The organism is Candidatus Defluviilinea gracilis, from assembly GCA_016716235.1.
Lineage (GTDB): Bacteria > Chloroflexota > Anaerolineae > Anaerolineales > Villigracilaceae > Defluviilinea > Defluviilinea gracilis.
The window spans coordinates 1,440,716-1,556,058 of the sequence record JADJWS010000001.1 but is presented as its reverse complement, the minus strand read 5'-3'; the positions used below and the strand labels follow the sequence as shown (position 1 = coordinate 1,556,058).

At 53.1% G+C, this 115,343-nt stretch carries 102 protein-coding genes and 2 pseudogenes (2 of these 104 running past the window's edge); 59 read left to right on the top strand and 45 right to left on the bottom strand.

Annotated elements, in window-relative coordinates; all coding sequences use genetic code 11:
• The 11 genes from IPM31_07270 to IPM31_07220 form a co-directional block, all read right to left on the bottom strand.
• On the bottom strand, nt 1–1,902 hold the 5' portion of the coding sequence (locus IPM31_07270) for a hypothetical protein (protein MBK9006781.1). The gene continues 27 nt to the left of window position 1, outside the view; only the first 1,902 of its 1,929 coding nucleotides appear in the window; its start codon is at nt 1,900–1,902; the stop codon falls past the left edge of the window.
• Nucleotides 1,903–1,976: 74 nt separating this feature from the next.
• Entirely contained in the window at nt 1,977–2,969 is a 993-nt protein-coding gene (locus IPM31_07265) for a dipeptide ABC transporter ATP-binding protein (protein ID MBK9006780.1), read from the bottom strand.
• Nucleotides 2,970–2,979: 10 nt separating this feature from the next.
• Nucleotides 2,980–4,023 carry an ABC transporter ATP-binding protein gene (locus IPM31_07260; GenBank protein MBK9006779.1) on the bottom strand — a complete coding sequence of 348 codons (1,044 nt, stop codon included), beginning with the start codon at nt 4,021–4,023 and terminating at the stop codon, nt 2,980–2,982.
• A gap of 21 nt (nt 4,024–4,044) precedes the next feature.
• Nucleotides 4,045–5,040: an ABC transporter permease gene (locus IPM31_07255; protein MBK9006778.1), complete on the bottom strand. Its 996-nt coding sequence runs from the start codon at nt 5,038–5,040 to the stop codon at nt 4,045–4,047.
• A gap of 14 nt (nt 5,041–5,054) precedes the next feature.
• Nucleotides 5,055–6,257 carry an ABC transporter permease gene (locus tag IPM31_07250; protein ID MBK9006777.1) on the bottom strand — a complete coding sequence of 401 codons (1,203 nt, stop codon included), beginning with the start codon at nt 6,255–6,257 and terminating at the stop codon, nt 5,055–5,057.
• Nucleotides 6,258–6,396: 139 nt separating this feature from the next.
• Entirely contained in the window at nt 6,397–8,271 is a 1,875-nt protein-coding gene (locus IPM31_07245) for a peptide ABC transporter substrate-binding protein (GenBank protein ID MBK9006776.1), read from the bottom strand.
• A 492-nt stretch (nt 8,272–8,763) separates the two neighbouring features.
• Nucleotides 8,764–9,750: an ABC transporter permease gene (locus IPM31_07240; GenBank protein MBK9006775.1), complete on the bottom strand. Its 987-nt coding sequence runs from the start codon at nt 9,748–9,750 to the stop codon at nt 8,764–8,766.
• Nucleotides 9,751–9,761: 11 nt separating this feature from the next.
• Nucleotides 9,762–10,763 (bottom strand): ABC transporter permease, encoded by a 1,002-nt coding sequence (locus tag IPM31_07235; protein MBK9006774.1) that lies wholly within the window; start codon nt 10,761–10,763, stop codon nt 9,762–9,764.
• A 136-nt stretch (nt 10,764–10,899) separates the two neighbouring features.
• A complete protein-coding gene (locus IPM31_07230; GenBank protein MBK9006773.1) occupies nt 10,900–12,696 on the bottom strand; it encodes a peptide ABC transporter substrate-binding protein in 1,797 nt (598 codons plus the stop codon).
• 95 nt (nt 12,697–12,791) lie between these two features.
• Entirely contained in the window at nt 12,792–13,781 is a 990-nt protein-coding gene (locus tag IPM31_07225; protein MBK9006772.1) for a dipeptide ABC transporter ATP-binding protein, read from the bottom strand.
• Between the two features lies 1 nt (nt 13,782).
• The gene (locus tag IPM31_07220) at nt 13,783–14,772 is read right to left on the bottom strand and encodes an ABC transporter ATP-binding protein (protein MBK9006771.1); all 990 of its coding nucleotides are present in this window, start codon (nt 14,770–14,772) and stop codon (nt 13,783–13,785) included.
• Between the two features lie 252 nt (nt 14,773–15,024).
• Between IPM31_07220 and mscL the strand changes: the two genes are divergently transcribed.
• The 10 genes from mscL (at nt 15,025) to IPM31_07170 (ending at nt 26,215) form a co-directional block, all read left to right on the top strand.
• Nucleotides 15,025–15,411 carry a large conductance mechanosensitive channel protein MscL gene (gene mscL, locus IPM31_07215; protein ID MBK9006770.1) on the top strand — a complete coding sequence of 129 codons (387 nt, stop codon included), beginning with the start codon at nt 15,025–15,027 and terminating at the stop codon, nt 15,409–15,411.
• Nucleotides 15,412–15,570: 159 nt separating this feature from the next.
• Complete coding sequence (locus IPM31_07210; protein ID MBK9006769.1) at nt 15,571–17,739, top strand: UvrD-helicase domain-containing protein; 2,169 nt, start codon at nt 15,571–15,573, stop codon at nt 17,737–17,739.
• A 62-nt stretch (nt 17,740–17,801) separates the two neighbouring features.
• A complete protein-coding gene (locus tag IPM31_07205; GenBank protein ID MBK9006768.1) occupies nt 17,802–18,785 on the top strand; it encodes an aldo/keto reductase in 984 nt (327 codons plus the stop codon).
• Nucleotides 18,786–18,863: 78 nt separating this feature from the next.
• Nucleotides 18,864–19,892 carry a nucleotidyltransferase gene (locus IPM31_07200; GenBank protein MBK9006767.1) on the top strand — a complete coding sequence of 343 codons (1,029 nt, stop codon included), beginning with the start codon at nt 18,864–18,866 and terminating at the stop codon, nt 19,890–19,892.
• A 3-nt stretch (nt 19,893–19,895) separates the two neighbouring features.
• Entirely contained in the window at nt 19,896–20,105 is a 210-nt protein-coding gene (locus IPM31_07195; GenBank protein ID MBK9006766.1) for a hypothetical protein, read from the top strand.
• A gap of 104 nt (nt 20,106–20,209) precedes the next feature.
• Nucleotides 20,210–21,388 carry an aminotransferase class I/II-fold pyridoxal phosphate-dependent enzyme gene (locus tag IPM31_07190; protein ID MBK9006765.1) on the top strand — a complete coding sequence of 393 codons (1,179 nt, stop codon included), beginning with the start codon at nt 20,210–20,212 and terminating at the stop codon, nt 21,386–21,388.
• 88 nt (nt 21,389–21,476) lie between these two features.
• Complete coding sequence (locus IPM31_07185; protein MBK9006764.1) at nt 21,477–22,481, top strand: aminoglycoside phosphotransferase family protein; 1,005 nt, start codon at nt 21,477–21,479, stop codon at nt 22,479–22,481.
• Between the two features lie 31 nt (nt 22,482–22,512).
• The gene (locus IPM31_07180) at nt 22,513–23,730 is read left to right on the top strand and encodes an SAM-dependent methyltransferase (protein MBK9006763.1); all 1,218 of its coding nucleotides are present in this window, start codon (nt 22,513–22,515) and stop codon (nt 23,728–23,730) included.
• A 29-nt stretch (nt 23,731–23,759) separates the two neighbouring features.
• Complete coding sequence (locus tag IPM31_07175; protein MBK9006762.1) at nt 23,760–24,629, top strand: ABC transporter ATP-binding protein; 870 nt, start codon at nt 23,760–23,762, stop codon at nt 24,627–24,629.
• Nucleotides 24,626–26,215, top strand: coding sequence for a hypothetical protein (locus IPM31_07170; protein MBK9006761.1), 1,590 nt, complete (start codon nt 24,626–24,628; stop codon nt 26,213–26,215). The genes IPM31_07175 and IPM31_07170 overlap by 4 nt, the downstream gene beginning before the upstream one ends.
• 58 nt (nt 26,216–26,273) lie before the next feature.
• Here the strand turns inward: IPM31_07170 and IPM31_07165 are convergent, their stop codons facing one another.
• Together IPM31_07165 and IPM31_07160 are read right to left on the bottom strand one after the other, a co-directional pair.
• Nucleotides 26,274–26,486, bottom strand: coding sequence for a cold-shock protein (locus IPM31_07165; GenBank protein ID MBK9006760.1), 213 nt, complete (start codon nt 26,484–26,486; stop codon nt 26,274–26,276).
• A 180-nt stretch (nt 26,487–26,666) separates the two neighbouring features.
• The gene (locus tag IPM31_07160; GenBank protein MBK9006759.1) at nt 26,667–28,388 is read right to left on the bottom strand and encodes a DEAD/DEAH box helicase; all 1,722 of its coding nucleotides are present in this window, start codon (nt 28,386–28,388) and stop codon (nt 26,667–26,669) included.
• A gap of 744 nt (nt 28,389–29,132) precedes the next feature.
• On the opposite strand from IPM31_07160, the gene msrA reads away from it, so the two are divergent.
• Nucleotides 29,133–29,684: a peptide-methionine (S)-S-oxide reductase MsrA gene (msrA, locus tag IPM31_07155; protein ID MBK9006758.1), complete on the top strand. Its 552-nt coding sequence runs from the start codon at nt 29,133–29,135 to the stop codon at nt 29,682–29,684.
• Nucleotides 29,685–29,727: 43 nt separating this feature from the next.
• Here the strand turns inward: msrA and IPM31_07150 are convergent, their stop codons facing one another.
• Nucleotides 29,728–30,744, bottom strand: coding sequence for a glycoside hydrolase family 16 protein (locus IPM31_07150; protein ID MBK9006757.1), 1,017 nt, complete (start codon nt 30,742–30,744; stop codon nt 29,728–29,730).
• Between the two features lie 78 nt (nt 30,745–30,822).
• The gene (locus IPM31_07145; GenBank protein MBK9006756.1) at nt 30,823–31,464 is read right to left on the bottom strand and encodes a hypothetical protein; all 642 of its coding nucleotides are present in this window, start codon (nt 31,462–31,464) and stop codon (nt 30,823–30,825) included.
• A gap of 88 nt (nt 31,465–31,552) precedes the next feature.
• Here IPM31_07145 and IPM31_07140 point away from each other — a divergent pair, with 88 nt between their 5' ends.
• Nucleotides 31,553–32,518, top strand: a complete 966-nt coding sequence (locus IPM31_07140) for a tRNA-dihydrouridine synthase family protein (protein MBK9006755.1) — start codon at nt 31,553–31,555, stop codon at nt 32,516–32,518.
• 37 nt (nt 32,519–32,555) lie between these two features.
• Here the strand turns inward: IPM31_07140 and IPM31_07135 are convergent, their stop codons facing one another.
• Both IPM31_07135 and IPM31_07130 read right to left on the bottom strand, forming a co-directional pair.
• The gene (locus IPM31_07135) at nt 32,556–34,628 is read right to left on the bottom strand and encodes a hypothetical protein (GenBank protein MBK9006754.1); all 2,073 of its coding nucleotides are present in this window, start codon (nt 34,626–34,628) and stop codon (nt 32,556–32,558) included.
• A gap of 85 nt (nt 34,629–34,713) precedes the next feature.
• Nucleotides 34,714–35,529, bottom strand: a complete 816-nt coding sequence (locus IPM31_07130) for a ZIP family metal transporter (protein ID MBK9006753.1) — start codon at nt 35,527–35,529, stop codon at nt 34,714–34,716.
• Nucleotides 35,530–35,710: 181 nt separating this feature from the next.
• On the opposite strand from IPM31_07130, the gene radA reads away from it, so the two are divergent.
• Both radA and IPM31_07120 read left to right on the top strand, forming a co-directional pair.
• Complete coding sequence (gene radA / locus IPM31_07125) at nt 35,711–37,090, top strand: DNA repair protein RadA (protein ID MBK9006752.1); 1,380 nt, start codon at nt 35,711–35,713, stop codon at nt 37,088–37,090.
• 211 nt (nt 37,091–37,301) lie between these two features.
• Entirely contained in the window at nt 37,302–38,171 is an 870-nt protein-coding gene (locus IPM31_07120) for a hypothetical protein (protein ID MBK9006751.1), read from the top strand.
• An 81-nt stretch (nt 38,172–38,252) separates the two neighbouring features.
• Here IPM31_07120 and IPM31_07115 read toward each other — a convergent pair whose 3' ends face one another.
• Together IPM31_07115 and IPM31_07110 are read right to left on the bottom strand one after the other, a co-directional pair.
• On the bottom strand, nt 38,253–40,064 hold the full coding sequence (locus IPM31_07115) for an ABC transporter ATP-binding protein (protein ID MBK9006750.1): 1,812 nt from the start codon (nt 40,062–40,064) through the stop codon (nt 38,253–38,255).
• A gap of 128 nt (nt 40,065–40,192) precedes the next feature.
• Nucleotides 40,193–41,956 (bottom strand): ABC transporter ATP-binding protein, encoded by a 1,764-nt coding sequence (locus IPM31_07110; GenBank protein MBK9006749.1) that lies wholly within the window; start codon nt 41,954–41,956, stop codon nt 40,193–40,195.
• Nucleotides 41,957–42,112: 156 nt separating this feature from the next.
• Between IPM31_07110 and IPM31_07105 the strand changes: the two genes are divergently transcribed.
• Nucleotides 42,113–42,274: a hypothetical protein gene (locus IPM31_07105; GenBank protein ID MBK9006748.1), complete on the top strand. Its 162-nt coding sequence runs from the start codon at nt 42,113–42,115 to the stop codon at nt 42,272–42,274.
• 36 nt (nt 42,275–42,310) lie between these two features.
• On the opposite strand, the gene IPM31_07100 is transcribed toward IPM31_07105, so the two are convergent.
• From IPM31_07100 to IPM31_07035, 14 genes and pseudogenes are all read right to left on the bottom strand, one after another.
• The gene (locus IPM31_07100) at nt 42,311–43,255 is read right to left on the bottom strand and encodes a phosphotransferase (GenBank protein MBK9006747.1); all 945 of its coding nucleotides are present in this window, start codon (nt 43,253–43,255) and stop codon (nt 42,311–42,313) included.
• A gap of 54 nt (nt 43,256–43,309) precedes the next feature.
• The gene (locus tag IPM31_07095) at nt 43,310–43,510 is read right to left on the bottom strand and encodes a DUF2283 domain-containing protein (GenBank protein MBK9006746.1); all 201 of its coding nucleotides are present in this window, start codon (nt 43,508–43,510) and stop codon (nt 43,310–43,312) included.
• Nucleotides 43,507–43,752, bottom strand: a complete 246-nt coding sequence (locus IPM31_07090) for a DUF4258 domain-containing protein (GenBank protein ID MBK9006745.1) — start codon at nt 43,750–43,752, stop codon at nt 43,507–43,509. The genes IPM31_07095 and IPM31_07090 overlap by 4 nt, the downstream gene beginning before the upstream one ends.
• Nucleotides 43,753–43,793: 41 nt before the next feature.
• Complete coding sequence (locus IPM31_07085) at nt 43,794–45,131, bottom strand: glycoside hydrolase family 1 protein (GenBank protein MBK9006744.1); 1,338 nt, start codon at nt 45,129–45,131, stop codon at nt 43,794–43,796.
• A 28-nt stretch (nt 45,132–45,159) separates the two neighbouring features.
• On the bottom strand, nt 45,160–45,903 hold the full coding sequence (gene rlmB, locus IPM31_07080; GenBank protein MBK9006743.1) for a 23S rRNA (guanosine(2251)-2'-O)-methyltransferase RlmB: 744 nt from the start codon (nt 45,901–45,903) through the stop codon (nt 45,160–45,162).
• Nucleotides 45,904–45,943: 40 nt separating this feature from the next.
• A pseudogene (locus IPM31_07075) lies at nt 45,944–47,085 on the bottom strand (ISAs1 family transposase).
• 152 nt (nt 47,086–47,237) lie between these two features.
• Nucleotides 47,238–48,245 (bottom strand): IS110 family transposase, encoded by a 1,008-nt coding sequence (locus tag IPM31_07070; GenBank protein MBK9006742.1) that lies wholly within the window; start codon nt 48,243–48,245, stop codon nt 47,238–47,240.
• Nucleotides 48,246–48,573: 328 nt separating this feature from the next.
• Nucleotides 48,574–48,930: a DUF5615 family PIN-like protein gene (locus IPM31_07065; GenBank protein ID MBK9006741.1), complete on the bottom strand. Its 357-nt coding sequence runs from the start codon at nt 48,928–48,930 to the stop codon at nt 48,574–48,576.
• Nucleotides 48,923–49,321, bottom strand: a complete 399-nt coding sequence (locus tag IPM31_07060) for a hypothetical protein (GenBank protein MBK9006740.1) — start codon at nt 49,319–49,321, stop codon at nt 48,923–48,925. Before IPM31_07060 ends, IPM31_07065 begins: the two co-directional genes overlap by 8 nt.
• A gap of 176 nt (nt 49,322–49,497) precedes the next feature.
• Entirely contained in the window at nt 49,498–50,649 is a 1,152-nt protein-coding gene (locus tag IPM31_07055; GenBank protein MBK9006739.1) for a WD40 repeat domain-containing protein, read from the bottom strand.
• A 73-nt stretch (nt 50,650–50,722) separates the two neighbouring features.
• Nucleotides 50,723–51,331, bottom strand: a complete 609-nt coding sequence (locus IPM31_07050) for a CPBP family intramembrane metalloprotease (protein MBK9006738.1) — start codon at nt 51,329–51,331, stop codon at nt 50,723–50,725.
• The gene (gene mvk / locus IPM31_07045; protein ID MBK9006737.1) at nt 51,328–52,281 is read right to left on the bottom strand and encodes a mevalonate kinase; all 954 of its coding nucleotides are present in this window, start codon (nt 52,279–52,281) and stop codon (nt 51,328–51,330) included. The genes IPM31_07050 and mvk overlap by 4 nt, the downstream gene beginning before the upstream one ends.
• Nucleotides 52,278–53,147, bottom strand: coding sequence for a decaprenyl-phosphate phosphoribosyltransferase (locus IPM31_07040; GenBank protein ID MBK9006736.1), 870 nt, complete (start codon nt 53,145–53,147; stop codon nt 52,278–52,280). The genes mvk and IPM31_07040 overlap by 4 nt, the downstream gene beginning before the upstream one ends.
• 62 nt (nt 53,148–53,209) lie before the next feature.
• Nucleotides 53,210–55,543, bottom strand: a complete 2,334-nt coding sequence (locus IPM31_07035) for a DNA translocase FtsK 4TM domain-containing protein (GenBank protein MBK9006735.1) — start codon at nt 55,541–55,543, stop codon at nt 53,210–53,212.
• Between the two features lie 177 nt (nt 55,544–55,720).
• Here IPM31_07035 and IPM31_07030 point away from each other — a divergent pair, with 177 nt between their 5' ends.
• A complete protein-coding gene (locus IPM31_07030; GenBank protein MBK9006734.1) occupies nt 55,721–56,641 on the top strand; it encodes a ribonuclease Z in 921 nt (306 codons plus the stop codon).
• Nucleotides 56,642–56,883: 242 nt separating this feature from the next.
• Nucleotides 56,884–59,118: a hypothetical protein gene (locus IPM31_07025; GenBank protein ID MBK9006733.1), complete on the top strand. Its 2,235-nt coding sequence runs from the start codon at nt 56,884–56,886 to the stop codon at nt 59,116–59,118.
• Nucleotides 59,119–59,269: 151 nt separating this feature from the next.
• On the opposite strand, the gene IPM31_07020 is transcribed toward IPM31_07025, so the two are convergent.
• Entirely contained in the window at nt 59,270–60,472 is a 1,203-nt protein-coding gene (locus tag IPM31_07020; protein ID MBK9006732.1) for a 6-phosphofructokinase, read from the bottom strand.
• Between the two features lie 68 nt (nt 60,473–60,540).
• Nucleotides 60,541–62,220, bottom strand: a complete 1,680-nt coding sequence (locus IPM31_07015) for a methylmalonyl-CoA mutase family protein (GenBank protein ID MBK9006731.1) — start codon at nt 62,218–62,220, stop codon at nt 60,541–60,543.
• Between the two features lie 155 nt (nt 62,221–62,375).
• Between IPM31_07015 and IPM31_07010 the strand changes: the two genes are divergently transcribed.
• From IPM31_07010 to IPM31_06930, 17 genes are all read left to right on the top strand, one after another.
• On the top strand, nt 62,376–62,903 hold the full coding sequence (locus IPM31_07010) for a DUF3090 domain-containing protein (GenBank protein MBK9006730.1): 528 nt from the start codon (nt 62,376–62,378) through the stop codon (nt 62,901–62,903).
• A 74-nt stretch (nt 62,904–62,977) separates the two neighbouring features.
• Nucleotides 62,978–63,709: an SCO1664 family protein gene (locus tag IPM31_07005; GenBank protein ID MBK9006729.1), complete on the top strand. Its 732-nt coding sequence runs from the start codon at nt 62,978–62,980 to the stop codon at nt 63,707–63,709.
• Nucleotides 63,710–63,817: 108 nt separating this feature from the next.
• Complete coding sequence (locus IPM31_07000) at nt 63,818–64,861, top strand: homoserine dehydrogenase (GenBank protein ID MBK9006728.1); 1,044 nt, start codon at nt 63,818–63,820, stop codon at nt 64,859–64,861.
• Between the two features lie 89 nt (nt 64,862–64,950).
• Nucleotides 64,951–65,796 carry a ClbS/DfsB family four-helix bundle protein gene (locus tag IPM31_06995; GenBank protein MBK9006727.1) on the top strand — a complete coding sequence of 282 codons (846 nt, stop codon included), beginning with the start codon at nt 64,951–64,953 and terminating at the stop codon, nt 65,794–65,796.
• A gap of 181 nt (nt 65,797–65,977) precedes the next feature.
• The gene (gene folK / locus IPM31_06990; protein MBK9006726.1) at nt 65,978–66,463 is read left to right on the top strand and encodes a 2-amino-4-hydroxy-6-hydroxymethyldihydropteridine diphosphokinase; all 486 of its coding nucleotides are present in this window, start codon (nt 65,978–65,980) and stop codon (nt 66,461–66,463) included.
• A 24-nt stretch (nt 66,464–66,487) separates the two neighbouring features.
• The gene (locus IPM31_06985) at nt 66,488–67,096 is read left to right on the top strand and encodes a hypothetical protein (protein MBK9006725.1); all 609 of its coding nucleotides are present in this window, start codon (nt 66,488–66,490) and stop codon (nt 67,094–67,096) included.
• A 140-nt stretch (nt 67,097–67,236) separates the two neighbouring features.
• On the top strand, nt 67,237–68,289 hold the full coding sequence (locus IPM31_06980) for a sulfotransferase (GenBank protein ID MBK9006724.1): 1,053 nt from the start codon (nt 67,237–67,239) through the stop codon (nt 68,287–68,289).
• 94 nt (nt 68,290–68,383) lie between these two features.
• Nucleotides 68,384–69,421 (top strand): Gfo/Idh/MocA family oxidoreductase, encoded by a 1,038-nt coding sequence (locus tag IPM31_06975; protein ID MBK9006723.1) that lies wholly within the window; start codon nt 68,384–68,386, stop codon nt 69,419–69,421.
• Nucleotides 69,418–71,442, top strand: a complete 2,025-nt coding sequence (locus IPM31_06970; GenBank protein ID MBK9006722.1) for a hypothetical protein — start codon at nt 69,418–69,420, stop codon at nt 71,440–71,442. The genes IPM31_06975 and IPM31_06970 overlap by 4 nt, the downstream gene beginning before the upstream one ends.
• A gap of 102 nt (nt 71,443–71,544) precedes the next feature.
• Nucleotides 71,545–73,269 carry a bifunctional sulfate adenylyltransferase/adenylylsulfate kinase gene (locus tag IPM31_06965; GenBank protein MBK9006721.1) on the top strand — a complete coding sequence of 575 codons (1,725 nt, stop codon included), beginning with the start codon at nt 71,545–71,547 and terminating at the stop codon, nt 73,267–73,269.
• A gap of 63 nt (nt 73,270–73,332) precedes the next feature.
• A complete protein-coding gene (locus tag IPM31_06960) occupies nt 73,333–74,958 on the top strand; it encodes a phospholipid carrier-dependent glycosyltransferase (protein ID MBK9006720.1) in 1,626 nt (541 codons plus the stop codon).
• 66 nt (nt 74,959–75,024) lie between these two features.
• Nucleotides 75,025–75,852: an SDR family oxidoreductase gene (locus IPM31_06955; GenBank protein ID MBK9006719.1), complete on the top strand. Its 828-nt coding sequence runs from the start codon at nt 75,025–75,027 to the stop codon at nt 75,850–75,852.
• A gap of 97 nt (nt 75,853–75,949) precedes the next feature.
• Entirely contained in the window at nt 75,950–77,173 is a 1,224-nt protein-coding gene (locus IPM31_06950) for an acylneuraminate cytidylyltransferase (GenBank protein MBK9006718.1), read from the top strand.
• Nucleotides 77,170–78,756: a hypothetical protein gene (locus tag IPM31_06945; GenBank protein MBK9006717.1), complete on the top strand. Its 1,587-nt coding sequence runs from the start codon at nt 77,170–77,172 to the stop codon at nt 78,754–78,756. The genes IPM31_06950 and IPM31_06945 overlap by 4 nt, the downstream gene beginning before the upstream one ends.
• Nucleotides 78,757–78,770: 14 nt before the next feature.
• Nucleotides 78,771–79,652, top strand: coding sequence for an N-acetylneuraminate synthase family protein (locus tag IPM31_06940; GenBank protein ID MBK9006716.1), 882 nt, complete (start codon nt 78,771–78,773; stop codon nt 79,650–79,652).
• A gap of 87 nt (nt 79,653–79,739) precedes the next feature.
• Entirely contained in the window at nt 79,740–80,594 is an 855-nt protein-coding gene (locus IPM31_06935; protein MBK9006715.1) for a hypothetical protein, read from the top strand.
• A gap of 6 nt (nt 80,595–80,600) precedes the next feature.
• Complete coding sequence (locus IPM31_06930; protein ID MBK9006714.1) at nt 80,601–82,220, top strand: hypothetical protein; 1,620 nt, start codon at nt 80,601–80,603, stop codon at nt 82,218–82,220.
• 120 nt (nt 82,221–82,340) lie between these two features.
• Here IPM31_06930 and IPM31_06925 read toward each other — a convergent pair whose 3' ends face one another.
• On the bottom strand, nt 82,341–83,174 hold the full coding sequence (locus IPM31_06925; protein MBK9006713.1) for a DUF3800 domain-containing protein: 834 nt from the start codon (nt 83,172–83,174) through the stop codon (nt 82,341–82,343).
• 28 nt (nt 83,175–83,202) lie between these two features.
• Nucleotides 83,203–83,730: a lysophospholipid acyltransferase family protein gene (locus IPM31_06920; protein MBK9006712.1), complete on the bottom strand. Its 528-nt coding sequence runs from the start codon at nt 83,728–83,730 to the stop codon at nt 83,203–83,205.
• 101 nt (nt 83,731–83,831) lie between these two features.
• Between IPM31_06920 and IPM31_06915 the strand changes: the two genes are divergently transcribed.
• Nucleotides 83,832–85,322, top strand: a complete 1,491-nt coding sequence (locus IPM31_06915; GenBank protein MBK9006711.1) for a sulfatase-like hydrolase/transferase — start codon at nt 83,832–83,834, stop codon at nt 85,320–85,322.
• Between the two features lie 152 nt (nt 85,323–85,474).
• Nucleotides 85,475–86,029, top strand: a complete 555-nt coding sequence (locus IPM31_06910) for a hypothetical protein (protein ID MBK9006710.1) — start codon at nt 85,475–85,477, stop codon at nt 86,027–86,029.
• A 95-nt stretch (nt 86,030–86,124) separates the two neighbouring features.
• On the opposite strand, the gene IPM31_06905 is transcribed toward IPM31_06910, so the two are convergent.
• Together IPM31_06905 and IPM31_06900 are read right to left on the bottom strand one after the other, a co-directional pair.
• Nucleotides 86,125–88,605, bottom strand: coding sequence for a glycosyltransferase family 39 protein (locus tag IPM31_06905; protein ID MBK9006709.1), 2,481 nt, complete (start codon nt 88,603–88,605; stop codon nt 86,125–86,127).
• 103 nt (nt 88,606–88,708) lie between these two features.
• Nucleotides 88,709–90,346: a GAF domain-containing protein gene (locus IPM31_06900; protein ID MBK9006708.1), complete on the bottom strand. Its 1,638-nt coding sequence runs from the start codon at nt 90,344–90,346 to the stop codon at nt 88,709–88,711.
• A 462-nt stretch (nt 90,347–90,808) separates the two neighbouring features.
• Between IPM31_06900 and IPM31_06895 the strand changes: the two genes are divergently transcribed.
• Together IPM31_06895 and IPM31_06890 are read left to right on the top strand one after the other, a co-directional pair.
• Nucleotides 90,809–91,366, top strand: a complete 558-nt coding sequence (locus tag IPM31_06895) for an RNA polymerase sigma factor (GenBank protein MBK9006707.1) — start codon at nt 90,809–90,811, stop codon at nt 91,364–91,366.
• A 2-nt stretch (nt 91,367–91,368) separates the two neighbouring features.
• Nucleotides 91,369–92,157 (top strand): hypothetical protein, encoded by a 789-nt coding sequence (locus IPM31_06890; protein MBK9006706.1) that lies wholly within the window; start codon nt 91,369–91,371, stop codon nt 92,155–92,157.
• Nucleotides 92,158–92,276: 119 nt separating this feature from the next.
• Here IPM31_06890 and IPM31_06885 read toward each other — a convergent pair whose 3' ends face one another.
• Nucleotides 92,277–94,616: a PAS domain S-box protein gene (locus tag IPM31_06885; GenBank protein MBK9006705.1), complete on the bottom strand. Its 2,340-nt coding sequence runs from the start codon at nt 94,614–94,616 to the stop codon at nt 92,277–92,279.
• Nucleotides 94,617–94,908: 292 nt separating this feature from the next.
• Here IPM31_06885 and IPM31_06880 point away from each other — a divergent pair, with 292 nt between their 5' ends.
• Nucleotides 94,909–95,415 (top strand): hypothetical protein, encoded by a 507-nt coding sequence (locus IPM31_06880; GenBank protein MBK9006704.1) that lies wholly within the window; start codon nt 94,909–94,911, stop codon nt 95,413–95,415.
• A 196-nt stretch (nt 95,416–95,611) separates the two neighbouring features.
• Here the strand turns inward: IPM31_06880 and IPM31_06875 are convergent, their stop codons facing one another.
• Together IPM31_06875 and IPM31_06870 are read right to left on the bottom strand one after the other, a co-directional pair.
• A complete protein-coding gene (locus tag IPM31_06875) occupies nt 95,612–96,016 on the bottom strand; it encodes a protease inhibitor I42 family protein (protein ID MBK9006703.1) in 405 nt (134 codons plus the stop codon).
• A gap of 60 nt (nt 96,017–96,076) precedes the next feature.
• Nucleotides 96,077–97,297, bottom strand: coding sequence for an NAD(P)-binding domain-containing protein (locus tag IPM31_06870; GenBank protein MBK9006702.1), 1,221 nt, complete (start codon nt 97,295–97,297; stop codon nt 96,077–96,079).
• Between the two features lie 298 nt (nt 97,298–97,595).
• Between IPM31_06870 and IPM31_06865 the strand changes: the two genes are divergently transcribed.
• The 3 genes from IPM31_06865 (at nt 97,596) to IPM31_06855 (ending at nt 99,083) form a co-directional block, all read left to right on the top strand.
• A complete protein-coding gene (locus IPM31_06865) occupies nt 97,596–98,408 on the top strand; it encodes an SDR family oxidoreductase (protein ID MBK9006701.1) in 813 nt (270 codons plus the stop codon).
• 225 nt (nt 98,409–98,633) lie between these two features.
• Entirely contained in the window at nt 98,634–98,870 is a 237-nt protein-coding gene (locus IPM31_06860; protein MBK9006700.1) for a hypothetical protein, read from the top strand.
• A gap of 3 nt (nt 98,871–98,873) precedes the next feature.
• The gene (locus tag IPM31_06855) at nt 98,874–99,083 is read left to right on the top strand and encodes a DUF2283 domain-containing protein (GenBank protein ID MBK9006699.1); all 210 of its coding nucleotides are present in this window, start codon (nt 98,874–98,876) and stop codon (nt 99,081–99,083) included.
• 175 nt (nt 99,084–99,258) lie between these two features.
• Here IPM31_06855 and IPM31_06850 read toward each other — a convergent pair whose 3' ends face one another.
• Both IPM31_06850 and ettA read right to left on the bottom strand, forming a co-directional pair.
• A complete protein-coding gene (locus IPM31_06850) occupies nt 99,259–99,753 on the bottom strand; it encodes a hypothetical protein (protein MBK9006698.1) in 495 nt (164 codons plus the stop codon).
• A gap of 188 nt (nt 99,754–99,941) precedes the next feature.
• Complete coding sequence (gene ettA / locus IPM31_06845; protein ID MBK9006697.1) at nt 99,942–101,612, bottom strand: energy-dependent translational throttle protein EttA; 1,671 nt, start codon at nt 101,610–101,612, stop codon at nt 99,942–99,944.
• A 321-nt stretch (nt 101,613–101,933) separates the two neighbouring features.
• On the opposite strand from ettA, the gene IPM31_06840 reads away from it, so the two are divergent.
• From IPM31_06840 to IPM31_06760, 17 genes and pseudogenes are all read left to right on the top strand, one after another.
• Nucleotides 101,934–102,548 carry an NYN domain-containing protein gene (locus IPM31_06840; GenBank protein MBK9006696.1) on the top strand — a complete coding sequence of 205 codons (615 nt, stop codon included), beginning with the start codon at nt 101,934–101,936 and terminating at the stop codon, nt 102,546–102,548.
• Nucleotides 102,549–102,593: 45 nt separating this feature from the next.
• Nucleotides 102,594–103,037, top strand: a complete 444-nt coding sequence (locus IPM31_06835) for a very short patch repair endonuclease (GenBank protein ID MBK9006695.1) — start codon at nt 102,594–102,596, stop codon at nt 103,035–103,037.
• Nucleotides 103,038–103,044: 7 nt separating this feature from the next.
• Nucleotides 103,045–104,754 (top strand): DNA (cytosine-5-)-methyltransferase, encoded by a 1,710-nt coding sequence (gene dcm / locus IPM31_06830; protein MBK9006694.1) that lies wholly within the window; start codon nt 103,045–103,047, stop codon nt 104,752–104,754.
• A complete protein-coding gene (locus IPM31_06825) occupies nt 104,751–105,392 on the top strand; it encodes a hypothetical protein (GenBank protein MBK9006693.1) in 642 nt (213 codons plus the stop codon). The genes dcm and IPM31_06825 overlap by 4 nt, the downstream gene beginning before the upstream one ends.
• Nucleotides 105,365–106,183 carry a hypothetical protein gene (locus IPM31_06820; GenBank protein ID MBK9006692.1) on the top strand — a complete coding sequence of 273 codons (819 nt, stop codon included), beginning with the start codon at nt 105,365–105,367 and terminating at the stop codon, nt 106,181–106,183. Before IPM31_06825 ends, IPM31_06820 begins: the two co-directional genes overlap by 28 nt.
• Nucleotides 106,184–106,185: 2 nt before the next feature.
• Nucleotides 106,186–108,141: a DEAD/DEAH box helicase gene (locus IPM31_06815; protein ID MBK9006691.1), complete on the top strand. Its 1,956-nt coding sequence runs from the start codon at nt 106,186–106,188 to the stop codon at nt 108,139–108,141.
• The gene (locus IPM31_06810) at nt 108,125–109,096 is read left to right on the top strand and encodes a DUF3883 domain-containing protein (GenBank protein MBK9006690.1); all 972 of its coding nucleotides are present in this window, start codon (nt 108,125–108,127) and stop codon (nt 109,094–109,096) included. The genes IPM31_06815 and IPM31_06810 overlap by 17 nt, the downstream gene beginning before the upstream one ends.
• 290 nt (nt 109,097–109,386) lie before the next feature.
• A complete protein-coding gene (locus IPM31_06805; protein MBK9006689.1) occupies nt 109,387–109,662 on the top strand; it encodes a BrnT family toxin in 276 nt (91 codons plus the stop codon).
• Complete coding sequence (locus IPM31_06800) at nt 109,625–109,900, top strand: BrnA antitoxin family protein (protein ID MBK9006688.1); 276 nt, start codon at nt 109,625–109,627, stop codon at nt 109,898–109,900. Before IPM31_06805 ends, IPM31_06800 begins: the two co-directional genes overlap by 38 nt.
• Nucleotides 109,901–110,186: 286 nt before the next feature.
• On the top strand, nt 110,187–110,474 hold the full coding sequence (locus IPM31_06795) for a DUF559 domain-containing protein (protein MBK9006687.1): 288 nt from the start codon (nt 110,187–110,189) through the stop codon (nt 110,472–110,474).
• Between the two features lie 52 nt (nt 110,475–110,526).
• Nucleotides 110,527–111,667 (top strand): annotated as a pseudogene (locus IPM31_06790) (ISAs1 family transposase).
• Between the two features lie 62 nt (nt 111,668–111,729).
• Nucleotides 111,730–111,963: a hypothetical protein gene (locus tag IPM31_06785; GenBank protein MBK9006686.1), complete on the top strand. Its 234-nt coding sequence runs from the start codon at nt 111,730–111,732 to the stop codon at nt 111,961–111,963.
• A gap of 92 nt (nt 111,964–112,055) precedes the next feature.
• The gene (locus IPM31_06780; protein MBK9006685.1) at nt 112,056–112,358 is read left to right on the top strand and encodes a DUF559 domain-containing protein; all 303 of its coding nucleotides are present in this window, start codon (nt 112,056–112,058) and stop codon (nt 112,356–112,358) included.
• 3 nt (nt 112,359–112,361) lie between these two features.
• On the top strand, nt 112,362–112,751 hold the full coding sequence (locus tag IPM31_06775) for a hypothetical protein (protein ID MBK9006684.1): 390 nt from the start codon (nt 112,362–112,364) through the stop codon (nt 112,749–112,751).
• Between the two features lie 147 nt (nt 112,752–112,898).
• Entirely contained in the window at nt 112,899–113,150 is a 252-nt protein-coding gene (locus tag IPM31_06770) for a DUF433 domain-containing protein (protein ID MBK9006683.1), read from the top strand.
• On the top strand, nt 113,147–113,518 hold the full coding sequence (locus tag IPM31_06765) for a DUF5615 family PIN-like protein (protein MBK9006682.1): 372 nt from the start codon (nt 113,147–113,149) through the stop codon (nt 113,516–113,518). Before IPM31_06770 ends, IPM31_06765 begins: the two co-directional genes overlap by 4 nt.
• Before the next feature lie 20 nt (nt 113,519–113,538).
• Nucleotides 113,539–113,643, top strand: coding sequence for a DUF559 domain-containing protein (locus IPM31_06760; GenBank protein MBK9006681.1), 105 nt, complete (start codon nt 113,539–113,541; stop codon nt 113,641–113,643).
• A 153-nt stretch (nt 113,644–113,796) separates the two neighbouring features.
• Here IPM31_06760 and IPM31_06755 read toward each other — a convergent pair whose 3' ends face one another.
• Nucleotides 113,797–115,343, bottom strand: the 3' portion of a protein-coding gene (locus IPM31_06755) for a hypothetical protein (GenBank protein MBK9006680.1). It continues 442 nt past the right edge of the window; 1,547 of the gene's 1,989 nt are visible here — the last part of the coding sequence; its start codon lies off the right edge, out of view; the stop codon is at nt 113,797–113,799.

The following is a 115,343-nucleotide window of genomic DNA, read 5'->3' as shown; positions in this document are numbered from 1 at the left end:
GAAGAGTTCGATTTCGGCGAGCGGGAAGTTGGAAGAGGGGTCGAGGTGAAAGCCGCATAACTCCGCGCGAGCGGCGGCAACTCGAAGCCGCAGGTACAGCGGAATGGACGGGAGTTCGGAGGCGAAGATCGCCTGCGCTTGTTGGTGTGAAGCGTATTCCGGTTCGCCGGGCAACGATCGCAAGGCTTGCGCGCACGCCTTGTCGAACTCCGGGTTTTTATAGCCGCTGATGTTCGTGCCCAGCCAGTGGTTTTTTTCGGTGGGAATTTGCGCCGAGGTGAACCAACCGCATTGCGGTTCGAGGCTGTTGACGCCGATGGCGTATTCGGCAAGTTGGAACTGCCGGCTGAACAAAGGTCCGATCGGTCCTTGCGCGTAAAAATTCGGCGCGTCGTAGAACACGGTGTTTAACCCAATGCCGCATTCGGCAAGCGATTGCGCGAAGATCTCGGTTACCTGGTGGCGCTGGGTGGCGGTGGTGGTGTAGTACTCGAGAACCAGCGGTGTTCTAGCGGGCACGCTCGTTACTCCAAACGCCAGCCGCGGCGTGGTTGGGTCGTTGTCTGAATCCAACCAGCCGGCGGCATCGAGCAAGTCTTTCCCGGCTTGGGGGTTGAAGGTGTACGTTTGGAGGTTGCCATTGTGAAGCGGGTGATCGGATGGCAGGTAACTATCGGGCGCTTGTGAAAGCCCGAATAATACCGTATCCACCACTTTCTGGCGGTCGAGGCAGTATGCCAGCGCCTGCCTCATACGCGCATCGCCGAAAAGATCGGGGCGATCGGTTTGCGATTTCACGCCGTCGTCATAGGCAGACGGCGACACGCCGATGCCAAGCCATTCCATCGTCATTGTTTGGGCGGTGATGAGTTTTGCCTGCCCTTGCGATTCCAATTGCTGAAGCAAACCCACCTGTCCATCGAGGTGAACGGTTGGGTCGAGAACGTCGCACTTGCCCTCCAACAGGGCGCTGAGGGCGGCGTTTGAATCGAGCATGATGATAAAGTTCAATTCGTCGAAGTGGGGCAGGCCGCTCGAGGCGCGGAAGTAATTCAGGTTTTTCGTAAGCAGGATATTTTCGCCGGCGTTCCATTCCTTCACAATATAGGGACCCCAACCCAGCGGGAAGCGCGCCGAAAGGTCAAGCCGCGCCAACTCGGCGGGAGATTGCTCTCCCCATAGATGCTGAGGCAAGGGCATGAAGAAGTTGGTGTAATAATCGGGATCGATAAAGCCGGGCATTCCCCACCATTGAATGGTCACGCCATCGGAGGCGGCTTCGTACGCTTGCGTGCGGTCGATCAGAAATTTGGAGCCTGGGGTGGCGTCGTTGGCGGCAATCTCGAATGAGAAGACCGAATCACTCGCGGTGAGCGGCGCGCCGTCGGACCATTGCAAGCCTGCGAGCATGGTGAAGGTGACGACCATTTGGTCCATGATGATGTTACTGACGCCGTCGTAGGTCACCTTGCAGTCATCGTTTCGGCATCCGCTCGGGTAGAGTTGTGTGCCTTTGATCAGCCCGACCACGTTACCGCTTGCGTCCACGATCTGGTCGCCAGGTTGCGCGGTCACGGTTTCGATCTGGGCGTCGCCGTCTTCAAGGTTTGGAATCTTTTCGAGGATGACCGGTTCGTATCCATATTCGACCACATCCATGGGTCCGTCGTAAATGGCGGAAAGCACGCTGCGCGCGGCGGCGTTCAAACTGCCGTAGGGGTAGAGGCTGGTTGGCTCTTCCCCGAGGCAAATGTTGAGGGCGCGCGTGGCAGGCGTGGCGGTGGGAAGAGGCGCGGGTGTTTCAGTCGGCGCGTCGGGCAGGGTGGGGATTTCCGTCTCTTGTTGCGGGGCGCACGAAGCGAGGATGAGCAGAATCATAAAACTTGAAATGAGTTTTTTCATGGGCAATTCCATTCGGTGTATTCCTCCCATTATAACGAAACCCGCGGCGTTGTTGCGTCGCGGGTTTTATTCGCTTATCCGTTTTGTTCCGCGACCCAGCAGGCGACGAAATGCCCCGGCGCGAGTTCCTTGAACTCAGGCTCCTGTTGCGAACAGAGATCGATCGCCACCGGGCAACGCGGATGGAAGCGGCATCCCTTCGGCGGGTTCAACGGGCTGGGCACATCGCCTTTAAGGATGATGCGCTCGCGCTTCACGGTCGGATCGGGGATCGGGATCGCCGACATGAGGGCTTTGGTGTACGGGTGAAGCGGGTTGCGGAAGAGTTCTTCGCGTTCGGCAAGTTCCACCATTTTGCCGAGGTACATCACCGCCACGCGGTCTGAGATGTGTTCGACCACGCTCATGTTGTGGGCGATAAATAAATAGGTAAGCCCGAACTCTGCCTGCAAATCTTTGAGGATGTTCAGCACTTGCGATTGGATGGACACATCTAACGCGGAGACCGGTTCGTCGCAGACGATGAATTTGGGTTGCAGGGCAAGCGCGCGCGCAATGCCGATGCGTTGGCGCTGACCGCCGGAGAATTCGTGCGGGTAGCGGCGGGCGTGATAATCCTCGAGCCCCACTTTCTTCAACATGTTGATGGCAATATCCCAGCGTTCTTTGGGGTGACCAATGCCGTGTATGTGCAAGCCTTCCATGACCGATTCGCCGATGGGCAGGCGCGGGTTGAGCGAGGCATATGGGTCTTGGAAGATCATTTGCATGTTGCGGCGGGCTTGTTTGAGCGACCGCGAGCGCATTTGCACGATATCCTCGCCGTTGATGAAAACCGACCCGGAGGTCGGCTCGATCAAGCGCAGGATGGCGCGCCCGACGGTGGTCTTTCCGCAACCGGATTCGCCTACCATGCCCAGCGTTTCGCCTTCCTTCACCGAGAAGCTGATCTTGTCCACTGCTTGCACGTGCGCTTTTACGCGTTGAAGCACGCCGGCGCGTATGGGAAAATATTTCACCAGGTCTTTGACGACAACGAGGTCGTATTTTTCATTGGGTGGATTCATCGGCATATTGTCACTCTACTTGGATGGATTTTTTGAGGGGCGCGGTGTGTTGGCTGGAATCCTGATACAGCCAACAGCGAATGATGTGACCCTCATCGTATTGAATCAGGTCGGGGTCCTGCTCGGTGCAGATGGCAAGGTTGTGTTGAATGCGCGCGGCGCAACGCGGCGCAAAACGGCATCCCTTTGGCAGGTTAACCAGGTTGGGAACCGCGCCGGGGATCACGTCCAATTTTTCGCGCACCCGCCCCAGCACGGGCGTGGAGCCGATCAACCCCTTTGTGTAGGGATGCAAAGGTTCCTTGAACAGGCTGAGCACGCTCGTCTGTTCGACGATCTCACCGGCATACATCACCGCGACGCGATCTGCCATTTCGGCGATAACACCGAGGTCGTGCGTGATGAGGATGACCGCCGACCCGAATTGTTCGCGCATGTTTCGCATCAGGTCCAAAATTTGGGCTTGAATCGTCACGTCGAGCGCGGTCGTCGGTTCATCGGCAATCAACAAATCGGGGAGACAGGCAAGCGCCATGGCGATCATCACGCGCTGAGCCATGCCGCCCGAGAGTTCATGTGGGAAGGCTTCAGCGCGGCGTTCGGCATCGGGGATGCCGACTAGCTTGAGCAATTCGACGGTGCGTTTTTGGGCGGCTTCCTTGCCGAAATCCTGGTGAACATTCAGCACTTCGCCGATCTGCTCGCCCACGCGGAAGACCGGGTTAAGCGAGGTTTGGGGCTGTTGGAAGATCATCGAAATCCGGTTGCCTCGCACCGCCATCATTTCGGCTTCCGGGAGTTTCAACAAATCCTTGCCGTCGAACAAGATCTCGCCGCCCACCACTTTTCCGGGCTGGCTGATCAAGCGCATAATGGAAAGCGATGTAACGCTCTTGCCGCATCCCGATTCGCCCACGATGCCCAGCACTTCACCAGGGTACACCGTAATGTCGACTCCGTCCACCGCTCTCACCACCCCGTCTTCGGTGAAGAAATGGGTCTGAAGATTTCGGATCTCGAGCAGGGGTTTTTGTGCTTCGTTTGTGTCAGTCACGGAAGTCTCCGAAGGAAGAAATTACAGCTTGAGGCGCGGGTCGAGCGCGTCGCGCAAACCGTCGCCGATATAGTTGAAGGCGAGGGAGCAGATGAAGATGGGGAGCCCCGGCACGAGCGGCAACCACGGGCGATCCAGCATAAATTGTTGTGAAGCGGCAAGCATATTCCCCCACGTAGGAACTGGATCGGCAATCCCGAAACCTAAAAAGGCGAGCGCGGCTTCGCCCACAATGTAGCCCGCCAAGCCGAGGGAGGCATCCACGATGATGGGCGCCATGGCGTTGGGGATCATATCGCGCATGATGATGCGGAAGTTCGAGGCGCCCAGCGATCGCGAGGCTTCGACGAAAGTTTGTTCGCGCAGGGAGAGCACGGTGCCGCGCATGAGTTGCGCCGCGCTGAGCCAGCCGAAGCCCGCCAGCACCATCACGATCAGCACGGCATTGCGCGAATCGCGGGGGCTAAGCAGGAGGATATCGCCCATGAACTTCAAGACCGGGTCCGGGATGGCGATCAGTTCTTCGTTTCGCAAGAGCATGGAGGAGATGATCAGTAGTAATGGTAGTTGAGGGATCGTCAGCATGAATTCGACGAAGCGCATGAGGATGGTGTCGGTCCATCCGCCGAAGAAGCCGGAGATCGCTCCGATAACGATGCCGATCGTTTCGGAGATGAGAACCGAAAGGATGGCAACCGTCAGCGATATGCGCCCGGCGTAGATCAGGCGGGAGAAGTAATCGCGCCCGATGTTATCTGTGCCCATGTGGTGCACGCGGCCCGTTTCCGCGTCCACGGTTCCCCAGGGGACAAAATATTTATTGACCGAGAGTTCTTGAATTTTAAAAGGAGCGATATACGGCGCGAGGATGGTAATCGTGAACATCGCCAGCATGATGATAAGCGAAATCATCGCCAGGCGGTGACGCTGGAAGCGGCGCATGACGATTTGGAACGGCGAACGCTCTTCGATGGTAACGGCTTCAGGGGAAAGGGATGCGACCTGTGCGGCAGACATGGGCTAAGACCTCGTTACGACAATCGGATTCTTGGATCGACAAGCGTATACAGCACATCCCTGAGCAGGGTCGCGATCACGGTCAGCACGGCAAGGATGAAGAAGATGGACATGGCCACCGGGTAATCAAAGTCTCCCAGGGCTTTGATGTATAGCAACCCCATCCCGGGCCAGGCGAAGATGCTTTCCGTTATGATGGCGCCGCCGAACAGACCGGGCAGGGTGAAGACTACAATGGTGATGAAGGGGATGAGCGCGTTGCGAAACGCGTGGCGCATGATGACCACACGCTCAGACAATCCTTTGGCGCGCGCGGTGCGAACGTAATCCTGACGCATCACCTCGAGCATGCTGGCGCGGACGAAGCGGCTCCAGCCGGCGATGCTCACCATGGTCAACACGGTGAGCGGGAGGATCAAGTGCAGGAAGCGGTCTTTGAGCGACCCCGCCTCCACTGCCCCGATGATGGGGATGGAATAATCGCGGATGGATTCGGATAGCCCAGCCGGCAGGTACGCCCACCCGGCGTCTTTCGGGATGATGGAAAACGCGAGAATCAACAGAATGCCAAAGAAGAAGGTGGGCATGGCAGAGCCCATGAACGCGAGCGATGTGAAGATGTAATCAAAGCGGGAATATTGGCGTATGGCGGAATAGACCCCAAGCGGGATGCCGATGAGGATCGAAAGAAGGGATTGCAAGCCGATCAGTTGGATCGTCTTTGGAATGCGGCTCGCTAAAAGTTCTGTTACCGGGCGATCGCGGAGCACCTTCCATGATAACCCAAAGTCGCCGAGCAGAACCCCTCGACTGGTGCGGCGCCCCACCAGGTCTTTCATCAATACGTCTTCTTTACAGCCGGTAATGATCGATTCGTATTCTCCGGTATCTTCGTTCAATTTTTCCGATTCGATCGGCTTCCGGCAGCCCACCTTCAGGTCGGCGAAATATTCCTGTCCGCCGATCACGAGGGGTCCGCGCGGCTCGCCGATCAACCAACGGGTAAAACGATACGGTAAAAATAAATCCAATTCGAAATAGGCGCGGATGCGCGCAATATCATCTTCGGTGATCTGAAACCGCCCGCCTTGTTGAATCTGACGCAAGCCCTGGAGAGGTCCGCCGGGAGCAAGGTTCAACAAGGCATACGAAGCAATCGCTGAAATCAATACCACTAAGATCATTTGTAAAATACGCCGAATGAAATAGGCTGTCATAGTGAAACCTCTTGGTATTAGACCTTAACCCCCGGGCCCCCCCCCCTCCGGCGTTTTCCTTAGCGCCGATAAAGTCTATTATAGGAAGGTGTGCCTCTTGCGAGGCACACCTTCTTTCTAACACGCGCAATTGCTCAACTTAGCGGACAAACAGGGAGATGTCGATGTGCTCCCAGGTCGCGCTCGGTTCCACAATCGTTTTGATCTTGCCTTCGCCTTCAGCGGCGACAAGCGTTTCGGTCAGACCGACGAGCGAGGTTGAATCGAGGATGTCGATCTCACCGCCGAGCAGGAGGGTTTCCTGCGATTCGGGCGTGATGATCTGGATCACGATGTTCGGGGTGGTCACGCCGCCGGGCCAGAACTCGTTGGCGGTGAATTCCATCTTGACGCCTTTTTCCCAGCTGACGATCTTATAGGGACCGTAGGAAAGCGGGGTTTCAGCCACGAGGGGGTTGGTCGTCCATTCTTTGGCGGGAACATCGCCCAACTGATGAGCAGGGTAGATGGGCCACACAGGGAGGAAGTATAGCGGGTCTTGAACGCCGGGGATCCAGGTCTGGGTGTATCCAACGCCATCGAAGGTGGCGCTGGCGGTCTTGTCGCAGACGATGAAGGAGGTTGCGCCGGATTCAGGATCGCAGGCGATCTTCTTGCCCAATTCGAGGTCGGCGGCAGAAACGGGCGTGCCGTCTTCCCAGGTGAGTCCGTCGATGATATCGAAGCGGGAAACCAATTGCTTCATCATCACGGTGCCGCCGGTGAATTCAACTTCTTCGCCAGCCGCATTCTTGACTTTGACGCCAGCCGCGAGGTCGACCACATCGCCATTGACATCCACAACTTTATCGCCTTCTTTTACTTCCACATCGTTGTTGGTCGTGCCGCCATTTTCGATGGTGGGCAGTTGTTTCACCAACTGAGCCTGGAAGTCATAGTTCAAACCAGTGGATTGGTTCGGGCGGATGAGGGTATAGGCAAGTTGGGCGACAAACGCGTCTTCCACGAGCGTGAAGAGCGAGGCAGGTTCCTGCGTGAAGCCCATGATGATGGTGTCGCTACCGTCTAGCGCCCAATCGGAAACGTTGTAGGTGTAATACGGTTCGCCCGGTTTCGGTTCGATGCCGGTCAACTTTGCGTTGTATGCATAGGTGTCGGTGCGGTTGAAAAGCGGAATGCTCGGAACATCCTTGGTGAATTCTTGTTGGACAATCGTGTACGCGGCAATGCGTTCGTCTTTCACAAGGGTATTGTTCGCCAATTTGATGTTCGTGCTGGCGGCTTCATTACACCAACCCATGGCGTTCTGGCCTTCCCAGCCGTTGTTCGGGGTGGGAATCTGATCGCAAGCATACAGGGTTTGGCCACCGGGGTCAGCTTGACCAACCCAGGCGAACGCGCCGAGTTCGTAATCGCGGCGGGCAATACCTGTGGTATCGCCGAACCACCACGAGGCAGGGGCATGCAGACGAACGATGCGAACACCGCAGTCAGCCATCTGCTGTTCCCAGATCGCGGCCCAGGTCTGGCGGAAGGCGGCGCTGGTGGTGGTGAATTGCAAAGCCAGTTCGTCGCCATCGGCATTGGTGCGGAAAGACGCGCCTTCGGCGAGGGTCCAGCCGGCTTCATCGAGCAATGCGCGGCCCTGATCGGGATCGTAGGGATAGATGGTGATGTTGTCATCGCCGGCATACGCCCAGTGATCGCGCGGGATGAAGGTGTGCATGACCAAGTTGGCGCGGGTCTCTTCGCTGGTGAGCGGGTAGACCGAGGCAAGCAGGTCAGACTTGTTGGTGCAGTATGAAAGCGCCTGGCGGACCTTGAGGTCGCCGAGGATCGGGTGCGGCGTGGTGAACGCTTCGCGCTCAACTTCCACAACCTCGGTCACGACGACTTCCTGAGTCACCACAACGGGTTCAGCGGGCTCGGCGGGAGCGGGCGTGCCGCAAGCCGAAAGAACCATGCTTGCGACCACGAGCAACCCGAGAACGATCATAGTTCGATTCTTGGACATTGGATTTCTCTCCTACAAATTTTGATTTAATTTTTTGATGTGAACGTTCGAATGAGATGGGCAGTTGGTTCCCCGCAACACTCCTTTCTGAATCAGTGGATTCATCATCGGACAGCGCCAGATATTGGACTAGACACTGTGTCCGGCTCATAGGTAGCGGAATTATATCCAATTCTATTCGAGCGTCAACGGTAATACCAGAGAATTGAGAGAAAACGACATATATTTAAGGAAACGGAACTTTGGTATTGTCGAAAAACAGTCCTCTAGAGGGGTTTACTTTTTAGGCTCTCCTGTTTCTGACGGGATACCCCCGCGGGGGATTTTTTTCCCCCTTATTTACGGGGGGGTGCGCGGGTGTTTTAAACCATCCGGGGGTTTTGTGAAGTCCGGGGGGGGGGTGGGGGGTTTCCCGTTAATAACGGTAGAGCCACTTATAAAAATACCCCAACACATATGCGCCGGGGTATCCGATAAACCCAATCGATGTATCTATTGCGTGCCGCGCATACGCGGATCGAGCGCGTCGCGCAAGCCATCGCCGAGAAAGGTGAAGGCAAGGACGACCAGGGCAACACAAGCGGCGGGGGCAAGCAATAGATATGGTTGTGAGTTGATCGCAGACTGCCCATCCAGCATGAGCGCGCCCCAACTGGTGATGAAGAAACTGGCGCTATCAGTGGCGGGTCTTAAACCGACGCCCAAATAACCCAGAATGGCTTCTGTGATGATCAAACCCGGGATGAGAAACGCCGCGCTCACGATCAACGGGCTGAGGCAGTTGGGAAGAATATGGCGGAACATAATGCGCTGATCTTTGGCGCCAATACAACGCGCCGCCTCGACAAATTCCTTTTGTTTGATAGATAAGACCTGCCCGCGCACGAGGCGCGCCACGCCCACCCAATTGACAATGGCAAGCGCGGCGAACAACAAAACCAAACCGTTCATAAACTGCCCGATAAACGTATCGCGCAGGGCAACCATGATGATGATGAAGAACAACAGGTCTGGGAATGCGTAGATCACATCGGTCAGGCGCATGAGGAAGTTGTCGGTGCGGCCGCCAATATATCCTGCCAACATACCGACCGTGGTTCCCAGCAAGAGGATGATGATCGTGGGAAGAAAACCGACCACCATGGAAACGCGCGCGCCATAGATGGTGCGGCTAAGGGTATCGCGCCCCAGCGAATCGGTGCCCAGCAGGAATTCGGGCTCGGCTTTGATATTTGTCGCGCCGGGGTCAAACGGCGGAGGCAGGAATCGTTTTCCGCCATGCAATTCAAGCGGGTTCATGGGGGAAATGACAGACGCAAACGCAGCCAGAAAGATGAAGAAGACGATGACGACCAAACCGAACATGGATGCCTTGTTACGAATCAGCCTCGACCAGGCTTCCTGCCCCAGGCTTTTGCTTGGGCGAAAAACATCGTTGAATTCGGCGATCTTACCGGACGCTGTAGTTTGAGCAGTCATATCAAGTCCTCTTATTCTTCCAGGCGGATGCGCGGATCGATAAATACATAAACAATATCCACGCTCAAGTTAGCGACCGCGACCAGCAAGGCATAGATGAGGGTGGTTCCCATGATCATGGAGTAATCGCGCTGTCCGATCGCCTGCACATAGGCGCGCCCCATGCCCGGGAAACTGAACATGGTTTCGATGATGAACGAACCAGTCACCAACCCTGCCAGCGCGGGACCGAGGATGGTGATCACAGGGATGAGCGCGTTCTTGAGCATATGAATGAAGATCACGATCCGTTCGGCAAGCCCTTTGGCGCGCGCGGTGCGAACGTAATCCTGCCGCATAACTTCCAACATCGAAGAACGCGTCAGGCGGGCAGTGTATGCCAGGGTTCCGAAACCCAATACTGCCATAGGCATGAGCCAGTATTTGATCTGTGTCCAATCGTCCACAACGATATCGATCCAATGCAGGCGCGAAGCAAAAATAATGATCAGAAAAATTGCGAGCACAAAACTGGGCACCGATATGCCGCTTGTCGCGATGAACAAGGCGGTGTAATCGACAATCGTGTTTTGTTTCAACGCGGCAATGATGCCCAATGGAATGCCGACAAAAATCGCCATGGATAACGCCAAAACCCCGAGGCGAACCGAATACCCAAAACGGCTTTGCCAGAAAGACTTTCCTTCGGGAGGCGAAAAGAGAATGTTTTGCACGGTGCGTCCGCGCTGGCGGTAAGACGGACCCAGGTTGCCGCAGATCACGCCACAGACCCATTCTTTCGTCTGACTATTCGTATCGCCAATCACGTAAGCATAAAACTGCCGCCACATGGGCTTATCCAACCCATAATAAGCCGCCAACGATTTAGCTGTGGCGGCATCCACCTGACGACGTTCCGCGTCTGTATCCCAGGGACCGCCCGGGGCGCTGCGCATGACAACGAACGTCACCGCGGAAACGGTGAGCAGAACGGGGATTAACCAGAGTAATCTTCGGATGATATAGGTGGTCATGGCAACTCGCTTGTGCGTGGAATTTGAGTAACCGCGCGGCAGAATTCAAAGGGAATAATTTACAAAGCAATGGTTGGGCTGGGGAACCGTGTGGCTCCCCAGCCCAAGGTTAGTTCAGATCAATGAAGCGCCGAACTTACGGGATCATTGAGGTGTCGATGGTGATCGTCCACGGGGTGATATCACCAGGGAACATGTGATCCTGCGGGGTGCTTAGGAAGCCCTTAACCCACGGCTTCACCAAATAGTGATTGAGTGAGTTGTAACCGAAAGCGGCAGGGATATCGTTGAGCAGGATTTGTTGCGCCTGAGCGTACAATTCAGCGCGTTTGGCAGTATCGATCGTGGTATCGGCTTCATCCACCAACGCATCGAACTCGGGGTTGGAATAACCCCAGCGGGTGGAGAAGGTGCCGGTGCGCCAGTAGACGCTCAGCCAGTTCTGTTGATCCGCATAGTCCGCGCACCAGCCGCCGCGGGAGAGAAGCGGGTAGGTATCCGGGTCTTTCTGGATGGCGGTGTAGGTGGTGGGCTCAACCGGGTCGAGCGCCAGATCCACACCCAGAATTTCCTTGTATTGGGCGGCGATCCATTCATGGCGCTGGCGGTTGCGGGCTGAATCGGCGAATGCCATCTTGAGGCCCATCGCGTTTAACTTTTCAGCAGAGTTGAAGGGTTCAGAGGCGGCGGCAAGAGCGGCTTTGGCGGCTTCCGGATCGAAGTGCAACGGGGTGTTGGCGTCGTATCCAGGATAGCCGGGAGGAATCCATGTCCAGGTGGGCAGGGAGAGGGAGCCATCCACATCACGCGCCCAAGATTCGGCGTCGAACGCCAACGCGAAGGCTTCGCGGACTTTCTTGTCGGTGAAGGGGTTCGGCTGGCCGTTCCAGGTGGGGTGCAGGCTGTATTGAATCTTGATGGTGCAGGAACCGGCATACTTGACGTGCTGGGCGGTCAGATCCGCATCGGCATCGATCACAGGGAGGTCTTCCGCCGCGGAGCCAACGATGTCGAATTCATTGTTGAGGTAGGCTTCGAAGGCAACAGCGGAATCTGTGATGTAGCTATATTCCATCGAGTAGGTTGGGACAGCGCCACCCACGAAGTTGGGGTTCGGGACAAAGACGGACTTGACGAACGGATCCACGCTCTTCCAGATGAAGGGTCCGTTACCAATTTGGTACTTGGAGCTGGTCCACCAGATGTCTCCGCCTTCAGCAATGTTCTCTTCCTTGGCAGGATAACCAACCCAGATACCCGCGATGGTCGCGAAGTAAGGGGCGGGCTTCGAGAAGTTCAAGGTGAGGGTATCGCAGGCGGTGTCTTCGTAGTCAGCGCAGGCAGAGCCATCGGCATGCGAGGCTTTGACGCCCAACGCGGCTTTGAAGGTTTCGGGATCATATCCTTCAGCGGCGGTATCGGCGGCGCGCCATTCAGGAGCGCCAACGATCTCGTCGGTGATGGAGGCGTATTCGCCGGCGGTGGCAGGGTCGATATTGCGTTGGAAGGCATACTCGAAGCGCTTGGCGTTGAGCACGGAACCATCGCTGTAGAGCAGGCCGGGCTTCAAGGTGAAGACCAACTGGGTGGCGTCATCGTTGAACGTCCACGAGTCGGCAGCGCCGGGGACGGTTTCGAGTTTTTCGTTCAATGTGGTCAAGCCCATGTAGATCTTGTCGAGGTGACCAATTTCATTGACGAAGGAGGATTTCTGCGGGTCGATCACATCGGGATAGGTACCGGTGTTGATCCGCAAGACAGCCTCTTTGGCTTCGGTCGGGGCTTCCGTTGCTTCGGGTTGAGCCGGAGCATCGGTCGCCGCGGGTTGCTCGGGTTGAGCGGGAGCATCAGTGGCCGCCGGTGTGGGACCACACGCTGAAAGGATCATGCTGGCGAGCACAAAGATGCTCAGTAAGGTAAACAGTTTACGCATTTTTCTTTTCCTCACAAAATTAAAATTTGGATACGACGTTTGGTAAATGAGCAGGGGTATCGGGGGGTAGCAACCACCTCCTTTCAAGATTTGTCTTACAAATATCGATCGGCAAAGAAACAGGCGACAAAGTGGCCTGGCTTTATTTCACGGAAGTCCGGTCGAGATTCCGCGCATTTTGCTTCAGCGATCGGGCAACGGGTGCGGAAGCGACAACCGGAGGGCGGGTTGGCTGGCGAAGGAACATCGCCGGTCAGGATGATTCGTTGACGCGCGGTTTCAGCCACCGGGTCGGGGATTGGCACGGCCGATAAAAGGGCTTGCGAGTAGGGATGGAGGGGATGGCTGTAAAGCTCGTCTCGCGTGGTCAGTTCTACAATAACGCCCAGATACATCACCGCCACGCGGTCGCTGATATGGCGCACCATCGAAAGATCGTGGGCAATGAACAGGTAGGTGAGGTTAAATTCTTTCTGGAGTTCCTCGAGCAGGTTCACCACCTGCGCCTGGATCGAAACATCCAGAGCCGAGATGGGTTCATCGCACACGATGAATGAGGGCTGTAACGCCAGCGCGCGGGCGATGCCGATACGTTGGCGTTGTCCGCCGGAGAATTCATGCGGATAGCGCGTGGAGAAGGATGGGTTCAGTTTTACAAGCTCGAGCAGTTGCTTGACGCGTTCGTTGGCTTCGGATTCGGTCGCCACATTGTGGACGATCAGCGGTTCGCGGACGATCTCTCCCACGGTCATGCGCGGGTTCAGGCTGGCGTATGGATCCTGAAAGATCATTTGCATCTTGCGGCGCATGGCGCGCAGTTCCTCACCCTTGATCTTCGTTAGGTCGGTCCCGTCGAAGTGGACATTGCCAGAGGTGGGGCGATACAACTGTAATACGGCGCGACCGGTGGTCGATTTCCCACAGCCGGATTCGCCCACGAGTCCCAGCGTTTCGCCGCGTTTTACTTCAAAGGAAAGGCCATCTACCGCGCGCACCGCGCCGACTTGCTTCTGAAACAAGCCGCGCATGATCGGGAAATGCTTTACAAGATTATCTACGCGTACCAACACATTATTATCAGCCATATCAACGCGCTCTCCCTGTTTTCACATCAACCCAGCATGCCACGCGATGATCCGGCGCAATTGTCTCAAGGGTCGGGTTTTCCTTCCAGCATCGTTCCATTGCCCATTTGCATCGCGGCGCAAAGGGACAGCGAGTGGGCTTTTCATATAAGAGCGGAGGCGAGCCTTCGATCGAAGTAAGGGTTTCATGCCCGCTGGCATCGACGCGCGGAAGACTGCCAAGCAAGCCTATGGTATAGGGGTGCGTGGGGTTGACGTACAAATCATTGACCGTTGATTCTTCGATGATGAAGCCGCCGTACATGACGATGACGCGCTGCGCCAGGCCGGCAACCACGCCCAGGTCGTGAGTGATCCAAACGATCGCCATGCCCAATTCACTGCGCAGTCGTTTTACGAGGTCGGTGATCTGCGCCTGAATGGTCACATCCAACGCGGTGGTGGGTTCGTCGGCAATGAGCACTTGGGGTGAGCAGGCCAGCGCCATGGCGATCATGACGCGTTGGCGCATCCCGCCGGAAAATTGATGAGGGTAGTCGGATAAGCGATCTTTAGCGTTTGGAATTCCCACCATGGCGAGCAGTTCCGCCGCGCGGATGGCGGCTTGCGCGCGAGTCATGCCGAGATGCACAACCAGCGGTTCCTCCAGTTGCCGCCCGATCGTCAAGACCGGGTTCAGGGAGGTCATGGGGTCTTGAAAGACCATGCCGATCTGCGCGCCGCGGATCTGACGAATTTCGGAGGCGCTCATTTTGAGGAGGTCGCGGCCGAAAAAGTGAGCCGTGCCTGATTTGATTTTTCCCGGAGGGGATGGGATCAAACCTAGTACCGAGAGCATGGTAACGCTTTTACCACACCCACTCTCCCCCACAACGCCTAGGGTTTCCCCTTCTTTAAGACCAAACGAAACGCCATTAACCGCATGGACAATCCCATCTGGAGTTTTGAATGTCGTTTCCAGCCCTTTCACATCCAGTAAAAGTTCAGGCATTTCGATGTTTTCCTTTTGAGCCTGGGAATCTTGTTGCCAAACACGCGCAGATTATACTCCATTCTAAAAGTCCGTCAATCACGATACGGCAAAATCAAAAACACCGTCTTGGATTCGGCAAGAATCAGTTCTCTAGAACTATATGCAACGCTTCCAGAGGAGTATTGACGTTCCACCGGTGGCTTTGTTGACACCGCCTCCCCGCAACGGTACAATTCGCATCATCATTAATATTCCCTGAGGAGATATTCCATGTTGAAAGAATTTAAAGACTTTGTGATACGCGGTAATGTGATCGACCTTGCCATTGCCGTGATCATCGGCGGCGCATTCGGCAAAATCGTCGCTTCGCTTGTGGGCGACGTTTTAATGCCGGTGATTGGGCTGTTACTCGGAGGCGTCAATTTCAGCGAATTGGCTCTCACTGTTGGTGACGCAGTCGTCAAGTATGGAGCGTTCATCCAATCCATCATTGATTTTCTTGTCATTGCCTTCGTCATTTTCCTTTTCATACGGACAATGAACCGAATAAAAAAGCCCGCCCCAACCGCGGAAGCTACCACCAAAGAATGCCCTTACTGTATCACCACGATTTCGATCAAAGCAAAGCGCTGTCCGAACTGTACGTCTCAATTGTAAATACGAAAACAACTACACACGTAGACAGGTAAACACGGAAACACGTCCCGCAGTTTTGAGACACAACACTGCGGGACGTTATCTTTCCTCTTTCTACTTTCTATTTTTCACCATCGATCACTGCTCACTGATAACTGCTTATCCACCTTCATCTTTCCCATGTCCTTCCTCGATACACTCAACCCTCAACAACGCGCCGCCGTCACAGCCGGGAACGGACCCGTTTTGGTCGTGGCAGGTCCGGGGTCCGGGAAGACGCGGGTGTTGACTCAACGCATCGCGTACCTCATCGCGGAGGAGGGCGTCCGCCCGTGGCAGATTCTCGCGGTCACATTCACCAACAAAGCCGCGAAGGAGATGCAGGAGCGCGTCAAGAAATTATTGCCCGACCAAGCCACCGAGGGAATCATGCTCGGCACGTTCCACTCGATCTGCGCGCGGATTCTGCGACGCGAGGCGGAACACCTCCCCATCGAATCGAACTTCGTGATCTTTGATGCGGACGATCAGGAACGCATCGTCAAGAATGTGATTCGTGAATTGAAGATCAATGAAAAAGTTTATCGCCCCGCAAGCGTGCATGCCTCGATCTCGCGCGCCAAGAACGAACTCATCGGCGCGGACGATTACCCCACGCTGACGTATCGCGACGAAGTGGTGAAGCGCGTGTACGCCGAATATCAAAAGCGACTCATCGCCAGCAACGCCGTGGATTTCGACGATATTTTGGTGTACACCGCGCGCTTACTTGCAGACAACCCGTCTGTGCGAGATAAATATGCCCAGCGGTTTCGCCACGTGCTGGTGGATGAATTTCAGGACACGAACCTTGCTCAATACGCCCTAATAAAAGAACTCGCTTCTTTTAATAGGAATGTGTTTTGCGTCGGGGACCAGGACCAGAGCGTGTATTCTTGGCGCGGGGCTGACTGGCGCAATATCGAACGCTTTAATCAGGATTTCCCTGATTCGCAGACCATCTTGCTTGAACAAAATTATCGTTCCAAGCAAAACATACTCGATGTGGCAATGGGTGTTATTGACCGCGCTCGCAACCGCCGCAAGAAAAAATTATTTAGCGATCGCGGCGAAGGCGAGAAAATATTTTTCTACGAAGCGCCCGACGATTACGCCGAAGCCTCGTTCGTTGTGGACAGCATCGCGCAACTCGTCGCCTCGCGGCAATTCGAGCCAGGCGACTGCGCGGTGATGTATCGCACCAACGCCATGTCGCGTTTAATTGAAGAAGCGTTTTTGCAAGCGCGGCTCCCCTATCGCCTCGTCGGCGCGCAGAGATTTTATGGACGGCGCGAAGTCAAAGACATCATCGCATTCCTGCGCCTCATCCACAACCCCGCCGACGAAGCCAGCCTCGACCGCATCATCAACGTCCCGCCGCGCGGCATCGGCGAGAAGACTCTCACTACGTTGCACATGGTCGCGCGGCAAAATGAAATGCAACCTGGCAACGTCCTCATTGACCTCGCGCGCGGCGATCAATCCGCGCATTGGAAATCGTTCACAGGTCGCGCCGCGCTTCCGCTTGCAGATTTCGGCGGAATGCTCGCCACGTGGCGCATCGCCGCGCAAACGCTCAACGTGCCAGAACTTTTTGACCGCGTCGTGAAAGACCTCAACTTCAAAGACTACATTGACGATCAATCGGAAGAGGGCGAAGACCGTTGGGAAAATGTCGTCGAACTCAAACGCCTCGCCGATGAATATTCCACGCGCACGCTCGACGAGTTCCTCGAAAACATCGCGCTCATCTCCGATCAAGACACCATCGCCGACGGCAACGTCCCCACGCTCCTCACCCTCCACGCCGCGAAAGGTCTCGAGTTCGGCGCGGTCTTCATCGTCGGTCTCGACGACGGCATCCTCCCGCACAGCCGTTCGTTCGACGATCCCGAATCAATGGAGGAAGAGCGCCGCCTCTTTTACGTCGGCATCACGCGCGCCAAAGATAAACTATATTTGATTCGATCCATTCAACGCGGCGGACGCGGCTTGCATGAGGAAACTTTCCCCTCGCGTTACCTGGATGATGTGCCTGCGGATTTACTCGTCGGCAAAACGCGCACGGGACGTTCCATCCGCGGACAAGTCCCCGAAACAAAATGGCAAACGCATCAGACGCAGGGGAGGCCTGCTTCAGTCACCCCAGCCAAATACCGCGCTGGGACGCGCATCAAACATCCCTCGTGGGGCGAAGGCATCGTGTTAGACAGCAAACTCCAAGACGACGACGAAATCGTGGATGTCGTGTTTGAGTCTGTTGGAATAAAAAGATTGTCGGCGAGTCTGGCGAATCTCAAGATCATTTGACGATAGACCATGGACCAATGACGATGGTCTATCGTCCATGGTCCATGGTCAAAAGGAGACCCATGCACTACAACAACCTCGGCAAGACTGGAATGAAAGTTTCGCGCTTGTGCCTCGGCATGATGAGTTACGGCTCAAACCAATGGCGCGATTGGGTGCTCGATGAGGAGCAAGCCAAACCCTTCATCAAACGCGCGCTCGATGCGGGCATCAACTTCTTCGATACCGCGGATGTGTATTCGCTCGGCGAAAGCGAACGGGTGACTGGCAACCTGCTCAAGCATTTTGGCGTGAAGCGAGAGCATGTGATCGTGGCGACAAAAGTCAATAACCAGATGAGCAAGGAAGTGAACGACAGAGGACTCTCGCGCAAGCACATCATGGACTCGATTGACAAATCGCTTCAACGATTGCAAATGGATTACGTTGACTTGTACCAGATCCACCGCTGGGATGATGAGACTCCCATCGAAGAGACGATGGAAGCGTTGAACGATGTCGTCCGCGCGGGCAAGGCGCGATACATCGGCGCGTCTTCGATGTACGCGTGGCAATTTGCAAAGGCACAGCACACAGCCGAACGTCGCGGCTGGAGTCGTTTCATCTCGATGCAGAATCACTACAACCTTGTCTATCGCGAAGAGGAACGCGAGATGATTCCTCAATGCGTGGATCAGGGCGTGGGACTCATCCCGTGGAGTCCGCTGGCAAGAGGGTTTCTCGCGGGCAACCGCCGCAAAGAAGATTGGGGCGACACGATGCGCTCAAAGAGCGATACGTTCGGGCATTCCATGTACTTCCGCGAGGAAGATTTCGCCATCGTTGAACGGGCGGGCGAGGTAGCAAAAGAACGCGGCGTGACCGTGCCGCAGATCGCGCTCGCGTGGCTGATGAACAAACCGCATATCTCCGCTCCCATCATCGGCGCGACGAAGATGGATCACCTCGAGCAAGCCATCACCGCAGTTGACATCCAACTCACAGAGGATGAAGTGAAACGACTCGAAGAGCCGTACAAGCCGCATCCTGTGTTGGGGCATTCCTGACGTTGGACGATAGACGATAGACGATGGTCAATTGTCCAACGTCTATCGTCAACCATACACGCGAGGTACAATTAACCCATGACCGAATCATTGAAAATCTTCATTCCTATGGCAGGCTGGGGAACGCGGATGCGTCCGCACACGTGGAGCAAGCCGAAACCGCTCGTGAGCGTGGCAGGCAAAACCACGCTTGAACATCTCATGGATATGTTCAAGACATTGCCCGACCCCAACAATGTGGAATACATCTTCATTGTTGGTCCGTATCTCGGCGAGTTGCAGATCCCCGCGTTCGTCAAAGAGAATTATCCCGACATCAAGGCGCATTACATTGTGCAGAGTGAAATGAAGGGACAATCGCACGCGCTCTGGCTGGGACGCGAGTTCATGCGCGGACCGATGATGGTGGTGTTCTCCGATTCGATCATCGAAACAGATTTCGCTTTTCTCAACGAGGAAAAATCGGACGGTGTGGCATGGGTACTGCCCTTCCCCGACCCGCGTCGCTTCGGTGTGGCGGAGGTGGGCGCGGATGGTTGGGTGAAGCGGTTTATTGAAAAACCATCCACGTTTGATAATAATCTCGTCGTGATCGGATGCTACTGGTTCAAAAGCGCGGAGGCGTTACTTGCCGCGATCGAAGAACAAATGGAACGGAACATCACCTTGAAGGGCGAGTTCTTTTTGACCGATACCATTTCTGTGATGATCGAAAAAGGCGCCAAAGTCCGCGCGCACAACGGACTCAGTTGGCTAGACGCGGGAACGATAGAAGCGACGCTGGATACGAATAAAATTTTGCTGGACAAGATGGGGAAACAAGTAAACACATACACAGGGAAACAGGTAAAGATCATCGAGCCTTGCGCGATTGATCCCTCGGCGGAGATTTCAAATTCCACGATTGGACCTCATGCTTCGATTGGCGCGAACTGCAAGATCGAGAACAGCACGATCGCTGAGAGCATCGTCGAGGCGGGATGCGAGATCAAAGACGCGGCGTTGAGTCGCTCGATGGTGGGCAGACAGGCTCAAGTCCGCGGAAGAGGCGATGGGCAAGTCGTCCAATTGAATGTCGGCGATAATAGTTACGTCGTTCTGTCGTAAAATATGAACATGGTCGAATGTCGGTCTGATTCGGAATATGCGGAGCGTCCGCTGTCTCTCACGTGGGAGGGATACAAGTATGAGATCGCGGAAATTGTCGCGCGTTGGCGCGGACCGAGCGAAAAAGGTTTCCGCGTGAAGACCGCCGATGGGCAGGCGTTCGATCTGACGTATCGGGAAATTCCCGATGAGTGGTTAGTGCAGCCAATTTAATATGTCATTGCGAGCGAAGCGAAGCAACCCCCAATACGTTGAGGAGATTGCTTCGTCGGGCTGAAGCCCTCCTCGCAACGACATAAAAAACTAATGGAGGTTCCATGCAGGAAGTAACGAATGTTCAACGTCTGTCGAAACGGGTGGCGGGACTGAAGCCTTCGGGCATTCGCAAATTTTTCGACATCGCCGCGACGATGAAAGATGTGATCTCGCTCGGCATCGGCGAACCCGACTTCACCACACCCAAACCGATCCTCGACGCGGGCATTCACTCCCTGCAAAGCGGCGAGACGCATTACACCTCGAACTGGGGCAAGATGGAATTGCGCCAGGCGATCTCCGATAATCTTAAACGTTTGTACAATATTAAATACGATCCGACGAACGAGATCATCGCGACGGTCGGCGGCTCGGAGGCGTTGTACCTCACGTTCACCGCGATCCTCAATTCTGGCGATGAGGTGATCATCCCCACGCCGTGTTTCGTTTCGTATCAAGCCGAAGTGATCATGGCGGGCGGCGTGGCTGTGGAAGTGCCTGCGCGCGAAGCGAATAATTTCTGCATTGACCCCGACGATATTCGCAAAGCGATCACGCCGCGCACAAAAGCGATCTTCATCGGTTATCCATCGAATCCCACAGGCGCGGTTGCTACACGCGAAGTGATGCTCGAGATCGCAAAGATGGCGGAAGAGTTTGATTTACTGGTCGTCACCGACGAACTCTATGACCGCCTCGTCTACGATTTTCAACACGTCTGCTTTCCCGCGCTGGATGAAAGCCTCAAGAATCGCACGATCCTCATCAACGGTTTTTCAAAAGCCTACGCGATGACGGGCTGGCGCATCGGCTATGCTTGCGGACCCGCGGACTTGATACAGGGTCTCGTGCGGATTCACCAGTACAGCATCATGTCTGCGCCGACGACCGCGCAAGACGCCGCGCTCGCCGCCCTTCAAATTGGCGACCCGCACGTGGAGGAGATGCGCCTCGAATATGACCGCCGCCGCAGACTCCTCGTGGCGGGACTCAACCGCCTCGGTCTCTCGACCTTCGAGCCGCGCGGCGCTTTCTACGCCTTTCCCAACATCCAAGCCTCTGGTATGGACGATGAAACGTTTGCCGAAAAATTATTGCGCGAAGAGTCAGTTGCAGTTGTGCCGGGCAATGCGTTCGGTCCGGGCGGCGAGGGGTATGCGCGCATGTGCTACGCCACCGAATACAGCAAGATCGAAGAGGCGCTGCATCGGATGGAAAAGTTTATGAATAGGTATGGGTAAACAAAAGAGAATTAGAGATTAGAGAATTGTAGGGGCAGACCAGTGTCTGCCCCTTTTGATTCTTGTGAAGGAGTAGGATCAAAGCAGTATGTCAACACTTATTTGGCACGACCCCGAATGGCAACAACAGGCACACGCTTGGATTCGATCGGAAGCCGCGCGCAATCAACTTCAACTCGTCGGCGAGATCGAACAACCTCATGCAGTGCACTGGTCAACGGTGATGCGTGTTCCAACAAATAGAGGCATGATCTTCTTTAAAGCAACCGCCTCTGAGACGGTCTATGAAATCGCGTTGACTCAATTGCTGGCGAGCCTTCAACCCAATGTCGTGCCTAAACTGATCGCAGTGGATACGACGCGCGGCTGGATGTTAATGCGCGATGGCGGCGAGCAATTGCGCGCATCCACTCGACCCACACAGGATGTGAAAGCGTGGGAGCCAGTCATCATCGAATATGCCAAATTGCAAATGGGGCTTGCTGAACATGCGGATGCAATTCTCGCGTTGGGAGTTCCCGATCATCGTCTCGCCGCGTTGCCCGCGTTATATTCGCAATTACTCGCGGATACTCCCAGTCTGATGATCGATCAGGAAAAGGGTCTCACCTCCGCTGAGTTCGAACAACTTCAAAACCTGAAACCGCGCTTCGAACAGATTTGTGCCGACCTCGCCGCGTATGGGATTCCAGAATCGATCAATCACGGCGACTTCCACGATGGCAACATCCTACTCAAGAACGGATGCATCACTTTCTTCGATTGGGGCGACGCCGACGTGACGCATCCTTTCGTCTCCCTCCGTACTTGGTTTGTCAGCATGGAGATCGCGCTCAACCTGGACGATTGGGCGCCGCCTACGGCGGAGATGTCGAGGCTGTTGGAAAAGTATCTCGAAGCGTGGCAGGCGTACGGGGAGAAAGAGGCGTTGGCATCCGCTTATCGGCTTTCACGCCCAGTCGCGTCCATCGTCAAGACTCTGGCATGGCATCAAGGCATCTCACGCATGGACGACTCCCTGCGCGGCGAATACGCATGGATCGTGCCGAATTTGTTGCAGGAGTTCATGGTGTATGAGAAGATGTTGGACTAACGATTGAAAGTGCGGGTGATATACTTTCCCCATGGAAGTTGACTACAAAAAATTAGTCCGCGAACGCATCCTCGCCAGGGATGGATTGATCCGCGCCACTTTCAGCGGGGGGCAAAAGGGATCATCGCTCGCATGGAATAAAGTGATCGTGCGACCTGTGGAGATCAAGGGCGAAATTCATTTGCAATTCTCCTATTTCGACGACAAAAAGGACATCACGAAAAATCATCTCGCCGACGCCGCATCCAAAGTGGATGAGTTGCTCGCTCTCCCCTTCCGAAATATTTTTGTCGAAAGCGCGGATGGCAATGTGCAGGTCAACATCTCGAAGAGGGGAAAAGCGGTGGTGAGCGAACCCAAGTCATCAAAGACGCATGTTGAAACAAATCTCGCGCACGACCGCCAGAAAAGCAGACTCCTATCCGCTGACAATGCCGAACCATTTCTCAAAGCGGTTGGCATAATGACAAGTGACGGCAGAATCAGGGCGGATATGCAGCGCAAGTTCAAACAGATCAATGAATTTTTGCGCCTTGTGGATGAAACCGATTCGTTTCGACCAGGCTCAACGCAAGCCTTCCAGACTTTGAGCAGTGAGCCGATCCATGTTGTGGATTTTGGCTGTGGCAATGCCTATCTCACTTTTGCGATCTACTATTATTTAAATGAGATTCTCAAATTCGACGCGCGCGTCACGGGCGTGGATGTGAAAGCCGACTTGATCGCGAGTCACCAGCAGAAGGCGGAATCGCTTGGGTGGAGCCGAATCAACTTCCACGTCGGAGAGATCGAGGGCTACATCCCCGAACATAAGCCGAATGTTGTCCTCGCCCTCCACGCCTGCGACACCGCCACCGACGACGCGCTCGCGCAGGGAATCCGCTGGGGGAGCAAGTTGATCGTCTGCGCGCCGTGTTGCCAGCATGAATTACAGGCGCAAATGTCGCGCGTCGCTATGCCCGAGCAATTATTGCCCATCTTCAAAGATGGAATATTCTTCGAGCGTATGGGAGACATCCTCACCGACACCTTCCGCGCGGCGATCCTGCGTATCATGGGCTATCGCACCGACGTGACTCAATTCGTCCCCATCGAACACACCGCCAAGAATCTCATGATCCGCTCGGTGAAAACATCACCCGCAGGAAATGCGCATTGGATTGAAGAGTATCGGAATTTAAAATCGTTCTGGCAGGTCACGCCGTATCTTGAAAAACTGCTTGGGGATGAGTACAAACAATTCCTTTAAAGCAAAAACTTCACCATGGAGAATACTCAATGAAATTATCCGTTACCAATCTCGGTAAACAATATCGCCGCGACTTTTGGGGACTCAAAGACTTTTCCCTTGAGATCAAACCCGGGATTCTAGGCTTGCTCGGACCGAACGGCGCGGGCAAGTCCACGTTTATGCGCATGCTGGCGACCATTACAAAACCCACGGATGGGAAAATTTTGTGGAACGATGCGGATATCGTCAAATCGCCCGACACTCTGCGGGCTGTGCTTGGATATTTGCCGCAGGATTTTGGTGTTTATCCCAACCTGAACGCAGTTGAATTTCTCGAATACATGGCGGCTATTAAAGGGCTGGATGCGCAAGCAACAAAACAACGGATTGATGAGTTGCTTCAAATTGTGAATCTCGTCGGAGCCGCCAAACGTCCGCTGGGCGGATATTCAGGCGGGATGAAACAACGCGTGGGCATCGCGCAAGCCCTGCTCAACGATCCGCAATTGCTTATTGTGGACGAACCCACTGTGGGACTCGACCCCGAAGAGAGAGTCCGGTTCAGGAATCTGTTATCAGACCTTTCGGGCGAACGAATCGTGATCTTATCCACGCACATTGTTTCGGATGTGGAAGCGACCGCCACATACATCGCGCTTGTGAACAAAGGGCATCTCGTGCGCGAGTCCGCGCCTGAGGATTTGCTCAAGGAACTCGAAGGCAAAGTCTGGGAGTGGACGGTTACCAGCGATGAACTCGTGACTCTCAAACAAAAGCACATCGTTAGCGGGACGATCAGAAGAAGCGACGGGGTGGAGGTGAGGGTCGTGAGCGCGAACCAGCCTGAGGCGGGGGCAAGAAGCGTGAATCCGAATCTCGAAGATGCGTATCTGCATTTCATCGGAGGTCGCGCATGAATCAAGCGCGTATCATCTATCACTTGGCGCGCGCCGATTTTTTAGAGCGCGTGCGCCGCTATAGTTTCCTCATCATGCTGGGGCTGGCGGTTTTTCTTGGCTATCAGGTGGCGGCGGGGAATGTGACCATGCGGCTCGATGTGTATCGCGGCGAGTTCAACTCGGCGTGGGTCGGGAGCATGATGGCGCTGTTATCGTCTTTCTTTCTCGGCTGGTTCGGGTTTTATCTTGTCAAAGGTTCGGTGGCGCGCGACCGCGAAACAGGCGTCGGGCAGATCATGGCGACCACGCCGCTGACTCGCCTGTTGTACATGTTCGGAAAATGGGCAAGCAATTTTTCAGTGTTGCTTGCGATGAACGTTGTGCTCGCGATTGCGGGCATCGGCATTCAATACCTCGCGGGCGAAAGTATGCAGTTCGATCTCGCCGCCCTGTTCGCGCCTTTTCTTTTTATCACGCTGCCCATGATGGCGCTCGTCGCGGCGGTCGCTGTTCTTTTTGAAAGTGTCGGCTTTCTCAGCGGCGGCTTCGGCAATGTGATCTATTTTTTCATGTTCGCTTTTATCTTTCCGCTTGCCGATCCATTAAGCGCAACAAATCCCGCTCTCGAGCCGCTCGGCATGGGGTTGATCCAGCACAGCGCGGGCGCGGCGGCAAGCGCGGCGTTCCCAGACTACAATGGCGGATTCGTCCTCGGCGACCCCGCTATTGCTGATAGCCTGGGCGGAAACCTCGACCCCGCAAGTTATATCTTCCAATGGAACGGCATAGAGTGGACTGCTGAGATCATTCTCAAACGGTTTATATTTTTCGGCATCGCCATCGCGTTGACGTTTCTCGCGTCCATTTTCTTTGACCGCTTCGACCCGTCTCGCAGAAAACCGCGCAGGGTGCGGAGTAAAAGCGCCGCTTCCATTTCGACGCCTCAATCTGATTCGACCTCTCAAGCCTTATCTCAGCCCGCGCATTTAACGCCTCTCGCCCCCTCCCAAAACAGATTTGCCTTCCTGCGAGTTTTGGTCTCCGAACTCAAACTCCTCCTCAAAGGTCGGCGTTGGTGGTGGTATGCAGGCGCGCTCGGTTTGTTCATCGCCTCGCTGACCAACTCACCTGAGAACGTCCGCGCTATCGTCCTGCCGTTCGTATGGTTGTGGCCCATCCTCGTTTGGTCTGGCATGGGCAACCGTGAGATAACCAGCAACACGGGTCCAATGGTCTTCTCCTCCGCCGCGCCGCTGATGAGGCAACTCCCCGCTCAATGGCTGGCAGGCTTTCTCGTCACACTCCTGACGGGTAGCGGAGCCGCATTAAAGTTATTGGGCGCGGGTGATGAGATTGGTCTGTTGGCTTGGTTCTCCGGCGCGCTGTTCATTCCATCCTTTGCGCTGGCATTGGGCGTGTGGAGCAACAGCCACAAACTCTTTGAAGTTTTATACGTTACAATGTGGTACCTCATGTTGAATAAAATTGACGCGCTGGATTACCTCGGCGCAAACAGCGACGGCAATATCGGGTTTTTCATTCCCTTGTCCATCGCGTTGGTCATCGCCGCGTTCGTTGGCAGAGCAAGGCAATTGAGAAATTAAATCAAAAATCCCCGCGATCTTCATCGCGGGGATTTTTTTGTCAGACTGATTCAGTCAATTAGCCTAAAACGACAACGTTCGCGGCTTGGGGTCCCTTCGGTCCCTGTTCGACAGTGAACTCGACCTTCTGACCCTCTTGCAGGTTCTTGAACCCCTCGCCTTGAATGGCGGAGAAGTGCACGAAAACATCGGGCCCGCTTTCGCGTTCGATGAAGCCGTACCCTTTGGTCCCGTTGAACCACTTGACTGTACCGTTGATACGATCCGACATGTTTGCCTCCTATGGCAATAAAAAATTTGGAGGTAACCACGTATTGCATCGGAATCGCCGCAACGGCGAAAAAACAAAGCGGCTCACGGACGATCCGTGAGCCACCTGGTACTTCCAAAGCAAACTACTGGTATCCTACGCCGCTTAAGATAACATGAGCAGAGCGATGTGTCAATAGAATCACTTCGCCGTCGTCAACGTCAACTTCTCTTTTCCAAGCCGATAATTGCCGTTGTGTTTTAGCACCTGCTCCACCAAATCCTCAGGGACATCCACGAACGTGAACTTATCCTCGATACGAATTTTTCCGATGGTGTAGCCCGGGATGTTCGCATGGAAAGCGATCGTGCCGACAATGTCATTCGGGCGGATTCCGCTCGACTTGCCTTTGTTCAACTTCAAGCGCACCATCCCCTCCTCGTGGGACCCATCACCGCGATGCCTTTGCGAAGCGCTCCCGTGGGACTGCCTGCCTCCCCTCCCCGACTCCCCTCGCTCCTCAAATTTCTTTCCTCTTTCCACTTTCCACGCTTGCCCTGAGCGGAGCCGAAGGGTTCCACCATCATCCTTCCGTTTGAATTCAGCCTTTACTTCATGAATCTCCGCAATCGGTCTCTGCTTCTCATCAGCCCGCGCGATCTTGATCGCCGCCGCCGCAATGTTCAATGGATCGTGCCCCGCCGCAATCAACTCATTGACCATTTCAAGTTCGCGCTTGTAGCGTCCGCGCCCGAGCCAGACCTTCATCGTCTCGATGACTTGGTTTTCACGGTGACGATGAATATCGCCAACGGTGGGAAGTTCCATCTTGGTGACGGGTTGCTTGGTCAACGCTTCCACTTCGCGCATGCGGCGTCTTTCGCGCGGCGCGAGCAACGTGATGGCAACGCCTGTTTTGCCCGCGCGTCCCGTCCGCCCGATGCGGTGGATGTACACTTCGGCATCATCAGGCAGGTGAAAATTGAACACGTGAGAAATATCGTCAATGTCGAGACCGCGCGCGGCGACATCGGTGGCAACCAACACTTTTAATTGATTGTCGCGGAAACGTCCCAGCACGCGTTCGCGGGCGCGTTGGTCCAAGTCGCCGTGGATCGCTTCGGCAGGGATTCCGCGCACGACGAGTTCGTTGGCAAGCGACGCGGTCTCTGCGCGGGTGCGGGCGAAGATCAGCGCGCTCTTGATCGGCTCGATCTCGAAGAGGCGGGTAAGCGCGCTGGTCTTATCCGACTCATGCACAAGATAATAACGCTGTTCGATGGCTGAGGCGGTGAGCGTGCTTCTTTTCACTGCGACAGTTTGAGGGTCGCGCATGAAGCGGTCTGCCAATTTGCGAATCCGCGCAGGCATGGTGGCGCTGAATAAGGCGGTCTGCCTCTCCGCTGGAGTCGTCGCAAGGATTTTTTCCACCTCTTCCACGAATCCCATGTTGAGCATTTCGTCGGCTTCATCAAGCACGACGGTTTTGATGTCGTCCAACACTAAAACTTTCCGTTCAAGCAAGTCATTCAAACGACCCGGCGTGCCGACCACAACATCCACGCCGCGCTTGAGGCTTCCGATCTGCGGACCATACGGCTGGCCGCCATACACCGCCAACACGCGGACGTGCAGATGCTTGCCATATTCATTTAACGAATTGGCAACTTGCAACGCGAGTTCGCGCGTGGGGGCAAGCACCAATGCCTGCGGATTTTTTTGTCGTTGAAAATTTTGCAGAATGGGGAGCGCGAACGCGGCGGTCTTGCCTGTGCCCGTCTGCGCCTGCCCGATCACATCAGCCCCCGTGAGCATGACCGGAATCAACGCGGCTTGGATCGGCGTCGGCGTGGAGTAGCCGAGTTCGGAGATCGCCTGCATGATCTCGTCACGCAGGTTTAGAGAAGTAAATTCGGTTGTCATCGTTTTCCTTTGCATGTCGTTGCGAGGCGGGCGAAGCCAGACAAAGCAACGACATATGATATGGAATGTTCCGACGACTCCGTTTCACTTCCTTCTTGCAAATCAAGCCTTCCTTTTCAGGTCGGCTTGCCCAACAAAAAAGCCCGACACACGTTCATCGGGCGTTCGTTCGGAGGATCAAAACAATTCCCAGATTAATTACAGCGGCGGGAGTATAACACGGTTTTCTGGAAATCTATTTTTTCAGAATCGAGGCGGACAAGGTATGTGTGGAGAGCAACCTCTTTGCCACAGAAACACTGAGGCCAGAGAGTGAAAGCCTCAAAATCTCTGCATGGCTCCGTGTCTCGCCTATACCGACGCTTTTTCGGGGGCGGTCCAAAAAACCGCCAATCATTCTTGTCTAATCATTATCACTGATTACCTTAGACAACGCCCTTTGGACGCAGACCCTTGCGCCGCCCGCAAGGGCAGGTGAAAACGCTGATTTCGCTGATTCAAAACAAAGAATCTGCGTTGTCTGCATGAATCAGCGTCCCGAGTTTGAAAGCGCAAGGTAATCAATCATCAGTAGATCACGGTTCTTGACTCAGTTGCACTGCGTCAAGGCAGGCGACACGATTTGCTTGGCAAATCGAACTGCGCCTGAACTTTCGTGAAGTACTGGTAATATTTCCTTAATAAGATTTTACGATGTCGCGTTGTCCATCTGGTGTAAGAAAATCTGGAAAAGGAGAATTTATTATGAACGCCAATCTTCAAACTGCCACGCTGGCTGGGGGATGTTTCTGGTGTCTCGAAGCCGTTTTCGATGAGGTGAAGGGAGTCGAGGGTGTGGAGTCAGGCTACACCGGCGGACGAAGCGCGAATCCGTCGTACCGCGAAGTCTGCAATGGCGATACGGGTCATGCCGAGGTGGTGCAAGTCCATTTTGATCCTAATGTCGTTTCATATCGCGACTTGTTGAATGTATTCTTCGCGATTCACGATCCCACCACGATGAATCGTCAAGGCAACGACATCGGCACGCAATATCGCTCCGCGATTTTTTATCACGACGACGAACAGAAGAAAGTTGCCGAGGAACTCATCAAGGAATTGAACGCGCAAAAGATATGGGATAAGCCCATCGTGACCGAGGTCTCAAAACTGGACAAGTTTTACATGGCGGAGGATTACCATCAGGAGTACTTCGCTCGCAATCCGTACCAGCCTTATTGCCAGGCGGTCGTTGCGCCGAAGGTGTCAAAGTTCCGCAAATATCATTTGGAGATGCTGAAGAAGCAGACCGCGTAAATAAAACAGTCCCTTGAAGTGTTCGTCTCAAGGGACTGTTCGTTTAAAGATCGCAAGGCGACGGGAGAGTCCCGGGAGGGACCGTATCCTGAAATTTCACATCCGCGTTTCGCAACGCGTCCACTTTTGCGTTGATCTCCTCAGGGGTTAAAGAAACGCCCACATCATGGAAGACCCAGTCTATATCTTCTTGATATTCGCGCGCGTCTCCCGCCCCGTTCAAACCGCCTTCGATAAACCACAGATTGAAATTCATAGACATGGGCGCATCGGGAAAATAGTATTGATCGTGTTCGGCGATCTGTTCGCCGTCCACAAAATAGCGGACTGTACCGTCGGTCACTTGCGCAACCAACGTATGCCAGCCTGCCAGGCTTCCCTCGCGCGCATTGCTGGTGTTATCGGCATTCCAGGGTTCGATCTGAACTTTTTCCCACGTGGTGAAGTGCATGATGTTGGGAGGTCCGCCCCAGCCGCCGTTCGGCAGATACTCAAAATCCATCTCGCTGTAATTTGGATCGAGCGGCTTCTCGTACGGGGTGATCATGTAGAACGTCTCAACAATCTGATCGCCGTCGCTGCCGGAAACCGGCTCGTCGCTAAAGCGGACCCGCGCGGCATATGTCCCTTCGAGATATTTGCGCTGGTGGCAAATTTGCGTTTGGAATGTATTCTCCTTCGTGCCGTCGGTGGAGGAGGTCATGCGCAAGAGGCGATTGCCCGCCTCGTCGGGGTGATCCACAAAAGATACGTTCTCCGCGCGGAAGGTCGCGCCGGTGACGCCGGGCCAGCCCTGCCCACTGCGGATGATCCAGCCGTTGGCGGTCATTTCGCTTGACGCGGAATAAGAAAAATCGTCGAACAAAATTTGCGAAGGATCTGTGGTGGGTACGGGAATGGATTCCGTCGTAGGCGTGAAAGGAATGGCTTCCGGCGTAGGTGTGAAGGGAACAGTTGTCGGCATTGGCGCGGGGTTGGTCGCGGGCGGGAGCGGGTTGGATACGCAACCTACCAGCAGCAAAAGGCACAACGCGTACAAAATAGTTTTATCGTGTTTCATTTCCCAGTCTCCTTATGGATATGCTTTGCGCGCAGTATAACATCAAGTTCGATCTTTAAATAGCCTGTGACTGTCAGGTTAAGAAGCTCCAAATCTCTTTTTGCGCAGATGGACAAAAACCACACCAAAGCCGATAAGGGCTGTGCCGCACGACGGGAGATTGAATCCGCGAGGAACTTCACTTTCAGCCTGCAAATTGACGACTCCGCTTTTCGATGTCGGTTTCCAAACGAGGGTGTTTCCATTCACTTGATCGGCGTTGTGAGAAATGGGCGTACCGGGTAAAACGACCGACCAGGTGATCTCGGTGAGCGTGGAAAAACTCGAGCCTTCCGAAAGGGTGTCTATATCTACATCGTAGTAAAACTTTCCATCGCTGATCTCGAGGCGGTTGACCGTTAGTCCCTTTTGTTTTTCATACAGGGCGCGAAGTTCGTCCAGATTCGTGAATTGAGTCGTTGTCACGCACCAAGTCTCGTCGTTGCGCTGTTCTTCGGTCACTGAGACGTTCTCAGGCGTCTGCGAGGTATTGCAGAAATCTTGCGAGTTGGCGTATTGTTTTTCTATATTGGCGCGTTCCTCCGCTGAGAACCCTACCCCAGTCTGCAATTCGCCTGAGCCGTTTGGTTTGATCGAAGTTGTTGTCTCCAGCTTGTGGCATCCCGCCAGCAAGATCAATATCAGAACCCATGCAATTTTTTTGAGAGGATGATATTTCATCGTAACCTTCCTTTCATGATCATAGTTTGCAACACCGCGACTCGGCGGCGAGTTCTCCCCCAAAAGTTTGTTATACTTGCCGTCGCTCATGAACGAAACACAGACTCCCAACTTCTACGTACGCGACATCCCCATCTACGGGGACACGCTTCTCGCGCCCATGGACGGCTACTCGGACTGGCCCTTCCGTTCGATTTGCCGCGCTCTCGGTTCGGCGATGAGTTACACCGAGTTCGTGAAAGTGGAGAAGATCCTCAGCCGCTCGAAGGAGCCCGCCAAGCGGTTGTATTACGAGGAAGCCGAGCGACCTGTCACCTTTCAAATCTACGGCGACGATCCCGACTTGATCCTCAAAGCCGCGTTGATCGTGGAACAGTGGAAGCCCGACATCATTGACATCAATATGGGATGCCCCGCCAAGTCTATTGCGGATCGCGGCGCGGGCGTGGGGATGATGCCGAGTCCGTTGCGGATCGCGCGGACGTTTCGGATGTTGGTGAAGTCGTTGAAAGTTCCCGTCACAGGGAAGATCCGTTTGGGGTGGGACAAGAACAAGAATTACAAACTCATCGCGCGGATCGTGGAAGAAGAGGGCGGCTCGCTCATTGCAGTGCATGGTCGCACAAAAGAACAACGCTACGCCGGCAATGCCGACTGGGACGCGATCGCCGAAGTGAAAGCGGCAGTCAGCATCCCCGTGGTGGGAAGCGGCGATGTCCGCGCGATGGCGGACATCCAAAAGATGAAACAGCACACGCATTGCGACGCGGTTATGATTGGGCGCGGCGCAATCGCCAATCCGTGGATCTTTATGGGGCTGGATCGCGAGGACGTGCCGCATCAATTATTGAAAGAAACGGTGCAAGAACATTTGCAAAAGAGCGCGCAGTTTTATGGCGAAGAGGACGGGCAAAGACTCTTCCGCAAATATGCCGTGCAATACTTGTTGTTGAAAACGCTCGACCGCGACGCGCGCAAAGAAATTTTGAAAGAACGACCTGCGGGGGAATTTTTAGAAATGCTGAATCAAGTCTATGCGACAATTGCGAATTAAATAAAACGAGCGCAGAATTTCTTCTGCGCTCGTTTTATTATTGAACGATTTGATATACGTAGACAATACCGCTCCCGACCGTCACGATCAGTTGTTTTCCATCCGGTGAAAGGTATAACCAATTCACCCACTCGATATAGGTATCGCTTTCCGACGTCACGCGAATTTCGCCAAGGAGGACCAACGAATTAGGATCGAGAATACAAATTTTGCCTTCGCGTGATTCATAACCGCGGGTAAACAACAATTCTCCATCCGCAGAAATTGGGCCCAATGGCGAACACCCCTTTGGCAGATTCTCGGGAGGCTCATAGACTCCTAGACTTTCACCCGTTGCAAGATCGAACCCATTGTCGTTGATATAGAAACTATGACCCGACATATCTACGTCGAAAAATTCAGGAAAGTGCGGTTTGAGTGTGACCATGCCGTTGTAGTATTCTAGCGCGGGAGATTGAATAACATAATTTGTCGCGCCCGAATTGACGTTCCAATTCACGACCGTTCCCCAACTACCAAACCCTACCAACATATTCTGGTTTGGAATAAATTCAAGGTATGTTGAGAAGATACGCGACGACATGCCGATTTCGTAGGCGTCCACAGCCGTTTCTTCAAAGTAATGCAAAAGTTTTCCGTTTCCCAAATCCCATAATTTGATATCGCAATCCTGCCCGGCAGATGCGAGATAAAGCCCATCGGGTGAAAATGCCATCGAATAGACTCTGGCGCTATGCGCCTGAATATTCATAACGCCTTCGCCTGAATCTAGATCGCGAATCTGGATATTTCCTTCGTTGTCTCCAAGAGCAATTAAATTATCAACCGGGGATACGGCAAACTCAGCCATACCAAATCGGTAGAGCAATCCTCCAGTTGCTGTTGATCGAACCTCCAGTTCATCCGCGCGTTGGATCAGCAGGTATTTGCTATCGTAGGAATACTCTACCCTCCATACCGGCGCATTCATATGCCTTGAACCATATATGGATTTTGCGCTGGCAATATCCCATAAAATAATTGAACCATCCACAAAACCAACTACCAACAACTTGCCATCTGGGGAATAGCCAAAATCTTGCACAGGTTTTGTGAAACCGCCTATCGAACCAAGGAGATCGCCGCTCTCGCTTTCATAAATGCGAATAAAACTATAGGCTCGCATGATCCCTGTATATAAGCTGGGAGTATCGTATAAGGCGGCAAAGGTTTTGCTATCTGACGAGAAGCGCGCTTTCATTGGAGTCGTTGCCACCGCCATGAGGGCATTACCGCACATGCTAAAGACGCTTAGATCGCATCCTTCGGGACCGTTGCGATCCGAGTATGTGACATACGGAGCGTCGTCTCTAAACTTATAAAGCAGGTTACGATTTGAATCGAACATTTCCCGAACAGAGATCTCTTCGCTGAATGTCGCCTCGTTGTAGCCATACTCAAGACTGCTCTTCAGAGTCTTGGTCCCATCAGGGGACTTCAATATTATTTTGTTATAGTCGACCACCGCATCAGGTTCGAGCCAGACCGCACCGTTTTCGGCTGTTAATTTTTCCGCATAGGGAAAACTCAATAGATGAGTGGTGTTGGCGTTGTAGCTGGAACGATAAAACTTGACCATGCTTCCGTCGCTACTGAAATAAAATTTGTCGAACAATATTGGTTTGGGGAATGCAACCCACGAAGGAGGTTGATCTAGCGCTTTCATATCGTAAATCGTCCAGCCCATTTCACTGACGGCAATGAACGAATTCCCATCTGGCGTGAAAGCGACTCCCAAAATTGAACCTCGCCCCCATTGTCCAATACGTTTGAGTTGTGCAAAATTATTAAGCCCAATCGCTTCAGGGTTTTTTGGAATGGGTGTGCCAATCAATGCGAGTACATCGGTAGGTGTTGAAGAGGGTTGTAGTGTAGCGTTAGAGGGCAAGCTGGTTGCGGTTGCTGGTTGCGCTTCAGGTAAGAATTCATCTGGAACCTTGGTTTCAACGGGCAAAATACGGACTAAACTTTCAACGTCTTCAACTGTCGGTGGTGGGGTTGTTTGAGGGGAACACGAAACAACAAAAGCAAGTGTGATTGCAAGGTGAACGACCAAAGCTGATCTACGCATGTGACATCTCCCTTTTGAAAGATATTATGCTACCTATAACGGATAATGAGCTTATAAAGTTTCACACTGTGTTCGATCTTCACCCTCATCCCAACCCCATATCCAGAATCATCATGATCACAAACCCAAGCATCGCGCCTGAGGTGGCGAAGTCGGTGTTCTTTGCGAGTTGCGATTCGGGGATCAACTCTTCGACCACCACGAAGATCATCGCGCCTGCGGCGAATGCCAGCGCGTATGGCAGGATGGGTCGCATCAACAACACAGCCGCCGCGCCGATCATCCCTGCGATGGGTTCGATCAATGCGGACGATTGCCCGAACCAGAAACTTTTCAGGCGCGACATTCCCTCTGAACGAAGCGGCACAGATACCGCAACACCTTCAGGGAAATTTTGGATCGCGATGCCGATGGCGAGCGCGACCGCACCTGCCAGAGTCGCCGACGATAAATTCGCCGCGACCGCGCCAAAGGCAACTCCGATGGCAAGCCCTTCGGGAATGTTATGCAATGTGATCGCCAGCACCAACAAAATACTCCGCCTCCATTTTGTTGGAACCCCCTCCGCTTCGTTGACAGGGAATCCCAAATGCAGATGAGGCAGGAACAGATCGATCAAGCGAATGAACGCGCCTCCAAGTAAAAATCCAATTGCGGCGGGAAGCCAGACTGGCACATCGTCCGTTTCGCGCGTCATCTGAATGGCGGGCGCGAGCAGTGACCAGAAACTCGCCGCGATCATCACGCCCGCCGCGAAGCCGAGCATCCCGTCTAACAATTTGCGATTCACTTGTTTGAAAAAGAACACTGTCGCCGCGCCGAGCGCGGTAACAAGCCATGTACATGTGGTGGCGATCAATGCCTGCCACACGGGGTTGAGTTGAACGAACCATTCGCCCATGTAAATTTCTCCGATCCGAAATTTGGATACAACATATCTGATTTGCTTGTATTGTTCTTGAAAATTGAGTATAGCAAATTTCAAAACGCGCGCAAATGAAAACAGAACATAAATTCTGATATACTTTCGGCATCAACCCTCACCCTAGCCCTCTCCCTCAGGGAGAGGGGATGGATTCGAAATGGCAAAAACACAAACACGTTATGTCTGTCAGGAATGTGGGCGCGTCGCCGCGTCGTACATGGGAAAATGCCCGCAATGCGGATCGTTCAACAGCATGGTGGAGGAAGTCATCCACGATGAGCCTGTGACGAAGTCCACTGCGGTTCGCGGACTCACGGGTCGGTCTGCCCCGCGTTCCATCGGCGATGTCTCCGCTGGAGATGAAGACCGCATCCGCGTTCCCATTGAAGAATTCGCGCGCGTGCTAGGCGGCGGGATCGTGCCGGGCTCCATCGTGTTAGTCGGCGGCGACCCGGGCATCGGCAAATCCACGTTGATGTTGCAGATGGCGATGGAGATGGCTGGGCAAAAGCGCGTGTTATATGTTTCGGGCGAAGAGTCGGAACGACAGATCAAGATGCGCGCAACGCGTTTGAACGGCAAAAAAGAGTTGCCCAAAGATTTATTGCTCGTCACCGAGACGAATCTCGAAATCATCTTGAATCACATCAACGAGGTGAAACCCGAACTGCTGATCGTGGATTCGATTCAAACCGTGTATCTCTCCAGCATGGACTCATCCGCCGGATCGGTGAGTCAAGTTCGCGAGTGTTCATCGCAATTGCGCGAATTGGCGAAGACCAGCGGCATCTCGGTCTTCGTCATCGGGCATGTGACCAAAGAAGGGACCATCGCGGGTCCGCGCGTGTTGGAACATATCGTGGATACAGTTTTATACCTCGAAGGTGATCGCTTCCAAGCCTATCGCTTGCTGCGTTCGGTGAAGAATCGTTTCGGCGCCACATCCGAAGTGGGCGTGTTTGAAATGCGCGAGGGCGGGCTCGTTGAAGTGACGAATCCATCGGAGGCGTTTCTTGCGGAACGCATGATCAACGCGGCAGGGTCTGCAATTGCCGTCACGATGGAAGGCACGCGCCCGATCCTCGTCGAGGTGCAGGGACTCACCTCCCCGACTCAATTCGGCAACGCGCGCCGCACAGCCAACGGCGTGGACTTCAATCGTCTGCTGTTGATCTCGGCTGTATTGACTCGCCGCGTGGGATTGAAACTTTCAGAGCAAGATGTTTTCGTCAACGTGGTGGGCGGTTTGCAAATTGACGAACCCGCCGCCGACCTTGCCATCGCCGCGGCAATCGCATCCTCATGGAAAGATGTCTCCGTCAAAGCGGACGCGGTGCTGATCGGCGAGATCGGTCTCGCGGGCGAATTGCGGATGCCCAGCCAGATGCAAGTGCGTCTGCGTGAGGCGCAAAAGTTGGGATTCAAAACCGCCATCGTGCCGAAAGCGTTGCGAAAGGGCGAAGGATATCCGAAGGGCATCGAGATCGTTGAGGTCAGGTCTGTAGATCAGGCGTTGAACGCGGCGTGGAAAAAATGATGATGTAGGGGCACGGTGGGTTATTAAGCGACAAGGAAAAACAATCGTTTCGCCGTGCCCCTACGCTTGTAATAATTTCATACCCCTCTTCGGAGGGGTATTGTTTTGCAACCTGTTCCCATTCCGCCCGTATAAAAACCAGACAATCAAAACGAAGGTGACAGTCACGTTCGAACGTGACTGTCACCTTAACCCCCGAAGGAGAACCAACATGAACGTGAAAATCATTTCAGCAATTCTTGTCCTTGCTCTCGCAAGCATGGCATGTGGATTCAGCTTCGACCTGCCCGAGCAGGTCAAAGCGGGACCTGAGGTCAAAGAAGAAATATCGGTAGCAGACCCAAAGGAAGATGAGACGCGTTTGCTTCTGTCGTTTGGCGCGGGGAATCTGAATTTATCCACCGGCGCGAAAAATCTTGTGGATGGCACAGTCGTCTACAACGTGGAAGACCTCAAGCCCGAGATCATCGAAGACGGCGCGCAGATCGAGATCAAGCAGGGAAATTTTCAAGGGCTTCCGCCGTTCGACGGAATGAAGAACGAATGGGATCTGCAATTGGGTTCGTCGCCGATGGAGTTGGAAATTTCGGCAGGCGCGTACGAAGGCGATTTTGAATTTGGCGGTCTTGCGCTCACAAACCTGACCATCAACGACGGCGCGGCGGATGTGAGCCTTTCGTTCTCCGAGTTGAATCTTGCGGAGATGTCTGAGTTCAATTACTCCACCTGGCGCGTCGGATGTGCGCATGGAGGGGCTGGCGAACGCCAATTTCGAACGCTTCATTTTCAACGGCGGCGCGGGCAATTACACCCTCGATTTTTCAGGCGACCTGCAACGCGACGCGACGGTCAGCGTCGACTGCGGCTTGAGCGATCTCACGCTCATCATTCCGCAGGGCGTGAACGTTGTGATCACCATCGACAGCGCGCTGGCAGACATCAACCTCGGCGATGGCTGGTCACAAAAGGGCAGTGTTTATTCACAGCAAGGCGATGGTCCGACACTCACCATCATCGTCAACATGGGCGGGGGCGAGATCACGATCGGGAAGTAAGACCGGGTTGGATTATAAGAATGTGACAGTCACGTTCAAACGTGACTGTCACACTAACATCGAAAAATTTTTTCGATCGAGTCTATTTCTTGGTATAAACGCGCCGTTTACTTCGCGAATGTTCTCGATTGCTCCACATACGCCAGGCTTTGATGCCTGAAATACGTGTTGTACAGCGTGGCGTAATGCCCGCCTTTCGCAAGCAAGCCCTCGTGATTCCCCTCTTCGATGATCGCGCCTTTTTCCATCACCACGATTCGGTCCGCCGCTTTCACAGTGGATAAGCGATGCGCGATGAGAATGCTGGTTGAATTTTTCAAGATGAGATTCAGCGCCTGCTGAATTTGATATTCGGTGAACGGGTCGATGCTGGCGGTCGCCTCATCCAGGATGAAGATGGCGGGCTTCTGCATCAGGACGCGCATCAACGCCACGAGTTGACGTTGACCCATTGAGAGATGCGCGCCTCTCTCCCCGACTTCGGTCTGGATACCATTCGGGAGCGTTTCCAGCCATTCGCCGTCGCCGATCTGGCGCGCCATCTTCAACATCTCCTCATCCGACGCGCCCGGCGCGGCATAACGGACGTTGTCGGCGACCGTCCCTGAAAATAAAAACGGGACTTGAGACACGATGCCAAGTTGTTTGCGGTATTGCGCAAAGTCGAATGTGCGGATGTCGCGCCCATCCACGAGCAGGCGTCCCTGCTGGAATTCGTAGAAGCGCGCGATCAACTTCGCAATGGAGGACTTGCCCGCGCCGGTGTGGCCCACAAGGGCGAGCGTCTCTCCGGGTTGGATGACCAGGTTGAAGCGGGAAAGAATCGGTTCTTTATCCGTATAGCGAAAATGCAGATCGTCGAAGTGGATGTGTCCCTTGAGCGGATGCACATCCTGTTTGTCGGTTTGAATCACGTTCGGGTCGGCGTCGATGAGGGCAAAGGCGCGTTCGGCGGCGGACAGCCCCGCTTGAATTTGCGCCCAGAACGCGGAGAGATTCAGCACGGGGAAGAAGAATTGGTCGAGGCTCATGATGAAGAGATACCACGCGCCCACAGTGACGATGCCCTGCGCCGCGCTCAACCCGCCCACGTAGATGAGAACGCCGACAAAAATACCGCTGAGCGCGTTGAGCGTGGGAAACACCAGCGACAACACAAAACCGCGTTGCACGTTGACTTGATACGATTGCTGGTTCGATTCGTCGAACGAGTTGAAGATGCTTTCTTCCTGCCGAAAATTTTTCGCGATGGAAATGCCGCTGATGGTCTCTTTGATGGCGGCGTTCACGTCTGCCATGGCTTTCATGCCGCGCTTGGTAACGCGCCGCGCCAGCACGCGGAAGCCGCCCGCGATGGCGAAGATGATCGGCAGGAACGCAAACAATAACAACGTTAGTTTCATATCGGTGCGGAACAACACCACGCCGAGGATCACCGCCTGGACCATCTGCGAGCTGATGTCGGTGACGATGACGATGAGTTGACCAAAGTCGTTGGTATCGGAGGTGATGCGCGAGACGATGCGTCCCGATGAAAATTGATCGTAGAACGAGAGGTCGTGTTCCGCCGCGGCGCGGAAGGCGCGCGCGCGCAGGTCGAGAACCACGTCGCCCACCGCGCGCACCACGAGACTGCGCCGCGCCCAGTTCAACGCCCACAAGCCGAAGCCAACTCCCAACACTGCCAATGCGACAAGGCTGATGGCGGTTAGGGAGGGCTCGCCTTTCAACAGGTCGATCATGCGAGAGACAACCACCGGCAGAGACGCGCCGATCATCGCAATGATGACGACCAGCGCGGTCACTGCCGCGAGTCGTTTGGTTTGCGGTTTAAAGTAGCCCAGAATGCGCCGCGTCAATTCGCGGTCGGTGTATTGGCGGTCGTATTTTTCGTCGTTCAGTCCGGCAAAGAAGCCCATGGTAGTCCGTTAGTTGGTTAGTCGATTAGTTTGTTAGTCTGCAATTGAAGGATGATGGCAGTGGAAAAGGAGACACGTACACACGTAGACAGGTAGACAAGCCATATCCGTGTTTACCTGTGCGCATCTCACTCCCTAAAAATCTTCGCGTACGCGTCGGAGGTTTTCATTAACTCGTCGTGCGCGCCGATGGCGGCGATTTTTCCTTTTCGCAAGACGATGATCAGGTCTGCCCAGCGGATCTGCGAAAGGCGGTGCGTGATGATGAAGGTGGTGCGTCCGCGCGCGGCGTTGGAGATGGCGCGTTGGATCTTGTCTTCGGTGGCAGAGTCGATGGCGGAGGTGGAGTCGTCCAGGATCAAAATGTGCGGGTCGGTGAGAAACGCGCGCCCGAGCGCAATACGTTGACGCTGCCCGCCGGAGAGCGTCACCCCGCGTTCGCCGACAACAGTGTCATATCCCTTTTCGAATGACAGGATGAAATCATCGGCTTGGGCAGACTTCGCCGCCGCTTCGATCTCGCTACGGGTTGCCCCGGGCTTGCCAAAGGCGAGATTGTCGCTAACGGAACGGGAGAACAGGAAGATATCCTGCTCGATCATGGAAATCTGCGAACGGAGCGAGGCGAGATTCCAGTCGCGCACATCCACGCCGTCGATGAGCACTCGTCCCTGCGTTGTATCGTACGTGCGGTTGATGAGTTTGACGAGCGAGGTTTTCCCCGCCCCGGTCTGTCCGACGATGGCGACAGTTTGTCCCTGTTTGACTTTGAACGAAATATTTTCCAATTCGGGGTCGGCGCCATACGCGAAAGAGACGTTTTGAAATTCCACTTCGCCTTTCATGGCTTCGGAGTATCCCTGCGCGTTCTGGTCGAGGTTGGTCTCGCGGGTGATCAATTCCAAAATGCGGCGCGCGCCCGACATGCCCGATGAAATTTGCGAATAGGCAAAGGTGGAAACAAAGGTTGGGAATTGGAGCAACAAGAGCAAGCCGAAGTATGCCACCACATCGCCGACGTTGATCTGCCCGCTGCGGAAAAGCAGAAGAGCGTGAAACAGCCCGAAAGCGTAGGCAGAACCGAGCAATAGCATGGCGATGTAACGTCCCTCCAGGTCGCCTTGTCGCACGAAGGCGTCGCGCACGCGGCTGGCGTTCATCACGAACTTGTCCACTTCCGCGTTCTCTTGCGCCGCGCCTTTCACCACTTCCACGCCATCCAACGATTCGGAGAGATGCGTGTTCATCTGCCCGAACGTGGCGCGCACTTCGTCGGTGATCGGCGAAAGCGTTTTGAGGTAACGCGCGAGGAAGACGAAATACAGGACCGTAAAAACGACCGGCGTGATCACCAGCGCGGGATGATATCGCCCCGCCACGAAAATGGGCATGAGGATAAAAACGAACGAGCCCACCACAAGGTTCAACCCCGGGCTGAACATATAATTGAGTTCGCGCACATCGTTGGTGGAGCGCGCCATCGTGTCGCCGACGGGTTGCAGGTTGTGGAAGGTCATGCTCTTGCCGAGCAATGAAAGATACAACTCGTCGCGCACTTGTCGTTCCATGTGTTGCGCCAACAATTCCGCGCCGAAGTTCCTCCCCAGTTGCAACACGCCGCGGATGATCTGCGAGAGACCGATGGTGAACGCCAGCGGCAAAAGAACGCTGGTGTCGGGAGTGGGCTTGAGCATCGCGTTGAACGCGTCGCCGGTCAGCACCGGCACCACCGCCGCAAGACCGGCATTCCCCACCGCGCCAAGCGCCATCATGAAAATGATCCAGCCATGCCGCGAGGCATGCGACCACACCCAGCGAGCCGGGCTGGAGCGATCGGCAGTGTGGGCGCGTTGTAATGAAAATTCAGCAGGAGTAGAGGTTGTAATAGTCATGACAGAAAAAGTTCCTCGCGGCGTTTTCCTCTTGCCGCGAGCGAACCATGCGCCTAAATTCTACCACGCTGGATGCGCAACTTCCGATTTGGAGTAGGGTTGTCGTATTTAGCATTGTCCACGCGGACGATCAAAACCACTTTAGGAGTGTATGAAATGGCTATACTTGCTGCTTGGTGTACGGCTTTGTTCTTTCTTTGGTACGGGCTTTCTGCCTTCGTACCAGCGCTTGCGACGGATATGTTCAAGAAGATCGGCGCAGTGTTGGCATTAATTGTTGGCGCTGTGGGTTTGCTTGCCTTACTGGGCATGGGCTAAACCAAGAAAAACAGCCTCCGAAACGGGAGGCTGTTTTCATTCAATATCAGCAATCATCTCGGCAAACCGCATCGAATATTCCCAGCCTGTCCGATCCTCGATCCCCCACCATGCGGAGAGGATCGCGTGCGCCAGACTCCACTCGATGATTCGCTCGCGCTCGAACCCCAACTGCTCGCGCAGGATGTCAACCCGCTTCTTGATCCGCGACTTCAACCTGCTTCCCCGTGGCAACATTTCCCACGGGTTCATCATCAGCGGACCCACCTCATAGCACGCGGGACCAATGACTCCCTTCGGGTCAATGACCAACCACCCGCGTTCCGACGACAAAATATTGAAGTGATGAAAATCTCCGTGCATCAACACGGGACTGTGATTCTCCGCGAAAAAATCTTTCGTTGATCGTTCCACCCGCTCCACAAGTTTCTCATCCAGCGGACCGGTCCTGCCATTGAACATTTTCCGTAACTGCTTCAATCCCTCGAACCAATCGGGGAGTTCGATAAATTTATTCCGCGCTGAGCGGAGCGCAGCGAAGTCGAAGCGCCAGACCCTCTTCATCCCCTCCGCCGCGATGCGCGTCGCTTCTTCATCATCTTCGAGAGTGGACAGCATCACGCCGGGGCGCAATCGTTCCAGCAATAGAAATCCCTTTTCCTCATCTGCATCAATTAACTGACATGCTCCGTCGCCGTCGAACAATCGCAACGCGGCGATCTCACTCGTCAACTCATCGCGCGGGATGCCGAGTTTGAGCACAACGTCCCCCTCTCCCTGAGGGAGAGGGGCTAGGGGTGAGGGTGATGTCGCGTATGCCACAAAATTATAGGAAAGATTCGGGACAGGCTGAATGTTCGTCAAACCCCATCGTTGCGACGCTTCGTCAATCAACGCGGGGAGGTCCGCGAGGAATTGCTCCCCGTCCACGCCGAAGGTGTTGGTGATGGTGGAGATGAAATCGGATGGTAGAGAGAGCATATAAAATGTTGAGGAATCAAAAGGACGGCTTTCGCCGTCCTCGATGAATCATGCCTATGCAGTTTCGAGTTGCAGTAAGTTTAATTTTTCCTGACCAATCCGTGCGCTCAGATTCAGGATTTCAATCCCAACAACCAGGTTATTTTTGTCAAAATCCAGAATGACGCCAGGTTGCACCTCTTCCGATTCAACAATCGCACTTTCGTCCAATCGAAAATACAGAGCGTCGTTTTCCTTGTCAATTTTCAGTTTCATTTCGTTCTCCTTCGCCGATCGAAAAACAAAGTTACGATACGGTTTGGCTCGACACCTTCATTTACAACCACATGCAAAATCCGATTCTCACGTTCGAGCAATGATTTGAAATAGTGCGTATTGCCATCACTTTCAATGCTCTTTTCGTCTGGCATACTGATTGCATCTAAAACCCATTGTTCGAGAATCTCTCGTTCTTTGAGCATATCTCTAGCGTGGATAGTAAAAATGGGTTCGGGCATCTCTGTTTGTCGATTTCAGTTTACCACAATTAATTTTTCAATCAAACAGGAAACAACTTCTCGAACACCTCAGGACAATACTTCTGCACCATCTCGGATGATAGACCGTTCTCTTTGCAAATCTCCGCGTACAGATCTGCCGACGGGCGTTTGATTCGCTTCTGCGTTTCCAAATCAAGTCCCCACAGACCGAAGCGCAGAGTCCAGCCTTGATCCCATTCGAAGTTATCCACGAGCGTCCAATGAAAATAACCCTTGATGGGCCAATTGAAGTTGACGGCGCGCCACATCTGATGAATGTGCTGCGCCATATAACGCGGACGAACTTTATCGTCGGCATCGGGAAATCCGTTTTCACTGATGATAATGGGCAGGTTCGGGAAAGTCCGCACGATCCATTTCAAGCCTTCAAACATGCCATCGGGTTCGTTCACGAGAAATTTCTTATCGCTGAAATCTGAATTGTCCGCAAAAAAACCGTTGCTGAAAAAAGTTTCAGGTCTTCGCAGGTCAAATGTGACGCGGTTGCGCGAATAGTAGTTGAAACCGTAATAATCCTGTGCGCCCCTGGCTTCCGGGATGCGGATCGTGCCAAGCGGCGTTCGCATCGTTCCATTTGCCAGCGGCATCGGAAATGTTTTGTTTACCAGATTGTCGGCGTTTTTGGTCAACAGCCTATCCACTGGCGACCATGAGTGGTGCGGCACAAAGGAACGATAATTCTGTGCAAACCCCACCCTTGCCTCAGGTTGGATTTGATGGATGGCGTGATACCCGACGACATGCGCGCGTACCAGGTTTGACAGCACATGCACAGCAAGTCTTAAACTGTTTTTTCCGGGGGGCCAGTTTCCGCTTAAACCCCCGCCCACATATCCATTCAAGGCATAACCGTTCGGCTCATTGATGGTGCACCATACCGTGCAATATTCCTTCAACGCTTCCACTGTCTTGCGGACAAATTTCTCAAATAACGGGAGGACCGCATCCGTTTCCCAGCCACCATGTTCAGCCAACCACAACGGATCGGAAAAATGATGCAACGTCACCATCGGCGTCATGCCGCGCTCGCGCAGTCCGCGCAACATGGCGCGATAACGTTCGAGCGCGTCTTCGTCCCATGTGTCGGGCGTCGGCTGGATGCGGCTCCACTCCACCGAAAAGCGATGCGCGTTCTGTCCGCCCTCTGCGGCGCGATCGAAGTCTTCCCTCCAGCGTCCTCCCCACCAATCGCAGGCGAGCCCAGACGTCCCGTCCGTGTGACCGTCTTGTTCCCACTTCCACCACTGATTGTTCGTGTTGTTGCCTTCCACTTGATGAGCGGCGGTCGCCGTCCCCCATAAAAATCCGCGCGGGAAATGATAGGTTGCTTGAGGCAAATTAGTCTCCTAGTCTTCTAGTCTCTAGTCATCTAGTCTCTTGCCTTGCAAGATATGCAAGATACAACGCCACCGACCCCGCCACCGCCGCGTTGAGCGATTCGACTTCTCCGCGCATCGGAAGTTTTAACACGATGTCGCATTTCGCGCGCGTGAGTTGACGGATGCCCTCGCCCTCGCTTCCGACCACGAGCGCGGTTGATCCAGTTAAGTGACGCTGAGTCTTCGCCCCGACCGTTTCCCCGTCCTGATCGAGTCCCACCACCCAAACATTTTCTTCTTTCAATGTGTCAATCGCTTGCGAGAGGTTTGACCGCGCAATGAGCATGTGCTCGCTCGCGCCCGATGAGGCGTTGACCACCGCCGGAGTCACCTCCACCGTGTGCGCCAGCGGAATGACGATGCCATGCACACCCGTCGCCTCTGCCGTGCGAATCAATGTGCCAAAGTTTTGCGGGTCATTCAATGAATCGAGTAACAACACGAACGGAGGCTCGTTCTTCTTGCGCGCGTTCTCCAAAATATCGAGCAGGTCGGCATACGGATACTTGCTCACCTCCGCAACGATGCCTTGATTATGTTCGTGGATCTTATCCAGTTGCGGGCGTTTGGCTTTGACGACTTGAATCTTTCTTTGCGAAGCCAACGACAGCACATCGGCAAGTTTGCCTTTGATCTGCACATTGTCTGCGAGTTCGATCTTGAGCACCTCCCTGCGTTTGGCGCGGAGGGTTTCGTAGACGGCGTTGCGGGAGTAGATAAATTCTTTCATATCCCCGATTGTACCGTAGGGGCAGATAGGGCAATCGCATCTAAATCGGTGAGGCGAGGACTTTGAGGAGGTAATCCTGGTTCCAAGCGGCTTGGAGTTGCTTGGCATGCATACCGCCTTTGGCGGTTTTCTCCTGTTTGAGCAGATTGAGCGCAATGTGGCGAAGGACGGCGAAGTTTTCAGGAGCTTGATCTTTACGCACACGACTATGGTCTTCCCGCAAAGCCACATCCAAGACCCAGTGCAGTTCATTTTCAATCGCCCAGTGTCTGCGCACCAGATGTAACAATCGTTTCGGGTGACTGGGCAGGCTGGAGATATAGTAGCGTACTGTTTTGGTTTCCTTGCCAGCCACGTTCCGCGTGCACACGAGCATGACAATGCTTTGCAGACCAGCCAGTTTTCTTTGTTACGAATCAAGTTTAGATAGGCAGGATCAGAGGTACTCCAGCATTCTCGAATTTCTATGCGCCCATGTCCCTTATTCGCTGTCTTGTCATAGTCCAGGGAAGCATATTTGAAGTTGTGGGCTTGATCGACCGCAAACACGACCGAAATATCTTCAAACAGACGCCCCTGGTTCTCTTTCACACTCAAAACATAATCTGCCTGAGCTGCGACGATGGTTTGGGCAATATTGGTTTGGGTTCCTATGGCATCTATGGTCACAATACAGCCTGCAAGCGCCAGAATCTTGAGTAATTCGGGGATGGCGGTGATCTCGTTCGACTTTTCGTCCACTTTACGCTGTCCCAGAACAATCTCGTTTTCTTCCGCCCAAGCGCTGACCATATAAATGGCTCGTTTGCCCAGTAGCCGATCCTGCGAGCCACCCAAACGCTTCCCATCCATATTGATGATTTGCCCTGGGATGATCTCATTGACTGCCCAGACCCATTCGTAAAACGCCAACTGGAACTGTTGGGCATCCAACTTCGAGAAGACCCGACCAAAAGTGTCATGCGACGGGATACCATTCGGCAATTCAAGAAACGTGCTCAGCCAGACTATCTTGCTATGCCCAAAATGCTCAATGTCCGTCCAGCCTTCCGCTCCACAGATCACCGCACATATGGCGATGCTGATCAAATCTATGAGTTTATGTTCCTTCGTTCGATCCACCCGCGGATCGCTCACTTTGCTAAAATGCTCGGCGATCGCCTCCAATGGCTTCTTTGTCATGGCTACCTCCTTCAAGATAGCCCTTTTTTACCTCAATTTAGATGCAATCGCCCTAAGGGGCAGACCTGTGTGTCTGCCCTTACTTTTTGGGAGTACCTAATATCGAGGTAATCCCAACACAACAGGATGTCATTCTGAATACTATGAAGCCGTCAAGGTTTTTTGAAAAACCAGGGGATTGACAGCAACATAGTTGGGAAGGTAGGGTTGTTGCGAGCGGACGACAGCACAAGCAATCTTGAGGATCTTGTTTTGGATGTTGTTGAGGACCAGTTTTTTGTGCTTGCCATCCGCGACTTTGCGGTAAAAGTATTGCTGAAACTGCTTTTGTGCGTACGCACGGAGCAGGCCGCCAGATAAAGGAGTTTGCGTAACTTTGGAGGTCCAAAGTGTCGTGAAGTTGGAGCCGAGTAGACGGAAGAGCCACTTTCATGCTTGATCGGGCAGATGCCGATGAAAGCCGCCAAACTTCTTGGATCGAGTGTTTCCTGCATGAGGATCAGTAAGTGAGCGGCGAGTTGCAGCCCGATGCCAGGCACCGTCATGAGCAAGAGCAGGGTCTGTTTGAAGGTTGGATCGCTTTCAATCAAACGACGGATTTCCTTATCGATCTCTTTGATGGACTTGGTAATCTGCTCGATCATGTTCTGGTGAGAGTGCTTGGCAAGTTCAGACGAGACCTTCTTGCGGTGGATCGCGTGCAAGGCGTTCTTATGTCCCGTCAACTGTACCGAAAAGTGCTGGCGCGTGGTCAACAGTAGCTTGACTTGCTCCAAAATCTCGGCTCTCGGTTTCCACAAGGAGAGTTTGTCCGCATAGCGGCAGGCATACTCGGCGATATACTGGCAGTCCAGTTCATCGGTTTTGGAAGCGTTCACAGGAAACTTGCGCTGGATGTTCAACGGCGGTTCGACCGCCACCGAATAACCACTGGCATATAGGAAGTATGCCAAGCCTTCACTATAGACGCCTGTCGCTTCCATACACACCACGGTGCTTTCGGTCTTCAGGTTGTGTTCCTGCAACCAGCCGAGAAAGGAGACGAAACCATTTTCGTCATTCTCGAATTTCGTTGGTTTGACCGTGACTTTCCGGGCTGTGTTCCAACACTGGCCATGAAAGAAGCGGATGCAATATCGACACCTACAAAGGATACAAATGTTGTCATTCTGAACCTCTTTTGGACTTGGGTATTGGGTTTGCCAACTTGTGAACGTGCATTCTCCATTACTAGCCTTTCAGGCTTGAATACCGATCAAGCATAGTTCACAACAAGGGCTGGGTCTGCTTCAGAATTTGAGTTTGACTCGGCGTTTGCCTCGTGAGCGGCTCTAGACTTGTTCAGCCCTTGTTTGGCAACTCCAATACTACTTCAAGTCTAATGGAGCCGCGCTCTTGTTCTTTGCGGCGAAGAATCTCCACGATGATCTCGGAGACCCTTCGCTAGCGCTCAGGGTGACATATCATCACTTCAAGTTTAGACACTCCCTATTTCTTGAAATCATTCAACCATCGGACCACGCCAAGCCAATCATCATCTCCAGTTTGAGTCAAAGCAAGGTCGAGCGATTCGATCAGTTCACGGATCGTCCAACGATTTTGCACAGCAAGGAGTATTCCATGATGTGTGGAATATCGTTTTGCCAAGACAAGAAAGTCGCGGATGTTGAACGTGAAGAGCACGCGTCCCTGCGCAGACGCATTGAGCAATTGCGCTTTGTCGTCGGCGTCGAATGGTATCCAATCGTTTGGGGTGCGCGTGACGTCGTGACCGCGCTCGCGTAACGCGTTGTACACCGCCTTGATGGACGCGTCTGCATCAAGATGCAAACGCGCTTTAGCCACCCCTCGGCTCCAACGCGGATTCGGACTCAATGTCCGCGTCTATTTCCTCTTTGTGCGCATCGTAGAATGCCTGCGCTTCTTTCACTTGCGCTTCGGGGATGTTGAATTGGTCGGCAATTTCGGAGGGAGATAACTTCCACTTCTCGGCGGCGGTCACGATGGTCTGGACGCGAATGCCGGTTCCGCTGAGAACAGCCGTCGGACGGCGAGAGGCGCCTCGTCGGTAGGTGACGCGCGGAAAGTTCGGGTCATCCACGTTCGAGCGGAGCGATCCCAATTTTTCGGCGACCGCCCACAGGATGAACTGGTTGAGAGACACGCCCTGACGCGCCGCCCATTCTTCGGCTTCCTTCTTGAGTTGTTGGGGGAGACTGAGCGCATATCGTGACATACGACCTCCATCGGCATCATATATCACATCATATTTGATGTCAAGAACCGATGAACTCACCTTACGCAGACGTTCTGCAGGTTTGATTGATTCAACAGAGTTCTGCGAGGCAACCTGCGGGACGGTGCGTAACATCAGTGGTTAACTCTTCCGCCCTCTCGCACGACAAAATCAACTCACGGGCGAACCACCACCCGCCACAAACGAACTTCCCCATTCGAGCCGCCGGTGGCAAGAAAACGCCCATCCGGCGAGAGCGCCAGCGCGCCGTTGCCGCCCGGCGGATCGGCTTCGAAGACGACAGCAAAGGTAGCCGTATCGTAGATGCGCACCATCCCATCCCGCGAGGCGGCAATCAGCAGGGAACCATCCGCCGAGAATATCACGTTCTCCACAGTGTCTGGGAAGCCGCGCAAGTGCTGGATCAGTTTGCCGGTGTTTAAATCCCATAACCAGACCGCGCCCTCGGCGCAATCATCGTCCACGGCAAACGAACAGGTGGCAGTCGCCGCCACAGCGTTATCAACTGAAATGGCAACATCGAGCGAGGGGTGAGGATGGTTGAGCGTGAAGAGGGATGTCCCATCGCTTGTCCGCCAGACCTGCACATTGCGCGAAGCGCCGCCGCCCACCAGCCAGCGCCCATTCGGCGAATACGCCATCGCGGTGATGTTCACGTAGTCGGGAATCTTCAACAGCGGCCTCCACGCGCTGGTGGAATAGATCCAGATCGCGGCTGTGAGATATTGCGGATCGTCAAGCCCGCCCACGGCAATGGTCTCGCCATTCGGCGAAAAGTTGACTGTCCCTACCTGGTTGGGGAATTGTAGCGTTTGCAATAAGATGCCTGCGCGCCAATCCCAAATATTGGCTGTGCCGTCGCCCGAAACAGATGCCAGCATCGAACCGTCCGGCGAAAAGGCAAGGTTCCACACAATATCGCGATGTCCCTCCAACACGCCGATCTCCTCTCCGCTTTCCGCATACCATAGATGGATCGTAAAATCGTTCGCGTCGCCCCCCGTCCCCGCCAACACCTCGCCATCGGGCGAGAACGCCAGCGCGCGCGCCGTTTCAGGCACATCGATGTTATTGAAAATTTCAAGCAGGCTCAACGTATCGAGTCGAATCGCCACAGGAGTGAGAGTGGCAAACGGCGCGACCACTCCCGGCTCGAGTGTTTCTGTGGCAGGCAGGCGCAAAGGCGTGGAAGACGCGGTTGGCGTGGCGGGCAGGGTGGCGCCCGGCGTCGGCACCACCTGCACCGAGAATGTGCAGGCATCCAACAACCAGGCGCACAAGGACAGGCTTGCAATCAAAATTCGCACTCGCGGCTTCATTGTGACGCGATTATAAACTGGACTTTCGGAATGCCAGAGGAGTAGAGATTGGTTTGAAAATTCAGGTTGCCATGGTGTAGATCGCCAACAGGATGGTGAAATCTGCCGCCATATGACCCAGCACGGGCGCGAGCAACCCGCCATCCTCTTCGCGCGCGACCTGTCTCCAAAACCAGCCCGCCCATGTCAGCGCGGCAACCGCAACGCATATCGAAACGATGGGAACTTTATGAATCAAAATCAACGCATGAAAGCCCGCATACAACACATCAGAACGATGGAGGCGCTTCGTTGCGCTTGCCAAATATCCGCGCCAGAAATACTCCTCAACGAACGGGTTGACCAGCGCAAAGTACGCGATAAACGGCGCCCATGTTCGAGCGTTCAACCCCAGGGCTTCCACTTGCGCCGGGAGATCGTTCGCAATGCCGAACACATCCCACAGAAGCAATAACGCAAAGCCGCTGCTTCCGCAAACCAAAAGACTCAACGCGATCCATTTTTTATTTGAATAGTTGAGCAACGTTGAAAGCGGAATACCCGGTCGGGCAATCCACAGCGAGCCGAGGATCGCCGCATGAAAGCCAAGCAACGCCGCCCACGCGCTATGAAAGACAAACAACCCCAGAAACACCGCAAGATACGCCAGCGCCGGCGCGATCCATTTCATGCAACCTGCGTGATGATCGTGTTCTTCGCGCCGGCAGAAATTAATGCGGATGAAATATCGTCAGCCTTTTCCGCCTCCGCGAGCGCGATCATGTTCCCGCCGCGTCCTCCCCCGCTTAGTTTTGCCCCAGCCGCCCCAGCCTTTCGCGCCGCCTCAACCAACGAGTCCAATTCAGGCGAGGAGACGGTCATCTCTTGCAGGAGCGCGTGGTTGCGATTCATGAGTTCGCCTAATACTTTCCAATTTCCACTTTCTATGTTTTCTCGCGCGTTTTCTGCAAGCGCTCCCACCTGATCAAATACGCGCTCCCATTTCGCTTGATCCGCCTCCCAAAGTTTCCTCACATCCGCCACCGATTCCTTCGTGGGCGCGGCGATGCCCGTGTCGCCAATGACGACGGTGAACGGCGCGCCGACTTTGAATGTTTCGATCATGTTGCCCTCGCCCTTAGCTTTCACAAAGTACACGGGCCGGGCATACGTGACGACTGTATTATCGATTCCCGAAGGCGTGCCGTGATGGATCTTCTCGATCTCGTAGGCAAAGGCGTTGATTTCTTCCTCGGTCATTGGGTACTTTAAATGGGAGGAGAACGCGCGGAGCAGAGCCACCGTCACCGCCGCGCCGGAGCCGAGACCAGAGGCGACGGGGATGGTAGACGTGATGTTGATTTGAAGGTTGGGGAATTTACTCTCGCCCCCCCCTCTCCCGGCGCGCGAGAGGAAGAGAAAATTATGGATGACTGAAGCAATGGGATGGTCGGAGGGAAGCGCGTTCAGTTCGGCGCGGAGGTTAATGCCGGGGGCGTGGATCCAAATCCCCGTCGCATCTGAATCGAGAATTTCCACATCCGCATGGGCTTGGGTAACCGGCACAGCCAACGCCGGGCGTCCATAGACCACGGCATGTTCGCCAAACAGGATGATCTTACCCGGCGCGGAGGCTTTCACGATCGGTAAAAAATGGCGATCACAGAGATCACCCACAATACGACTGTGACCTGCAGAGGGCGGTCTTTGAGCGCCACTTCGTCCGGCGCGCCCGCCGCGTGACCGGTTTGGATCAATTGCAAATAGCGGAAGATACCGTAGACCACAAAAGGAATCGTCAACATCATGCTGTGGTTCTCGGGCAGGTTCGGCGCGGTGAATGTGTACAGCGAATAGGTGACAATGGTCGTGCCTGAAACAATGGTGATCAACTGGTCGAGGAGCGGCAGGGTGTAGCCATCCAACACTTTGCGGTGCGAGCCCGCGCCGGTTTCAAGCAGGCTCATTTCGGCGCGTCGTTTGCCGAAACCAATGTACAGAGAGAATAACGTGGTAATCATGTATAACCACGGCGAGAAGCGCTCGACCGTGATCAACGCCACGCCCGCCGCCACGCGCAAGACAAACCCGGAGGAAACAATGAACACATCCAGGATCGGAATATGCTTGAGCCAGCGCGAGTACAAAATATTAATGGCGAGATAAACCGCCAGAATGACCGCAAGCGCCGGCGAAAGGAGATAGCCCAACGGAAGAGCAATGGCGACCAACACAATTGCCGCGAGCCGCGCCGCGTGCAAGGGTAGTTTGCCCGAGGCAATGGGGCGATGTTTCTTTTCGGGGTGTTTACGGTCCGCTTCCACGTCGGCAATATCGTTGATGAGATACACCGCGCTGGACGCCAGGCAAAACAAGAGGAAGCCTTCCAGCGTCCGCAGGAACGGTTCGCGCAGGAACAATTGTTTGTCGAACATGAGGGCAAAAAATACGAAGCCGTTCTTCGTCCATTGGCGCGGACGCATGGTTTTGATGAGCGCTGAAATCATGCGTTAATCATATCAGAGAGCGGAAGCGAATCGTCAGGTCGTAACCAAATAGTTATGCGCCATCATGCCCCATCGTCCTTCGGCGGCGCGGTCTGACCGTAATCCAACACCTGCCTCATTTGAGTTGCCCCCTCCGGCGAACCCACGATCTTCCTGTCCTCCATCATATCCACGAGGCGGGCGGCGCGGGTATAGCCGATGCGCATCCGCCGCTGAAGCATCGAGACCGAGGCGCGTCCCTCTTTGCGGACAAGCTCAATTGCCTCCACCAGCAATGGGTCAGTCGTTGTGTCGGCAGGGCTCATCTCCTCGAACATCGCGCCCTGCTTGAGCGGCGCGTCCGATTTTGGAATGCCCCCCAGGGCAGGTTGTGACGCGGCGGCGTAGGGGTTGGCGGCGCCAGCTTGATTACGCCAGAACTCCACCAGGTTTTGAATCTCATGGTCTGAGACAAACACACCCTGCAAGCGAGCCGCCGCCGGCGCATCCGGCGCCTGGAAGAGCATATCGCCGCGCCCGAGCAGTCGTTCGGCGCCGGGCTGGTCGAGGATCACGCGGCTATCGGTGTTCGACGCGACGGCAAAGGCAACCCGCGCCGGGAAGTTGGCTTTGATGAGACCGGTCACCACATCCACCGAGGGACGCTGCGTGGCGAGAATCATGTGAATACCGGTGGCGCGCGCCAATTGCGCGAGGCGCGTGATGGTCTGCTCGGTCTCGCCGGGGGCGATCATCATCAAGTCTGCCAGTTCGTCGATCACGATCACAAGGAATGGAAGCGTCTTGCCGCCCTGCAATTTCATTTTGGCGTTGTAATCGGCGATGTTGCGCGAGCCGACCTGCGCGAACATGTGATAGCGCTTGTCCATCTCGCGCGTCATCCATTGCAATGCGCCGATCACGCGGTCGATCTCCACCACCACAGGCGCGAGCAAGTGCGGCACGCCGTTATAGCCGGTCAACTCCACGCGTTTAGGGTCTACCAGAATCAGGCGCAAATCGTCCGGGGTGTTATGCAATAAAAAGCATGTCAGGATCGCGTTCACACAGACCGACTTGCCCGCACCGGTTGTGCCGGCGATGAGCATATGCGGCATGTTCTCGAGCGTGGTATTGATAGCGTTGCCGGTCACATCGCGCCCCAGCGCAAAACGCAAAGGGTTTTTGTTCTTCTGAAAACTTTCGCTTTCGATCAAATCGCGCAACGCCACAAGAGTCATTTCCTCGTTCGGAACCTCGATGCCCACATAACTATGCCCCGGCACCGGCGCCTGAATGCGGATGCGCGGCGCGGCAAGCGCGAGCGCGAGATCGTCGGCAAGCGAGGCGATCTTGCTCACGCGCACTTTAATGCGCCCACTGCGCGTCTCCACGAACAGCGGCTCCACGCCAAACTGCGTGATGGTCGGTCCGCGGTTGATCTCCACCACTTGCACCGGCGCGCCGAACGATGCGAGCGTTTCCTGAATCAAGCGCGAACGCCCTTGAATGAATTCTTCATTGACTTCCGGCGTCGAACCCGAGTCCAAAATCGTTTTCACATCCGGCAATCTCCACTGGATGACCGCTTCCGCAGGCTTAACCGTCGTCACCGGCTTGCCAGCCTCCGCCGCCAAAGCAGGTGACGCGGGGCGATGCAGAGGCGTGAATCCGTTCGACGCGGTATCGACGCCTTCGGGCAAAAACGCTTCACCCGCCGGGGAAGCCTGCTTCGCCCATAGCAAGCGGAGCTTGCCAACAAGCGGCGCGATCCAGCGGAACAGATCCTCCACTGAAATGTCGAAGATCATCGTGATCGTGATCAGCAACCAAGCCAGCAACGCCACAATCGCGCCCGCCGTGCCGAGGCTGTTGAATAACAACCGTTCAAACAGACTGCCGATGTAGCCGCCGCCCCAGCCATCCAACGCGGCTTCCTCCGCCAACTCCACCGGCGCAACGATGGAATGCATTGCCGCCAATAACCAAAAGAAAAAGAGCGCAAGCCCAAACGCGCGTTCCAAAGAAAGCGGCGGCAGTTTCTCGATACGCCGCGCAACCAGCCACACCCCCATCAGGAACAAACCCGCCGGCAAAACGTATACGCCCCATCCCAGCATTTGGCTGAGAAAGATTGTGGCGCTTCCGGTGACCACACTGCGTTGCGAGTAAAAGAGGACCAAACCAATGAGAAGCCCCACTGCCGCCATGATCGCGCCGACCACATCGAGTTTGCGTTCGGCAGAAAGTGAATCCCACCACGAGACCGGCATCGGCTGTGTCGGAGGCGAGATGAGCGGCGTCCGCCCTTTTTGCGGCGCATTGTTCGGCTTGCCCTTCCCGCGCGAGGGATGCGCCGCCTTGCCTTTTGGCTTCGCGTTTGATTTCGGCGAAATGAACGGAATCTTGAGAGGCATTTTCGAAGTATAGCACAAATGGTCTGTTTTTCTTTTGGGGTAGAATTGTCAAAACCGTTCGTGCCGCAAGGACGGCACAAATCAACAACCACTTTGCCACAGAGCGCGCAGAGACTCTGAGAAAAGAAACCTCAATGCTCCCTGTGTTCTCTGTGGCTGGTTTATGAGGACAAACCCTTGTTTGAAATTCTTTTTCTCGGCACCTCCGCCTCCGCCCCCTCTGCCAGGCGCGGACTTTCGGCGCAGGTGGTGAAGCACGATGAATACCGCTTCCTCGTCGATTGCGGCGAGGGCACACAACGTCAGATCTTGCAATCGGGGCTGGGGTTCAAAAACCTCTCGCGCATTTTGCTCACGCACGGTCACCTCGATCACATTCTCGGTTTGGGCGGTTTGCTCAGCACATTTCTGCGCTGGGAGGCGATCGACCGACTCGAAGTGTATGGCGGGCGTTCCACGCTAGACCGCGTGCATGACCTGTTGTACGGCGTGGTCTTGCGCGGCAACCAGCCGCCGATGCCGCTTCATTTGAATGAGATCAAACCCGGCCTGTTCTTCGAAACGGATGATTTCACCATCACCGCCTTCCCCGTCACCCATCGCGGACCGGATTGTCTCGGATATGTTTTCGAGGGCAAGGCGCGTCGTCCATTTTTAAACGAGAAAGCGACGGAACTCGGCGTGCCGTTTGGTCCCGAACGGCGGGAACTTGTCGCAGGGAAGGAGATCAGCCTCCCCGACGGCAGACGCGTCAGTCCAGACGATGTGCTGGGTCCGCTCCAGAGAGGAGTCAAACTGGTTATCGTTGGCGACGCGGGGCGCACGGATAACCTGCTCGACGCGTGTAAAGATGCGGACGCGCTGGTGATCGAATCCACGTACCTGGACGAGGAAGCCGAGATGGCAAAGCAGTTCCATCACCTCACCGCGAAACAAAGCGCGGCGCTGGCAAAGCGGGCGGGGGTTAAAAAATTGATCCTGACTCACATCTCGCGGCGCTATCGTGAAAAAGATGTGTTAAAGGAAGCGCAGGAGATCTTCCCTAACACCTCGGTGGCGCGAGACTTCGACACCTTCCAGATCAAACGGGACGAGTGAAAAAGTAATTTCACGATTCTGTGGGGGGCGTTCTCTATCGCATCAGCCCGTGTAAAAGAATGCCGAATCGCAAGGTAAACCTTGCGGCACGGGGTCATCGTTGGGGTGTAACCTTCCTCTAGACTCAGGCTGTCTTTGTACCTTTATAATTCTTTTATCGTCATGTAGTGACTTTGAGGAGCAAAGCACATTTCGGCGATTGCAAGATCAGCCCACTCGTCCCATTTCATAGAGGAAGCGCCATGTTTAAGAAAGCAGTTATTTTCCTATTGGTTTTAACCCTGATAGCGGTTTCTAAACCATCCACCGCGTCTGCCATTCCCACAGGCGTGGGGGTGATTGGCGATAGCGCCACCCAGCCCTATCAGTGCATCAATCGTGGAGGACCAACCGCCTATACGTGGACGGAGATTCTCGAGGTTGTCCGCGGCGTCAACTTCGGCGGGATGCCCTGCCAGCCGTACAACAACGCCTGGAGCGGTGAAACGGTGCGTCTCAACATGACCTCCCAAACAGACGACATCCTCGACGATTTCAACAATGGAAACATCGGCAGGGTAATCAGCATGATCGGCTCGAACGATGTCTACGTGGTCGGAAGCACCCCGGATATCCCAGCCTTGCTTGCCACGTACGAATCGAATATCCAACGCATGATCGATGCCGGCATCCTGCCGGGCAATATTTTGATCGTCGATATCTCGCAGGATAATTGGAACGAGCCGACCCGGACGTATGTCAACCAATATAACGCCGGTTTACAGGATATTGCCACCGAAAAAGGCACAGCCTTCGCTTCATGGACAGGGTATCACAGCGGGCTGGCATGCCGTTCGCTGGACAACGGACAATCGTATAACTTCGGCGGGCAGATGATCGCCTATACGTGGGGGAACGAATATCACAACATCCGCGTGGCAGACGGACACCTGGGGACAATGGCAAACGGTGTGCTGGCGAACGCGATCGCCGTAGACTTCTTGGGCATTCCGCGCCTCACCGATGCCGAACTGTTGTCCATTGTGAATGGAACTGTGGTTCCGAGCAACCCGCCTCCCGCCTGCGCGAATCAACCGACCGCCACAGCGGGCCCAAGCCCCACCGCTACCCTCACGCGCACGCCAACCGCGACCGGGTTATTCTCTCCCACCCCCTCCCGCACACCGACAGCGACCTTCACGTTCACGCCCACCTCGTCTTCGGGAACATTTAATATCGGCGAAACAACTGTTCTGAGTAACGCCTATGCCGGGCTTGGAAACCAGTTGGTCGCGCAACAAGTCACGCTGTCTCAAACCGCCACAATTCAAAGTTTGAGTTATTACGTTTCCACCGCCGGCGGGCAGATGCGCCTCGGCATTTATAACAACGTCGCCAGCGGACCGGGGAGCCTCATGGCGCAGACGGCGGCTTTCACCCCGGTTACAGGGTGGAATACCCAAGCGGTGGTCACTCCCACTCAGTTAACGGCCGGAACCTACTGGCTTGCCTTCCTGCCTCAAAATAATACGCTGGCAGGGCGCGTCAATCCATCCGGCGCGGGGCGGTATTATTCGTACACCTTCGGCGCGTTGCCTGCCACCTATTCAACCTCGCCAACCAATAGCGCTTTTACTTTTTCGTTCTATGCCACCTTCTCTACGGGCTCGGCAGCCTCTACCACACCCTCCATGACGCCACTACCCACCAATTCGCCCACTCACACAACGACTCCGACAAACACCCCCATCGTGCCGACCAACACAAGCACGTTGACCGCAACCGTCACCAACACGCCTCTACCAACGAACTCACCCACATACACAGCGACTCCAACGGACACCCCCATCGTACCGACTAATACAAGCACGTTGACCGCGACCGTCACCAACACGCCTCTACCAACGAATTCACCCACTCACACAGCGACTTCGACGAACACCCTCATCGCGCCAACCGCAACCAACACACGGACGCCGACAACCGTCCCGACGAATACTTTTACCCCCACCGCATCGCGCACGCCAACTCGAACTGTCACGCCATCTTCAAGCGCCATCACCATCGGCGAGACGAGTGTGCTGAGCATGGGGTATTCCGGCATGGGCAACCGGCTGGTCGCGCAACAGGTGACGCTCTCGCAAAGCGCCACCATTCAGAGTCTGAGTTATTACGTCTCCACCACTGGCGGGCAACTGCGCTTGGGAATTTACAACAACTCCGGTAGCGCGCCGGGCGCGCTGATGGCACAGACCGCCGCCTTTACCCCGGTGGCAGGTTGGAATACGCAAGTTGTGACGACCCCGGTGACGCTATCGCCGGGCACGTACTGGCTTGTTTTCCTTCCGCAAAACAATACGCTGGCAGGCAGGTTGGGATTGTCTGGATCCGGGCGGCATTACAGTTATACGTTCGGCGCCCTGCCATCAACGTATTCGACATCGTACACAAGCGACACGTTCCACTTCTCATTCTACGCAACGCTCTCATTACCATAACCGAATACTATCAGGGCTTTCGCTCACAGGCGGTTTGTGACCGCCGTATTTGCTGGCGAAGCGACGGTCACAGACCGTCTTAGAGCAGTAAAAGCGAAAGTCCTGAATACACAAAAGAGACCCCCGAAATTTTCGGGGGTCTCTTTTGTGATCAGATCGCATCGCTGGTCATGATGAACAGCGGTGTCATTTCGAAGCTTTCAAACTTCGGGCGCAGGCGCTCCGTATTGTAGAACCGCTCCACGTTGACAGTCTTTTTCGTGCTGGTGACGATGTCTACCGGAATATTATCGTAGCGCCCGTTCTTGAGCACCACCAATCTTCCATGCACGTTCTTCAAAACGAGATCAAGCGCCAGGTTGCCGTACGCCATCGGCACGATGGAGTCGATCGCGTCCGGGTCGCCACAGCGCGTGAGATAGCCGAGTTTTTGATTCACGGTATCCACCATGCGCCCCTTGTTATGACTGGCGGTCAATTCCCTTAATTGCGCGGAGACCATATCGCCGATGCCGCCCAACTTCATGTGACCGTATTCGTCAGTCGAGCGGTCCGAGAAGACCATCTCCCCGCCGTCGAAGGTGGCGCCTTCTGAAACCAGCACCACCGAATAATGACTCGGATTGTAACTGCGGTCGTACATCATCATCTCGGCAAGGCGCTCGATGTTGAACTTGTGCTCGGGGATCACACAACGATGAGACGCCCCCGCCATGGTCGGAAGCATCGCCGTAAAGCCGGCGTAACGCCCAAAAACCTCGAGCACCAATAGTCGTTCGTGCGAACCAGCCACAGTCCGCAGACGATTCGCGAGCTCGATCGTGCGAGTCACGCACGTGCTGAAGCCGATACAATAATCCGTGCCGGGCACATCGTTATCCATCGTCTTTGGGATGGCAACGATCTTCATCCCTTCTTTATACATGCGCACGGCATAACTCAACGTATCGTCCCCGCCGATGGGGATCAAATAATCCAGCCCAAGAAAATCGATATTCTTCACCACCTCCGGCGTCACATCGTTGACATCGTCCGCGTACCGATCGCGCAAGTGGAGCGGAAGCCGGTCTTTACGGACCCTGGATGGATTCGTCCGCGATGTGTGCAGGAACGTGCCGCCGGTGCGCCCCGCTTTGTTGACGATATCCTCGGTCAACACTTGGAAGTTATTGCTGTTATCCGCTTGCGAATCGCGGACGATATCCACCATCCCCGCCCAGCCGCGGCGGATCCCGATAACCTTATATCCCTCACGCAACGCGCGGATGGTCACTGCGCGGATCGCCGGGTTTAGCCCCGGCACATCGCCCCCGCCTGTCAAAATTCCGATTACCCCTTTCTTACCTGTGCTCATCTTTCCTGTTCTCCTCTTTCATAGACTCAAACCGTCATTCGCGGCGGTCTGGATAGCGCGTGCAAACTTTAAATCATCGTCGGCTCTTCATACACGCCGAAGGCTTCCTTCATCACTTGAATGATCTCGCCCAACGTCGCGTACGCGTGGACGGCTTCCATGATGTGCGGCATGGTGTTCTCTGTCCCTTCGAGCGCGATGCGCAAATGATCCAGTGTTTGACCGACGCGACCGTTATCGCGCGTCTTGCGTAACTCTTCGAGCCGCTTCACCTGTCTTTCATAACCTTTTGGATCCATCTCAAGGATCGGAATCGTCAACGGTTTCTTTTCGGCATACGCATTCACGCCGACAATTTTGCGGATGCCCTGATCGATCTCGCGTTGATAACGATATGCCGCGTCGGAAATTTCGCTTTGGAAGAATCCCTTTTCGATGGCGGGGATAACTCCTCCCAACTCTTCGACTCGGCGGAAGTAGTCGTACGCTTCTTTCTCCATTCGGTCTGTCATGGCTTCGACGAAGAAACTACCCCCCAGCGGATCCACGGTATTCGTTACGCCCGATTCTTCGGCGATGATCTGCTGTGTGCGCAGGGCGATGGTCACCGCATGTTCAGAGGGAAGCGCGAGCGCTTCATCTAATGAATTTGTGTGAAGCGATTGTGTCCCGCCCAACACAGCGGCTAATGCCTGAATCGCAACGCGCACAACATTATTTTCAGGTTGTTGCGCAGTCAATGAGACTCCCGCCGTCTGCGTGTGGAAGCGGCACAACCACGAACGCGGATTCTTCGCCTTGAATGTTTCGCGCATCTCACGCGCCCAAATGCGACGCGCGGCGCGGTATTTTGCAATTTCTTCAAAGAAGTCGTTGTGCGCGTTGAAGAAGAACGAGAGACGCGGCGCGAACTCGTCCACGTCCATGCCGCGGGCGATTCCCCATCTCACGTATTCGAGTCCATCGCCGAGGGTGAAGGCTAACTCCTGCGCGGCGGTCGAACCCGCTTCACGGATGTGATATCCGCTGATCGAGATCGTGTTCCACTGCGGGACTTTCTGCGAGCCGAATTCCATCGTGTCGACAACGAGTCGCATCGAAGGTTCGGGCGGGAAGATGAATTCTTTTTGCGCGATGAACTCTTTGAGGATGTCGTTCTGGATCGTGCCGCGTAGTTGATCGAGCCTCACGCCGCGATTCTCCGCCGCCGCAAGATACATCGCCCACGTGATCGCGGCAGGCGAGTTGATCGTCATGCTCGTGGACACTTTGTCGAACGGGATGCCCTCGAACAGGATTTCCATGTCTTGTAATGAAGAGACCGCCACGCCGCACTTGCCGAACTCGCCCAACGCTTCGGGTTGATCGGTGTCGTAGCCCATCAGAGTCGCCAGATCGAACGCGACGGATAAACCTGTTTGTCCCTGCTCAAGCAAATATTTGAAGCGCGCGTTCGTTTCCTCGGCGGTGCCGAAGCCTGCGAACATGCGCATCGTCCACAGTTTGGAGCGGTGAAGCGTCGGGTGGACTCCGCGCGTGTAGGGGTACTCACCTGGAAGTCCGAGAGAAGAAGCGTAGTCTTTATCCGCCACATCGAGCGGGGTGTAGAGTCGGTTGATGGGTTCGGAGGAGGTCGTGATGAATTCATCCATGCGTTCGGGCAGGGACGCGAGCGCCTTGCTCAACGAAGTTTCCTCCCACGTTTCGAGTTGATCCTTCAATTCATCGAGTTTCTTTTTATCGTACATGGCGGCTCCTTTTGCTGGCGTGATTATAACCCCCTCCCTGCCCTCCCCCAAATACGACGATAAAAATTTTGTATGCGGATTCAAAGATTGAATCGTCGGATTTGGGGGAGGTGTCCCGATAGGGACGGAGGGGGTCGGGATGGTATACTCGCCTCATGCCCCGATTTGAAATTGACGTTGACCCCTGCGATCACATCACCGCGGACGCGATCGGCAAGCCAGGTCAGCGGGTGTTTTATATTCAAGCCTATCAAGACCAGCGCACGATCACGATCATCATCGAGAAGGCGCAACTGCATTCGCTTGCCATCGGCATCGAACAATTTCTCGCGCAGATCAACGAACAGAACCCGAACATCACCGAAGCCTCGGGCGATTACGTGGAAGAAGTGATGCGCATCAATCCGCCCGTCGACCCGCTCTTCCGCGTCGGCGAGATCGGACTCGGCTACGACAAAGATCGCGATCTCATCGTGTTGTTCGCAAAAGAAATTCTCACCGAGGAAGATGATCCAGAGACGGCGGCGGTCATCCGCTTTTGGGCGACGCGCACGCAGGTGAAGATGCTCTCGCGCTGGGGCATGGAAGTCGTCTCGCGCGGACGCCCGATCTGTCCGCAGTGTGGTCAACCCGAAGAACCCGAGGGGCATTTTTGTCCCAAGAAGAACGGGCATTTTCATTAAAGTCAAAAATAAAGTCACAAGTCGAAAGTCAAAGGTCAACATATGACATTCGACTTTTGACCTTCGATCCACCGATGACCAATCCCGACCAAACACAATTGACATCCGCCCTCCAACACGGCGACCTTGAACTCAAAGGTCAATTCATGCTTGGCTCGAATTACACGTTTCTGGTCGAGGTCACGCACGAAGACATAACGTATCCCGCCGTCTACAAACCGAGTCGCGGCGAGCAACCGTTGTGGGACTTTCCCGAACAATCGCTGGCGCAGCGCGAAGTGGCGGCGTATCTCGTGAGCGAGTCGCTGGGCTTGCACATCGTCCCGTTCACCGCGTTGCGCGAAGACGGTCCCTACGGCGCGGGTTCGATCCAGCAATTCATCGAGTACGATCCCGAATATCACTACTTCACTTTTTCAGACGACGACAAACAACTCCTCAAGCCCGTCGTGTTGTTCGACCTGCTCATCAACAACGCGGATCGCAAAGGCGGGCACGTCTTTTTTGAAAATGACACGCGCAAACTCTACGCGATAGATCACGGCATCTGTTTTCACGAAGATGATAAACTTCGCACCGTATTGTGGGATTTTGGCGGACAGAAGATTCCCGACGAACTCCTCTCTCGACTTTCCACTTTCCACTCGCCTCCCTCCTCGGACTTCGACCTGCCTCGCCAACTTGAGCCTTATCTCACCCCCAACGAAATCTCTGCCCTCTGCACCCGCGCAGACGTGATCCGTCAACGCGGGATTTTCCCCCGCCAACCGCGTGACCGCCGCGCGATGCCGTGGCCGCCGCTATAAGCGTTTCACGTTTCAGGTATCAAGTTCCAAGTGGCAGAGACATGAAACATGAAACATGAAACATGAAACATGGAACTTGAAACTTGAAACTTAAACACAGGAGTCTTTATGCACTACAAACTATGCTTCATCGGATTTGGAAACGTCGCCCGCTCGTTGGCTCGACTGCTCGAACGCAAACGCGACTTGTTGAAATCAAACTATGACATCACCTATTCGGTCACAGGCATTGCCACGGGACGACATGGATTCGCGGTGAACCCTGATGGGATTGATGTTGGGCAAGCGTTGGAAAAAGTGGAAAGCGGAAATTCCATCGCTCCACTTTCCACTTTCCAAGTTGCCGACTCTCTCGCCGTCATTCAACATTCCCAAGCGGATGTGATGTTCGAAAATTCCCCCGTCAACTACGAATCGGGTCAACCTGCCATTGACCACGTCCGCGCGGCGTTGAACGCGAATATGCACGCGATCACGGCGAACAAAGGCACAGTCGTCCACGCATATCAAGAGTTGACCGCGTTGGCGAAGTCGAAAAATAAAAAGTTTCGGTTTGAGTCAACGGTATTGGGAGGCTCGCCAGTCTTTTCGACATTCCGCGAGGCGATGCCGCTGGCTGAGTTAACTTCGTTTAAAGGAATCATCAACGCGACGACGAATTTAATTTTGTCACGGATGGAAGACGGCGAGTCGTTTGACGACGCAGTGAAATATTGTCAGAGCATCGGCATCGCGGAGACGGACCCTTCGGGCGACGTGGACGGCTGGGACGCGGCGATCAAAGTCTCGGCGCTGGCGACGGTGCTGATGGATGCTTCGCGACCGCTCAAGCCGCAGGAGGTGGAGCGAAAAGGCATACGGGAGATCACGGCTGGGATGGTGAAGCAGGCAAAAGCGGAGAAGAAGCGTTGGAAGTTGGTCGCATCCGCTGAACGCGTGGGGAATCGAGTCAAAGGGAGGGTGTCGCCTGAGTTGGTGGATGCGACGTCGCCGCTGTATGGCATGATGGGCTCGGCGTCGGGGCTGACGTTCAGCACGGACGTGTTGCCCAATTATTCGGTGATCGTTTCGGAGCGCGAAGGCATGAAGGGCGGACCCGAAGAGACCGCGTATGGTCTGTTCGCAGATTTTGTGAGCGCGGTTCGAGGGTAAAATAAGCGACGAACTGTAGCGCAAGATTTATCTTGCGATTCATAATCGCAAAGTGAACTTTGCGGTACGCGCACCATCGGAGAATCTTCATGCCCATCACCAAACAACGCACGTTGGATTACATCAATCTCGAATGGGGAACGTACGTCGAGCGATTCAACCGCCTGCCCAAAGCGGAGCAGGAGGCGCGGCTCAAAACTGTCGGGTTTGAATCGTTCCGCGATATGCTGGCGCACATCCTTGCGTGGTGGGAGGAGGGGATGCCGATCATCCGCGCGATCGCGGAGGAGCGCGAGTTCGAACGGAAGAAATATGATTTCGACGCGTTCAACGCGGAGGCGGTGGCGAAATACAAAAGTTGGGACGAAGCCGAGTTTCTGGCGCACTTCGAGAAGACGCGTCAGAAAACTGAAGCAGACATCCAGCCGATGAATGAAGCGGTGTTCGAGAATCGACGGGTCAAAGTGTGGGCGGACGGCATCTTCATCCATCACGCGCGCGAGCATCTCGTCGTGTTGAGCCGCTTCCTCACGCTGGACTTGTTGCAAAACGAATGGGCGGAGTACATCGAAAGTTTCAACGCGCTCGACGAGGAAAAGAAAAAAGAATTTTTAGCGAAGCAGGGATTTGAAAATTTTCACGACCTGGTCGCGCACATCATCGGTTGGTGGGAGGAAGGCGTGCGCATCATCACGGGGATTCTCAACTCACCAGGCTTCACGTGGACAAGCCGCGACACCGACTCGTTCAATGTGGAGTTGACGAAGAAATACGCTTCATGGTCCGACGGCGACCTGTTCAAGCACTTCGAGTCGGTGCGCCGCGCCATGCTCGACCTGACCGCGTCCCTGCCCGACGACGCGTTTAAGAACGCAGACATCGAAGGCTGGCTCAACGACGATGTGGTCGGGCATTACGATGAACATTCGATATAACACTGTCTGACGAGTCTTCGAACCGCGAAGCCCGCAAAGTCGGTATCATGTCATTCTGAGGAGCGGAGCGACGAAGAATCTCTGACACGCCAAGAACGTATCCTGTGGGAGGAGAGATGCTTCGCTCCGCTCAGCATGACATGAACATTGGCTTTGATATTTTTTAGAAAGAAGAAAAATTATGGATGAACATGTCGTATATCTCGCGCTGGGCTCGAACATGGGCAACCGCGCCGCGAATTTAAAAGAAGCGATCGCGTCGCTTGCCCCGCAAATGGAAGTGAAAGCAAGGTCGGCGGTGTATGAGACCGATCCGTGGGGATTCAAGGAACAGGAAAAATTTCTCAATCAGGTCGTGCGCGTCGAGACGTATCTCAAGCCCGAACAGTTGATCAAACATCTCAAGCGGCTGGAAGTCGCGTTGGGACGGAAAGAGTCGTTCCCGAACGGTCCGCGCCTGATTGACATTGACATTTTGTTCTACGACGATCTCGTGCTGTACTCGCCCGCGCTCACGATTCCGCATCCGCACCTGCACGAACGCGCGTTCGTCCTCGTGCCATTGATGGACATCGCCTCCGACCTTGTGCATCCCGTCAAGAAAAAGTCCATCCGCGAGCTGGCGTTGTTCGCCGACGTGAGTGGGGTGAGGAAGTTGGAAGGATGAGGATGTTGAACTGGAGGAGGTAATATGCAGAAGACACAACTTGAGCCAAAACGAAAAAGTATCATTTGGAAAACTTCGCTTGCCTTCAATATTCTTGTTATTTGCGTCTTTTGGTTAGGTGTGCTGACTGATTACTCTTGGTATAACGATTGGTTTTCAATTGGCTTCTCTTCCTTTGTGATAGTTATTAGTTGTGTAACTTCTGTCATGTTGTTTTTTGGGAGTATATTTCAACGGCTGGTAGTTTTATTGATCGGCGGTGTATCCATCCTTTTTGCATTGGCGACAATACCTTTCCATCGTTATCATTCGCATCAAACTCCAACCCATGAAGAGATTTCGCCAGATGGTACAAAGATGATAAGTATGTATTGTGAAACAAATAATGGTCATGGTGGGATGGATCATATCGAGATCATCGTTCGATATAGACAGTTTCCGTTTTTGCAACGCGACTTAGGGTTATACAACAATTATCCTACTCGTAGTTGCAAATTCGATATGCGTTCTCCTGTTTCTTGGATAGACAATAATACAATTTATATTGCAGAACGAGAAGCTTATTTACATATAGAACTAATAAAATGGGAGAAGATTCTGGCTGATCCTGGAGAAATTCGTGGAGACAATTAAGCGCATCAAATCCGCCGCGCGCGTTTTGCTCAAAGGCGAACCGAAAAAGAAAAGCAGCAACGCCATCCCTGCCATTGCTGCTTTGAAAATTCGGAGTTGAACTCCGAATTTTCAAAGTGAAGAGTTAGAACTTATATCGCATGCTCGAACGAGGTCTCATGGAATTGCTTGCCCGAATCAAATCCGCCGCCCGAATTCTCCTCAAAGGCGAACCGAAAAAGAAAAGCCGCAACGCCATCCCTGCCATCACGCGCGAGGAAGTGGACGAGGTAAAACAATTCTTCCCGCGCGAAAAATTTTTCATCCTCGGTCATGCGCGTTCTGGCACCACGCTCCTCATGCGCCTCGCGCGTCTGCATCCCGACGTGCATTGCAACTATCAGGCGCACTTCTTCACGCGCAAGCCGCTGTTGAAGGCGCTGGTCGATTCGCCTGAAATGGAGGAGTGGCTCACGCGCAAGTCGAATCGCTGGAATCATGCGCGCGATCTTTCGCCGCTTGTCCTCCGCGCCGCCGCCGATTTCATCATGGAACGCGACGCGGCGCGCGAAGGCAAACGCATCGTCGGCGACAAGAGCCCCTCGTCCACGATTCACGGCGCGGCGGTGCGCGACATGCGCGCGATCTACCCCGACGCGAAACTCGTCTACATCGTCCGCGATGGACGCGATGTGCTGATCTCGGAACGCTTTCGGAATTTTGTGGAGGACTCCAAATTTTTGTCCGCGGAAGACAAACGCATCATTGCGGATCTTCGGACTGATTCCGCTTCGTTCAGCGACGGACGCCGTTCGATCTTCACCGAGTCGTTCATCCGCCGCGTGGCGAAGGGATGGGTGACCAACCTGCAAGAGACCGACGACGAAGCGCGAAAACTGTACGGCAAAAACTATTTTAGTCTGCGCTACGAGGATTTGCTGAACAATCCGTTCAAGGAAATGTCTCGTTTGTGGAAATTTCTCGGCGTGAAGACGATTCACAAATCGCTGGAGAAGAAGATTCAAGCCGAGATGACATCCAATCCCGATGAGGAGTGGCAGGCAAAACGGGATGAGGGAATCGCGTCCTTCCTCCCGAAGGGACAGGCTGGCAATTGGCAGAGATTATTTTCCGCGAAGGATAGATACGTGTTCAAAGAGGTCGCGGGTGAGATGCTGGTGAAATGGAAGTTTGAAAAGGATTTGGATTGGTGATTTTTTTAAACACGAAGGACACAAAGAGCACAAAGGAAAACCTTTGGGTTTATAAACTTTGTGTCCTTCGTGTCCTTTGTGGTAAAAGGGTTTTATGAAATTCTTAATCGCAGGTCTCGGTTCCATCGGTCGCCGCCACATGCGGAATCTCATCGCATTGGGCGAGAAGGATATTGTTTTATATCGTACGCGCAAGGCGACCATGCCCGAGGAAGAGTTGGCAGGATTCCCTCAAGAAACTGACTTGCAAGCCGCGCTCGAAAAACACAAGCCCGACGCAGTCATCGTTTCGAATCCCACGTCGCTTCATCTTGATGTCGCCATCCCCGCCGCGGAAGCGGGATGCTCGCTGTTGCTGGAGAAGCCACTCTCGCATTCGATGGATCGGATTGACGAACTCGAGTCCGCGCTCAAGAAGGGCGGCGGACGCGTCGTCGTCGGATTCCAATTTCGTTTTCATCCAGGGATGATGAAAGCCAAGCAGTTGATCTCGGATGGCGAGATCGGACGTGTGATCTCGGCGCATGTACATTTCGGCGAATACCTGCCCGCATGGCATCCGTGGGAGGACTATCGTCAAGGCTACGCGGCGCGCGCCGACATGGGCGGGGGCGTTGTGTTGACTCAATGTCACTCGCTCGATTATCTTCCGTGGCTGGTCGGGAAAGTCGAATCCGTTTGGGGATTCACCGCTAAACTCAGCGACTTGGAAGTGGACGTGGAAGACACGGCGAAGATCGGTCTGCGGTTTGAGAATAGTGCGCTGGGAAGCATCCATCTCGATTACAACCAACAACCGCCCGCGCATTATTTTGAAGTAGTCGGTACGAAAGGCTCGTTGCAGTGGAATCTCGCAGATGGCGCGACGCAGATCTATCGCGCTGAGCGGAGTCACATTGATAACGTAGGCGAAGTCGAAGGGGGGGAAAAGGCTTGGGAGGTGTACCAGCCCGCCCCTGAGTTTGAACGCAACGTCATGTTCATGGACGAGATGAAACATTTCATCGCCGTCGCGCGCGGCGAGGTTGAGTCGTCTTGTCCGCTGGAGGATGGGATCAATGTCCAACGGTTGATCGGCGCTGTTTTGGCTTCCAGCAATTCGGGGACTCGAATTAAAATATCAACACAATGAACATGCATCTTCGCGTCAACAAATTGTCCGATGGTTTGATGGCTGGCATCTTGCTGACCGTGATCGCGGCATTGGTCTATCTGCCGTTTGTTTTTCGATTCGGATATTATTTTGACGATTGGTACATCATGTTCGCGGCGGGCGCGCGCGGGGCGGAGGCGATCCGTGAAATTTACAGCATCGACCGCCCGGCAGGCGCGCTCTTGATGAGTCCGCTGTTTGCCTTGTTTGGCGCGAATCCGCTTTATTACAATCTCTCGGCGTTTGCGTTTCGCGTTCTCGGAGCGCTGGGCGTATGGACGTTTTGCATAACCCTGTGGCCGCGTGAGCGCACGTTTTCTTTTATAACCTCGTTGCTTTTCCTGATCTATCCCGGGTTTCTCTCGCAACCCAACGGCATCACCTATCAATATTATCTTGCCGGTCTCGCCTCTGCAACTTGGTCTGTTGCATTCACGATGCAGGCAGTCACAACTCCACATCGAAGTCGCGCATGGTTCTTGCATGGATTCTCGATCCTGTTGGGATTGTTTTATCTTTCGCAGATCGAATGGTACATCGGCTTTGAAGCGATCCGTTGGACGTGCATCTTTCTTTTGACATGGAGAGAGGGAGCGTCAGCCCGGCAAAAGGTCATCCGCGCGTTCCAGCAAGGATTCCCCGCGCTGCTTGTTCCTGCGCTATTCTTTGCGTGGCGAATCTTCTTCTTTGAAAATGAACGCGGCGCGACCGATGTAGGGATGCAATTAGGCGATGTATTTCTCTACCCGTTACAGACGATATTTCGGTGGGGATATTCGCAAGCGCAGAACATGTTCGAAACGTTGGTTGCCGCCTGGGTAACGCCGCTTCAACAAGTTGGCTTGGTTCAAGAGAACACCCATCGTTTGATCGGGCTAACGATCGGAGTTGCTTCGGTCGCGCTGTCGTTTGTTATGCTACGGCGAATGGAGTCGCAAGATAACGCGGCGCAAACCGACTCCTCAACCTGGAAGAGCGAGATGATCTGGCTGGGGTTGGCGGCGCTCGTGTTCGGGCTGGCGCCGGTGACGCTCGCCAACCGGGAAGTGTGGTTCCCCTCGTTTTCACGTTACACGCTTGCGGCTTCCCTCGGCGCGGCGATCCTCATCGCGGCATGGGTGTCCGGGTTGTCGAAACCATCGGCGCGTTGGGGCATACTCGCGATTTTCATCCTTGCTTCTGTGTTCACTCACTACGGAAACGGATTGCAATACGCGACCCAAACTCAACGGACGCGCGATTTCTGGTGGCAGGTTGCATGGCGCGCGCCGCAATTTCAAACCAACACTACATTGATCGCAAATATCGCTTCGGTGTCGACCGAAGAGGATTATTTTGTTTGGGGACCCGCAAATTTTCTGTATTATCCTGAAAGTCAGAACGACGAGATGGCGCAGCCCTCGCTGTATGCGGCTGTCCTGAATAAAAATACTGTGCAAAAGGTTCTTACCCGCGAACGGCAGGAGTATGACAATCGCCGCGGAATCCTCACGTACAAAAATTATCGCAACATCCTGATCATCTCGCAACCATCGCCCAGTTCATGCGTGCATGTGATTGATGGACTTCAGCCTGAATTTTCCACTACTGAATCGGATTCGATTCGCGTCATCGGATCGTTTTCCGAACTCGAACATGTTCTCGCGGATGAAACGCCTCACACGCCGCCTCAACTTGTTTTCGGACCCGAGCCTCCGCGCGGCTGGTGCTACTTTTACCAGTCTGCCGATCTGGCTCGTCAACGCGGGGAGTGGGAAGCAATCGTCGGCTTGGGAAAAGAAGCGCAGGCGCTGGGCTTCGCCCCATCCGACCTGATCGAATGGATGCCGTTCCTCCAGGCATACGCAGTTACCGGGGATACAGAGCGCCTGACCGAACTCGCGCCGGTGATTTCAGCCGACCCTTATATCGCGCAACAAGTATGCCGGATCATGGGCAGGTTGGAATCGATATCGCCGGATGCGATCCCTGTGATCGATTCGTTATACTGTCTTGAATAATCTTTTGTAACCTCTTCAAAATTCAGCGGGTGAATTTTAGGTTATAATTGCGCCTCGCATAGCAAACCCAACAGAGTAATCTGTGTCAATCAAGGAGTAACAATGTCGAAAGCCAAACTGATCGCCCCGTATGGGGGAAAACTGGTGAACCTTGTTGTAGAGGGCAAAGAGCGCGAGGAACTTCTCGCCCACGCCGCCAAACTGCCTTCCATCAAGATCACCACGCGCAATCTTTGCGATCTCGAATTGATCGCCACCGGCGGTTTTTCACCGCTGACCACCTTCATGGGCAAAGCGGACTATGACCGCGTGCTCAAAGAGATGCGTCTGGCAGACGGGACCTTGTGGCCCCTCCCCATCACATTGACGGCTGACCCCAAGGAACTGCCGACCGTCGGCGAGGATCTGGCGCTTCGCAACGCCAATTTCGACTTGATCGCCGTAATGACGCTTGACGAAGTCTTTCACTGGGACCCGCAGACCGAAGCCGCGCTCGCCTACGGCTCCACCGACACCAAACACCCGATGGTTTCCGAAATGGGACGCTGGAACAAGGTCTGCATCTCGGGCCACATGAAGGTTATCAACCTTCCCAAATATTACGATTTCGTAGACCTGCGCCTCACCCCGGCGCAGGTGCGCGAACGGCTTGAAGCGATGGGGCACGATAACGTCGTCGCCTTCCAGACCCGCAACCCTCTGCACCGCATCCACGAAGAGTTGACCAAACGCGCGGCGGCTCAAGTGAACGGTTCGCTGTTGATCCACCCCACCGTGGGCATGACCAAGCCCGGCGACGTGGATCACTACTCCCGCACTCGCACGTACAAAGCGCTGGTGGATAATCACTACGACAAGAACAGCACCATGCTCAGTTTGTTGCCGTTAGCCATGCGCATGGCGGGTCCGAAAGAAGTTCTGCTCCACGCCATCATTCGGCGCAACCATGGCGCGAATCATTTCGTGGTCGGGCGCGATCACGCGGGGCCGGGAAATGATTCCACGGGCAAGCCGTTTTACGGTCCGTATGACGCGCAGGAGAACATGAAGAAGTACGAATCCGAGTTGGGCGTCAAGATGGTTCCGTTCGAAATGCTGGTCTATCTTCCCGATGAAGACCGCTACGTGGAAGAGAAGGATGTCCCCAAGGGCGCAAAGACCGCCAACATCTCCGGCACGCAGGTGCGCGAGGAATATCTCGCGAAGGGCAAATTACTGCCGGGCTGGTTCACCCGCCCCGAGACCGCTGAAATCCTGCGCGAAACCTACCCGCCGCGCCACAAACAGGGATTTGGAATCTGGTTCACCGGCTTGAGCGGCTCCGGCAAATCTGCCACCACCGCCGTGCTTACATCCCTGCTCCTCGAACGCGGACGCGAGACCGCCATCCTCGATGGCGACGTAGTGCGCACGCACCTAAGCAAAGGACTCGGCTTCAGCAAGGAAGACCGCGATACCAACATCCTACGCATCGGTTTTGTGGCGGGCGAGATCGTGCACGCGGGCGGCATTGTCATCTGCGCCGCCATCAGCCCCTACCGCGCCACGCGCGAAGAAGCCCGCAAGATGGTGGGCGAGAATTTCATCGAGATCTTCATGGATACACCCGTCGAAGTCTGCGAAGAGCGCGACGTGAAAGGCTTGTATGCCAAGGCGCGTCAGGCAGTGGCAGACGGCAAGCCGATGGGCTTCACCGGCGTGGACGATCCCTACGAGCCGCCGATCAAACCCGAGATCACCCTGCAAGGTTTCGGCGCGACCCCTGAAGATAATGCCCGTATTATCGTCAAGTATCTCGAAGATCAGGGATATTTGAATCACAATTGATCGTTGCGGTAGGGGCGGGGTTAACCCCGCCCCTACCGCATTTCTGTAGCGCGCATTTTTTGTATGCCTCCCCGCGACTCACTCCGCCTCGTTTCTTTTTTCAGCCTGTTCTTGATCGTCGTAACCGGGACCTTTCTCGCGCTTCGAGCCACGCCCGAGGGGCTGGGGCTATCCGACGATTCGATCGCATACATTGCGGGTGCGCGGAGTTTGCTGGCGGGGGATGGGTATCGCGAAGCATGGCTTGCCACGAACGGATACGTTACACACTTCCCCCCCGGCTTTCCCTCCGCATTGACGTTTCTCGGTTGGTTCGGTCTCGACCCGTTGCGCGGCGCGCGATTCCTCAACGCGATTCTATTCGGGTTGAACGCCGGGCTGGTTGGCATTCTCGTCTGGCGCACAACGCCTTCGCTCACGGCGGGGCTGATCGCCGCCGGGTTGTTCGTTTTGAATGGGGAAATGCTTCAAGTGCATGCTGTGGCAATGAGCGAGCCGCTCTTCATTTTCTTTTCGCTCGTATCGCTGTGGACGTTCGACCTCTCTTTTGAAAGCCTGCTGTATTACGCGGGCGAAAAAACGAGCGAGATCGAAGGGCGCCTCAAACGCTGGCGACGGCGGAACGAAAGCTCGGCTTGGCTGATCGCTTCCGGTGTTTGCGCCGGGCTGGCGTACCTTACGCGCTATTCCGGGCTGGCGCTGGTCGCCGCGCTCCTCGTCGCATTGATCGTCCTACACACCAGTTGGAGGAAACGCCTGGGCGGCATGATCCTGTTTCTGGAGGGCTTCATCCCTCTGGCGGCAGTTTGGGCGTTGCGCAATCATTGGGTCGCCGGCAATGCGACCAATCGTTCGCTGGCATGGCATCCGCTTACACAAGAGAATATTGAAACAGGCTTGCGCGTCTTTGCCGATTTTTCCATCCCAGTGACGGGATGGTTCAAAGCGCTGGCAAAAGCGCCGGGCGTGTTCGAAGCCATTGCAGTTCTCATCCTCGGCGGCGCGTTGGTATGGACGGCGCTCGAAGCGTGGAAATTCTTCACGAAACAGAAACAACCATCCCTGAGAGAGGGAAGCGGGTTCATCATCCCGCTCATCACCGGGCTCTTCTTGTTCGCCTACCTCGCCTCAACCGTCGCATCCATGACCCTCTTCGATGCCGCAACAAAATTCAAATTGAGAATCGTTGCGCCGGTCTTTGTCTGTTTATTCATTTTGCTGGTATGCGCCCTCATCTGGCTTCGCAAAAGAAATTTCGTGTTGGCGACGCTGATCGCCGTTGCGGCGCTCGGCGCTTCATTTTTCAAACAGGTCAACACCGTCAACACATGGTCGAAGAGCGGATTGGGTTTCGCGTCTTTCCAATGGTACGATTCGGAGGCGATGACATTTTTGCGCGAACTGCCCGAGGATGTTGCCATCTTCACCAACGAGCCCGGCGCGGTGTATTTGTATACCGGGCGCGGCGCGTTGGTGTTGCCCAGCGGTTATGATTCGGCGCGCGCCGAATCCATTCCGGGGTTTGAAGAAGGCGTCGAGCGCATGCAGGCGGAGATCAACGCGGGACGCGCCGTGCTTGCCATCTTCGACGACGGCGCAAACATCGCCGGCGAAGTGGACGCGCTGACCGCAGGTTTGAACCTCGCGCACAAATCGCAAGGCGATTCGATCTACACACATCAACCGTAACGCGCTCGTTCGCAGTTGTACTGCGAACGTGATGCAGTGCAACTGCATCACGAACAAGGAAAGTAAATGACCATTCAAGATAAATTCAAACTCGACGGGCGCGTTGCCCTCGTCACCGGCGGCGCGGGATTGCTCGGCAGGGAATTTTGCAAGACGCTGGCGGAGGCTGGCGCGAAGATCGCCGTGCTGGATTTAAACGCCGCTTCCTCCTCAGGGACGGCTGATTCACTCACCCAAAGCGGATTCAACTCCCTCGCCCTCTCCGCCGACATCACCCAGCCCGACTCGGTGAACGCCGCAGTGGACAACGTATTATCCGCATTCGGGCGACTCGACATCCTCGTCAACAGCGCCGCGCTCGACCCGAAGTTCGACGCCGACGCGATGAAAAAAGGCGTGACGCCCGGCGCGTTCGAGGATTATCCGCTCGCCGATTGGACCGCCGCGCTCAACGTCAACTTGACCGGCATGTTTTTGATGACTCAAGCCTGCGTCAAGCCGATGCTCGCGCAAGGCAAAAAGGGAAGCATCATCAACATCTGCTCCACCTACGGACTCAACGGACCCGACCAGCGCATTTACATCAAAGACGGTCAGCGCGTGGCGTATAAACCCGTGTATTACACCGTGACCAAAGCCGGCGTGCTGGGCTTCACCAAATATCTCGCCGCCTATTACGCCGGCACGGAGATTCGCGTCAACGCGCTCACGCCGGGCGGAATCTACAACGACCACGAAGACTATTTTGAAAAGAACTATTCCGCCAAAACGATCATGGGACGCATGGCGAAGAAAGATGAAATGAACGGCGCGTTGCTCTTCCTCGCCTCGGATGCTTCCTCGTACATGACGGGCAATAACGTCGTTGTGGATGGCGGATGGACGGCGTGGTGAAAAAAGTAAACAGTGATCAGTAATCAGTTTACTGATCACTGCCTACCGATCACTGCTCACTGATGACTGCTCACTGATAACTGCTCACTGATAACCAATGACTGAATCACTCGCCCTCATCCCCGCCCGTGGAGGCTCGAAAGGCATCCCGCGCAAGAACGTCCGCAACTTTGCGGGCTATCCGCTCATTGCGTGGAGCATCGCCGCGGCAAAGCAATCGCGCCTCGTCACGCGCGTCATCGTGTCAACGGACGACGAAGAGATCGCGTCGGTGGCGCGCGAGTTCGGCGCGGAGACTCCCTTCCTGCGCCCGTCAAAATTTGCCGAAGATAACACGACCGATCTGCCGGTCTTTGAACACGCTTTGGCGTGGCTGGCGGAACACGAAAACTATCACCCCGAAATCGTTGTGCAACTTCGACCGACTTCGCCCATCCGCCCGCGCGGGTTGGTGGACGACGCGATAAACGTTTTGCTGAATCACAAAGAAGCCGACAGCGTGCGCGGAGTTGTGTCCGCCGGGCAGAACCCGCATAAGATGTGGCGGATCAGCGGCGAGAACGGCCCAATGAAAAATTTATTGGACGTGCCGGGCATTGCCGAGCCATACAACGCGCCGCGACAAATCCTTCCTCCCATCTATTGGCAGACCGGTCACATTGACGCGATCCGCGCGGAGACCATCACCAAAGGCGGCTCGATGAGCGGCGGCGTGATCTATCCCATCATCATCGACTCGCGCTACACGGTGGACATTGACAACCTGCAAGACTGGGCGCGTTACGAACATCTCGTTTCGACGGGCGAGTTGGACATGGTCACGCCGGGCAAAACGCGCCGACCGATGCCTTCCACCATCAAGCTGGTCATCTGTGACTTCGATGGTGTCATCACCGACAACCGCGTGTGGACAGATCAGGATGGGCATGAGACTGTCGTCGCTTCGCGGGCTGACAGCATGCGAGTCAAACAGATGCGCGAGATCGGCATTGACGTGATGATCCTCTCGTCGGAGGTCAACACGGTCGTTGCGGCGCGCGCGAAAAAGATGGGGGTGGAGGCGGTGCATGGGGTGGGGTTGCAGGACAAAGGGCGACAGATGCGAGACATCCTAGCCGAAAAAAATATCCAGGCGGAAGAGGTCGTCTTCATCGGCAACGACTGGAACGACCTCCCATGTTTCGAGATCGCGGGCTGGGCGGTCGCAGTCGCGGATGCGTATCCCGAAGTACTTCGCGCCGCCGATCATGTGTTGACGAAGGCGGGCGGTCACGGCGCGGTGCGCGAGTTGTGCGACCTGATCTTGAAGGCGCGGGCGTGAAAAAACTTTTCGTAATGTTCGAGCGGGGATTGTTCGCGCCGTTTTTGTTCGCAGTCCAGCCGATTCTGCAATTGTATTTGCTCAACTTCGACGAATTGAGTTTTGCGGATACGGTTCGCGCTTTGCTGGTGTCGCTGTCATTCGTTTTGTTGGCGTTCGGCGTGTTATATATTTTTTTGCGTAACGCAATGAAATCCGCGCTGATCGCCGCGCCGTTCATCTTTATTTTCTTTCTCTTCGGCGATGTGACCGATTGGGTGGGCAAAACTTTTTCGCTGGGTCCCGCGCGTTCCGATTTCGCCGTATTTCTTGCCGCCGCGTTGATCATGTCCGTCTGGATGTGGCTGTTACAAAAGCGCGTAAAGAATCTCATTGTCGTCAATCTGTATTTCAATTTACTGAGCATCCTGCTGTTGGCGAACACGGGCGTGCAAGTGACGAACCATGTGCGCGAGAATGAAATTTCGTTCAATCCCTCGGAGCGAACCGTAACCGTGACGGAAGTTGAATCCGCCACGCCGCGCCCGGATATTTATTACATCATCCTCGACGGCTACGGCAGGCAGGATATTCTGCAGGAGTTCTACGAGTTCGACAACTCGGAGTTCATCAACGCCCTGCGCGAGCGCGGATTCTATGTGGCGGATCAAGCCTCGAGCAATTACATCCAAACGATGCTGTCGCTGAGTTCGTCGTTCAACATGAACTACTTGCAAGATTTGAAAGTGAACGGCAACACGCCCGATAATCGCGCCGACCTGATCGAGATTCTCAATTACAGCGAAGTCCGCGCGGTTCTGGCGCAGAACGGCTACAAAACGGTCTCGTTCGAGAACGAATACAAAGCGACCATCCCAACGGCGGATGTGTATTACGAAGATTCGAGTTCTCCGCTGACACAGCCGGTCACCGCGTTCGAAAGCATCGTCATTGACCACAGCATGGCGCGGGTGTTGAATCATATCCCCGCGTTCCATCGCGCGTTGGTCGAGATGCCGTATGAGACTCACCGCCAGCACATCCTCTCCACGTTCGATGAATTGGAGCAAGCCCCGTCACTGCAAGGCGATTATTTCGTCTACGCTCACATCATCGCGCCACACCCGCCGTTCGTGTTCGACAAAGACGGCAGTGTCATCAATCACGACGAACCGTTTACCTTGTTCGACGCGAACTATTACATCTCGGAACATTCGCGCGGCGGATATATCGGCGGCTATCGCAGGCAGATCCAATACGTGAACACCCTCGCGCTTCAAGCCATCGACGCGATCCTTGCGCGGTCAGACACGCCGCCGATCATCATCATTCAAGGCGATCACGGGCCGGGGGCGTATCTCCACTGGGGGTCGCTGGAGAATACCATCCCGTCGGAAAGATTCGGGATCCTCAACGCGTATTATTTCCCCGACGGGAATTATGAGTCGCTGTATCCCTCGATCTCGCCGGTCAATTCCTTTCGCGTCGTGTTGGATCAATACTTCAAAACGAAGTACGCGCTTCTGCCCGATTTGCATTATTATTCCCGCTGGAATGTCCCGTTCGACTTTATCGAAGTGACGGACCTCACGCCGCCACAATAAACTCTGGAGAAAAAATGACTCGTGAAATAAAAATTGGAAACCGCGCGGTGGGCGACGCTCAACGCGCGTACATCATCGCCGAGATCGGCATCAATCACAACGGCGACCTCGACATTGCGAAGAAGATGATCGACGCCGCCGTCCACGCCGGCGCGGACGCGGTGAAATTCCAAAAGCGTACACCCGATGTCGCCACGCCGCCCGAACAAAAGAATCAAATGCGCGAGACGCCGTGGGGCTACATCACCTATCTCGAATATCGTTACAAGGTCGAGTTCGACGAAAAACAATACGCCGAGATCGACCGCTATTGCCGCGAAAAGAAAATCGATTGGATGGTCTCGGTCTGGGATGAGCCGTCGGTGGATTTTATGCAGAAGTTCGACACGCCCGCGTATAAAGTCCCCTCCGCTTCTCTCACCGACTTCAACCTGATTCGCAAAGCGCGAGCGACCGGCAAGCCTCTGATCTTGTCGTCGGGCATGTCCACGATGGAGCAGATCGCAAAAGGGATCGGGATCGCGGGCGAGCAAGACCTCGTGATGATGCACTGCACCAGCACCTATCCGTGCGAACCGGAGGAGTTGAACCTCAAGATGATCGAAACGCTCCGCGCAAAATATCCGAATATCCCAATCGGATATTCCGGTCACGAGGTGGGACTCATCCCAACAGCCATTGCCGTCGCGTTCGGCGCGTGCATGGTGGAGCGTCATCTCACATTAGACCGCGCCATGTGGGGCTCCGATCAAGCCGCGAGCGTGGAACCTGCGGGCTTCGAGCGACTCGTGAAATACATCCGCACCACCGAAGCCTCGCTCGGCGACGGCGTGAAAAAAGTGTACGCCTCCGAACAGGGGTCGTTGAAAAAATTGAGAAGGGTTGTGAACGAATAAACCTTCTTACCACGAAGGACACGAAGGTCACAAAGGGCTTTTAAAACCTTCGTGCCCCTTTGTGACCTTTGTGGTAAATTTTTCCTCATGGGTATTGCACAACAACTCCGACGCGCATTGCGACCAGCCGGCAAAACCGCCCAATCCATCCTGCGGTGGAAGCGGTTTTCGTTCGGCGACGCGCCGCCCATCTTCGGCAACTCCAAGCCCAAGAGCGGATCGCACCTGCTGTTGCAAATTTTGAACGGCTTTACAAGGATCATGCCGTACAAGTACGTGGAAGCGGAGCCGATCCGCACGATCAGAAAAGACGGTGGACGACGGACAGCAGATGATATCCTTGCTGATTTGCTCCATTTGCCTCTTGGCGTGATCGGTTGGGGATATGTGGAAGCGACAAAAGAAAATGTTGGGTTTTTGTGCCAGCCGAATCGAGTCAATTATTTTATTTATCGCGACCCGCGCGATATGCTCGTTTCGCAAGTGTTCTTCGCGACCGACATGCAAGAAGAACACGGGATGCACGACTATTACAACTCGCTCCCCGATTTCGGCGAACGGCTCAAGGTCGCCATCACCGGCATTGACCGCGACGGACTCAAAATGGTCAGCGTTCAGAAGAGATACGAAGGCGTGTTCGAGTGGCTGAACACACCCGGTGTGATGTGCCTCCGCTTTGAGGATCTGATCAACCACCGCGACGCGACTCTCAACTCCATGCTCGATGAGGTGGAAAAGACCGGTTACCGAATCCCAACCCCGCGCGAGGAAGCGATTCCAATTTTGGTGGAGGCGATTCAGCCGAAGAAGAGTCACACCTTCCGTTCGGGCAAGACCGGCGGCTGGCGCGAGTTTTTCACTGCGGAGCATAAATCGTTATTCAAAGAGGTCGCGGGCGATTTGGTGATGAGGCTGGGGTATGAAAAGTCGAATGATTGGTAGGGTGGAATGAAAGAATTTTTCAAACAACGAATCTATCGCGGACTCGTCCGCCGGTTCAACAACCTCAAGATCGCGCGCACAGCGAATCTCGTTTCTCGTAACTCGCCTCCCGCGCAGGAACAACCCGTCGTCTTCTTCAAAGCCTCCACCGGCATTGACGATCTCTCATGGAACAGCGGATTTCACCTGCTCGCCTCGTGGGCGTTACGGTTGAAGGGAATCCCGGTCGCGTATTTTGTGTGCAACTCTGGCATGAGCAAATGCGTGTTGGGAACGAACCGGGATCATCCGCACAAAGAGATGCCGTGCAAGACGTGTGTCAGTCAATCGCGGGCGTTGTATGCGGGGGTACCGTCGAAGGTTGAAGGTCAAAAGTCAAAAGTTGAGTGGTTTGGTTTCGAGCGTGACTCGCAACTCGAAACTCGTCTCTCGCAACTCTCAATCCTCCAACTTTCCACTTTCCACTTTGAAAATCTCCCCCTCGGCGCACTCTGCCTCCCCGCCTTGCGTTGGGTTTTACGAATCCATCACCTGAACGATGATGAAAACACGCGTTATCTTTTGCGAGAATACATCTTGTCCGCGTGGAATGTGGCGCAGAAGTTTGAAAAATTCCTGGATGAGACAAAACCGCGCGCGGTGATCGTCTTCAACGGACAATTCTTCCCCGAAGCGACGGCGCGTTACGTGGCGCAACAGCGCGGAATCCGCGTCATCACGCACGAGGTGGGACTTCAACCCGCATCCGCATATTTCACCGATGGCGAAGCGACGGCGTATCCAATTCATATTCCCGATGAATTTGAATTGAACGATGAGCAAAACTCCAAACTCGACGCCTATCTCGCCAAGCGTTTTCAAGGCGACTTCACCATGGCGGGCATCAAATTCTGGGCAGACATGCAGGGACTCGACGAGTCGTTTTTACAAAAAGCCGCGCAGTTCAAGCAGATCGTCCCTGTGTTTACGAATGTCATCTTCGACACCAGTCAGCCGCACGCGAACACGGTCTTTGAAGATATGTTCGATTGGCTGGATATGACGTTGGAAGTCATCAAAGAACATCACGATACGTTGTTCGTCATCCGCGCGCACCCCGATGAATTGCGCGCGCGGAAGTCGAGCCGCGAGACGGTTGAAGGATGGGTAGACAGCCGCAAGGTCCGCAGTGAACCGAATGTAGTGTTCGTCGGTCCGCGCGAGGCGTTGAGTTCGTACGAGTTGATCCAACGATCCAAGTTCGTGATGGTCTACAACTCCACGATCGGACTCGAAGCGTCCATCATGGGCGCGGCGGTATTGTGCGCGGGCAAGGCGAGATTTACGCAATATCCCACCGTGTTCTTCCCGCAGACGGTGGACGAGGTAAGAAGAAAGATGAAAGAATTTTTGGATGCGGAAAAGATCGAAGTCCCCGCTGAGTTCAAACGCAACGCGCGACGGTTTTTATATTATCAATTGTTCAGAACGTCTCTGCCGTTCGGCGAATTTCTCGAACCGTCTGTGCGCACAACGCAGGCGAAATTGAAATCGTTTGCGTTGAATGAATTGCTGGAGTCTGATGCGGTGAAAGTGATTTTGGATGGCGTGTTGGAGGGCGAAGATTTTTTGTTGAAGGGACGATGATGAAAATAGCAAGATTTGACAAATTATTACAACCTATTATAATGACCTTAGATGTTCCCCTGTCTGACCGAAGTCTGACGTTATGCGTCAGATACTGATGTAGGTCAGGCGGGGTTTTTTTTATTTCCTACGACGCGGCTTTGTCAGGGTCGAATCGAAGGTCTCATCACTGGGAACGAATGACCAGTGCATGTAAGGCAATCTCCATTTGTCAGAAAGCGTTTCAATTCTCGTGCTTACGCCGATATTGAAACCGGGGCGAATTTTGCGAATCTCCGAAAGAATTGATTTATACAGCTTCTCTTTTGCGACTGTTCTTTTCCCTCTTTGCCTGGCTCCTTTGGGTATTTCCTTGTGCTTATCGTTCAAACGAAAAGACATCGAGCCAAGCGCGATATCCAGACACTGTAAAAGAACATGGTCGTGCGAATGGACCTCGGTGATATTCTCCCTTTTGATGTCAATCGTCTCCCATTTTTTGGTTTTGGTTAAGCCAAGCAAAAAACCTTTAAATTGCTCATTCTTTTCAGCGGTGTCGGGAAACGTGTCAAAATATAGGCGCAGACGGATATTTTCCGAACTGTGTTCCAACCCAAAACCGTGTTTGACGAACTGATAGTACAGCAGGTAATATTCCCACTCAACCTGTTCCCGACTAAGACCGCGCGGCAGATGGGCGTTTTGGCGAAACATAATACGGACACGGAGGTTGTTATGGAAAACTTCCTCGAAGAAAACGCGTATCAACTCCTCGTATTTCGTAAGATATTTTTCCGTAACTTTTTCCCACTTTACTTCTTGATAAAGATTCAAATCGGCTTTTGTGTTATTAAGCCGATCCGTAATGCGCTCATACTGAGATGAGCCAACAATCACCCCGCCGTAAAAATTGGAGTAATACTTGCCATGTCTGTCTGATTCGTCGCAGAAAAGAATATATTCCTTATCCCGCATGATTCACCGTTAATCGATAGAAGATTCCTCACTGCTTCAACGTGATGTATTTCCTGCGCGGGTTGATGCCCACCAAACCCTCGAAGGCATTGGGGATGGCTTTTAAGTCGGCTTCGGCGTCTCCCGTCAGATGATAGGTTTCTCCCACATGCACGGTCTTTTGCCTGCCGTCCACCTTTGCCATCACAATGGGGATGCCCGCGCCCTTGGCGATGTGATAATAACCGCGCTTCCACTCTGTCACGTGATGCCTCGTCCCTTCGGGCGCGATGGTCAGGATAAACCGCGCAGACTTGTTGCTCGCCTCCACCATTTGCTCCACCAGCCTGCCGGGTTTTTTCCGATCCACCGGCACGCCGCCGCAATAATAGAAGAACCAGCCAAACGGCGAGCGGAACAACTCAGCCTTACCCATAAACTTAACATTGGCTCTCAAGATGAAGATCACGCCGAGGAACAGCAAAAAATCCCAACTGGAGGTGTGTGGCGCCCCGATCAGCACATATTTCGGCAGGTCTGGGAGCGTCCCCTCTACGCGCCAGCCGAAAGCTCTCATAAAGAAGCGGGCAAGGTAATGAAATATTCTGCTGAGGATGGGCGTGTTGAAAATTGTCATACGCAGATTGTACACTGTTCCCGTGTAAAATAGCGCTGCACATGCTCAAAAAATATCCCCTCTATTCCATCCTGTTCGCGCTATTTTCCGTCCTCTCATTGACCGCCAACAACATTGGGCAGATCTTCATCGGCGAGATGACGCGTCCGCTGGCGTTTTCGCTTGCGCTGGCTGGGATTCTCTTTTGGATTCTTCATCGCCTCCTGCGCGACCCGCATCGCGCCGCCCTTGCGTCTGCATCGCTTCTCTTTTTATTTTTTTCCTACGGGCAAGTCTATTCCGCCTTCGAGGGCGAATCCGTTTTGGGGATTGGACTTTTCCGCCATAGAATCCTTTTCCCCGCTTTCTGCATTCTTGGGGCATTTCTCGTTTTCTGGATCGTCCGAAGGGTCAAACAACCGACCTCGTTCACGTATCCCCTGAACCTTATTTCGATCTTTCTATTGATCTATCCATCGTTGACTATTTCTTCAACGCTCATTCGTCAATCCGTCTCAGATACATCGTCGAAAAATTCTTCTGCTGTTGCGACAACCAACTCGAACTCTCCCGATGTCTACTACATCATCCTCGACGGTTACGGGCGGCAGGATGTGTTGCAACGCGAATACGGATTCGACAACAGCGACTTCATCAACGCCTTGCAAGCACGCGGATTCTACGTGGCGCAGTGCAGTCAGAGCAACTATGCCCACACGCTGTATTCGCTGGCATCTTCACTGAATTACGACTACCTCAACACCCTCGGCGCAACGGACGATGCCGAACGTATTTCACTGCTGAAGCATGGCGCAGTTCGCGCGGCGTTCGAGGAGCGTGGATATTCCATCGTCGCATTTCCCACCGGCTGGAGCATGACCGAATGGACGGACGCAGACATCTACCCCGCTTATGGCAAATCGTTCGCCACGCTCACCGAGTTTGAAACCCTCTTCCTCGATACCACCATGCTCCGCGCGGCGACCGACTACGACCGCCTCACCTCGAAGACCACGCCGTACAGCCAAGCCCGCCGACTGCGCGTCCTCTCGATGATTCAAACGCTGAAAGAGATACCCTCGCGCGAGGGAAAGTATTTTGTCTTCGCGCACTTCGTCATCCCGCATCCGCCATTCTCGTTCGGCGCGGACGGCGAATGGCTGGAGATCAACGTGAACACCGCGTCGCGCGAAGAGATCGTCAACGCCTACATCAACCAGATCATTTATATCAACCGCGAAATCCTGCAAGTCATAGACGCGCTTCAATCCAAATCGAAAATTCCGCCGGTCATCATCGTGCAGGGCGATCACGGTCCGCCGCCCGACCTGACGAACGACCCCGCCGCGCGCATGCCCATCCTGAACGCGTACTACTTGCCCGGCGTCGAATCGGCTGAGGCGTTGTATCCAACCATCTCACCGGTCAACAGTTTCCGCGTCGTGTTGAACCGGTATTTCGAGTCGCATCTTCCCCTGTTGGCAGATGAAAGTTACTTTGCCCCGAATCAGGATCATGAGCGGCTGACGCTTTATCCAAATGACTGCGAGTAAGCCCCGCTTCATCCCGGACCTTCAGCCTGCCTCGCCCGCGCCGGCGAATGCGCAATGTGATTGCAAGTATTCTCGTGTAACCTACCGCGCTCCTATTTGGTCACGTTGATGACGGTCAAAAGCCGATCATCATCCGAAAAGGAGCGCTCGATATGAAAAAGTTGTTTTTATTTTTGATGGCATTTGTCGTCACCGCCTCGTTACTGGGTCTGCGCACCACCCGCGCCCAAGCCGCCGATTGGATCGCCTACGAAGAAAGCGCCTACGTGTACGGCAAGGGAATCGTTTATATTTTTTCCGCGGCGGGGCATCGCACCCGGGATGTCAAAGGGGCTTCGATCTACGTTGGCTCCGATCTATACGACCTGTTCTGCTGGGTGACAACGGATAAACAACATATCGTGTGCAACGCCCAGGGCGGGCTGACGCAGTTCGCCGGGCAGACCGCCATCATCTATCTCGCTGGGCAGATGTTCTACGTGACCATCCCTCACAGGGGCGCTCCGCCAGAGGCTACTACTCCTGCGCCCCAACCGCTCGTTTGCCCAGACGGGCAAATTGCCGGCGCGGATGTATTGTTTGTGGGCGATGGTTTTCCGACCTTCATACCAGGCGACACGCTGGATGAAGTTGCGTCTGCGGCAGAGAGTTGGGAGGTCGATTTCGAGATCGTCAGTGAATTGTATTGCGGGCGGGAATACACTTAGCGTTGACGCGCGTCCAGTCTTAAAATGTAACCGGGATGGAGTAATACTCCATCCCGGTTTATTTTTGCAGGCAAAACCTAAACTCGATGCTCAACTCAGCGCAGGGTGAGTTCCCAGATATGGATCTGCGCCGGGGGCGGCGAGAACGGGTCGAATACCTCGATATGCAAAACTTGCGCGTTGATCGGTTGCGGCAGATCAAAGGATAGCACCGGCTCATTCTCCGACCCTTTCCCTTCGAAGGTATACGTCACCGGCTCCGCGCCCGACTCATTGCTGGCAGTCAGCGTCACCCGTATATTTGCCGAGCCGATCATGAGCGAAAAGCCGTTCAACGTGATCGGCGCGGGGAAGCTCAACTCAATGACGAACGGGTTATCTTCCAGCGTTTTGATATAAGTGTATTCATCGCCATCGAAGATCAAGGGGATCGTTTCAGATTGGCTCACGGCATCCAAATACGAGAAGCGGATGCCCACCTCCTGCCCGTTGAGGTTCACCACCGATTCCTGCAACACGGCGCGCACCGCCCGCTCTGCCGCGAAGATCTCGTCGATGTTATCTACGTAGCGCAGGCGCACAAAGTAGAAGGCTGGCGAACCGTCGGGGTATGCGACGGTCTTTTCGAGGCGGATGTCGGTAAGTTTCTCGCTGTCGGTCGCGATCGAGTACTCCAACGGCACCATAATGAACACGGTATTCTCGTCTACGGGGAATTTGCGCTGAATGTAGCCTTCGATACTGCCGCCGTCGAGCCACGACTGGTCGCCGATGAAAAAGCGGTTCAAAATATCCGCGCCGTTCGCCCAACTGGAGGTGAAAATGATCCGATCCTGCGGGTGTTCCTGATGATACTTTTCGATGATGTCGTAGATCTGGAATGAGCCGTATTGGGTTTCGCCGTAGTCCTTCCACCAGAAGGGACCGTTCCTCAACGCGTCAGCAAGAACGTAGATGTTCACGCCTGCCAAGATCGCAAACGCGAGAAGCGCGATCACCGTGGAGGGCAATCTCCAGGTTGGGAACCAGCCTCGCGCCCAGCGCTTGAGCGATGAAAACAATCCCAGAGCGCGCGCGCCGAACAGCCCAACCAATGCGACGACAAAGAGCCGGTCGATACTTTTCTCGAACATGCTAATGAGGAAGATGCAAGCGAGGAAAATGCCGAGGAAAAGGGCAAGCCGTTTCACTGTCGGGGGCGAGGCGGGTTCTGAATCCTGCAACGCTTCCGCAGGGTTTTCGATCCAGCGTAAAACGAGTTCAAGCCCGAGCGTGGTCAAGATCGCGGCAGGCACAACGAACACCAGACTGCGCGTGATGCCGATCTGCACCATGGCGCCGCCGATGGGCGACACCAGTATGATGAGCAGGAGCGCGCGGTTCGCCGAGTCGCGCAGGTTTCGCAGAATGTGCGCCAACCCCACAATGAAAAACGGAAGCGTGGCAAGCATGATGTGACCATAATCCTTCATGATATGACGGATCTGGTCGCGGTCGTTGGGAATGAACCAGTAGTACGCGCTCAACCCAAAGAAATATTCCGAAATGTACAACTTCACCTTATCGATCAGCGGCATATCGCTGACGAGATATGAACCCAGCAAGTGCAAAAGATCGCCCGGCGAATTGGGATGCCCGATGCGGTAACGAAGGTAGGGGATCGCCAGCAACGCCAGCAGGAGACCGCCCTTCCACACGGTGTTGCGCTGTTCCCAGTGATAGCGCCAATCTGAAACGAGCAGGAGCGCCGCCGTCACCGGCACCATCAACTGCGCGGGGTTATACGAGTAAAATGCCAACGCGCCGAATAGGGCGGTCCAATACAAATAATGCGGAGATCGATAGCGGTACAACAGGTAACAGCAAAACGCGGCGGCATAAAACGCCACGAACACGCCCGTTTCGAATGCCGTGCGCGAGTGCAAAAACCACGAGGGCGTGAACGAGAGGAAGATCACCCCCGCCCACCAATATTTGACGCGCGCAACGTCGCGCAGGATGATCCCCACAGCCAGCGCCGCGATCACCGTCACCACCGTCGAGACGGCGCGCGTCAACACCGCCGACTTGCCAAAAAGCAACAGCGGAAGCCATTGTAAATACACGGTGAAGCCCATGCCGTTGCCGAAATAGGCTGGCAGGAAGGTCCCATCCACATCGCGGTAATTCATGCGGATGAGTTCATCCATGGCTTGGGTTTGAAACGCTTCGTCGGTGAAAAAATAGATGGGGTAGATACTTAGCCCAATGAGACGCGTGGCGAGATATAGCGCAATGGCGCCGGCGAACAACCATTTCGCAAGCGATTCTGTTTGGATATTCGCCAGGCGGCTGAGATTCTTCCTCCAGGCAGGCGCTTCTTTCCGCGCCTGAGCCTGCGTCGCCAGGCGGCGGGCTTTCCCTCCCTCCACGCGGATGCGCACGGGCACCTCTCCCGCCTTCTCTTTGCCCGCTTCAATGGTAAAGGTGGTTTTTGTGCCGGGCTTGATCGAAAACTCAAACTCGCCCGCGGTCCGCGCGCGGCGCTTGGAGGTTTTCTTGGGCTGTGGTTTGGGTTTGCGTTTTGTAGGTGGCATAGGTTGCCTTAGAATTCGATTGTATCACCCGCCGTTTTTTCGAGATGCCGGTTAACTAATCTGCAATGTAGCCCAAGCCATGGGCGAGAGCGGCTGGAGAAAACTATCCGCGCGGTAAGGTGAAATAAAAGGTGGAGCCATGCCCCGCTTTGCTCTCGATCCAAATCCTGCCGCCGTGCAATTCGATGATGCGTTTCACCAGGGCAAGCCCAATCCCCGTGCCCTCGCTGGTAGGGTCGAGTTTATTGAAAAGCCCAAAGATGCGCTCGTGATGCTCAGGCGGGATTCCCATGCCATTATCGCGCACAAAGAAAATAGGTTTATCGTCCTCCACGCCCTGATGCCCCACCTCGATACGAGGTTTTGCCTGGGCGCCCATATATTTGGCGGCGTTATCCAGCAGATTTTGCATAACTTCGATCAGGCGCGGCTTATCCACGCGGACGGAGGGAAGGTTTGGCTGAATGTACACAACGATCCCTCTTTCATCCACCCTGCCGCGCGCCAGTTCCAGCGCCTCCCGCGTCAAGTCGCCAAAAGGGATGCTGGCTGGTTCGTTCATAACGCGGCCCAGGCGCGAAAGTTCGAGCAGTTCGCCAAGCATGTCTTGCATGCGGCTGACGGCGTCTCGTATGCGCTTCTTATCTTTCTTGAACCGTGCCATATCTCCTGTTGCGGCAGATTGCTCCAGAAATTCAAGAAAGCCGCTGATCGTCACCAGCGGAGACTTGAGATCGTGCGACACTGTGTAGGTAAACCGTTCCAGTTCCGCGTTCTTATTCTCCAGTTCGTCGATCAACAGCCTGCGTTCGGCAAGTTCCCGTTGCAATTGTTCGAGCAAACGCGATTTCTCGATGGTGATGGAAACCTGCGTTGCGATGGTTTCCAACAGGCGGATCTGCTCTTGCGAGTACGCCCCAGGTTGAAGCGATTGCACCGACATAATTCCGATCACGCGGTCATCCAACACAAGCGGGATGCCGAGATACGAACGGACCGGCGCTTCGACGATCACGAGCATATGATGGTCGCGCCGTACTTGGGGATCGTTAATATCTTCAAGATAGATCGTTTTCCTGCCGGAGATAACCTCCGCCGCCAGCCCCGGCTTCTCGAGCAATTTACGCGATGGCGGCTGGATATCTTCATCCAAATTGAGGAAGAGGGAATAAGAAAAAATATCGGTTTCCGAATCGTACAACCCGATGTGAAAGGCATCCGCGCTGATGACCTGCCTCAACTCATTCGCAAATGCGCGCAGGGCGTGATACAGATCATCCCCGCTGGCAAGCGCCAGCCCCAGGCGGTAGAGCAGGGTCACTTCACTGGCGCGTCGTTTGGCTTCCTGCTCCAACTGTTTGAGTTCGGTCAGTTCCATGATCGAAGCCAGAATGAGGGTATCCGCGCCCAACGTCAACGGCACCAACCCGATCTCGACCGGAAACAGCCCGCCATCTTTTCGCCGCGCCGTGAGTTCCCGCCCCATCATCGGGCGGGCGGAGGGTTTTTGGTTGAAAGCCGCGCGACTGCGCTCGTGCGCAACGCGGATATTCTCGGGCGCCAACTGCTCGATGCTTATTCCGATCAACTCGCCCGCCTCGTAACCAAGCAAGCGATGAGATTGCGCGTTCGCAAAAACAACCTGCCCCGCCGCGTTAGAAACAACAATAGCCACCGGGTTTTTGTCGAAGATCTCCAGAAAGGTGGTATCTGGAGACTGAGAGTTTTCCGTAGAGCGCATGGGTTAACGCCAAAAGTCCTTCGTTGCCGCCGAGTTGAGAAGCGCCGTGGTTTTATAATCGAGACAAATCATTTTGTTCCGGCATTATCTTACTGCACAGTTGACGCGGCTTCAAGCCCAAATTTAGTATTGCAACACTTCGCGCCTCATCATCCATCAGCAAAGCGAACTGTATCAATCGCCAGATTACCTTACACTATAAAAATTGGGACGCTGATCCACGCAGAAAACGCAGATTTTCTTTCTCAGGACTTACGCAGTTGGCGGGCAGTGGCGCAACAGGCTCAATTGCGTAAATCCTATTTCTTTTGAATCAGCGAAATCAGCGTTTACATCTGCCCTTGCGGGCGGTGCAAGGGTCTGCGTCCAACAAAACGGTTTTGCCTACTACAGCGAAAACCCGCTATCTTTTCCCGCTCGAACGGATAATATAAGTAGAGAATTCTCCCGAAAGGTCCGTGCATGGAAGATCGAATCGCAATCGCGCTACTCAAACAAGGCAAACTCAACGGTCTCGAAACGCTGGTCAATCGCTATCAGGCAAAGGCGGTGCATACCGCATACTTAATCACGCAAGAGCGCGCCTCGGCGGAGGATGCGGCGCAGTCGGCGTTCGTCAAAATCGCCGAACGCATCCATCAATTCGACGAAACGCGCCCCTTTCCCCCGTGGTTTTTCCGCATCGTCGTCCACGACGCGCTCAAACTCGCCAAGCGGATGAAACGCCACGCCTCGCTGGACGAACTGGATGAAGACGCTTCGGCTCTTTCCGCGCTGTTAGTTGATTCGGCTCCCCAGCCTGAGCCAACGCTGGAAGCGAAGCAGGCGCGCGAAAATATTTTGCAAGCCATCCAACGCCTGCCGCCCGAACAACGCGCCGTCATCGCGATGCGCTACTACCTCGACATGAGCGAAGCGGACATGTCCGCAAAGATGGATCGCCCGCTCAGTTCCATCAAATGGTGGCTGAGAGACGCGCGCAAACGCCTGAGTGAATTGATCGCCGACGACAGGAGATAATCATGGATCAGAAAAGCCTCCAAACCCTTTTACAGGATGCGTTGGAAAACAAAATCCCAGCTTCCGAAATTCGCCTGTGGCAGACCGTGAAAGCCCGCCTGGTTGAGAGCCATATCCAACAAGGAGCAAAAATGAACGCAATCAAATCGCGCCTCGCCTACGCCACCCTGGCGGTCATCGCCATGCTGACGCTCGCCTTCATCACCCCGCAGGGACGCGCCTTCGCGCAAAACATTTTCCAATTCTTCGCGCGCGCCGATCAAGACAGCTATCCGCTTCAAGACTGGCAGAAGACTCCGCCCGCGCCAACCTCGCCCGAGTCGCCTTTCAAATATTCAGTGCAAGAAGCGGAAGCGCTGGCGGGCTACGACGTTCTCAGCCCGATAGACGCGCCCGCTGGCATGCTATTTGTCGGCGCATCCTACGACGAGAAATATCACATCGTGGCGCAGGCGTTTGGTCCACGCGCGGAGTTTACCGAACTCTCGCTCTGGCAACAGCCGCTGGAATTTTACGCGCCCTGCGGCGACATCAGCCAACCATGCGAAACCATGCTGGGCGGCAACCTGGCTGGCAACAGCGCCGATATTCAAACCGCGCAGATCGGCGACCTGACAGGCGAGTACGTGGAAGGCGTTTGGGAATTGACCGACAGCGGTCCAGTCTGGAACCCAATCCCCTTTGCCAAGACATTGCGCTGGAAGAATGATGTCGCCATCTTTGAACTGGTCTACAACGGCATGAACCTCACCCGCGACGATCTTATCAAACTAGCGGAAGGGATTCGCTAGGGATAATAAACCGCGCCCAATTGTGAAACAACCGCCCCGAAGGCTTTTTCGATGCCAACCTTCGGGGCGGTTTTCCATATTGCCAATACAGTCTAATCATCAAGCCAACCGCTTGGATTCTATTTCGCCAGCAGAGTGAAATAAAATGTGGAGCCTTTGCCCAACTCGCTCTCCACCCAAATTCTGCCTTCATGCACCTCAATAATTCTCTTCACGAGGGCAAGCCCGATCCCTGTGCCGTCCGACGACGAATCGAGTTTATTGAACAAGCCGAAGACGCGCTCATGATATTCAGGCGCGATGCCGGTGCCGTTGTCTTTGACAAAGAAGATGGACTTGCCGTCCACTTCGCCGTATTGCCCGATCTCGATCTGCGGTTCGGGTTGCGCGCCCATGTATTTGGCGGCGTTATCCAGCAGGTTTTGTAAAACTTCGATCAGGCGCTGGCGATCTCCATGGATTGTGGGCAGGTCGGGTTGGATCCGAATCGTGACGCGTCTTGATTCCAATTGCCCGCGCGTGATCTCCAGCGCGTCTTTTACGATATCCGCAAAGGGAACATCTTCAGCCGCGTTCATCACTCGTCCGATGCGCGAAAGTTCGAGCAGTTCCGTGAGGAGCGCGTGCATTTTGTTGGTGGCGTCTTGAATGCGGCGGGTGTCCCGCATTAATCGCTTCAGGTTGCCGGAGCGCGCATCCTCTTCGATATAGCCGAGGTAGCCGTTGATCGTGACCAGCGGAGATTTGAGGTCGTGCGATACCGTATAGACGAAGCGCGTCAACTCCGCGTTTTTGCTTTCGAGTTCCGCGATCAAACGCGCCTGTTCGGCTTCTGCCTGCTTACGCTCGGTAATATCCATGGTCAACAACGTCAAGCCGACCACCTTCCCATCCGCAAAAATGGGGCTGACGTTGGTGGAATACCACGTCTGAGGACCGTGCGCGCCGGGTCCCTGCAATTCATAAGCCTCAGCCTTTTTATTTTCGATCACATTCCTGAACTTCCGCTTCACCATGCTCTGGGATTCCGGCGATATGAAATCATGGATACTTGAGCCTAGCACTTGTTCCAGGCTGTAGCCTTCCGCCGTGTGATTCATGAATTGCAGTTTCTCTTCGAGGTCGATCGTCATGATAATGATCTCGCGGTTTTCGACCAGCGAGCGGTATTTTTCTTCACTGGCAATGATGGCTTCCAGCGCTTGTTTGCGTTTGGTAATATCTTCCAGGGTGCCTTCGTAATACAGGATGTTTCCCCCGGCGTCGCGGACGGCTTGTATGTTCATGGAGATCCAGAACGTAGATCGATCTCTGCGATAATTGAGCATTTCAAAACCGGCAACCTGTTCGCCAGCCGCCAAGCGGCGAGCGAGTTCATCCCTCTGGCGCGGTTCCACAATCAATTGGGTTGCGATATCGGTGACCTCGCAGATCATCGCCTCCGGCGATTCGAACCCGTACATATTCGCCATTGCGGGGTTGATTTTGAGGAAGCGTTCCTCGGGCGAGCTTTGAAAAATACCGTCTATGGCATTCTCAAAAATGGCGCGGTACTTTTCTTCGCTTTCGCGCAAGGCAGATTCTGCTTGTCGGCGTTCTGTAACAATGCCCCCGGTCAACAACCCAGCCAGCGTGGAAGCAAGCAGGAAGAATTGCGCCTCCACAATGAGTTCTGGTTCGATCATCAAACCCGGCGCTAACACAAGAATGCCCGCGGTCATCACCAGAGACGCCCATGCCGCGCCAGTGATACCGCCGATCAGAGCCGCCCACAGAATGGGCAGGAGCGCCACGTACAAGCGCGATACTGATATGTCATCTTTTGTAGAGAAAGCGATCAGGATGGCGAACGGCATGCTTGCCAAAATCAACACTGCCTGGCTCTTGGTCCGGTAATCCGATAAGAACTCACGAGAAGTCCGTCCTTGCCGCCATAGGAGGATGACTATCGTCAGCGTAAGATAGGGAATGACATTGGAGATCCACCAGCCCGTTGCGATTGTGCCGAATGCTTCCCACGCGCTGAGCCCGGTCAGCACATAGACGGAGGCGGCGATCAGGCATTCGACCAGAACGGCAAAACACGAGACGAAGGAGAACCCCGCCACATCCCGCACGGTTTGCAGACGGATCGCGGCAGGGGAAAATTTTCTCAGCAGGGAAAGCGCAATGGCGGGCGAAACCATGGACGCAAGCCCGATGCCAATCACCGCGATGAGAGGAATGTCCGGGGAGTGAAGCGTAACCAGCACTGAAAAAACAGGGTTGATGAACGCCAACGGCAATGCCCGCCAGCCCAGTAAAAGGATTGCCGCCAGGTACAAACCAGCGGGAGGGTAACAGATGGCGAGTCCCGTTTGGAGGACAAATGCCCCGCTTGCCAAATCTAAAAATACGGCGAGCGCAGAGTACCCAATCACATACAGGATTTGTTTTCGATGCTTTTGGAGCCATTCCATTGCATATCTCGTGGGTCGGCAATGAGCGATCTTTTTCTGGGATACAATGCCGAGATGGACCAGCCGAGTTGTCCATTGATTTGATTAATGTATTGTACACGATACAGAGGCGCAGACCAGCCATTGTTAGACTTCGCCATTGCAAATATAATAGGCGTCTTGCAAAAGTCATTTTTGCCATAGAGAAAAGAGCGTTTCTACCTGCCTCGAAGGCGGCGCAGGTCAAGCGCCTTATGGACTGTGTGGTTGAGCAAGGGATCGAATAAGAAAATTCACCTTTGGAGTTGGTGTGATGAAACCGAATTTTGCGTGGTGGAAGCTGATTGCAGGCTACTTGTTGTTTGTCGTCTTCCATCAGATCTACGATATCTTGGGCGGCGGGACTCTCGCGGCGATCCTCGGCGAAGGCATCGAATCGGTCTACGCCCACATGAAGATGTATTTCTATGCCTATCTGGTTGTGAGCGTCATTGACTATTTCCTGCGCCGCAAGGATTTGAAACCCACTTTCTGGTATTCGCGCATGTTGATCGCCTCGTCTTTCCCGTGGATGTCCATTGTCATCTGGTTCATCCCCGATGCCTTGGGGATCAGTCTTGGTAGTTTTGAACTTCCCTACTCGCTGGCGCTAACTCTCGTTGGCTTGTTTTTCGCTTTTAGCCTGGATGACAATTTAGAAAATGTCGAATTTCGCCCCACAGCCAAAGCATTCGTTTGGATCGCTTTCGCCGCCGCGTTGATCACCTATATCGGCTTCTCATTCCACGTGCCCAATAATTTCTTCATTGTGGTGAAATAGAAATTAGACGCTCAGACTGATTACCTTACACTTTCAAAATCGGGACGCTGATTCACGCTGAAAACGCAGATGATTATTTTTGAATCAGCGAAAATCAGCGTTTTTCTGCGTCCCAAAAGCATTGTGTAAGGTAATCAAACGCTCAGAATCAAAGAGACAGTCGCTTTCGAAAGTGACTGTCTCTTTTTGTAAGCGATCACTGAACCACGATGCTAAAGGTAACGGTTCGAGCAGGCTCAGTGACATTCGGGTCAGGCGGATAACTGCCGAGGGTGATCTGCGTCTGCCCTGCGGAAGCGGCTTTGAAGGTCCACACATCCACGCCGCCAGAGCCGGGCATGACCGGTTCGTCTGCCGTGTATTCGGTGGAGACAAATTCCACTCCGCTGAGTTCGCCGACAATGTCCCAGTGATAGCCCGTGGATGGGTTTGAGTCAACGACAATGTGGAATACATCACCCGCCCGCACTTCGATGGGTTGAGCAGGGTCTGTGAGCGCGGGTCTGGTGTTGCCTGCCGGGTTTGGAGTTGGTGTTGGAGTTAGTGTGGAGCAACCTATCAGCAAACTTGCGAGCAATATTATAGCGAAAGTTTTTTTCATAAAAGCCTCTGGGCAGGAGTATAACGGGAATTCAGCGCGAAGCAATTGGAAAACTGCGAACTACTTCGTCATGTCTGCAATAATAAATTCCACATCCTCTCTCACGCCCATCATGGTCACAGACTTGCGCGTGCTCAGCCAGTTCATGCCAATGAAGTACAGACCTGAGTATTGCGTCACGCCGCGCTGTGTAATGGGGAAGCCGTCTTCGTCAACGACGGGCAGTTTCACCAGACTGTAATCAGAGGTATAGCCCATCGCCCAGATGATCGAATGGACATTCACGGCTTTCAGATCGAGTTCAGTGACGATCTCTGCCGCATACCCATCCTGCAACTCAGGCAGGGATTCCTGCGGAGCGTCAATGCTGTTCGCTTCGATATATTTATCGATCATCGCGGCGATATTTTTCTCGCCCTGATCCGATTTGGCAAGGTTTTCTTTCAGGTCAGGTTTCACCATCACCTTGCCGCCCTGCGCATCCGCGATGTGACCGAGCAGGGTCACGCCGTCGCGCGCAAATTGATGTAGATTCAGGCTGTGCCCGCCGTTCTTTCCAGTCACTTGTGGGTTTCCGCCCAGCCGCGCTTTGAGCGATGGAAGTTTGTCGGGGGTCTGATCGTTGAATTTGGTATCGCGCAGCCAGTGAAAAATCTCCTTACCGCGATACCGACGCGGCGCGCGCGGCGCGGAACCCGTGCAAAGAAACACCTTGCGTCCGCTTTGATACAGTTCCTCCGCGATCTGCATTCCCGATTGCGCCGAACCCACAACGAGAACCGCACCCTCGGGCAGTTGGCTCGGATTCCGATACTTCCCCGAATGGATCTGCAAAATGTCTGCTGAGATGTTTTTACTGAACGCGGGAATCTTCGGCTTTTGGAAGGAACCTGTGGCGATGACCACATTTTTCGCTTGATAAACTTCCGCTTCAGTCCTGACCTGATACCCGCCTCCGTCCATTGGGGCGACTTCCAACACCGACGTTTTAAACCGCACAGGCAAATCGAACTTCTGGATGTATCGCTCAAAATAAGCGACGATCTCGTCCTTTGGCAGAAACCCGTCTGGGTTATCGCCATCGTACTCCGCGCCAGGGAGTTGGATCGTCCAATTGGGGGTGACAAAGGTGAACGAGTCCCAACGGTCGTTGCGCCAGGCATTGCCCGCTTTTTCCGCCTGCTCGAAGACCACATGCTCGCGCCCCAGTTGTTTGAGGTGATAACTTGTGGCGAGCCCCGCCTGCCCGCCGCCGACGATGATCGTTTCGATGGTATCCATTTTTCCTCACTTCACTCGATGCGGAGTTAAGTCTTTGCCAAACTCTTCTTTCATCGTTATTTCGTAATCGGACCAGTTACCGATACACGTACCGCAAAATTTATTTTGCGATTTGTGCGGGCGCAAAGTGAACTTTGCGGCGCTAGCGTTTCAATGTTCGATGCTTCACCCGATGCGGGGTTAAATCATTGCCGTTTCGCTTTTGTCGAGATGGTATCGCAATTTGTTTCATCGTCTATTTTACGGATGATAAAATCAGTCGCATGGTAAGCCCATCATATCATTTTACGAGGTTTAAATGGCGTCGTTTCCCGATCAAGTGAGTGTCGTGACAGGCGCCGCCAGCGGTATTGGACGGGCGCTCGCCGTAGAACTGGCGCGATGCGGTTGTCACCTTGCCCTGGTGGATGTGAACGTGGACGGCTTGCGGAAGGTTGAGGAGGAGTTAAGCCTTCTGGGTCGGCGGGTGTCGGCGCATGTTGTGGATGTTTCCAACAGCGAGCAGATGCAGAACCTGCCTGCAGAAGTCTTGCGTGAGCATGATCGAGTGGACATGTTGATTAACAATGCGGGCGTGTCTCTGGCTGGTCCGTTCGAGAGCTTCTCGATGGCAGATCTGGATTGGATCGTCAATATCAATCTATGGGGCGTGATCCATGGTTGTAAGTTTTTCCTCCCGCTCTTTCGCCAGCGCGGCGCGGGACATATCGTCAACATTGCCAGCGACTTTGGACTGTTCGGGCTTCCGACGAAAACAGCCTATTGCGCCACGAAATTCGCCATTCGCGGATTCAGCGAAGCCTTGCGGGCGGAGTTGTACGGATCAGGCATCCATCTGACCTGTGTGTATCCAGGCGCGGTGGATACGGAGTTGATCCGCGCTTCGAGGACGCTCGAATCGCAAAAGCGCGATTTGGAAGCGGCGTTCGTCGCTCAACGGGGAACGCCAGCGGAAAAAGTGGCGCAAAAGATCATTCGCGGCATCCAGAAAAGGCGGGCGCGTGTGCTGATCGGGCGCGAGACATACGCCATAGATTTTATGATGCGCTTCTTCCCGAACCTGACGCAAACTTTAGTAGGGCGGTTTCATCGTCGCATTCCGTTTTTGTAATGAGGGCGCGGACTTTGCCGATGATTTCTTGTGCCGCAAAATTCATTTTGCGATTTGCGCGGGCGCAAAGTGAACTTTGCGGTACTAGCGTTTCAGCGTTCGATATTTCACGCGATGAGATGTTAAGTCTTTGCCGAATGTTTCCTGCATAGTCGTTTTGCAATTGGACCAGTTGCCGATAGACATCTTCGATAAGGGTTTGTACTTCAAGTATAATCGGTAGAAATGAAGACCACGCAGTATTTTCAATATACTCGTCAACGTCCTGATCGCGCCGTAATTCAGGACGAATGGATCGAGCGGGTTATCCGAAACCCACTGCGTGAAGAAATTCAATCCGACGGCAGAATTCGTCGTTGGGCGCGGATCGCAGAAATGGAAAACCGTGCGTTGCGGGTCATCCTGCTTGAGGACGGCGAAACTGTTCACAATGCGTTCTTCGACCGAAATTTCAAGGAGTAAGCCATGCGTATCAAATACTTTGAAGATACAGACACCACGCTGGTTGAGCTTTCCGCCAACCCGCCTGTGGAGACGCGCGAACTAAGCGAAAATATCTATCTGGATTTGGACGGCAACGGAAACGTGGTCAGCATCACGATTGAACATGCCAGCGCATCCAGCGACATGCGGGAGTTTCTTTATCAAAGAATACCAGCGGGAATGTCCGCGTGAGATAAACCGTCCCGAAGGTTGAGAGCCTTCGGGACGGTTTTTTTTGTGCCGCAAAATTTATTTTGCGATTTGCGCGGGCGCAAAGTGAACTTTGCGGTACTAGCGTTTCATCGTTCGATATTTGACTCGATGCGGGGTCAAATCTTTACCGAATTTTCAATCATCGTTCCTTTGTCTATTCATCGAGGACGGCAACCTTGGTTTGCGGGTCGAACTTTACCTTGACAGTTTTGGCGGTGCGGAAGTAGGCGTAGCGTGCGCGGGGAAGGTGTTCTTTTATACGGGTGGTAGCGGTTTCCCCCATATATGTTATTTCCAAATCGAAAGTGACATTTCTATAGGCTGTGTTATTCATGGTGTTGGGGGCGTCCACTTTGACGATGTTTGCCGTGACAGATTCGCCGCGTGATTTGGCGCGTTGCCGCATCCAGGCAGAGGACGCGCTGGCGGCGACCTGTAAGGCTATGGAGACGGCAAACAGTCCGATGATCAACAAGCCAAAGCCGCTGAATAAGGCTCCGCTCGTAAAGAGAGAACGGATCATCGTTTCTGGGTCTTTGAAATCAATTTGACCCGCTGGCAGGCTGGCGAACATGAGGCAAAAAGGAATCCACATGACCAGCAAGGCAAGAAAACCGAATGTTCTCAATATGTTTGGGAGCCTGTACATGGATACCTCCAGAGTGTAGCGAGCGCAATTTTTGATTGGGACACACCGAAATCAAGAATTTCGTACTTTTTGCCGCAAAATTTATTTTGCGATTTGCGCGGCGCAAAGTGAACTTTGCGGTACTAGCGCTTCACGTACCGCAAAATTTATTTTGCGATTTGCGCGAGCGCAAAGTGAACTTTGCGGTACTAGCGTTTCAACGTTCGATACTTCACTCGATGGGGAGTTAGGTCTTTCCCGAACTTTTCTTGCATGAATGCTTCGTAATCAGACCAATTCCCAATATACATTTTTGCAACGGAATCGCCTTCGAAGACGATGAGGTGGGTGCAGATGCGGTCGAGGAACCAGCGGTCATGACTCACGACTAAGGCAACGCCTGCGAATTCTTCGAGGGCTTCTTCGAGGGCGCGGAGGGTGTTGACATCCAAATCGTTGGTGGGTTCATCTAAGAGCAAAACATTCGCGCCTTCGGTGAGGGTCTTGGCTAAGTGGACGCGATTCCTTTCGCCACCTGATAACACGCCGACTTTCTTTTGCTGGTCTGTGCCTTGAAAGTTGAAGGAGGCGCAATAGGCGCGGGCGTTGATTTTTCGTTTACCGAGTTCGAGCGTGTCGGCGCCTTGCGAGATTTCTTCGTAGACGGTTTTATCGGCGTCGAGCGTGCGCGATTGATCGGCGTAGGCGAGTTTGACGGTCTCGCCGATTTTGATCGAGCCGCTGTCGGGAGTCTCTTTGCCTGTGATCATCTTCAGCAGAGTCGTCTTGCCCGCGCCGTTCGGACCCACTATCCCGACGATAGAGCCTGGGGGAACTGTAGCAGAAAACCCGTCGAGAATGAGGCGGTCATCGTAAGATTTACTCACGTTATCAAATTCAAAGACGACGTCACCGAGGCGCGGACCAGGCGGGATGTATATCTCCAAATTTTCGCGGCGCGCTTCGGCTTCCTGATCCAATAATTTTTCGTAGGCGTTGACGCGGGCTTGTCCCTTCGATTGACGCGCTTTGGGCGACATGCGAATCCATTCGAGTTCGCGTTCGAGAGTCTTCTGTCGTTTCGATTCGGATTTTTCTTCGAGGCGGACGCGCTCCTGTTTTTGTTCGAGCCACGAGGAATAATTTCCTTTGTACGGAATTCCGTAGCCGCGATCGAGTTCGAGGATCCAGCCCGCGACGTTGTCCAAAAAGTAGCGGTCGTGCGTGACGGCGATGACGGTGCCTTTGTAGTCGCGCAGGTGATGTTCGAGCCACGCCACCGATTCGGCGTCGAGGTGGTTGGTGGGTTCGTCGAGCAGGAGGATGTCGGGTTCGGTGAGCAGGAGTCGGGTGAGGGCGACGCGGCGCTTTTCTCCGCCCGATAAAATGTTGATGGGCGAGTCGCTCGGCGGACAGCGCAACGCGTCCATCGCAAGTTCGAGTCGGCTGTCGAGATTCCACGCGTCGTGTTTGTCGAGCGAGTCTTGCAGTTTGGCTTGTTCGGCGACGAGCGCGTCGAAGTCGGCATCGGGTTCGGCAAACTTGGCGTTGACTTCGTCGAAGCGGGCGAGCATTTCGACGATGGGGGCGACCGCTTCTTTCACGACCTCGATGACTGTTTTCGTTTCATCGAGTTTGGGTTCCTGCTCGAGCAGTCCGACGGTGTAGCCTTTGGATTGCGAGATTTCGCCGATGTAGTCATTGTCCACGCCTGCCATGATGCGCAATAACGTGGACTTGCCCGCGCCGTTGAGCCCCAGCACGCCGATCTTGGCGCCGTAGTAGAAGCCGAGCGAGATGTCGCGCAGGATTTGTTTGTTGGGAGGGACTATGCGTCCCACTTTGTTCATGGAGTAGATTACGAGGGATTCGTTTGACATGGGGTTCCAGAGATTAGATGATTAGAGATTGGAGATTAGTAAGGCGGGCGTATTGTATCAGATGGAATGAAGAATGAAGAATGAAGAATGAGGAATGATGAATTTTTCGCTTCGTTCTTAACTGGAGGTTGGCTCGGTTTCGAGGGGATTTGTGCTACGCTGTTAGCCGCACGGGGGCATCAGATATTTCGAGTAAAATAGAAAAAATGTTTGCTTGACAGTCACGCTATTTGTGGCGATAATAGAGGCATATCCCCCAGTAGTAGTTTCGACGAACCTGGTGCGAGACCGCCTCACGGCGGTCTCTGTGTTTAAGGGCATATGAAAACAAACATCTACATTGACGGCTTCAACCTATACTATGGCTGTATCAAGGACACATCCTATCATTGGCTGGATGTGTCGAAAATGTGCGGTCTATTGCTCCCAAATGATCGAATCCACAAAATCAAATATTTCACAGCGCTCGTTTCCGCCCGCCCCAATGACCCTGACCAGCCTGTGCGCCAACAACTTTTCCTACGCGCCCTGCAAACCATCCCAAACCTTGAAATCATTCTTGGAACATTTTTATCTCACGAAGTAAAAATGCCGCTCTCGCCCATCGGAAGCGGCTATGCCAAAGTTATGAAGACGGAGGAAAAGGGTTCGGATGTCAATATTGCCACACATTTGTTGGTGGATGGTTTTAGAAACGATTACGAACTGGCGGTAGTGGTCTCGAATGATTCAGACTTACTCCTGCCGATTCAGGTCGTCACACAGCAATTCAATAAGCCTGTTGGTTTGCTCAACCCTCAAAAGCATACGAGTGTGGCGTTATTACCGCATGTTCAATTCGTCAAGAAAATTCGAGGAACGGTTCTCAAGAACAGTCTGTTCCCAGATGTGTTGAGTGATAAAGACGGACAATTCTCAAAGCCTGCGGGTTGGTAGGTCTTTATTTTCTTTCAATGAACTTGCCAAGACGGTAATAGTCATATGAACGATACGTATCTTCGCGATGGAAGAGCTCCAATCCCTTTGAAAGACATCACTTCAAAGGCTATGAGCGCTAATAAAGCAAAAAATACAACACCTGAAATCACATTACGAAAGTTGCTTTCACATGAAGGTATAAGAGGCTATAGATTAAACTGGAGAAAAGCGCCAGGAAGCCCTGATATTGCTTTTCCAAGCAAAAAGATCGCCGTTTTTATAAACGGATGCTTTTGGCACAGATGTCCATATTGCAAACCACGCCTCCCTAAAACCCACAGAAATTTTTGGGAACAAAAATTTGCCAAAAACAAAAGTAGAGATAAAGAGAAGGTCGCAACGTTACGCAAAGATGGTTGGAGAGTATTGACTATCTGGGAATGTCAAATTAAAAAGCACCCTAATCAATCGGTTGCAAAGGTCAAGAAAGTATTGTCAGTAAATTGAGGAATAGATGACTGATTTCACTGTAATAGATTTCTTCTGTGGTGCTGGTGGTTTTTCAGAAGGATTTAGGCAACAAGGTTTCAAGATAGTTGCAGGCATCGATAGTTGGAAGCCTGCAATTGACACTTTTAATTTCAATTTTGGTTTAGCTTGTGAAATGCAAAATATATTAGAGTTTGCAACTTCCATCAAACGAATCGAAGAACTGCCTGATACTGACATAATCTTAGGAAGCCCGCCGTGTGTTAGTTTTTCTTCATCGAACAAATCAGGCAAAGCTGATAAATCCCTAGGACTCAAACTTACAAAAATTTTTTTACGGATTGTCGCAGTAAAAAAATACAAACCAAAGTCCAGATTAAAAGCTTGGTTCATGGAAAATGTAACTAATTCAAAAGTACATCTTCCTAGAGAATATTCGTTTGAACAGTTAGGACTAAGCAGTTGGGCTATAGAACATAACTATGACCCCAAATCAATCGCTGTTTCCCTTGAAAACAACCGTTCGGTGCTAAACGCAGCTAATTATGGAGCGCCTCAATCACGAGTTAGAGTATTTTCAGGTGAAATCATTAAAGCAAAGAAGCATATAGCTCCCGCTTCTACTCACCAACCACCTGACCAGAACGAATCTTTGCCAAAGCACATAACACTAGAATTCATCAGAAAAAAACTACCAAGTCCAATCTCGCCAAAATCTGATAATCTAATAACTGACCCTTTATACCCAAATATCAAGATCAAAACATCAGAGCTGACCGATCAATTTTACGATACTGGTTTGTACAAGGCTGATTGGGAAGGTTCAAAGTTTCTAAAAACAAATCATCCCTATATGGGCTTTATGTTCTTTCCCGAGCGAGAAGATCGCCCGAGCAGAACAGTTACGGCTACCAAGATTGGAAATTCTCGTGAAGCAATAGTTCTTCGTTCCGAAGGCAATAGGATTGGAGACGGCGAATACAGAACCCTCACAGTTAGGGAAGCCGCTACTTTGATGGGGTTTCCTATAACCTATCAATTCATCGGTTCTGAAGGAAACAAATGGAAATTAGTAGGAAATGCAGTTTGTCCGCCGATAAGTAGAGCTTTTGCCAAAGAAGTTCGAAAAGAATATAAACTAGGAGAGTTCACAGAATACTTTCCTGTAAAGCCATTAGATACTGTACCAAATCTGAATGCGTTTCACAGAAAAGTATTCGATAACCCGCCGAAGAAAAAAAAGGGCACAAGATTCAGAAGACATCCATTCAAAGACGGAAATCTTACGGTTACTCTATCGAATTATGATATTGAAGAAAAAACCAGCGACAAATTAAAGTGGCGCACTTCTGTTCAATATGGAACAGGCGAAGGTTTTCCTGTACAGAAGTTTTCGGATGGCAATTTCAAAAAGCTGGAAAAGATCATTATTGGCTTCGAGAACGGGACAGAGTTTATTGAAATGATAAACAATGGCTTTTCAAACAAAATCGCTGACGCCGAAAAATTGCAGTCGATGTATGAGAATCAAAAAAATCAAGGGAAATATCTTAATCCAGTCGAGTTGGTTGACGCAGTTGGCGAGATCATCAATTCATTTGAGCTAGAATCGCCAAATTATGAACAAAAAAGCAATTACCCTTTAATCTATAAAAAGATTGTGCCCAAAAAACAACTTATGGCTTTGTATGCAATTAAAAAAATCTGCTCTGTCGCAAATGGAGACAAAAAATGAACAAAGAAACTCGCATTCGAAAAATACAAGAAATTATTGACAGAGAAAAGGATAACCCTTTCGGGCGTCAAGAGATTCCCTGGCAGGATGATTTAGTGCCAATGAATGTTTACAAAATTCCTTTAGATTTATTGGTCTACAATAAATACAATGGTAGGATTTTAAGCAGAACCAAATCTCTTGAAACACAAGGTCGCAAAATTGATGAGACTACACCTAAAGGAGATGAAATTATTGCAGATCTCCTTTGGAATTCTAGAGAGGACAGAAACAAAAAAACTCTCAAAAGTATCTCTGATTTTGGGCAAGAAAAAGTTGGGATCATTACAAAGGATGGAATAATCATTGACGGCAACAGGCGAGTTATGTTGCTCAAAAAATCAGGAAAATACGATTACTTCAAGGCAGTAGTATTACCAGTAACCTTAGAAGAAAACCCAATTGAAATCGAAGAACTTGAAACAAGATATCAATTAGGTGAAGATGAAAAACTTGGTTACAATGCGACTGAAAAATATCTAAAGGCAAAAGAATTATATTTGCGTCTTACAAGCCAAAAAGAAATAGATTTGAAAAATCTTGACGATGGTGCAATAACAAAGATCTCTGATTGGATGGGGAAAATCCAGGAGAAATAGGGAAATACCTTAGAACCATGGCTGTTATGGATGAATATCTGGAGTACTTAGAGTACGATGGGATATATACTCAGCTTGATGATAGAGAAGACCAATTTTTGTTTCTCACTAAATGGTTAAACGGTTTTTATGGTGCAGAAAGCAAAAAAGCATTTGACGGTTATCAAAATGAAGATGTTGACGACTTAAAGGCGATAGCCTTTGATTATTTAAGAATTAGAAATCACTATGACGGAAAAGAGTTCAGAATTTTAGCAGATGGCAATAGCGAGAATCATTTTTTTGGAGATAAAGATATATGGCGGAGCTTTAGCAAAAAGCATTTTGAGACATTCCGTCGACTTCCTAAAGAAACCCCGATTGACTACAATTCAAATAACCTGAAAAAACACCTAGACAGTAGAGACAATGATTTTTTTGAAAGTTCGAAGTTTGACGCAGACGAAAGTAAATTTTTAGACAATCTCAATGAGCATAAAGATCGGATAAAAGACAATCAGGCTGCCGATCAGCCAGAAAAATTAGTAAGAAAAGCAACTTCGACTTTTGAAGCTATCAGAACTGGACATCCATCTTTCGCTAAGCCAGATGTTCAAAAACTGGTTAAATTGCTTGGAGAAAAAGTTTTTTCATCTTTGATGGATAAGTCACCCTCACGAGTGCTTTCTCATGTTATTGAGCTGTTGGAGTCGATTAATGTTGAGGAAATACCAGAAACAGAACTTGACGAAGTTGTTTCTAAAACCAAGAAGATACAGCAATTAAGTTATCAGATCAATAAGAATTTGTGACAATGAATATATCCATTGATGTAAATCTGCACTCGTTCATATTAAAAAGACGAGCGTCCGAATTGCTTGAAAACAAGAGATTGAAAATCTCTTTTTCAAGACTTCAGTATTCTGTCGATGCTGATGATTTGCTGATTCCTTATCAAAAAGAAACCCAGATACAAACTTTGCAGGAAATATTAAGAATCCTGACCAAGTTTGATTATGATGCAACATTATCTAGTGGTGCGGAAAAGGAAGTCGAAAATTACAACAGAGAAGAGCGATCGTTTGCAGACTTTGCCAGCGCGGCAAGGTCTATACGTAATGATGAATTTGATGAAACCCCAGACCTAGTTAAGAAATTTGACAACTTTCAAAGAACGCTTAAAAGCAGATTGGCAAGATCATTGTATCCTTTGCAGCTACTTTCAGCTTTTCACATGGCTTTTGCCCAAAATGTCTGCAACTTCTCGGTTCCAGGATCTGGTAAAACATCAATAGTATACGGAGCATATGCCTATTTAAATAGTCTCCCCCATGAAGACCCCAAGTATGTTGACAAACTTCTTGTAATCGGTCCTATATCATCTTTTGCGCCTTGGGAGAATGAATATATTGACTGTTTTGGCAAAGTTGTGAATTCTTTTCGAATATCTGGGAATAACGAGGTAACGAGGGATGGCAAGTTGGAGCATTTATATTCTTCAAAGCCTTCTGAACTCACTTTAATATTTCATGGTGGTGTGGATAATTACCTATCAGATATTATTGACTTTCTGAAAAGAAACAAAACAATGGTAATAGTGGATGAGGCGCATAGGATAAAAAATCCAGAAGGCGTCTGGGGACAAAGTGTCACAGAAATATCTAAACATGCAGTATCGAGAATAGTCCTGACAGGGACACCTGTCCCGAATGGCTATCAGGACATTTACAACTTATATAAATTTATTTACCCATTCAGATTCAAAGAGATTCTCCAATTTCATTACCAAAATCTAGAGGACATGACCAAAAATAGTTTGCCAAAAAGCGCTAGGGTGCAAAGACTGAAAGAAAATATATCTCCTTTCTTCATTCGTATCAAAAAAAAGGATTTAAATCTTCCTCCAATTCATGAAAAAATAATACCCGTCAACATGAACGTGATACAAAGAGAAATTTATGATTTTATAGAGTCGGAGTATATTCCTTCGTTTCAAAAAGATAACTCGGCGACAGCGAAGGATGTTCTTAATAGAGCAAGGCTTATACGGCTACGGCAAGCATCTACAAACCCCTCATTACTGTTTAGACCTCTACAAGAATCTCTGGAAGAATTTGACCCAGACTATAAGATCACACAAGATGCAGATGAGTATATTGGCGATTCTGAATTCATTGAAAAGGTAAAAAATTACCCTGTCCGCGAAACACCAGAAAAGTTCTTAGAAATCCTTCAACTCATTAATTCGGACATTCTTCCCAGAGGAGAAAAGGTCATCGTTTGGACGATTTTTGTTCAGAACGCAGAAGAACTTCAACTTTACTTGGAAAAAAATAAAATAACATCACGTCTTCTTATTGGGAAAATTGAACAAGCGCAGAGAGAGGTGACAATTGAAAAATTCAACAATCCTGACAATCTTGAGTTTCAAGTCGTCATCGCCAATCCCTTTTCGGTAGCTGAGTCTATTTCGTTGCACAGAGGGTGCCACAACGCTATATATCTTGAAAGAGATTATAACTGCTCCAACTTTTTGCAGTCAAAAGATAGAATTCATAGGGTTGGATTATCTGAAACCCAAGAAACAAATTACTATTATTTCATTTCAAAAAATTCTATTGACGAAGTAATTGACAACCGCTTACGCTTGAAGATAGAAAGAATGGAAGAGATTATCAATGACGAGATTCCTTTGTTCAACAGGATAGACAACGACGATGACACAGACATCATAAAAGACCTGATTGTCAATTATGCTAAAAGAACTTAAGCGTTACGATAATCTTGGCACACCATCTTATTTTTTCCAGCTACTAAAAGCCCTTAATGAAAACTCAGGGGCGGAGTGGAAATTAGATGATGTTAATCATTTGTTTTACAACAGAATCGTTGATGATAGGAAAATTTTTGATGGTTGCGTAGAACTGGCAATAAAAATCAACCTGCTATTTTTTCAAGACGGCTACTTATTCATTGACAAGAAACTCTCCGACTCATTAGAGAGCGAAACACAAATGAAGGATAGGTTTGTTGAATACCTGTTCAAGGCGCTCGTCGATGATGATGACTTTCATCAGATATTCAACTCTAAATATTTATCTTACGATATTATTTACAAATCATTTCAAATAAGTAATAGCGCATTTGGTTTTAAGTTCTCAAACTTCAAACAGTTGCTGATTGATTTTGATGTAATTAGATATCATCCTGCGCCAGAAATTAAACATTTCATAATTAATTCTCGGTTTAGAAAAATATTTGATAAAGCTGTCCTTCCTGAAATCAAAAGAAGAAAAATTGGGGTAGACGAGCTTGAAAGAGCAATGGAAGAGCAACAAGTATATGGAGAAGAAGCAGAGAAATTTGTTTTGGCATTTGAGGGAAAAAGATTGAATGGAAAAGACCGCATAGAATGGGTTGCTGAATATGTAGCAAATGAAGGCTATGATATTGCTTCATACAACAATAATTTCGATACTGAACATAATAGATTCATTGAAGTGAAATCGTATGCTGGCGATAAGCCGTATTTCTATTGGTCGAGAAATGAATTTTTGGTTGCCAAAAGAAGACGCGATAGTTATTGGTTGTATCTAGTTAATCGAGACAAGGTCGGCAACGATGAGTATGTTCCTCTAATGTTACAAGATCCTTATGAAAATGTTTTGAATGGCAGTCAATGGATTGTAGAGGTTAACAAATATAAAATAGAGTGGTCTGAGTGAAACGATATTTTCATCAAGTCCAATCCAAACGGGGGAGGGAAGGGAGGGAGAGACCTTTCCCCGATTGTGGTGATTGTTCGGCGTGTTGAGCGACCTATCCCCCCGCCCTTCCCAAATGGGAAGGGGGCTGGTTGCGTGAGGGCTGTGAAGATTTTCCAAAGGAAGGGGCTGGTCGGTTGATGATTGTGACGGCTTTCCAAGGATAGTTTTGTTTGAGGACGTCTGGGCTTCTCCCCTTTGTTCTAAAGCATTCATTTGACGTATTGCCAATTTGACACTACAATACGGGCATGCGATTCGAATGGGACGAAAATAAGCGGCTGATCAACATTCGCAAACATGGCATTGACTTTGCCGACGTCCCTTCGATATTCGAACTCGATACCGTCACTGTCATTGACGAGCGCTTTGAATATGGCGAAACGCGCTATCAAACGCTTGGGTTGCTAAAGACCCGCATCATTATGGTTGTCCACACCGAATCTGAAACGGTTATCCGTATCATCTCCGCCCGAAAGGCAAACAAATATGAAGAAGAAACCTACTTCAACGAAATCTCAAACTGATTTTGTTCGTCTCGACAAAATGAAGGACGAAGACATTGATTATTCCGACGCGCCAGCGATTACGCCTGAAATGTTTGCAAAGTCCATTGTGCGGCGCGGTCTAAAGCCGCGCACAAAAACGCAACTGACCTTGCGTGTGGATAGCGATGTATTGGAATGGTACAAAAAGCAGGGACGCGGCTATCAAACAAAAATCAATCTATTATTGCGCGCATACATGCAAGAACATCAGAGATAGTTATTTGAGTGCGTGCCAGCATTTTCCTATTCTCGTGCATGCATCGTAATAGACCTTTCCCCAAATGCGGCGATTGACGACTTTCCAAGTCAATGTTTTGTTTCAAGTTGGTATTAGCTTCTCCCCCTTGGGGGAGACGGGAGAGGGGTTAAAATGACAACATTGTGCCAGTCAAAAACATCATCCCAGGTCAACGCGTCACAAAAGAAAAACTTCAACGCGACCCCTCTGTCCCTCGGACATCTCCCCATTTTCAAAGAGCGAAAATAGGGAGAGCCGCCGCGAGATGACGCCTGCCGAGAAACCGCGAAGCGTGTGGCACGAAGTCCGCGCGAAGAAGTTGGGGATTCGGTTTAGGAGGCAACAAGTCATCGCGGGATTCATTGTTGATTTTTACTGTCACAAGGCGGCGTTGGTTGTGGAGGTGGATGGGGATATACATGACCTGCAACAAGAGGAAGATGCCAGGCGGGAGAAAGTGTTGACTGAGATGGGGTTGAGGATTGTCAGATTCGGGAATGATGAGGTGATGAGGAGTTTGTCCGCGGTGGTGGGGAGAATCAGAGAGTTGTAGGGCGATTGCATCTAAATTGAGGTAAAAAAGGGCTATCTTGAAGGAGGTAGCCATGACAAAGAAGCCATTGGAGGCGATCGCCGAGCATTTTAGCAAAGTGAGCGATCCGCGGGTGGATCGAACGAAGGAACATAAACTCATAGATTTGATCAGCATCGCCATATGTGCGGTGATCTGTGGAGCGGAAGGCTGGACGGACATTGAGCATTTTGGGAATAGCAAGATAGTCTGGCTGAGCACGTTTCTTGAATTGCCGAATGGTATCCCGTCGCATGACACTTTTGGTCGGGTCTTCTCGAAGTTGGATGCCCAACAGTTCCAGTTGGCGTTTTACGAATGGGTCTGGGCAGTCAATGAGATCATCCCAGGGCAAATCATCAATATTGATGGGAAGCGTTTGGGTGGCTCGCAGGATCGGCTACTGGGCAAACGAGCCATTTATATGGTCAGCGCTTGGGCGGAAGAAAACGAGATTGTTCTGGGACAGCGTAAAGTGGACGAAAAGTCGAACGAGATCACCGCCATCCCCGAATTACTCAAGATTCTGGCGCTTGCAGGCTGTATTGTGACCATAGATGCCATAGGAACCCAAACCAATATTGCCCAAACCATCGTCGCAGCTCAGGCAGATTATGTTTTGAGTGTGAAAGAGAACCAGGGGCGTCTGTTTGAAGATATTTCGGTCGTGTTTGCGGTCGATCAGCCCACAACTTCAAATATGCTTCCCTGGACTATGACAAGACAGCGAATAAGGGACATGGGCGCATAGAAATTCGAGAATGCTGGAGTACCTCTGATCCTGCCTATCTAAACTTGATTCGTAACAAAGAAAACTGGCTGGTCTGCAAAGCATTGTCATGCTCGTGTGCACGCGGAACGTGGCTGGCAAGGAAACCAAAACAGTACGCTACTATATCTCCAGCCTGCCCAGTCACCCGAAACGATTGTTACATCTGGTGCGCAGACACTGGGCGATTGAAAATGAACTGCACTGGGTCTTGGATGTGGCTTTGCGGGAAGACCATAGTCGTGTGCGTAAAGATCAAGCTCCTGAAAACTTCGCCGTCCTTCGCCACATTGCGCTCAATCTGCTCAAACAGGAGAAAACCGCCAAAGGCGGTATGCATGCCAAGCAACTCCAAGCCGCTTGGAACCAGGATTACCTCCTCAAAGTCCTCGCCTCACCGATTTAGATGCGATTGCCCTACAGAGAGTTGGCTTTGGCAGGAAATTTTCGTGGTAACATCTCATTGAAATGATTGTACATCCTCCACGTCACCTTGTATGGAGCACGGACACGATTGATTTAAGTGATCCGTTCCAGAAACGCTGGCTGTTGCGTCAGACCTTGATGCGCGGGCGGGCGGAGGATGTCCGCGCACTGGATTTGGAAGAAATCAGGCGGGAACTTGACCAGTTGAATTTGCCAAAAGAGATCGAAAGCCTATGGCGGCGGTTCCTGGAGTATCTAGATGCCAGAGACAATTAAGGGTTTCGGAACGCTAACTCCTCTCCAATTGGACTGGGCGGTTAAATTATTGGATAAATCAACGAAGAAGTAGACGTGGTTGCCGCCGCGAGATGACTCCTGCCGAGAAACCGCGAAGCGTGTGGCAGGAAGTACGCGCGAAGAAGTTGGGAGTTCGGTTTAGACGGCAACAAGACATCGCGGGGTTCATCGTGGACTTTTACTGTCACAAGGCGGCGTTGGTCGTTGAAGTTGATGGGGATGTCCACGATTTGCAGAAGGAGGAGGATGAGAGGCGGGAGAAAGTTTTACACGAGATGAGGTTGGGGATTGTCAGATTCGAGAATGATGAGGTGGTGAAGAGTCTGTCCGCGGTGGTGAACAAAATAAAAGCAATGATTTCGTCAGAGAGTTAATCCATGCCAAGGAAATCCAAGAGAAGTCTACAAGATGTCGTTGGAAAAGAAACCTACGATGTGTGGGTGGACATGCTCCGTGAACTTGTACCGAACGGGCGGACACATCGTCTTTCGGTCGTTGTCGCGGGGATGTTGGAATACGCTGTGGATAAGTCCATGCAGATCAAACACAGGAACGAAAAAGAGCACTCGGTTGCTATGTCATTGATTGACGCAACTGATACAAGCGATCCTGATTCCATCAAAGAATTAATCCATGATGTTGTGGATCGGTTGTTCAAGGATGCGGGTGTGGAATATAAGAGAGTCAGCAAACGCGGCGAGCATTACAGTATTGCCGATGAAATCTACAATGAATTTTCAGGCTGGTACGATTATCCGTGGGATTAAGGCGTTTGTTTTGGGAATGATGAGGTGGTGAGGACGCGGAGCGGTCCGCGGTGGTGGGGAGGATAAAGCCATTTCTGACGAAACCAACATGATTTCCAACCTTGTAAACGGGTAAAATATGGACTGGCATAAGCAAAGGAGTCCAAGATGGAAATTCGACATTACAAATTTGACCGTATTACCCTTGACCCTGAAGTCTGCTTTGGGAAGCCGTGCATTCGCGGGATGCGGATGCCTGTCGCTTCGGTGTTGGGCTATCTGAGTTCGGGGATGGGGATCAAAGATATTCTCAAATCGTGGCCCGAACTGGAAACCGATGATATTTATCAGGCATTGGCATATGCTTCGTGGGCAATGGAGGAGAGTGTATTGCCCGTGCCTGGGTCGGTGGCGGGATGAACTTTCTGCTCAACATGAACGTCAATCGTGACATGGCCGCGCCGTTACAACAGCGCGGTCATGTTTGTCGTCATGCGGGCGATATAGGGATGTCGCGTTCAAAGGATGTTGAGATCGTTGCAGAAGCCAAAAAGACAGGCGAGACCATACTGACACATGATTTGGATTATGGAAATCTGCTGGCTTTTTCTGGCGAAAGCGCGCCCTTGGTGCTCATTTTGCGGGTACGAGATTTACGCACAGATGAGATTATGTCTCGTTTTGACATTGCCTGGAGTGAAATTGAATCTCCGTTGAACGAAGGCGCAATCGTTTCTCTTTCCGATAAAAGTCTACGGATAAGAAACCTGCCCATTGAGCTTGAATAGTCAAAGAACTCCGCCGCGAGATGACGCCTGCCGAGAAGATTCTGTGGCAGGAAGTCCGCGCGAAGAAGTTGGGAGTTCGATTTAGACAGCAACAGGTTATTGCGGGATTCATCGTTGATTTCTAAAGAATGCTAACTCTGGCTGGCATATATCAAATCTTTTTCGGTACGATGTGGCCATAGTTAATCGCGAAGTGTTTCGAAAGGTCGGCACACTGATCAACATCGGCACGTACGATTCCCAATCATCGACATAGCCTTCGCCTTTTATCAACCAGTTTACGGACACACCCTCTCCCCCTCCTGCGGGACATACAAAGCGATCTCATCCTCAGGGAAGGACTCTTCAAGCCGATAGTTGCACAGAATCGGGCGCATGATGCCGCGCACCCAGGCGTTGTTCTCCTCTGAGAACGCGCGGCGGCGGGCAAGGATCTTGAACGTCAGCGGGTCAACGACGATCAGGTCGAAGCGCTGGGATTCCATCTCTTCCTTGAAGTGAGCGAGGAATTCCTCGTTGTTCGACATCGCCATTTCCATCAGTTCTTCACGCTCGTATTCAGGGACAAGGGTCACATCCTGCAACATTCCCATTGAGATGAGATGCCGTTGCGTGATGAAGAGAATCTCGCCGCCGTCCGCATTGACCTCGTCCACGTGGGACTGCAAACTTTGCAAGACCGCGTCGGTTCGGGAGGGGTCGTAGGTTTTGAAGGCGATGCTCGATTGAGTCAAAAACAGGATGGGGATGACAATGACTGACATTGCGTTGCCCCAAGGTAGCGGAATGAATTCCGCAGTCCGTGTTTCCGCAGTCCGTGTTTCAGGCGTGTACCGAGCAAAGACCAAATACGAAAACACGATCAATAGCATGGTGAAATACGCGTCGAGGTTGTGCAGGTCCGCGCCGCCGCCGATCTTGAGGCTGACGATCAGACCGCCGACGAACAACGCGAGCAACGCGGCAACGATGAAAAATATTCGCACGGGATGCCAGTCCGCGCGGCGGGAGCGGAATTGAGCGTACAGCACGATCCACATTGGGAGGGAGACAAAAATTGCGGCGGGCAAAATGCCGAACGCGTAGGATTCATTCGGTAACAAGCGATACCACAACAAAGGCGACGATAAACTGGTGAAAAAATCTTCGGGGTTGGGGATGCCCGAAAAGGCGATGTAGATCTGCATCGAAGCGAACGCGGTTAGAGTCCCAACGAAAAACCATGAAGCGGGTTTGAAAATATATCGCCAGAAATTTTTTCCGTTGAACGGCACTTCCAACAAATACAACACGGCGGCGATCATGCCTGGCACCACGTACCAGTTGACGCGACTCGTCCCAGCCCAGAGAGAAGCCAAAAGAACGGCGAACCAAGCCCGCGTCGAGGAATGAGGCGAGAATATCCAGAGGAGAATCAGCACGGGGATTGCCAAATGCAAATAGATGGGTCCCATCAACACAAAGAGAATCATCCACATGCCTGCAAAAATTTTCACGCCGCGATTCTGAATCGAGAGGCGCGAGAGCAACGCGGGCGCGATCAATCCCGCGAGCGCGAGTCGCAAAAACGTTTGCCAGAAACGATGCGCCCACAACGGCGCGTCGAATAAATACGGCGGCGCGAGCAACGCGTGCAATGTTGGATGAAGGATCGGCAATGCAAATTGTTCGCCGAAAATTTTGCGCGAGAGAAACAGCGACGGATAATAATAGCGGCTCGTCTCCGACCAGCCCATCGAAAACGGATACGCGGTGATGGATGAAATGTTGGCGAGAAGCAAAAGCAAAACCGATTGACACAACATGAACACGATCAGCGCGATTG

Excerpts from the sequence above, each read along its gene's own strand:
- IPM31_07265 (MBK9006780.1), bottom strand. The coding sequence starts at position 2,969 with ATGAATCCACCCAATGAAAAATACGACCTCGTTGTCGTCAAAGACCTG.
- IPM31_07255 (MBK9006778.1), bottom strand. The coding sequence starts at position 5,040 with ATGTCTGCCGCACAGGTCGCATCCCTTTCCCCTGAAGCCGTTACCATC.
- IPM31_07250 (MBK9006777.1), bottom strand. The coding sequence starts at position 6,257 with ATGACAGCCTATTTCATTCGGCGTATTTTACAAATGATCTTAGTGGTA.
- IPM31_07245 (MBK9006776.1), bottom strand. The coding sequence starts at position 8,271 with ATGTCCAAGAATCGAACTATGATCGTTCTCGGGTTGCTCGTGGTCGCA.
- IPM31_07240 (MBK9006775.1), bottom strand. The coding sequence starts at position 9,750 with ATGACTGCTCAAACTACAGCGTCCGGTAAGATCGCCGAATTCAACGAT.
- IPM31_07235 (MBK9006774.1), bottom strand. The coding sequence starts at position 10,763 with ATGACCACCTATATCATCCGAAGATTACTCTGGTTAATCCCCGTTCTG.
- IPM31_07230 (MBK9006773.1), bottom strand. The coding sequence starts at position 12,696 with ATGCGTAAACTGTTTACCTTACTGAGCATCTTTGTGCTCGCCAGCATG.
- IPM31_07225 (MBK9006772.1), bottom strand. The coding sequence starts at position 13,781 with ATGGCTGATAATAATGTGTTGGTACGCGTAGATAATCTTGTAAAGCAT.
- IPM31_07220 (MBK9006771.1), bottom strand. The coding sequence starts at position 14,772 with ATGCCTGAACTTTTACTGGATGTGAAAGGGCTGGAAACGACATTCAAA.
- mscL (MBK9006770.1), top strand. The coding sequence starts at position 15,025 with ATGTTGAAAGAATTTAAAGACTTTGTGATACGCGGTAATGTGATCGAC.
- IPM31_07210 (MBK9006769.1), top strand. The coding sequence starts at position 15,571 with ATGTCCTTCCTCGATACACTCAACCCTCAACAACGCGCCGCCGTCACA.
- IPM31_07205 (MBK9006768.1), top strand. The coding sequence starts at position 17,802 with ATGCACTACAACAACCTCGGCAAGACTGGAATGAAAGTTTCGCGCTTG.
- IPM31_07200 (MBK9006767.1), top strand. The coding sequence starts at position 18,864 with ATGACCGAATCATTGAAAATCTTCATTCCTATGGCAGGCTGGGGAACG.
- IPM31_07195 (MBK9006766.1), top strand. The coding sequence starts at position 19,896 with ATGAACATGGTCGAATGTCGGTCTGATTCGGAATATGCGGAGCGTCCG.
- IPM31_07190 (MBK9006765.1), top strand. The coding sequence starts at position 20,210 with ATGCAGGAAGTAACGAATGTTCAACGTCTGTCGAAACGGGTGGCGGGA.
- IPM31_07185 (MBK9006764.1), top strand. The coding sequence starts at position 21,477 with ATGTCAACACTTATTTGGCACGACCCCGAATGGCAACAACAGGCACAC.
- IPM31_07180 (MBK9006763.1), top strand. The coding sequence starts at position 22,513 with ATGGAAGTTGACTACAAAAAATTAGTCCGCGAACGCATCCTCGCCAGG.
- IPM31_07175 (MBK9006762.1), top strand. The coding sequence starts at position 23,760 with ATGAAATTATCCGTTACCAATCTCGGTAAACAATATCGCCGCGACTTT.
- IPM31_07170 (MBK9006761.1), top strand. The coding sequence starts at position 24,626 with ATGAATCAAGCGCGTATCATCTATCACTTGGCGCGCGCCGATTTTTTA.
- IPM31_07165 (MBK9006760.1), bottom strand. The coding sequence starts at position 26,486 with ATGTCGGATCGTATCAACGGTACAGTCAAGTGGTTCAACGGGACCAAA.
- IPM31_07160 (MBK9006759.1), bottom strand. The coding sequence starts at position 28,388 with ATGACAACCGAATTTACTTCTCTAAACCTGCGTGACGAGATCATGCAG.
- msrA (MBK9006758.1), top strand. The coding sequence starts at position 29,133 with ATGAACGCCAATCTTCAAACTGCCACGCTGGCTGGGGGATGTTTCTGG.
- IPM31_07150 (MBK9006757.1), bottom strand. The coding sequence starts at position 30,744 with ATGAAACACGATAAAACTATTTTGTACGCGTTGTGCCTTTTGCTGCTG.
- IPM31_07145 (MBK9006756.1), bottom strand. The coding sequence starts at position 31,464 with ATGAAATATCATCCTCTCAAAAAAATTGCATGGGTTCTGATATTGATC.
- IPM31_07140 (MBK9006755.1), top strand. The coding sequence starts at position 31,553 with ATGAACGAAACACAGACTCCCAACTTCTACGTACGCGACATCCCCATC.
- IPM31_07135 (MBK9006754.1), bottom strand. The coding sequence starts at position 34,628 with ATGCGTAGATCAGCTTTGGTCGTTCACCTTGCAATCACACTTGCTTTT.
- IPM31_07130 (MBK9006753.1), bottom strand. The coding sequence starts at position 35,529 with ATGGGCGAATGGTTCGTTCAACTCAACCCCGTGTGGCAGGCATTGATC.
- radA (MBK9006752.1), top strand. The coding sequence starts at position 35,711 with ATGGCAAAAACACAAACACGTTATGTCTGTCAGGAATGTGGGCGCGTC.
- IPM31_07120 (MBK9006751.1), top strand. The coding sequence starts at position 37,302 with ATGAACGTGAAAATCATTTCAGCAATTCTTGTCCTTGCTCTCGCAAGC.
- IPM31_07115 (MBK9006750.1), bottom strand. The coding sequence starts at position 40,064 with ATGGGCTTCTTTGCCGGACTGAACGACGAAAAATACGACCGCCAATAC.
- IPM31_07110 (MBK9006749.1), bottom strand. The coding sequence starts at position 41,956 with ATGACTATTACAACCTCTACTCCTGCTGAATTTTCATTACAACGCGCC.
- IPM31_07105 (MBK9006748.1), top strand. The coding sequence starts at position 42,113 with ATGGCTATACTTGCTGCTTGGTGTACGGCTTTGTTCTTTCTTTGGTAC.
- IPM31_07100 (MBK9006747.1), bottom strand. The coding sequence starts at position 43,255 with ATGCTCTCTCTACCATCCGATTTCATCTCCACCATCACCAACACCTTC.
- IPM31_07095 (MBK9006746.1), bottom strand. The coding sequence starts at position 43,510 with ATGAAACTGAAAATTGACAAGGAAAACGACGCTCTGTATTTTCGATTG.
- IPM31_07090 (MBK9006745.1), bottom strand. The coding sequence starts at position 43,752 with ATGCCCGAACCCATTTTTACTATCCACGCTAGAGATATGCTCAAAGAA.
- rlmB (MBK9006743.1), bottom strand. The coding sequence starts at position 45,903 with ATGAAAGAATTTATCTACTCCCGCAACGCCGTCTACGAAACCCTCCGC.
- IPM31_07060 (MBK9006740.1), bottom strand. The coding sequence starts at position 49,321 with ATGTCACGATATGCGCTCAGTCTCCCCCAACAACTCAAGAAGGAAGCC.
- IPM31_07050 (MBK9006738.1), bottom strand. The coding sequence starts at position 51,331 with ATGAAATGGATCGCGCCGGCGCTGGCGTATCTTGCGGTGTTTCTGGGG.
- IPM31_07040 (MBK9006736.1), bottom strand. The coding sequence starts at position 53,147 with ATGATTTCAGCGCTCATCAAAACCATGCGTCCGCGCCAATGGACGAAG.
- IPM31_07035 (MBK9006735.1), bottom strand. The coding sequence starts at position 55,543 with ATGCCTCTCAAGATTCCGTTCATTTCGCCGAAATCAAACGCGAAGCCA.
- IPM31_07025 (MBK9006733.1), top strand. The coding sequence starts at position 56,884 with ATGTTTAAGAAAGCAGTTATTTTCCTATTGGTTTTAACCCTGATAGCG.
- IPM31_07020 (MBK9006732.1), bottom strand. The coding sequence starts at position 60,472 with ATGAGCACAGGTAAGAAAGGGGTAATCGGAATTTTGACAGGCGGGGGC.
- IPM31_07015 (MBK9006731.1), bottom strand. The coding sequence starts at position 62,220 with ATGTACGATAAAAAGAAACTCGATGAATTGAAGGATCAACTCGAAACG.
- IPM31_07010 (MBK9006730.1), top strand. The coding sequence starts at position 62,376 with ATGCCCCGATTTGAAATTGACGTTGACCCCTGCGATCACATCACCGCG.
- IPM31_07005 (MBK9006729.1), top strand. The coding sequence starts at position 62,978 with ATGACCAATCCCGACCAAACACAATTGACATCCGCCCTCCAACACGGC.
- IPM31_07000 (MBK9006728.1), top strand. The coding sequence starts at position 63,818 with ATGCACTACAAACTATGCTTCATCGGATTTGGAAACGTCGCCCGCTCG.
- IPM31_06995 (MBK9006727.1), top strand. The coding sequence starts at position 64,951 with ATGCCCATCACCAAACAACGCACGTTGGATTACATCAATCTCGAATGG.
- folK (MBK9006726.1), top strand. The coding sequence starts at position 65,978 with ATGGATGAACATGTCGTATATCTCGCGCTGGGCTCGAACATGGGCAAC.
- IPM31_06985 (MBK9006725.1), top strand. The coding sequence starts at position 66,488 with ATGCAGAAGACACAACTTGAGCCAAAACGAAAAAGTATCATTTGGAAA.
- IPM31_06980 (MBK9006724.1), top strand. The coding sequence starts at position 67,237 with ATGCTCGAACGAGGTCTCATGGAATTGCTTGCCCGAATCAAATCCGCC.
- IPM31_06975 (MBK9006723.1), top strand. The coding sequence starts at position 68,384 with ATGAAATTCTTAATCGCAGGTCTCGGTTCCATCGGTCGCCGCCACATG.
- IPM31_06970 (MBK9006722.1), top strand. The coding sequence starts at position 69,418 with ATGAACATGCATCTTCGCGTCAACAAATTGTCCGATGGTTTGATGGCT.
- IPM31_06965 (MBK9006721.1), top strand. The coding sequence starts at position 71,545 with ATGTCGAAAGCCAAACTGATCGCCCCGTATGGGGGAAAACTGGTGAAC.
- IPM31_06960 (MBK9006720.1), top strand. The coding sequence starts at position 73,333 with ATGCCTCCCCGCGACTCACTCCGCCTCGTTTCTTTTTTCAGCCTGTTC.
- IPM31_06955 (MBK9006719.1), top strand. The coding sequence starts at position 75,025 with ATGACCATTCAAGATAAATTCAAACTCGACGGGCGCGTTGCCCTCGTC.
- IPM31_06950 (MBK9006718.1), top strand. The coding sequence starts at position 75,950 with ATGACTGAATCACTCGCCCTCATCCCCGCCCGTGGAGGCTCGAAAGGC.
- IPM31_06940 (MBK9006716.1), top strand. The coding sequence starts at position 78,771 with ATGACTCGTGAAATAAAAATTGGAAACCGCGCGGTGGGCGACGCTCAA.
- IPM31_06935 (MBK9006715.1), top strand. The coding sequence starts at position 79,740 with ATGGGTATTGCACAACAACTCCGACGCGCATTGCGACCAGCCGGCAAA.
- IPM31_06930 (MBK9006714.1), top strand. The coding sequence starts at position 80,601 with ATGAAAGAATTTTTCAAACAACGAATCTATCGCGGACTCGTCCGCCGG.
- IPM31_06925 (MBK9006713.1), bottom strand. The coding sequence starts at position 83,174 with ATGCGGGATAAGGAATATATTCTTTTCTGCGACGAATCAGACAGACAT.
- IPM31_06920 (MBK9006712.1), bottom strand. The coding sequence starts at position 83,730 with ATGAGAGCTTTCGGCTGGCGCGTAGAGGGGACGCTCCCAGACCTGCCG.
- IPM31_06915 (MBK9006711.1), top strand. The coding sequence starts at position 83,832 with ATGCTCAAAAAATATCCCCTCTATTCCATCCTGTTCGCGCTATTTTCC.
- IPM31_06910 (MBK9006710.1), top strand. The coding sequence starts at position 85,475 with ATGAAAAAGTTGTTTTTATTTTTGATGGCATTTGTCGTCACCGCCTCG.
- IPM31_06905 (MBK9006709.1), bottom strand. The coding sequence starts at position 88,605 with ATGCCACCTACAAAACGCAAACCCAAACCACAGCCCAAGAAAACCTCC.
- IPM31_06900 (MBK9006708.1), bottom strand. The coding sequence starts at position 90,346 with ATGCGCTCTACGGAAAACTCTCAGTCTCCAGATACCACCTTTCTGGAG.
- IPM31_06895 (MBK9006707.1), top strand. The coding sequence starts at position 90,809 with ATGGAAGATCGAATCGCAATCGCGCTACTCAAACAAGGCAAACTCAAC.
- IPM31_06890 (MBK9006706.1), top strand. The coding sequence starts at position 91,369 with ATGGATCAGAAAAGCCTCCAAACCCTTTTACAGGATGCGTTGGAAAAC.
- IPM31_06885 (MBK9006705.1), bottom strand. The coding sequence starts at position 94,616 with ATGGAATGGCTCCAAAAGCATCGAAAACAAATCCTGTATGTGATTGGG.
- IPM31_06880 (MBK9006704.1), top strand. The coding sequence starts at position 94,909 with ATGAAACCGAATTTTGCGTGGTGGAAGCTGATTGCAGGCTACTTGTTG.
- IPM31_06875 (MBK9006703.1), bottom strand. The coding sequence starts at position 96,016 with ATGAAAAAAACTTTCGCTATAATATTGCTCGCAAGTTTGCTGATAGGT.
- IPM31_06870 (MBK9006702.1), bottom strand. The coding sequence starts at position 97,297 with ATGGATACCATCGAAACGATCATCGTCGGCGGCGGGCAGGCGGGGCTC.
- IPM31_06865 (MBK9006701.1), top strand. The coding sequence starts at position 97,596 with ATGGCGTCGTTTCCCGATCAAGTGAGTGTCGTGACAGGCGCCGCCAGC.
- IPM31_06860 (MBK9006700.1), top strand. The coding sequence starts at position 98,634 with ATGAAGACCACGCAGTATTTTCAATATACTCGTCAACGTCCTGATCGC.
- IPM31_06855 (MBK9006699.1), top strand. The coding sequence starts at position 98,874 with ATGCGTATCAAATACTTTGAAGATACAGACACCACGCTGGTTGAGCTT.
- IPM31_06850 (MBK9006698.1), bottom strand. The coding sequence starts at position 99,753 with ATGTACAGGCTCCCAAACATATTGAGAACATTCGGTTTTCTTGCCTTG.
- ettA (MBK9006697.1), bottom strand. The coding sequence starts at position 101,612 with ATGTCAAACGAATCCCTCGTAATCTACTCCATGAACAAAGTGGGACGC.
- IPM31_06840 (MBK9006696.1), top strand. The coding sequence starts at position 101,934 with ATGAAAACAAACATCTACATTGACGGCTTCAACCTATACTATGGCTGT.
- IPM31_06835 (MBK9006695.1), top strand. The coding sequence starts at position 102,594 with ATGAACGATACGTATCTTCGCGATGGAAGAGCTCCAATCCCTTTGAAA.
- dcm (MBK9006694.1), top strand. The coding sequence starts at position 103,045 with ATGACTGATTTCACTGTAATAGATTTCTTCTGTGGTGCTGGTGGTTTT.
- IPM31_06825 (MBK9006693.1), top strand. The coding sequence starts at position 104,751 with ATGAACAAAGAAACTCGCATTCGAAAAATACAAGAAATTATTGACAGA.
- IPM31_06815 (MBK9006691.1), top strand. The coding sequence starts at position 106,186 with ATGAATATATCCATTGATGTAAATCTGCACTCGTTCATATTAAAAAGA.
- IPM31_06810 (MBK9006690.1), top strand. The coding sequence starts at position 108,125 with ATGCTAAAAGAACTTAAGCGTTACGATAATCTTGGCACACCATCTTAT.
- IPM31_06805 (MBK9006689.1), top strand. The coding sequence starts at position 109,387 with ATGCGATTCGAATGGGACGAAAATAAGCGGCTGATCAACATTCGCAAA.
- IPM31_06800 (MBK9006688.1), top strand. The coding sequence starts at position 109,625 with ATGAAGAAGAAACCTACTTCAACGAAATCTCAAACTGATTTTGTTCGT.
- IPM31_06795 (MBK9006687.1), top strand. The coding sequence starts at position 110,187 with ATGACGCCTGCCGAGAAACCGCGAAGCGTGTGGCACGAAGTCCGCGCG.
- IPM31_06785 (MBK9006686.1), top strand. The coding sequence starts at position 111,730 with ATGATTGTACATCCTCCACGTCACCTTGTATGGAGCACGGACACGATT.
- IPM31_06780 (MBK9006685.1), top strand. The coding sequence starts at position 112,056 with ATGACTCCTGCCGAGAAACCGCGAAGCGTGTGGCAGGAAGTACGCGCG.
- IPM31_06775 (MBK9006684.1), top strand. The coding sequence starts at position 112,362 with ATGCCAAGGAAATCCAAGAGAAGTCTACAAGATGTCGTTGGAAAAGAA.
- IPM31_06770 (MBK9006683.1), top strand. The coding sequence starts at position 112,899 with ATGGAAATTCGACATTACAAATTTGACCGTATTACCCTTGACCCTGAA.
- IPM31_06765 (MBK9006682.1), top strand. The coding sequence starts at position 113,147 with ATGAACTTTCTGCTCAACATGAACGTCAATCGTGACATGGCCGCGCCG.
- IPM31_06760 (MBK9006681.1), top strand. The coding sequence starts at position 113,539 with ATGACGCCTGCCGAGAAGATTCTGTGGCAGGAAGTCCGCGCGAAGAAG.